We start from the raw sequence: 114818 nt of genomic DNA on the forward strand, positions 1-114818 counted from the left end.
TGATCTGCTTTTTACACATAGAGGCATAAGTGGTCCAGCGATACTAAACGCCTCACTCTTTTGGCAAAAGGGTCGAATTTGCATAAATTTTCTGCCTAAATTTAGTGAGAAAAATTTAGTAAATGGCAAAAAGCAGCTTAGTTCAGTTTTACCTTTGCCAAAGAGATTTGTGCTGGAGTTTTTAAGAAATTTTGGTTTAAAAGATAGGGCATTTTATGAATTTAGTGATGATGAAAAGAGCATCATAAAAAGGCTTTTTGCATATCATTTTGCCCCAGCTGGGACATTTGGCTTTGAAAGGGCTGAAGTTACAAAAGGTGGCGTAAAGACTAATTTTTTAAATGAAAATTTAGAGTGTAAAAGCGTAAAAGGGCTTTACTTTATAGGAGAAGTTTTAGATATCACTGGTATGCTTGGCGGATATAACTTGCATTTTGCATTTACAAGTGCTTTCAAGGTAGCTAGCGCTTTAAAAAATAGCTAATCAAATAGAAGTGAAATTTAGCTAGTGGCAGCAAAGACTGCCACTAAATTTATTATTTTTTGCTTAAGCTAGCAAGCTCACAAAGTCCCCAAAGTCCAGCTCTGACCTTATAAAATTCTTTATTAGTCTGAACTATCCGCCTTATACTAGCAAACGGGGTTTTGCTGCCACAAGTGCTAACATCAGTTTCATAGTAAAGATCAAAAAGCGTTGCCATGCCACCAAGGCTAGCTAACGCTTCTACTACGCACTCTTTTTGGTTCATTTCTCACTTAGATACTCTTGTAAGCTTTTTACTTCAAGTGCTTTGCCAGTTTGAACTGTGCTTAGCGACTTAGCAGCTGCAAGCGCTGCACGGATCGTTGTGAAGTAAGGGATCTTAAATCTAAGCACATTTTGGCGGATCTTTTTGCCATCATCCACGCTTGATTTAGTATCGCTTGTATTTATAACAAGCGCTATATCGCCATTTTTAAGCCTATCTTCGACGTTTGGTCTGCCCTCGCTTATCTTATAGACAAACTCAGCCTCCACGCCAGCTTCGATTAAGTGCTATGTCTATAAATTCTGGCTCTTTTTCAATACCTACAAAATCTCTATTTAGTAAATTCTAATACAAGCATTTTGTAATAAGTTAAAACAAAAAATTTATGAATAAATTTATGTTTAAATAGTATCAGACTCAAGAGCTTTAATAAACTTTCACTATTAAGCTTCCTTGATAAAGCTAACAGCCTCAAGCGGATTTGCAAACATATGCTCGCTAAACTGCCTCAAATCAGACTCTTTACCATATCCGCATGTAAGGCCAATGGCCGTTACAAGAGCAGCTTTAGCAGCCTTTAGATCCATGATGGTATCGCCAACCATAAACGCATTGTCTTTTTCTTTTTCTAGTCTCTTTAAAGCTAAATTTATAGGTTCTGGATCTGGTTTTGGATTAACAACATCATCTCGTCCGAGAACCGTTTTTATAAATTTCATAACGCCCAAATGTTCAAGTAAAATGATAGAAAATTTTGATGTCTTTGTCGTAACAACACCAACATCAGCAAACGTGCTAGCTTCTTTTAAAGCATCCATAGCATGCGGTAAAAGCACAGTCTCATCTAAATAGATCTTCTCATAGCAAGCTTTATACTCTTTTACATATTCACCTATTAAATTCTTTTTGGCACCGAGTTTTTCAAACATTATTTCAAGCGGATATCCTACTAGAGATTTTAGTGCATCATGATCAGGCTCTTTCTTATCGTGGGCTAAAAACGCCGCATCAAAGCCTTTTAAAATAGCAGAAGTAGAGTCTATAAGTGTGCCGTCTAAGTCAAAAAGTATAGTTTTTTTCATGATAATCTCCGCAGAAATAAAAAAGGGCTCAGCCGAAGCCAAGCCCTAAAGAAGTAATTTTAAATAATAAAATTATTTATTGAAAGTAGCTTCAACACGTCTGTTTTGAGCGCGACCTTCTTTAGTTTTGTTTGTAGCGATTGGTTTAAGTTCGCCGTAACCAACTGTAGAAATTTTAGCTTTTTCTACGCCGTAACCAGCAAGAACCTCAGCCACTGCTTTTGCTCTTTTTTCAGATAGTTTTTGGTTGTAAGCTTCTGCGCCTACGCTATCAGTATGACCAGCAAGTACAACTTTATAATCTGGGTGTTCACCCATAAAGTCAGCTACTTTTTTGATCTCAGCTGCATATTTTGGTCCAACTTTGTAGCTATCAAATGCGAAGTTAACATCTAGGTCTCTAAGAACGATAACTTTCTCGCATCCTCTTTCGTCAACAACTACACCAGCTGGAGTGTTAGGGCATTGATCGATATCATTTGGCACGCCATCATTGTCATCATCAAGAACTGGAGCTGGAGCTGCTGCTGGAGCTGCTGCTGGAGCTGCTGCTACAACTGGAGCTGCTTTTGAATCAAGACCGATGCCAAAGCCTAGTGAATAGAATAGGTTGTGATCAGCATGCTCAAATTTGATAGCATCTCTTGCCTCTGCTTTAAGAGCAAATCTATCAGTTACTTGGTATCTTAAACCAAGACCATATTGACCAAAACCGCCATCTTCGTTTTTAACAAAAATAGCTGGAACATCTTCATAACCAGCACCGATTAAACCATATAGGCTAACTGGTCCAAAATCAACGATATTTTTTACAAGGTTAGCGTGATATCTAAGAGCTCTACCCTCTCTTACAACGTTACCTGTTCTCTCTTTTAATTTTTGAGAGTAATCAACACCAAGTTCAACTTGATCAAAGAAGAAATCTTCAAGGTTTCTAGCCGCTCTAATACCAACAAAATTGTGGTCTTTTACACGTAAATTTCCTTCTGGATGAACACCACCGATAGTTGGAGTGATCTCATAGTTGTATGCTGCGTTAGACGCAAAAACCGCTGTTGCGGCAACCATAGCTAAAGCAATCTTTTTCATAATAGAATTCCTTTCAAATAGGGATTTTTAATGTTGACTATAATTTTACCTAAATAAAAATAAATTAACTTTAAATTATAACCAAATTCTTAATGTAAATCTCACAATTTACATAACCTAAATTTTGCAAATGCAAAAGCACTTGCAAAAAACCATTAACGTTTAGAGAATTGTGGGCTTCTTCTAGCCTTTCTTCTACCAAATTTCTTACGTTCAACAACACGAGAATCTCTAGTTAGTAAGCCTTTTGGTTTAAGCGCTGCTCTAAAATCAGCATCCATATCAGCTAAAGCACGTGAAATGCCGTGTCTTAAAGCCTCAGCTTGTGCTGAATAACCGCCACCTAAAGTTGTAGCTACTACGTCTATTAAACTCTCTTGTTTTGTTACTAAAAGTGGCTGAATAACTTTAAGCTTGATAGCCTCGTGACCGCCAAGCCAAGTGTTAAGATCCATACCATTTACTACGATTTTACCGCTTCCAGACTTTATCCAAACCTTTGCTACGGCAGTTTTTCTTTTACCAGTTGCATAAACTTTTGCCATAATTATTTTCCTTCTTTTTTAGCTATTTGTGCCGTATGAGGATGCTCACTGCCAGCATAAACTTTTAGTTTTTTTATCATCTCTCTTCCAAGTTTTGTCTTTGGAAGCATGCCACGAACAGCTAATTTAAATAGTTTTTCTGGCTTATTTGCTATCAAATCGCCAAATTTCTCGCTCTTTACGCTGCCAAAATATCCTGAGTGTCTGTGATAAAGTTTATCTTCAGCTTTGTTATTACCAGTAAATTCTACTTTAGAAGCATTTATGATGATAACATAGTCGCCACAATCTACGTTTGGCGTGAAGCATGGTTTGTTTTTGCCACGAAGTATAGTTGCTACCTCAGTTAGCAATCTACCAAAGCGCTTACCAGCTGCATCAACTACGATCCAGTCTCGCTTAACTTCGTTTGGCTTTGTTATTTTTGTCATTTTCTTACCTTTGCCAAGTTAATTTTTGAGTTGTGATTGTATTTAAACAATGCTTTGACAAAGCTTAAATTAAGTAGTATTTAAACTTCAATATATGAAATTTTGCCTTCAAGTGCATAGAAAATGAGGGCGATTATACTATGTTTTTCATAAAATTTAGCGAGCGCATCTTTATACTCTTTTACCTGCTTTTTGTTCTCTTCTATATTTTTATCTGTAGTTTTATAATCAATCACGCAAATTTCACGCTCATTAAAGCAAAAAAGATCCATCTGTTTTAGCTCATTTTTTACTTTAAATGGCTGCTCTTTATAAATTTCTTTGTCTTTTATGCACTCTATAAATTTTGGCTCTCTTATAAGCATTTTTGCCCTAGCAAAGGTATCTTCAAGTGCTTCAAATGGCAAAAATTTATGAAATTTATTTAGCATCAAATTTTTAGCTTTTTCTAGCGAACCATCATCAAATTTCTCGCTCATCTCAAGCAGATAGTGAAACGCCAGACCAAAATATATCGCACTTAAGTTTTTACCACTCGTCTTTTGCTCTCTTGCCTCAACCTCTTGCCTCTCTATCCTTAAAATTTCAGGCATTTTTTCATCTTTTTTTAGCTCTTTTTGCTCAGTTTTACTAGGCAAAATTTTGCCAAAGCTAAATTCTTTTAGATCAAGATAGTCATTTGCTTCGCTCTTGTCGCTTCTTGTGTAAAATGAAAAAAAGCTTGGGCTATTTCCGCTTGGGACGGCTTGTTTGATGATGATGAGCGACTTTGTTGCCCTTGTGAAAGCGACATAAATTTTATTGATATTTTCTTGCTTTTCAAGCTCCTTCATCTGCTCTAAAACGCTTGCATAGTCGCTATCAAAATTTTCTCTACCTGAAATTTTACTCTTTACGATCCACTCGCCCTTTTCGCTGTATTCGGTTATGAAATTTGAGTCATCGCCCCTGCCCTTGCCCATCATGTCGCAAACTATGACGTGAGCAAACTCAAGCCCCTTTGACTTATGCACGGTCATCACTCTCACGCCGTCGCTACTTTTTGGGCTGATTTTAGAGCTAAAGCTTTCAAGATTAAATATAAAATCACTTAAATTTTTATACCCCACGCTTAGCTCAAAAAGACGCAAGATATCTATATCAGCCATATTTATGTCTAAATTTTTAGCTAGATAAAATAGGCTATTTGTCGCGCTCTCCCCAGGCTTTATATTTAGTTTTTTGACATTTGCATTTACTAGCGCTTTTACATTTTTTTCATAAATTTCTTCTTTAAATAGGCAAAATTTCGCATATTCGATGATAGCAGCGACAAGCGGCGTTCTTTTTAGCTCCAAAGTGCCTTCATTGACGCTTTTGATCCCTGCGCTACTAAGCACTTCTGAGATGAGGCTAATGTCGCTATTTTTCCAGCAAAGCACGGTTATATCGCTTGCATTTACGCCAGCTTTTAAAAGCTCACTTGCTTGCGAAACGACCGTACCTGCGATATCTTCATCACTTAGCACACGCAAGTAGCCGTAGTCATCTTTTTCTACTTCAAAATACGCACACTCGCCACTTACCTCATAGCTTAGCGTCTCATCTTTTTTAGCTGGCTCTTGTGGCTCAAAACTAAGCCCATATCTATGATAAATTTCTTCAAAAACGGCGTTGTTAAATTTCACCAAAGCCTTTAAACTGCGGTAGTTGCTTGACAAATTTTCTATATCTATCTGACTAAAATCATCTCCCAGCTTGTCAAAAAGCTCCTTTTTGCCACCCCTAAATTTATAGATGCTCTGCTTCGTGTCGCCCACGTAAAAGAAGCTTCCAAGCCCGTTTTGTCCGTATCCAGAGACGATTTCAGCGATAAGCGGCAAGATGATCTCATACTGGATCACGTTTGTATCTTGAAACTCATCGACTAAGAGGTGATTTATCCTGCCATCAAGCCTAAAATAAAGCGCCTCTTTATCCAAATTTTGCACCAAAAGCTTAAAAACCAGCTTGTTTATATCAGCAAAGCTTAGCGCATTTATCTCTTTGTTTAGCTCCAAATTTGAAGCCTTATAAAGCTTTAATAGCTTGCTAAAGCCACTTAGCCTATACTTTTCGACCTCTAAAATGTAGTTTTTCGCTGCCTCTTTTAGCTCAAAAAAGAGCCTATCAAGCTCACTTGTGTAAATTTTGTTAAAAGTGCGGTAGTCTAGGCTTTGCCTAGCAAAAACCTTACTCTTAAATAGCTCAAATAAATTCTGCTCGCCAAATGTCTTTTTAGCCACATCACTAGCGCCATTTTGCAAGGCTATATGCTCATTTATCGCCTTTTGTGCCGCCCTTACTTTGCTATCATCTGGATAGCTTGCACCACTATCTTTTAGCTCGCCGCCAAAGCTCTCATAAAATTTCGCCAAAGTCTGCGAAAAGCTAGCCTCTTTTTGGCTTGAGATGATCATCATTAAGGCAAGCTCACTAAGAAGCTTTTTATCCTTGCTCGCCTCTTTTACAAATTTTTTCCACGCCAGATCTTGCAAGCTATCTTGCACGCTGTAATCAGGGCTAATGCCTAAATTTTGGCTAAATTTCTTCAAAATCCCAGAGAAAAACGCATCAAATGTATAAATTTTTAGCTCACTTTGCAAAAAGACGCCAAGCCTCTCATCTCGCCTTTTTATCGCCTCATCTTGGCTTATACCAAGCTCCGCGCACACCGCTTCAAGCTCGCCCTTTTTGTTTTGCAAGTCCAAAAAAGTGGCGATTATGCGCTCTTTCATCTCGTTTGCTGCTTTTTTTGTAAAAGTTAGAGCGACGATCTCGTTTATATTTTCGCCTCGAAGCACCAAAGCGATGTAGCGAACGCTCAGCGCAAAGGTCTTACCGCTTCCAGCGCTTGCTTTTAAGGCTAAAAAATTTTTCATAACTCTCTCCTACAAAGTGTGACGTATTCGCAAAATGCGCAAGCACCGCTCTTTCTTTCAAAATTTATCTTAGTTTTGTTTATGGTTTTTAGCTTTTCTATCTCGCCGCTTAGATCCTCTACGCTTTTTTTAGAGCTAACTAAGCTAGGCTCGTTTTTTAGGGCATAGTAGGCACTTCGCACCTTGCCGCCGTAAAGTGCTTCGTAAAAGGCAAGCTGGAGCGAATTTACATTTGCCTCGCCCGTTTTGTAATCAAGTATAAGCACGTCGTCGTTTGCGCCAACGTCGATCCTATCGATAAATCCCTTTATCTGCACGCCGCAAAACTCACTTTGCACCTCTTTTTCGCACTCAAGCACCCTAAAACCAGCCCTTAAACGCTCGTTTTCATAAATTTCATACTCTTTAAATTTATGCGTCCAAATTTCAAACTCAAGTGGCGTAAGATTTTGCTTTGCTAGCATCTCTTTAAAAACGGCTAGATCAAAGGTGTTATTTTGCTTATAAAACTCACTCGTATAATATTCAAAAAGTGCGCTATGAACGCTATTTCCTTGCTTTGTACCAAGCTCACTTGCAATAGCTTTTGGCGCATTTATGTGAGCTATCTTTGTGTAGTAGTATTTTCTTGGGCAGGTTAGAAATAAATTTAGCGTCGAAAACGAGAGTGGATTTGCGAAGAAATCATGCTCTAAAATAACCTCATCATCACTTAAATTTAAACTCGCAACTCCTTTTAAAAATAGCTTCAAATAGGCCTCATCGCTAAATTTCTCATCTTTTATCGTTTTGAAATTTTTTAAAAATCTTGAAGGTATGCTCTCTTCATTTACGCAGCAGCTTATCGCCACTTTTTTGGCGTTATTTATGAGGCTTTCGTAGTAAAATCTCTGCAAATTCTCGCGCTCAATGTAGCTTATAAGCCCCGCTTTTTGCCTCACTTTTGAGTTTAAAAACATCTCGTTTGCGCTTCTTGCTGGGATGAAGTTGTCGTTAAAATCAACTATGATAACGCCATCAAATTTCATCCCGCGGCTCTCTAGCATGCCCATGACGCTGATCTTTCCGCCACCCACATCATCGATGCTTAGGCGCGAGATATTTAGCAAGAAAATTTCACTTAGCTGCTTTAGGCTAAAGCTAAAATACCTGCATAAATTCTCCATCCTAAAAAGCTCAAGTGCGAGCTTCTCTTCGCATCTTGGCTCATTTTCAAGCACCAAAAGCTCATCTATTAGCTCTTTAAATTTGCCAAATTCACACGCCTCAAAGTAGCTAGCTCTAAATTTCTCAAAGAGCTGCTCACTCACGCCAAATTCGCTTAAAATAAAGCCAAGCTCCTCGTAGCTCTCACACTTGCTTTGATCAAAAACTGGGCTTGTCTCTTCGTTGATCGCTCTTGTGATGTAGTAAAGCGTCTCATAAAATTTTGTATTTTTAAAGCTCTCGCCCATAGCGTAGTTAAAAATTTTAGCGCTATCATGAAGCCTTAAAATCTCGCTAAAGCCCTCATCTGGCAAGATCACTGCGATATTTTCAGGCTTTATGCCATCAAGCACAAACTCACTCGCCTTTGCCATAGCGTAAGCGCACTGCAAGCTTCTTGTAGCGAAATTTCTTACTAAAACTGGCTCAAATTTTGTGATATTTTCTAGGCAAACTAGCTCATTTGTGTTTAAATTTAGCTCATATTTTTTGTAGTTTTCAAGCTCATTAATGGCTGAAATTTGCCTTATCTTTTCTATTAGTTTTTTATTAAAAACGCTAGTTTGAAAGATGATCTTTAGCGTGGTTAGTTTTGAAATTTTCTCTAAAATTTCCCACTCAAACTCGCTTAAAATGCCATCAATGTGCAGTGAAATTTCACTAAAACTTCTTATGTAAGCTTCATTTATAGAGTAAATTTTTGGCAAGGTTATATCATCATAAAGATCCTCTTTATCAAGCAAGCTCTCATACTCTTTTAAAACCGCTTCAAGTATGCTTAAATGCTCCTCAAAATCAGCGTAAATGTCGTTAAATTTTATCTCTTCAATGCTCTTTTTACTAATAGCAAGCTCTTTAAAAAACGAAAAAAGATAGTCGTTGTTTTTCAAAAACTCAAAAAACTCAGTTGGGATTTTAAGCACCGAGTTTGCCTCTTTGACGCTGGCACAGGCTCTGTTCATAAGCACTAAAGCGTAGGTGCTATCGCACTCAAAGCGGCCATTTACAAAAACGGCCTTTTTATAAAACTCAGCGATGCTTAGACTTTTTGGGATTAGCTCGTCATTAAAACCAGCGTTAAATTCCCTGATCTTACGCGAGTTTGTAAAGACGAAAAGTTGATTTAGATTGCGCATTTTACTCTCTTAAATTTTTAAAAAATGATAGCCAAAAGCTGATAAAAGAGCGCTTTTTCTCACTTAAGGCAAGCTTTGAAAATTTTTCTAAATTCATTAAAAATTTAAGCCTTAAAGTGCTGAGGGCTACAATTTCAAAAAGGAGAAAAAATGCATAAAGAGTTAAACAGATCTGGCTTTTACTACGGCTTTCCAGTTTTGCTTGCCACCACAAAAGATCAAAAAGGGCGAGATGATACCGAGCACCCCCAGCGGCACGCGAATGCGGCTGATTTGCATGCCGTTTGGATGGCTCCAGCCGCCTAAATTTTCGCCTACGACCTCGGCAAAGCCCGCCACCTCGCGCACGCCCTTCGCCATAGCCTCGATGCGGGCATCCGTTAGTCGCAGGCGGTCTAGCAGCGCCGCACTAAGGCCCGATTTCTCGCCGTTTGCAAGGTCTTTGGCGTTTGCCGCTTTTATGGCCTCTTTTTGCGCTAGCAGCTCGTACGCCACGGCGTTTAAAATTTCAAATTTAGCAGGGCTATCAAGTCTCAAAAGCTCGCCGCAAACAGCCTTTGCACGCTTACATATATCTAAAATTTCATTCATTTTCGCTCCTTAATCTATAAAAACCGTGCGCAAGCGTCCCGCTCCCGCAAGCGCGGCATGGCAAATTTTAGCGACGCGTCTACTAAATTTGCCTTTAAATTTGACTTGATTATAGCCAAATTCGCCCGAATTTTATGCGAGCGTAAAAATACGCTATAATCGCCAAAATTTATAAAAAGGAAGCAAAATGGGCGGAATAAAAGAGTTTTTAAAACACGAAGCCAGCGGCGGGATTTTGCTGATGATCGCTACGGTCGCGGCGCTACTGTGTCAAAATACGTTTTTGAGCGATTTTTACAACGAATTTTTAAATACCAAATTTACCATGAGCTTCGGCGAATACGGACTAAGCAAACCCCTGATCTTGTGGGTGAACGACGGGTTGATGGCGGTATTTTTCTTTCTCATCGGACTCGAGCTAAAGCGCGAGGTTTTGGAGGGCGAGCTAAAAAATCCGTCGCAAATCGCGCTACCAGCGATCGGCGCGGCAGGCGGCCTGATAGTGCCCGCGGTTATCTTCTATCTTTTTACGAAGCACGACTCATTCGCGCTTGGCGGCTGGGCGATACCGACGGCGACGGATATCGCGTTTGCTCTGGGGATTTTGAGCCTACTCGGGCCTCGCGTACCGACTAGTTTAAAAATTTTCCTCATGACGCTAGCGATCGTCGACGACCTTTGCGCGATCGTGATTATCGCGCTATTTTACACGAGCGAGCTTAGCGCCCAAATGCTTGCGGTCGCGAGCGTTTGTCTAGCCGCGCTTTTCGTGCTAAACAGACTCGGTGTAAAGAGCAAGGCGGCGTATCTGATCGTAGGCGCGGTGATGTGGGTAGCAGTGCTAAAATCAGGCGTTCACGCCACGCTTGCCGGCGTCGTGGCGGCCTTTTTCATACCGCTTAGCTTTAAAGACGAGCCGGGCAAATCTATGCTAAAAAGCATCGAGCACGACCTGCACGGCTGGGTAGCGTTTGGCGTGCTGCCGATATTTGCCTTCGTAAACGCAGGCATCTCACTACGAGGCGTCGGACTGGACGAGATTTTGTCTCCGGTCGCGCTAGGCACGGCGCTGGGGCTTTTCGTCGGCAAGCAAGTCGGGGTATTTTCTTTTAGCTTTTTGGCGATCAAATTTAAGCTAGCCAAGCTGCCAGAAGGGTCAAATTTCATCCAACTTTACGGCATCGCGGTGCTTTGCGGCGTAGGATTTACGATGAGCCTTTTCGTTAACGGCCTAGCCTACAACGACACGGACGCCTTTGCCTACACCGACAAGCTCGCTATCTTGCTAGGTTCGGTAGTTTCGGGTGCCGCGGGGTTTATATTGCTTAAATTTAGCGCCAAAAACTAAAGCGCGCGCATAAAAGAGTGCAAGATACAGATAGAAACGATCGTAGAAAAGTGCGAGATAAAGGAGTGGTTTTGCATCGTTACTTGCAAGATAGTTGGCATATTTGTGGATGAAAATTTGTTAAAAGATGAAAAGCTAGATACTAAAAAATACTCGCCGCTCATCTATAATTTTAAAGAGTACGTCACAACTAGCAAGCGTTTGGGCTTAAATTTTGGTTTTAGAGAGGTTTGAGCTGGAGTTTTGGCTGGCTAGAAAGTAAAAATTTAAATTTGATTTTGACCTTGGCTAAAAAAGACTTTAGATGCAAATTTAGCCTATTTTGTAGCGTTAAAATCAAATTTATAATATCTCGTATCTTGCTTGTCGCTTAGCCTTAAAAGTAGCTGCCACCTGCCCTCTTTTAAGCCAACACTCTCGCTTACAAGCTCATTTTCTTGCCATGAGGCGCTTAATGTTTTGTTATCTTTGTTTGTTTGTGGGCGAGTTAATAAAATTTCATAGCTAAGGCTTGAAATTTCGCCATTTTTTGGCGTTAGAAGAAATTTAAACTTACCCTGCAAACCTTTAAATTCTGGCTCAAATTTAAGGTCAAATTTCTCATCAAATCTCACCTCGCTCTCTTTTATAAATGTGATGTTTTCATCGACGCTTTGATGACTTTGCATATAAGCGCTATCCATCTCGACTGGGTTATTGATCGCAACAACGATGGTTGCGGCGCAAGCTAAAATGATAGCGACTATGCTAAGCACGATGCCATAAGGCCAAAAGCTCTTTTTAGCCATTTTTTACCTTTTTATAAAAGATGATGAGCACGAAAAATGCGATCAAGCCGTAGATGAAAATTCGTAAGAAATTTAAGGTCGTCTTGTTTGAGCTACCGATGCCACTTTCTAGCTTTAAATTTAAGCTCTCAGCGATCTGTTCGGCGATATCAGCATAGCCGTTTAAGATAGCGGCGTTATAGACATCTTTGCCGTTTTTTGAGACTAAAATGGGGATAATGGTGCCTGATTCTGGATTTACACTTAGAATTTGCTCTTTATTAAAGAGCTTTGAAGTGTTTGTATCGCTAAAAATTTCAACCTTTTGCTTATCTTTTATAAGCACTAAAAATGCAAAAGGCGAGCTTAAATTTTGCTCTTTAAAAAGCGCGTCTAGCTCGCCATCTTTATACACACCAACTACTAAATTTATGCCGCTTTTTTGATAAAGCTCGCTACCGATCTCATTTAGCTTTTGGCTCACTTTTTGGCTTAAAATTCCATCATCATTGATAACAAAATTTGCACCCCAAGCCAAATTTTGCCACAGCAAAATGATAAAAATGAGTGCAAATTTCTTCAAATTTAGCCTACAAATAGGTGATTTGGCGTAAGTACTGACCAGGCACAAATGGCGCCTGCGACGACTATTAGCAGGATAATGGCTTTTTCTATTATGCCTAGCATCGCTACTCCTTTACAATGACGTGTTTAGCGTTATCTACGCTCTTCATCTCGATGCTAGCTGCATCTTTTAGTGAGTAAGGCTTGGTTGCGACCTCTTTTTGCAAGCCGATGCCAACGTATGTAAGCACCGCTAGGATAGAGAGCAAAAGCACCACCGCTATGAAAAAACCGCTAATGCCATTTAAGGCAAAGATGTTTCTATTTTTATTTTCCATTATTCGCCCTTTGATAGCGATATGACGTACTCGCCAACTGCGCTTTGCTGGATCTCATTTAGCCTGCCATCATTAAATTTAGGCATAGTGCCGATCGCTCCTTTTTTGCCACGATTTAGCACATCAGCCACAAAACTAGCCGAGCCATATTTGCTAAGATCAACCGACATGCCATCCATACCCTTGCCATCTTCGCCGTGGCACGACGCACATGCAGCATAAAGCTCTTTGCCAGTTGCTACTAAATTTTCATTTTTAGTGCTTTTTATAGCGCTTATCTCTTTAGCTACGTATGCTGCGATCGCCTTTGCACCATCAGCATCGGCTAAGCCTGCTGGCATCTCACCCATTGGATAATCAAGCCCTTTTGAGCCATTTAGTATGGTCTCAACTATGCCTTTTTCACTACCCCAAATTTGTAAATTTGCAGCCTTGCCACCTATGCCATCGCCTGTGATGCCGTGACATGCTGAGCACTGCACGAGATAGATGCTCTCGCCCATAGCGTGAAGCGTCTCTTTGCTTGGATTTGCATACTCTTTTTCAAATTTAGCGTTTGCTTCTTTAACCTCTTTATTATACTCGCCGATTTGTGAGTAAGAATTTAGTGGGTAGCCCAGCAAATAGTACCAGATCGCCCAAACTAGCGCTAGTAAAAAGACGACCGCCCAGCCAAGTGGGACAGGGTTTTTGTATTCTCCTATGCCGTCCCAGTTGTGCTCGCTAAGCTCAACGCTCTCATCTTTTTTAACCTTCATCTGCCCCACGTACCTGCCAGCTACAACGATGGTAAGAACGATGATTAGAGCCGCTCCTATAAGAGCTAGTAAATTTACATTATCTTCTAAATTTAGCCATTGCATACGCTCTCCTTTGTAGCCTTACGCTCTAAAATTTCGCCACCGATCTCATCGTTAAGCGCTAGTTTTGAGTACTTTTCATAGTTTCTTCTGCCAGTTTTTTCGCTCTTATAAAGATGAAAAAAATAAGCATACAAAGTGATCGCCAAAAATGCTGTCAAGAAAAAATAGCCATAAGCTTGAAACTCTCTAATGTTCTCCATCTCACGCTCCTACTTTAGGCTATTTAGATAAGCGATCAGTGCTACGATCTGGCGAATTTCACCTTTTTCAAATGCACTTTTTACCTGCTCATCTTTCATATTTTCAACGATAGCTGCAGCCTCGGCCTTGACGTTAGCATTTGTCTGCTCTAGCGTGCCAAGAGCTGGCATATCTTTTTCGTCATAAGGCGTGTTAAAAACCTTTTTAACCGTTAGTGCTTCAGCGTAAGCAGTCTCTATGTCAGCATTTTTCTTAAATAAAAATGGATATGCTGGCATGATCGAGCCTGGCACTACTGAGGCTGGATTTAGCATGTGATTTTCATGCCAGTCAGTCGTTCTATAGTTGCCCACACGCATAAGATCTGGACCTGTTCTTTTTGAGCCCCAAAGGTGCGGACGATCATAGGCAAATTCGCCACTTAGTGAATACATGCCGTATCTATCAGTCTCAGCTTTAAACGGACGGATCATTTGAGAGTGGCAAGTGTTGCAGCCGTTTTGCATATAGATGTTTTTGCCAGCTAGCTCTAAAACGGTGTAAGGCTTTGTGCCCTCAAGTGGTCTAGCTCTGTTTGCAAAGTCTGGTAAAATTTCAACTATGCCAGCGTAAGCGATGACTATAAAGACGCAAACTGCAAAAAAGAATGGATTTTTTTCTAGCCAAGCAAACATCACATCACCTCCGCACTAGCTTTTGCCCCGCCGCCCATTGGCGAAGCGCTTTTTGGCTCTGCTAAGATAGCTTTAGCAGAAGTTGATTTGTAGATGTTATAAGCAAACATCAAGAAGCCAACTAGATAAAGAAGTCCGCCAATAGCCCTTATATAGTAGTATGGGATAAGCACGACTACCGTATCTATAAACGAGTAGAGTAAATTTCCATAGCTATCAGTCGCTCTCCACATCATACCTTGCGTGATACCAGCGATCCACATAGACGCGAAGTATAAGACGATACCTGTTGTTTGTATCCAAAACTGAGCTTCCATTAGCGACTTTGAGTAAATTTCACGCTTAAACACGCGCGGCGTCATGTGATAAAGTGCCGCCATGATCATAAAGCCAACCCAGCCAAGAGCGCCGTCGTGAACGTGTCCTGGTACCCAGTCAGTAAAGTGTGCTAGGGCATTTACAGACTTGATAGAAAGTATCGGACCTTCAAGTGTTGAGAACATATAAAATGTAGAAGCTAGAACCATAAATTTAATGAGCGGACTCTCTCTAAGCTGCGCCCACTCGCCCTTCATCGTAAGAAGGATATTTATCGCCGAACCCCATGAAGGCAGGATCAAAACGATAGAAAAGACTGAGCCCATAGTCTGCATCCAATCAGGCGTAGCAGAGTAAATGAGGTGGTGTCCGCCAGCCCAAAGGTAGATGAACATCAAACCCCAAAATGAAAATAGCGATAGTTTATATGAAAATATCGGCTGACCGCTCTCTTTTGGCAAGAAATAATAAATTTGAGCGATGATCGCCACTGTAAAGACGAATGCAACCGCGTTGTGACCGTACCACCACTGAACCAAAGCGTCGTTTGAGCCAGCGTACATAGATACAGAGTGTAGCCATGAGCCATATCCACTAACAAGTCTTGTTGGAACTTCCATGTTGTTAAATAGATATAGCATCGCAACGCCAAGAAATGTAGCGATGTAGTACCAAACTGAGATGTAAAGTGTCTTTTCGCGGCGGATACCGATGAGGCCAAATATACTAACGCCCCAAAGCACCCAAACAACAACCACTGCGATATCTAGTGGCCACTCAAGCTCGGCGTACTCTTTTGCTGTGCTTTCGCCCATAAAAAGCGTAACAACAGCTAAAATCATAACAAGCATATATAGCCAAAAGTGAAGCTTGCCGATAAACATCAAAAATGGCGACTCGCTCATCGAGACCTTTAAAACACGCTGTCCGATGTAGTACCAAGTGGCAAAGATGCCTGAGAGCATGAAGCCAAAGATGATGCCATTAGTATGAAGAGGACGCAACCTCCCAAACGCCGAATATTCGCCGGCTATGTAGTTTAGTTCTGGACAGGCCATTTGAAAAGCTATAACTACGCCAACAACCATGCCTATGATACCAAAGAGTATCGTGGCAAACATAAATAGCTTTGCTACACTATAATCATAGTGTAGTAGCTGAGATGGTCGCATAAAATATCCTCCTAGTTAAATTTATATTAATGATTCGTTATTTTAAAGTATAAGGACTATAAAAAAACTTAATTAATATAAATTATCTTTTACTAAGAGATCTTTCGCTCTATTTTATAACCAAGCCCTGGAACATTTTTTATAAAACTACTGCCAACTTTATCTCTGACACGTTTAACAAAGGTTCTGATAGCAGCTTCTGTAACACTTTCACCAACCCAAACAACACTTTTAATCTCATCATGCAATACAAGAGTACCAAATCTTTTTATAAGCAATGACACAAATGCAAGCTCTTTTTTAGTAAGTGAAATTTCAACACCTTCTCTAATTAATACACGTTTAATCTTATTAAAACTATATCCATTTCCAATTTTGATAATATTTGTTGTTTCTATCTTATTTTTTGCAACATTTTCTATAGTTTCTAAAAAATCACCTGGCATGATTGGTTTGATAAGAAATTTATCAATACCAACATCAATAGCCTTCAATAAAGTTTCTTTTTCACAATGAGTACTCAAAATTATAATTGGAGTATCTTTAGAAATTTCTTTGATGCATTTCGCCATATCAAGACCATCAATAATTGGCATAAAAACATCGGTAATTACCATATTTGGATTATATTTTTTAAATTTTTTCAAACCTTCATCACCGTTTTGAGCTGTAATAACCTTCTCAAAATTATCAATTAATATATCATAAATAATCTTTTTGCTATCACTATTGTTTTCGACTAGTAAAACGGTTAGATTTTTTAAAATTCTACTCATTTACTTTCTCCTTATGTGGTAACTTTATTAAGAAACAGGCTCCATTATCGCTGTTGCCCGCTGTTATTTCTGCGTTAAATTGATCGATTATTTGCTTTGACATATAAAGTCCTAAGCCAGTGCCTTTGGCATCTTCTTTGGTGGTAAAATATGGCTTAAAGATCTCATCTATCACATTTTTATCTATGCCACCACCATTATCTTCTACGCTTAGGTAAGCAAATTTTTCATCGCTATCAATCTTTATTTTTATATTTTTATCTTCTATCTTTTGTAAATTTAGTGCGTCTTTTGCGTTATTTAGTAAATTTATGATGACTTGCATGAGCCTGTTTTTGTGACCATAAATTTTAGAGTCCCCTAACACCTCAAGCTCTATATGAATGCCCTCTTTTTTCATCACGCCTTTTACGATCTGTATCGATGCTCTAGCTGCGTCTGCTAGGCTAAATTCTTGCGAAAGTGTGTTTGGATTTAAAAACGAACTAAACTCATCAGTAGTTTCTGACATATACTTTATGATCTGCATAGCCCTCTCATAAGAGCCGATAAATTCGCCATCTTCGCTGCGTGCTAGCTTTTTCATCTTATATAAAACTAAGCTTAGCTCATTTAGCGGCTGCTTCCACTGGTGAGTTATATTTGCCATCATCTCGCCCATCATCGCAAGCTTAGCAATCCTCATGCCATCGCTACTTGATAAAAAATTTTCATCCAAATTTAAACTAGGCATTTGCTCTATATCCTAAAAATGATAGATAAAGTCCGTTTAAGATCATTATGCAAGCTGAGAGCTTAAACATGATCTCTTTAAATTTCTCTCTTAGTAAGCCAAACACAAAGCTAGCTAGCAGCATCACTGGTAAGGTGCAAAGCCCAAAGATAAGCATTATCAAGGATGCGTCAGCCACATTTGCGCTTAAAACTCCAAGCGCTAAGAAATAATAGACCACGCCACAAGGCAAAAGCCCATTTAAAAAGCCAAGCAGTAAAAAATTTGCCAAATTTCTCTTTTGCACGCTTGTTTTTGCCATTTTTACTATAAATTTAAGTGCTTTTTCGCTCTCTATAAATTTTAAAAGCTCACCTCTAAAAAGCAGTGCAATACCAATAAATGCGATCACTAAACCGACTATGAAAAATATCACGCCCCTTGCTTGCATACCAAAACTAATAGCTGCTCCAAAAGCGCCAAACAAAGCTCCCAAAGCCACATAAGCAAAAATTCTAGCTAGGTTATAAAGCGTGCTTAGCATTAAAATTTCACTCTTGCTTTTGCCTTTAAAAAATAGAGCTTGCAAGCTCAAAAAACCGCTACACATGCCGACACAATGACTAAAGCTGCTCAAAAGCGCAACTGAGATAATCATGTAAAGGCTTATGTTTTGCATATTATAAAATTTCTAAAAACTGCTTAAATATATATTTGCTCTCGTTAGGGCCGCTGCTTGCTTCTGGGTGATGTTGCACCGAGAAGATCGGATAGTCCTTGTATCTTACACCCTCGATCGTGTTGTCAAACAAATTTCTATGTGTCACAACCGCTACTTCAGCGATGCTCTCTGGCACGTTGTAGTTGTGATTTTGCGTTGTTATCTCGATCGCTTTTGTCTCTAAATTTAAGACTGGATGGTTTGCTCCATGCTGACCAAATTTAAGTTTATATGTCTCGTATCCAAAGGCATTTGAAAGCAGCTGATGTCCAAGACAGATGCCAAATATCGGGATCCTAGCCTCTATCATTTTTTTGATCTCAGCGATTTCAGCCTTTAAATTCTTTGGCTCGCCTGGACCATTTGATAAAAATACCCCGTTTATCTCGCCATTTTTAAATTTATCTATCAAAACTTCAGCCTTAGTATCGTGTGGTACGACGATGACCTCAAGGCCAGTTTCACATAGTTCGTTTAGGATATTTCTCTTTACACCAAAGTCAAAAACAGCTATCTTTTTGCCGATACTTTTTAGTGGCTTATATGACTTTAAATTTCTATCCCAAGCACCTTTTTTATGCTCGTACTCATCCATTGCGCTGACTGTTTTTACGTAGTTTATATTTTCTATGCGTCCGCTACTCTCAAGCCTGCGTTTTAGCTCATCTTTATCGCTTATCTGCGTTGAAATGTAAGCCATCAAAGCGCCCTCATCTCGTAGCATCTTTGTTAAATATCTAGTATCAACGTCATAAACGCCAAATTTGCCCTGCTCTTCGAAAAATTTGCCTAAAGATTTTTGCGAGCGATAATTTGAGGGAATTTCATTGTAGTTTCTCATTATGACGCCACTTGCGTGAATTCTAAGGCTCTCCATATCATCTTCGTTTATGCCAACGATGCCGATCTCTGGCATAGTAAAAACGATAAACTGACCAGCATAGCTTGGATCGCTCATGATCTCCTCATAGCCAGTCATAGAGGTATTAAAAACGAGCTCGCCTGCGCACTCGCCGTGAGCACCAAAGGCTTTTGCCTCTAAAAAAACGCCGTTTTCAATGTAAATATAAGCTTTCATTAAAGCATTCCTCTTTTTTTAAGCTCATCTTGATACAAACGCTCGAAAATCAGGTCGTATTCGTCAGTTCCAGGGATAAGTTTGCGTTTGTAGTTTTGCATCATCTCATAGACGCTATCTTCTATCTTCTCATAACTTTTTAGATACTCATCTATCGAGCTATAAATGACATTTTTCACGCGGTTTTCTGATACGTTATACTCGACCAAATCGCTCTTCCAGATAGCTTCAAGTATCTTGTGAGCGACATTGCTAAATCTATCTTCATGAGTTAAAATGACGTCAAATTCGCCAGCAAGTTTCTTTTTAACGAGCCAAAACATATTTTTGCGGTCGATTTGCATAGTCTGCATCTCGTCCTCGTTTTTCTCTAAAAGCTCATTTACTCGCTCATCCAGCGCTCTTTCTTTTTGAACATCAGTAGTTAAAATTTCACTTGCTTTTGCTACGATTGGCTCGATACCTTTGTTTAACTTTACAAAACCACAGTTTAAAAGATCTATTGCTATTTTATGTGATACATAAGGTACGTGTGGAAGTTTTATACGCATTTTAAACCTTTAAATTTTTATGCCATTGTAACTAAATAAAGGTAAAACTTTACTTTGAAATTTTAACGACTTTATCATTGTCACTTCTTAGAAAATAAATTTCTCTTCGTCCGTCATAAAGGACTTTGCCGCTTGTTTTTTGCTCGCTTTGTAAATTTGAAGATAGATCCATCTCAAGTGGCTTACTCATAAAATAAGCCTCGCCCAAGCTTCGTCCAAAATCAGGGTACCAACTGAGTGCGCAAAGCACGAGCAAGAGCAGATAAAAGGCTCTAAAAATTTTTCTAAATGGCGCGTAAAAGAAACAATATCCAAATATAAAAAACACAGGTAAAAGCCACAAAAAAGGCACATTATCCACAAAAATCACATTGAAATACTCATTTATGCCGTAGTGTGAAAAGTAGTTGTTGTAAATTCCAACAAATAGCGTAAAAATAGGAGCGAGAACAAATATAATGCCAGTAAAAAATGCATTAAAAATTTTCATAAGCTCTCCTTTTTTCGTGGGATTATATTAAATTTTAGCTTTATTATTGCTCTAAATTTATTAACTAAGATATTTTAAACTCCAAAATGTCACAAATTTTCAAAAACAAGAGAGTTAAAACGATAAATTTTAAATTAGTGTGACATTTTTAGATTAAAAATAAGAGATTTTTTTGAAACTTTTAAGGTAAAAAAGAGAAATTTAAAATTTAGCCTTTGCCATAAAAGCAAAGACTAAAAGGGAGTTTATTAAGCTTTTTTCTTCATATCAAATTTATTAGCCATGAAGCCAACAAGACCAACAAAGAAAAGACCACCGCAGATGTTACCAAGTGTAACTGGAAGCAAGTTTTTGCTTAAGAAATTTGTCCAGTTGATGACATCTAGTTTATCAGCTGTAGTGTGAAGTAAAGCTGCTGCAGCATTGATATCGCCACCGCTTGCTGCTATGTAGTGAGCTTTAGAGATGATAGCTTCAGTTATGATGAACATATTTGCAACGCAGTGTTCCATTGAGCAAGCAACAAATGCGCCGATCATCCACATAATGGCAAAGAATTTACCAGATAGGTTGCTCTCGCTTGTCGCAGTCCAGATAGACATACAAACAAAGACGTTACAAAAGATACCACGGATAAATAGCTCATGAAATGGTGCTGTGATCTTGCCAATAGCTGCTGGCACGAAGTGTTGCAAGATGTAGCCGTCGTATTTTAGTGGCAAACCAGAGTAGTAGTACATATAAGCGATCAATGCGCCACCAACGAAGTTAAATATCCAAACGATAGCCCAATAGCCTATGGTTTTGCCAAATGGTAATTTGCCATCATACGCACTAACACCACTTAAAATAGAGCTAGTAAATAGGTGACCGCCATAAAACACAACCATCATGAGGCCACAGCTAAATGTGATACCACCGATGAAGTTTGAAAGACCGATAGACTGTTTTTCAGCCATACCAACTGTTGAGTGAGCCCAGAAAATATCACCCATTGCAATAGCAGCTCCAGCCATGATAGCAAGGAAGATAATGCTTACAAGTGGAGTATGAGCTTTGTGCTCCATAGAACTTGACACCGCTTGAGCGGTTTCTGCCGGATTTAACATCACGTCTCCTTTTTATTTAACCTTCTTTGATTTATAAGAAATAAAAGCAAAGAAGCAGTGCCAAAGATAGACTTTTTAGCGTCAAAATTTAATGTTTAAAGCTTGTTTTTACACTAAATTTCAAATCCAAAACGATCAAATTTATCTTTAGCAAATCCCAGATTAAATTTAGCTCTTGCTAAATTTAACCAACTAAATTTTTATCAATCTCTACAATTCTTAAAAAGGCTTTTCTTGCACTTTTTTTAGCCTGCTCGCTTAGTCCCTCTTCAAAATCAAGGACATTTTCAAGCAAGACGCTAATGCCAAGAAAAAGCGTCTTTGGGCAAATTTTTCGCAAATAGCTTAAAAGCACTGGCGTTGGGAGGTTGTGAGTTGAGTAGATGTAGTCTCTATCGTCACTTAAGTCAAAAAACTCTATCTTATCCTCATCAAAGCCGCTCATCGCATCGACTACTATCAAGATATCAGGCGCAAAATCTCTAATAGCTGAAAATTCATTCTCAGGCACATCTTGCCCAAAAAAGACCTTCCACTCTTTTAGCTCCTGCTCTACGATGCGGCCTACTTCATTGCCCACATCATCATCGCCACGCATAGGATTACCGATGCAAAGGATGGCCTTTTTCATCAAAAGTCCTTCCTAAGCACGATATAACCCTCTTTTAAATTTGCCAAAATTTCTTTAAGCTTACACTCACAAAGCTGTGGCAAGAGTCTAGCGATATGCTCAGCAAAAATTTCAACTTCAAAATACTTGCTTAAATTTCCGATCTTAAATTTCACATATTCGCCTGAGTTTTTGATCATCTCGTCAAATTCCTCATCGCTTAGCTCTAAGATCTTCTCGCTAAAATCAATCGTACCAACACCATGTCCCACACAAGTGGAGAAAATTTTTATCTCCTTTAGCTCACGTGGAAGCTTCTCGTTGTCGTCCATATGCCTTTTTGTAAGCTTATAAACTTGAATCATCTTTTACTCCAAACCTCGCTATCAACATCGATCGCAAAATTTTTACCAGCTTTTGCGTATTTTAGATAGATGTCATTATGCAAAAGTGCCATACACTCAGCATATCTAGGGTCATCTTCTTTTTTGATAGCTGCTACAACCGCTTCACGTGCAAGCTCTGGGTTATGGATATCTCTTGAGGCTTTGATAGCGTCCATATATTTTTCAAATAGTGTTCTACCAAAGATATAGCTCATCAGCCTTTTACTTTCAGCTTGCAAGTCACGTTCAAATAAGATATCGCCCATTACTGACTTCTCAACTGGTGGAGGCGTAGTGCTGTCATTTTCATAGCTTTTTTTGTGCAATTTTTGATCGATGATGCCAAGAGCCATACCAAGACCATAGATAACACTTGCTGGGTGTGGAGGGCATCCTGGGATATAGACATCAACTGGGATTATCTTATCTATACCACCCCAAACGCTGTAAGCGTCGTGGAAAATTCCGCCTGTGCTACCACAAGCGCCAAAAGCAACTACGATCTTAGGATCTGGAGCTGCCTCATAAGCACGAAGAAGTGGGTAGTACATCTGTCTTGTGACTGGTCCTGAGCAAAGCAAGATATCAGCATGTCTTGGGTTTGCTACAAGCTTAAAGCCAAAGCGCTCTGGATCCCACATCGGAGTGATAGCAGCGAAAATTTCGATCTCGCAACCGTTGCAGCTTCCGCAGTCGATCCTATAAACGCTAAAGCTTCTTTTGATATTTTTTAAATGCTCTAGCTTTGCAGTTAGGTCATTTGCTGTTTTTATGTCCTCTGGGACTTGATATAGACTCATTTTATAGCCTCCTCAACGCCTTTTGTTAGCCTCTCAGCAGATTGGTTTTTCTTGCACTCTGGGCAGATAAAAAGGTACTCTTTTGCCTCTTCAAGTCTGCCTGGGAGTAAATTTGCTGTGCCAAGCTTTTCAAGAGTGAAATTTATAAGCCTTTTTGGTGTAAATGGCTTGCCACAGCATTTGCAAGTTTGCATCTCAAGCTCGCCTCTTTGTATAAGAGCGCTCTTGTCAAATTTAACCGCAAGCTCAAAGCTATCGCTAAGTCTTACAGCTCCAGTTGGGCAAACCTCATCGCAGCGACCGCAGAATATGCAGCGACCGCAGTCAAACTGCCAAACAAGTCTTGTTTGCTCATCGTTCATCTTAAGCTCTATTGCGTTGCTAGGACAAGCGATACCACAAGCTGCACAACCTATACAAAGATCGTATGTATAGTCTGGCTGACCGCGGAAATTCTCAGGCACAATATATGGCTCAAATGGATAGGCGTATGTCGCCTTTCCATATTTTTCTGTGATGTCAAATAACTTCATCATCTTAAATCCTTCTTACTAACCCCGCCATCTTGACAGAATTTTTTAAGGTCTTTTTCTGTTAAAATTTTACTTTTTTTAGTCCTTACATCAACCAAAGTAACACGCTCGGTGCATGAGTAGCAAGGGTCAAGTGAGCAAACGATAAGCGCAGCGTCACTTATGTTGTTTCCTCTAAATTGATACCTTAGGCTTGGCCAGTTGTTATATGTCGCAGCCCTACATCTCCAGCGATATACTTTTTGAGCGCTACCTTGCATGATCCAGTGAACGTTCTCACCACGTGGTGCTTCATCGTGACCAAGTGCGAAATTCTCAGGCTTAATCATAGTCACAGGATCGATCATGATCGGAGTTTGAGGCATCATCTCAAAGCATTGGCGGATGATGTGGATAGAGCTTTTTAGCTCTTTATATCTAACCATCTCACGAGCAAAAACGTCGCAACCATGCTCAACTGCTACTTCAAATTCTATCTGTTTGAAGAAGTCGTATGGGTGATCGTAGCGGTTATCGCGTTTAAAGCCAGAGCCTCTCATGTTTGGACCAACTGGGCTAAAGTCACGTGCTATTTGACGGTCTAAGATACCCACACCTTTCCAACGTCCGATTTGGCGTTTATCTTCCAAAACTGCATCCCAAATTTCTGAAATTTGAATGTCAAGTTTGTTGATGATCTCTAAGCCTTTTTTGATCTCATGGTTTGTCATATCACGTCTTAAACCGCCCATAACGACATTGCCGTATGTTTTACGTCCGCCAGTTACAAGTTGAGCTAGCTCCATAGAGTACTCACGAACCCTAAAGATATGCATAAATGCGTTGTAGTTACCAGTGACCTCACAAGCTAGACCGATATTTAAAAGGTGGCTGTGAAGACGCTCGATCTCAAGACAGATGACGCGTATAGCTTGAGCTCTTAGTGGGATTTCAAGCTTTATAGCTTTTTCTGCAGCCTCGATACACGCAATAGCGTGAGCATAACCACAAATTCCGCAAACGCGCTCTGCAAGATAGCCCATTTGATCATAGTTCATTCTGTTTTCAGCTAGCTTTTCCATACCGCGGTGTTGATAGAACAAGCGATAATCAGCGTCGATGATCTCGTCACCGTCACAGAAAAGTCTAAAGTGACCTGGCTCATCAGATGTAACGTGTAGTGGTCCAAGTGGCACATCAACTACTGCATCACCTGTTGGGAACAAAAACTCCGCATCAGGCTCATCTCTATGATCTACTGGATCAGGGCGGTAGCGGTAGTCCATAGCATCTTTTCTAAGTGGGTGAAGTCCGTCTGGCCAGTCATCACTTAAAACTAGACGTCTTTTATCAGGCAGACCCTCTGCTACTAGACCAAACATATCATAAGCTTCTCTTTCATACCAAACACAAGCTGGTACAAGTGGAGTAACTGATGGAAATGTCGGATCGCTTCCTGGGATAAGAGTTTTAACTGTGATAAAGCACTTATCCTCAGCTGCAAAGTCGTCCGCCTCAGTCATCTTGCTACCTTCCATTGAGATAGCATAGTAAAGTGCATAGCAGCCATTTATCTGGCGCTCGTCGTTTGGTATCATAGTGCTTATAAAGCCACCGATATCATAATAAAGTGTTTTAACAGCTAGTGGAAGATCGTTTCTATCCACCAAAACTGTGATCTGATCGTCTGCTTGACGAGTTACTTCTAAAATTTTTACCTTTGTTTTTAGGATTTCAACAAATTTATCGCCTCTCATTTTAAAGCTCCCATCATTATATTAACACCGTTATTTACTAGCGTATAAAAGCTATCTACGTGCCATACGCCAAAGATTATGATAAGGGCACAGAGTGCTATAAGAGGTAAATTTTCAAATAAACTCATCTCTTTATTATGAACAACCACACCTTTTGGCTCGCCAAAGCTTGCCATGTTAAAGTGCGCAAAGTCAGCTATGAAAATAACTGCAAGTGCAATAGCAAATAGCGCAACTGCGATGTATTGACCACTTGTGATAGCTCCAACAAAGACGTTATATTCGCTAACAAATATAGCAAATGCTGGAACACCAACTAGTGAGCATACAGCTGCACCAAACATAATAGTTGTAATAGGTGCGATCTTAACCATGCCGCCCATCTTACTCATATCTTTGTGGCCGTAAATTCTTGCTATGTTACCTGTTGAGCAGAAAGCCAAAGCTTTTGTGAAGCTGTGAGCTAAGCAGTGGAATATCGCTGCAAATAGACCAAATTTACCGCCAACACCAAGTGCAAATGCGATAACACCCATGTGAACGATTGAGTGGTATGCAAACATTCTTTTTACGTTGTGTTGTCTTATTAGGAAAAATCCTGCTACAAAAAGTGTGATAGTTCCTGAAACGATCATTACGCCTTCAACAAAGCTAAATCCAACTGCTTGAGCTGCGATAGCGTAGTATCTTAAAAGCGCAAGCATCGCACATTTTAAAAGTACGCCTGATAGCAATGCTGAGATAGGTGCTGGACCTTCAGCGTGAACGTCTGGCAACCAAGTGTGAGTTGGAGCTAGACCAGCTTTTGTACCAAAACCAATTAGCGCAAACACAAAGATAAGTTTTGCTGCATCTGGGTTTAAATTTTTAGCGTTAGCCATTATGCTTGAAAACTGCATAGAAGCCTCGCCGTCTCCTAATGTGCTATATGTAGCTGAGTATAGAAGAACGGTTGCATAAAGAGCAAATGCTAGACCGATTGAGCAAAGAACGATGTATTTATAACCACTCTCTGTTGATTTTTGATCTTTGTGTATAGCAACCAAAAACACAGAAGCTAGTGTTGTAGCCTCGATAGCTGCCCACATAAACGCAACGTTGTTGCAAATAACACTTAAAGTCATTGTAAAGATAAATACATGGCTTAGTTCGTAGTATTTTTTAAGATCACTTAAGTGGATGTGTCCATCTTCAAGTTCCCATCTCATATAGTGGATAGAGTAGAAATTTACTATAAATCCAGTTACAGCGATAAGCACCAAGAAAACACAGCCTAAGCTATCTAAGAATAAAAATTTATCAAAACTATAAAAAGTTCCGCCACTTAAAACTTTAAGAACATTGTTAAGTAAAGCCACTGATGTCGCAGCAGAAAACAAGACATGAAGTCCGCTAAGTACTGCATAGTTTTTAGGACTTAAAAACAAGATCAAAGCACCAAGGAGCGGTAAGATAAGTATTAAAGCTAAACTATCCATCTCTAACCCCTTAAATTTGAAGCTTTAGAAGTATCTAAGCTATCATAAGCTTTATAAAATCTAATCGCTAGAACGCTCATGATAATAACAGCAAATATCGCATCTGTTAAAATTCCAAGCTCAACTAGCTCATGTGAGTTGTAAGCCATTAGAGCAAGGCTTAGGTGGATACCGTTTTCAAACAAGCAGTAAGCTAGAATTTGTTTTACAAATGAGTTTCTTAGCATAAAGCCAAAAATTCCCATCATAAATACTGTTCCAGCAGCGATCAACATGATCTCTTCTTTGATAAGAGAGAATTTTAAAAATATAGGGTGGATACTCATTGAAAGAGCTAGAGAAAATCCCATAGCAATAACAGGACTTACAAAAAATCCACCAACTGGCTCATCTTCGCTAACTACGCCAAGTTTTTTGATAAGCCAGAACAAAATTCCTGGCACGAAAAGAACTTTGGTAAAAAACGCAACGATCGCCCAAGTTTTTAGCTGCTCAGCGTTAAATTTCTCAGATAGCAAGAAAAATATACTAACTAAAAGTAGTGTCTCTATCGCATAAGCGATGATTGAGAGTTTCAAGCTTCTAAGACCAAAAACCGCAAGCGAAGTTACGATCATGCAAATGGCTAATATATCTAGTGTTTGCATCTCACGCTCCTACTACATAAAGTGTTAGTGCAACAAACGAAATAGCAAGTGCACCAAGAGCATTTTTGCGTAAAGATGAAGTCATTTTAAAGCGTGGTCCAAAGTTGTCTATAAATACAGCTGCGACGTAAAATACTCCAGTTTTTATCACAAAAACGATAATAGCTAAGAAAGGATTGCTAAAATTCCATGGCTCAAATATGCTTAGGAAAAGTCCGATCATAGCAAACTGTTTTAATATAAGTGATGCTTGAACTAAGCCAAGGTCGCTACCAGCGTACTCACCAAGAACACCCTCTTGAAGCTCTTGTTCTGCTTCAGCTAAGTCAAATGGCTTTCTACCAGTCTCAACATACATACACCACAAAAATGCGATAGAAGCAACGGCAAAACTTGGAATTTGATATCCGATAACGCCAGTTCTTACCATCTCTTGGATCTCAACTAAATTTGATGTTTTAGCTGCAAGCATAACTACGATTAAACACATAATCATAACTGGCTCAACATAAACACCAAGCATTTGCTCCCTGCCGCCACCTGTCGCTGCAAATGGGTTGCCGCTATCCATTGAAGCTGCACCAAATACAAATCTAAGTAGCGCACCAAGATAGAGGATAACAAATATATCTGAGTAAGCTCCAAATACAGTATCTTTGCTATAAGTGATAGGTATAGCAGCTAGCACTGCAGCTGAAGTTGCAAAAAGGAAAAATGGAGCCCATCTAAATACCCAGTGAGAGCACTCAGGGACGGTTCTTCCTCTTCTAAAAAGCTTTATAATGTCGCGATATGTTTGAAAGAAATCGCTACCTTGTTTTGATTGAAGTTTAGCTCTAAGTTTTCTTGCCATACCATCAAACAAAGGAGCTACCAAAACGATAACGACTACTTGAAATATCATTAAAAGTATAGTTTGCATTTTCGTCTCCTAAACTAAAAAGTAGCCCACAGCAAGTATGACACAAAGATATAGCAAGATATAAAGTGCATATACATTTGTATAACCACTTTGAACGATACCTAGCTTATCAGCAAATTTCACACACCATTTAATGACTGGCTCATAAAACATTCCCCACCAAATATCTTTTGGATGGTTGTGATACTCAACCGCGTCAAAATAATTTCTAGTAACTACTTTTTTATCAGCTCTAAATAGCCATTGCATAATTTTTCTAAGGTCGCCAGTGAATGGACCACCTGTCATTTGCATACGTGAGCTATATTTAAAGCCACAAGCCCAAGGATCAGTTTCGCGTGGTTTATCTCTGTTTGCTTTCATAACAGCAAGGATGATAAATGGCAAAATCATAGTCGCACATAGGACTAAAGCGATAAGTGGAGTTGAGATCATGCTACCCATAGGTGAAGTTACATTTATAGCACCAAGGCTAGCTTTATAGTCGCTTATAGCGATAGAATTTACAGCTTGCATGATGTAATCAACTATGTAGTTTGCGCCAAGACCAAAGCCAACGCAGCCTATCATTAGGATGATCATACCAAGAACCATGCCTATCGGACTCTCTTTAGCATTTTCCCAAATTTTTTGATCTCTTGGAGTACCTGCAAAGATAACAGCGTAAAGTTTAAGGTGCATACCAACCAAAACGCCTGTTAGCGCAAGAGCTACGACGCCAAGTGTAAATGCATATCTAACCAATGTTCCTTCTCCCATCGCACCTTGAAGCATACCTTGATATGTAAACCACTCTGAAACAAAGCCATTTACTGGAGGTAAAGCTGCGATACCCATGATACCTATAAACATACCAAGGCTTGTCCATGGCATCTTTTTAGCAAGACCACCAAGGATGTCCATATTTTGTGTATGAGTAGCGTGGATAACTGAACCAGCGCAAAGGAAAAGCAGACCTTTAAATATAGCGTGATTGACTACGTGGTAGCAACCTGCTAGAAAACCTACTGCTGCAAGTGTTAAATTTCCAGCTGCAACGCCGTAGATACCTGTTCCAAGACCTAGCAAGATGATGCCTATGTTCTCAACTGAGTGGTAAGCAAGCAAAGCTTTGAAGTCGTGTTGGCAAAGAGCGTATAAAACACCAAATAGTGAGCTAGCTGCACCAAGAGCGAGTATTGTAAGACCAAAATATGTGCTAAGTGGTAGATAAAGTGTAAATTTAACTAGTGTAAATAGAGCAACTTTAATCATAACGCCTGACATAAGGGCTGAAACGTTTGATGGTGCTGCTGGGTGAGCTTGTGGAAGCCAAACGTGAAATGGCCACATACCAGCTTTACTACCAAAGCCGACCAAGAATAGTATAAATACAGCAGCAGAAGCGCCAAATGGCATCTTAACACCCATAAATGCGCTAAATTCAAAGCTTCCTGCATAGTAAGCTGTGATAAGCAATCCACAGGTTATACAAAATGCACCGATTTGTGCGATACCAAGATATACCATAACCGCTTTAAGTGTATTTTTACCGTCATTGACGATGATAAGAAATGATGATACAAGAGTCATAAGCTCCCATAAAACAACAAAGCAAAATACATTATCAGCGCTGATTACTAGAAGCATTGAAAGGATGAATGTGTTAAACAAACATGCAAACACACCAACATTTGCTTTTTTTATGTACTCTTCTGCATAGCTCATACCATAAACACTACTTGCAAATCCGATGAAAACAACGACAAAGCTGAAGAAATTTCCAAGTGGATTTAGCGCAAATTTTGGCGAATACAAAAAGCCATCCATAAGAGCAAAGCTATCACTTACTCCCATATTTGCAACGAAGTGACACATCGCATAAAAGCAGCTTATAGCACTTAGTCCAAAACCAACTTTAACAGCGGCTTTTGGAGCGCAGTAGAGCAAGATACTAACGACGGCACTTACAAGAAATAGCATATAAACCGTAGTCATCTTATGCTCCTTGTCCGTTTAAAATTTTAGTAGCAAATTTATTCGCTGCATCGTAGTCTATCCTCTTGCCAAGCTTATGTTTGCCCTCTTCTGGATCTACCATTATAAGAGCGCTTGTTGGGCATACATCAACGCAAGCTGGTCCATTTTCACGGCCAAAGCACATATCACATTTTACTGCGATGTTTTTTGCGCCTGATTGTGACTCTACTTCAAGATAGTATTTTGGCTCGACAGCGTAATTTACTGAAGGCATAAGCTCTGCACTTGAGCTTATCGCACCATAAGGGCAAGCGATCGTGCACATCTTGCAACCTATACAAATTTCCTCGTGAAGCTCGATGCAATTATCGTTAAATCGCAACGCTCCAGTTGGGCATACATTTGCGCAAGGGCCATCGTCGCATTGTCTGCACTGAGTCGGCATAACACCGCTAGCTTCTCTTAAGACGCTTAGCCTTGCACGTGATAGTTTGCCGCGTTCATAAGCACTTTTAAAACATGCAGCCATACAGGTCGCACATCCTATGCAGCGTTTAGAATCGGCAATCACAAATTTATGTTTTTTCATAAATTCCTCCTAAAAAACAAGGCAAGACCGCCCTGCTCACTAATAGAGTGATTGTTAATCACATGAATAGAGATAGTTAAATTTTTATTTAACATCTCAAACGCTCCTTCCTGAAATTTTTGAAACAATTCTATAACTTCTGGCGATTAAATTCCGTCAGCTATCTGACAAATTTTGTATTTTTGAAATTAAATTTTTATTTTATATTAGTTTAAGATATGCTATTAAACAGCGTTATTATCGTGTGATTAATCAAAAAAGATTAATATTTCATAACGGATAATTAGTAAAAAGAGTAAAGTTATCTTAATTAAGTTTAAATTTAAAAATTAGTTTTTTAAGCTTGGGTTAATTAAATGAAACTGAAATTTAAAAATCTAAAATATAATCCAACCTTTAAATTTAAAAGGGTCATTGATGGAAATTTTTATAGTCATAGTTTCATTTATCACTTTAGTTTTTGCTTTTATGAAATTTGCCCCTGTTTTTGGCGGCAGACCAGATGCCAAGAGCCAAAAGCTAATAGAGGCTTCACCAAATTTTAATGGCAAAGTTTTTATAAATTTAGAGCCAACAATCGATCTAGTAAAGAAAAATCCACAAGCATCTATGCTAAATTTCACTATCCAAGCACTCTTTCCACCAAAAGGCAAGCTACCAAAGCGCCCTTTGCCAAATTTAAAATTTTACGCAAACGCCCTCAAAAATGGCGAGTTTATCTGGCTTGGGCACGTTAGCCTAATCTGCAAGCTTGATGATAAGATCATCGTCACAGACCCAGTTTTGCACCGAGCATTCCCTCTGCCAGTTGGCGGCAAGCCCTTTGCCTACGAGCACGCCATCACCGCTAGCGACTACCCAGAGGTGATCGACATCGCCCTCATCTCGCACGATCACTACGACCATCTCGACTATAAAACGATACTTGAGCTAAAGGATAGGATAGCTAAATTTCTAGTACCGCTTGGCGTCAAAGCTCACCTCGTAAAATGGGGCGTGGATGAAGGCAAAATTTACGAGTTTGACTGGCTTGGTGATCTAAAAATAGGAAATTTAAACTTCACTTTTTGCCCCTCAAGGCACTTTAGCGGGCGCACATTTAAAAGAAACACCACGCTTTGGGGCGGCTGGGCGGTCAAAGAGGCTGGCTTTAGCTTTTATTTTAGCGGTGATGGCGGATATGGTAAGCATTTTAAGATGATAAATGAGAAATTTGGCGGATTTGATCTAGTTTTTATAGAAAATGGCGCTTACAGCGATGGCTGGCCCTACGTGCATATGAAGCCAGAAGAGTCAGCGCAAGCGCTAAAAGATCTTGATGTAAGGCTTGGCGTGCCGGTGCATTGGGGTAAATTTGATCTTTCTTATCACGCTTGGGATGAGCCGATCAAGCGTTTTGAAAAAGCAGCGACAAAACTTGAGCTAAACTACGCAACGCCAATGATCGCAGAGGTTTTCACCGTGCAAAATCCACCTAGAAAAAAATGGTGGGATGAAATTTAGGAATAAAATTTGCTCTAAATTTTAAAATCCAAAAGGAAGTGCAGATGAAAATTTCTGAAAATTTATCAAATTTAAAAAATGCCATCGACAAGGCAGCAAAAAACGACCTTGATGCGAGCGCGACTGGGAGCTTTTTGCAAAATTTAGAAAAAGCGAACAAAGAGACAGAAAAGATCTACAAAAAGCTTGAAAAAGAGCTAAAGAGTGATGCGCAGATGTTTAAGCAGTTTGACTTCATGCAGATGATGACAAAGCTTCAATACGGCAACTTAAAATCAAGCGAGCGAGAAGAGCTGATAAACAAAATGAGCAAAATCGCCAAAGAAATTTAGCTGTTTAGTGTGATTTTACAGCGAGCTAAATTTGGCTGTTTTGCGTAAATTTATGTGGTTTTTTACTGAGTAAATTTGCTATAAAATGTAAATTTACTCGCTTGGCGGTTGTTAATATTCTTGCGTTTGCTACATCTTTTGTTAAGCACATTTTTCCTTGCACACTGCGCGTGTATGACACTATCAATACACAAAATTCCAGCAAATTTTAAATTTATGAGCGAGCATATCACGCTTCTAAATTTAGTGGCGAATAGTTATGAGCCCTAAATTTAGTAAGTTGCTAAGGCGAGCGAGTAAAGTTTTAAAATTTGCTGGAATTGCTTTGTTAAATTAGATAGCTGTCAAGCAAATTTTAAAATTTCATGAGCGAGTAATTTCGGCTCTAAAATTTGAGCTAAGCTGTAAGCGAATTTATATATGTAAATTTACTAGAAAGAATTTAAGAGCCAAAAAGGCTCTTAAATTTTAGTGGAGTTCGCTCCAGACTTTGCGTTTCCAAAGCCAAGCAAAAATTCCTAAGATGAAGAAGTAGATCATGACATAAACTCCTGTGCTCTCGCGCTCAGCCTTTTTACTGTCGCCTACTTTTTCTATGTAAGATACTATGTCATCTTCAGCAGCTTTATTTAAGCCAACTCTAGGCATCGCGGTGCCTGGAAGCATCTTTTGAGTATCGTTTATAAATTTATGCAAGTAGTCAGCACCTTTTGAGCGGATCATCATAGATAGATCAGGTGGGTTTGAGCCCATATATGCTGCAAGGCTTGCTTTGTTGCTAAGAGTATATTTTTTATCATACTTCATATCGTGGCATCTTTGACATGCATCAGCAAATACCTTTTCTTCAGTGATCTTGCTCTTTGCATCCGCATCAGCTGATACTTTTTTAAGATAAGCAACTATGTCAGCGATCTCAGCGTTTATATCGCCGCCAGCACCCATAAATGCAGTCATCGGATAAGGATGCTCGTCATTAAATTTATGAGATAGTTTTACAGCCATAGTTGGATTTTTGATAAGTGCAGCCAAAAATCTCTCGTCATAAATTTTACCAGCTGTGCTAAGATCTGGTGGCACTACGCCAAAGCTTTGGCTAGCTGTCTCAGCGTCCATACTAGCTGGCATACCAGCTACTTCGATGCCGTGACATCCTGCACATCCAGCCGCACCAAATGTCTCAGCACCTTTTGCAGCGTCACCTTTTGCAAGGTCGATCGAGTTTATATCAGCCCAAAAAGCTGTATAGTCATCAAGAATTTTTTGTGCTGTCTCAACGTCTTTTGTAGCCGCTTCTATGCTAGCTTTATTTCCACTAGCTTTTGCAGCCTCAAGCGCCTCTTTTTTCTGCTCTAAAAAGTGCTTTGCATAGTCAGTATCTTCTTTTGAGAAGTTGTACTCGGCATTTGCAGTGTGCGGATGAAGCTTTGTGTGAGCGTAAGGCTCGATACCCCAGTATAAAATACCTGAAAGGATAACAACGATGGCAAAAATTTTAAGCTCTTTCATGATTAGCCCCTTTTTCTTTCAAGTATTGTGATAACTGGAAGTGCGATTATAAATAGCACTAAAAATAGCAGAGAAGCGTAAAATCCTATCCAGTCGTTGATGCCACCTGTTGGGAGCTTGCCATATATAGATAATACGATAAGATCAGCAACTAGCACCCAAAACCATACGAAAAATAGTGGTCTTTTGTGAGCTGGAGCTACAAGGTCGCTTCTATCAAAAAGTGGTATAAGCATAAATGCCACGCCCGCGAATGCAAATGCGATAAGTCCGATGTTATAAGCTGAAATTCCAGCTATATCAAAGAAGAAGCCACGTAAAATTTCATATTGCCACAAGAAGTACCACTCTGGATAGATGTGTGGTGGAGTTTTTAGCGGATTTGCTGGCTCAAAGTTGATAGGATCCATCGCAAAGTTGAAGTGGTAGCAAACAAGATATATGACAAAGATCATGAAAAATGATACATACATAAAGTCTTTTGCCAAAAATCCTGGCCAAAATGGTATAACTTTAGCTTTTGCTCTGTCACCATGCAAGTACTCTTGCGCCTCTACGTCAAAGTCGATATCTTCGCTTGTTAGGTTATTTACGTGAGGAACTCTTAATGAGTAGAAGTGGATAACCAAAACAACGATAGTTACAAGTGGTAGCAAGCAGACGTGAAGCATGAAAAATCTAGTAAGCGTTGAGTCGCCAACTGCGTAGTCACCCCTGATCCACTCAACCAAAGCATCACCAATAACTGGCACACCACCAAAGAGCTGAGTGATAACAGTAGCCGCCCAGTAGCTCATCTGACCCCATGGGAGCATGTAGCCGCTAAATGCCTCTGCTGAAAAGCAGATAAATAGCACCATACCGCTTATCCAGATGACCTCTCTGCCTCTTTTATATGAGCCATAGTAAAGTCCAGTAAGCAAGTGGATATACATGATAAGAAATATCGTAGAAGCTGAAACTGCGTGGATATGACGCCAAAGCCAGCCATACTCGACCTCTTGCATAATAGTGTAATTTACGCTGTCAAAGGCTAAATTTACATCTGGTTTGTAATACATCATAAGCAAATAGCCAGTGATGATCAAAAGTAAGAAAAGTGTCGTTAGGATAACGCCCATCGCCCAAAGGAAATTTATATTTTTTGGGATCCAGTATTCGCTAACTAGAACCTTCATAAGCTTTGTAAAAGCTAGGCGTTGGTCAAGCCAGTCAATAACGCCAGTTGATTTATGAGATAAAGACATCACTAACCTCCTAAGCTTTAGCTACTAATTTTTCGTATTCTGGGCTTGTTTCGCCTAGAACTAGCTTGGTACCATCGATCTTAAATGGTGGGATATCAAGCGGTCTTGGTGGAGGTCCGTATGTTTGTATGCCATCAGCGTTAAATTCGCCGCCATGACAGGCACAGACAAACATTTGTTTGCTCGCTTTATACTCAGGGATGCATCCTAGGTGCGTGCAAAGTCCGATAAGAACTACATATCTTGCATCTCCAACGACTACATCTCTCTTGTCGTTTTTAGCCATATCTGGGCTTTTTTTGAGGATGAAAATAGGCTTTTTACGCCACTCAACCTGTCTCATCTCGCCATCTTTGATCGGGCTTAGATCGACAGTTGTAAAACCAGCAGCTTTTACGCTAGGGAGCGGATCCCAGGTCTTTTTCATGGCAACTAGTGACATCGCGCCACCAACAGCTGCCACGGCACCAAACGCAAGGCCGATAAAGCTTCGTCTTTCTTGCTTTACTGACATTAATTTCCTTTCTATAAATAAAATTTAAACGATTATACTCCCAAAAAATTAAAAAACTATAATCTCACAATATAGTTTGTAAAAATAAAGTGAATTTAAGCTTTTTTTACACCAAAATTTGAGACAAATTTATCTAAAAATACCTGTATATCATGACTTTAAGCTTTTTATAAAAGAGAAATTTGACTTAATACCCAAACGTTAATATAAAAAATTTTTCTATTTTAGCTCCCGTAAAATAGAAAAATTTAATAATAAAATTTATTAATCTTAAAAAATTATAAATAGCAACTATTAAAAACGAGTGACTTTGTTTTAAATTTTAAATGTTAGTTAAATTTTAAAACCATAAAAGGCTTAAATTTAAGCCTTTTTCTCGCTCATCTTTATGTAGATATGTAAAATGTCAATCGCTGCTGGCGTGATACCTGAAATTTCACTCGCCGCAAAGAGCGTTGGCGGGGCAAATTTCTCAAGCTTTTCCACCACTTCATTACTAAGACCGCTTATGCTTCTAAAGTCGAAATTTTCAGGGATTTTCACATCCATCATATCTTTCATTTTTTCTATCTGATTTTTTTGCTCACTGATGTAGTGCTGATACTTGCACTCGGTTAAAATTTGATCCATGCTCGCATCGTCTAAATTTACAAATCTCTCATTAAGCTTTCTTAGTTTCTCAGCCGTGAAGCTCTTTCTAGCGACTATCTTTTGAAGGCTCACATTTTGGCTGATCGGCTCTTCATCAAGGCTTGCTAAAAGCTCCAAATTTGCCTTGCTTGGCGTGATCTGAGTCTGGTTTAAAAACTCCAGCCCCTCTTTTAAATTTCTTCTTATATTTTCGATCTCGTTAAAAGTCTCATCATCAAGCAGCCCAAGCTCATGGCCATATCCGCCAAGCCTTAAAATGGCATTTTCCTCACGCAAAAGCAAGCGGTACTCCGCCCTACTCGTAAACATCCTATATGGCTCTTTTGTCCCTTTTGTGACAAGATCATCGATCAAAACACCGATATAAGCCTCATCACGGCGCAAGATAAGTGGCTCTTTGTTATCAAGTGAAAGCGCTGCATTTATGCCAGCCATTAGCCCCTGAGCGCCTGCCTCCTCGTATCCAGTCGTGCCATTTATCTGCCCAGCCAAGTATAGCCCTTTTACCTTTTTGGTCTCTAAGCTATGTTTTAGCTGTGTTGGCTCGACGTAGTCGTACTCTATGGCATATCCATGCCTTACGATTTTTGCATTTTCAAAGCCTTTTACAGAGCGGAGCATCTGCACTTGCACCTCATAAGGCAGGCTCGTTGAAAAGCCGTTTATGTAGTACTCTGTCGCTTCAAGGGTCTGAGGCTCGATGAAAAGGTGGTGTCTATCGCGGTCGCCAAAGCGGTTTATCTTATCCTCGATACTAGGGCAATATCTTGGTCCGATACCCTCGATCTGACCTGTAAAAAGTGGCGCTTTGTCGAAATTTGAGCGGATTATCTCATGGGTGATTTCGTTTGTATAGGCAATGTAGCATGGTAGCTGCGTTGGGGAGAAATTTTTAGTTCTAAAGCTAAATGCAACTGGCTTTGCGTCACCATCTTGCTTCTCTAAAATTTCAAAATTTATCGTTTTTGCGTCGATCCTTGGGCATGTTCCAGTCTTTAGCCTGCCTAAATTTAGCCCAAGCTCTCTTAGGCTAGAGCTTAGATCCTTTGCGCTTAGCTCGCCCACGCGGCCAGCTTCAAGTTTGTTAAATCCAACGTGGATTAGCCCGTTTAAAAATGTGCCAGTTGTAATTATCACTTTTTTTGCGTTATAGATGTTATTTAGGTGTGTTCTAACACCTGTTACCTCGCCATTTTCGCTTAAAATTTCAGTGGCGATCTCTTGAGAAATTTCTAAATTTGGAGTGTTTAAAAGCAAATTTCTCATATAAACGCGGTATCTATCCATGTCGATCTGAGCACGGCTACCACGTACTGCTGGGCCTTTGCTCTCATTTAGCACGCGAAACTGGATACCAACAGCATCAGTTGTAAGTCCCATTTGACCGCCAAGCGCGTCGATCTCTTTTACAAGGTGTCCTTTTGCAAGGCCTCCGATGGCTGGGTTGCAGCTTGCAGCGCCTATTTGCTCGGCCAAGATAGTGATCAGTAAAGTTTGTTTGCCCATTCTAGCAGCCGCAAGACTTGCCTCAATGCCAGCATGTCCGCCGCCAACGACGATGATTTCATAGTCCATGATAAATTTTTCCTTATTTTTGATAGGCGGATTTTATCAAAAAGCATATAAAATTTAAATTTTTTCAAAGAAATTTCACCACAAAATTTATGGCTAGAGTTTTTTATTAATGATATTTTAAATATTTTACTGTTAGATTTACAAAATTTAAAATCCAAAAAGGCTTTATTCATGAGGAATTTACTAAAAGTCACTGGCTTTTTGCCCTACCTTGCGATCGCATTTTTAAACGCAAGCGTCGATCTAGCGCACAAAATAACCATCCAAAACGTCCTTTTAAAGACCTACTCAGGCGATACGCTTTTTATCCTAACAGCCGTTATAAATGCGATGATCTTGCTTCCATTTATATTTTTATTTTCGCCTTCAAGCTTTATAAATGACAAATTTGCAAAAACAAAGGTTATTAGAATTTGCGCCGTCTTTGGCGTTGTTATCAGCGTTGCAGTGCTTATTAGCTACCTTTTGGGTGCCTTTGGCGTGGCATTTGCGCTCACGCTCATTTTAGCTGCTCAAAGTGCGATCTACTCGCCAGCAAAATATGGCATCATCAAAGCACTTGTCGGCACTGAGCGACTTGGCACAGCAAACGGCGTCATCCAAGCGCTTACCATCGTCGCAATACTCGCTAGCTCATTTTTATTTTCATTTATATTTGAAAATTTATATATCCAAGGCGAAAACTCAGAAGAAATTTTAAAAAGCGTCTATCCTATCGGCATCTTTTTAGTCGTTTTTAGCGCGCTTGAAGCATTTTTTGCTTACAAGCTACCTTATATCAGCGAAACGAACGAACAAAGCGGAGAATTTGAGCTTAAAAGATACATTAGCCTTAGCTACTTAAGAGAGAATTTAAAAGAGGTAAGATCAGATAAAAATATCTGGCTAAGCATCGCTGGTCTTAGCATATTTTGGGGTATCTCTCAGATCATCATCGCAGCCTTCCCAGCTCACTACAAGGCAGTTTTTAATGACGACAGCTCTCTAGCAGTGCAAGCGATCCTTGCAGTAAGCGCCATAGGCATCGCATTTGGCTCATACGTGGCTGGCTCTATGTCAAAGCTTCACATCGAGCTTGGCATCGTACCGATGGGTGCTATGGGTATATTTTTTTCACTATTATTTTTCGCATTTGGCTCAAGCATCGGCGTAGTGAGCCTTAGCTCATTTGCATTTGGCTTTTTTGGAGGCATATTTATAGTGCCGCTAAATGCGATGATCCAGTACTTTGCCCCGCAAAAGAGCACCGGCAAGATAATGGCGGCAAACAACTTCTTGCAAAACGTCTCAATGCTGCTATTTTTAGCTATTGGCATAGGCTTAGTATATTTTGAAATTTCAACCACCGGGCTCTTTGTCTTTACAGCGCTTGTTTGCTTAGTCGGCAGTTTTTACGCCATTTTACAGCTTCCACACCTTTTTACAAGGCTACTTTTGTTACCATTTTTAAAGACAAAGTACCGCTTTTTCGTTGAAGGGCTTCAAAATTTACCGCAAAGTGGCGGCGCACTACTTCTTGGCAATCACATCAGCTGGATCGACTGGCTCGTGCTTCAAGCTGCAAGCCCAAGGGGCATAAGATTTGTCATGTATAGAACGATCTATAACAAATGGTATCTAAAGCAAATTTTTAAATTTTTTAAAGTGATCCCAATAGGCGCAGGGGCTAGTAAAGAGTCGATAGAGCTAGTTAGAGAGTGCCTAAAAAATGGCGAAGTGGTTGCACTTTTCCCAGAGGGCCACATCAGCTATAACGGCCAGATAAATGAATTTCAAAAGGGCTTTGAGCTTATCATAAGAGATCTGGAAGAAATTTGCATCGTGCCATTTTACCTTCGTGGCCTTTGGGGATCTAGCTTTTCAAGAGCTAGTAAATTTTACAAAGACCTCACTTCTAAAAACGGCAGACGCGACATCATCGTCGCCTTTGGCAAGCCAATAACCACATTTATAAACGCTGCAAAGATGAAGCAAAAGGTGCTTGAGCTTAGCTTTTCATCGTGGGAGAGCTTTATCTCAAGGCAAAAACCGCTAACGAGCGAATGGCTAAACAACGCAAAAGAAAATAAATTTAAAGAGTGTGTGAGCGACAGCACTGGGCTAAATTTAAGCAACTTGAAATTTATAACTGCCGTTTTAGTCTTTATCAAAATTTTCAAACGAGAGCTAAAAGATGAGAAAAGTATAGGCATCTTACTACCTAGCTCAAGCATCGCAGCAATAGTAAATATGGCGCTTCTTGCCATGGGCAAAGTGAGCGTAAATTTAAACTATACGCTTAATGCTACCTCGCTAAATCACGCCCTAAGAAAGGCAAATATAAACACAGTCATCACCTCTAGCAAATTTCTTGAAAAGCTCGCACTTAAGGGCTTTAATCTAAAAGATGCGATGAGTGGCAGGGCTAAATTTGCAGAAGATCTCTCAGCTATCGTCTCAAAAAAAGAGAAATTTTTAGCGCTTTTAACCGCCTTTTTTGCTCCAACTTGGCTTATTAAACTTTGCTATTTTAAACGTGTAAGTTTAGAAGATACAGCCACCATTTTATTTAGTAGCGGCAGCGAGGGCGAGCCAAAAGGCATCGAGCTAAGCCACAAAAATTTACTTGCAAACATTAAGCAAATAAGCGAACTTCTAAATTTCAAAAAAGATGACGTGATCTTAAATTCACTCCCAGTATTTCACTCATTTGGCCTAACAGTCACCACGCTCATGCCGCTTTGCGAGGGCATAAAAATGGTAAGCGTACCTGACCCAACAGACGGAGCGACTATCGGCAAAATGGCTGCAAGACACAGCGCTAGCATCATCTTTGGTACCTCGACCTTCTTTAGGCTCTACACCAGAAACAAAAAGCTTCATCCGTTGATGTTTCAAAGTGCCAGAATGGTCGTAGCTGGGGCTGAAAAGCTAAAACCTGAGATAAAAGACGAGTTTAGGCTCAAATTTGGCATAGAAATTTATGAAGGCTATGGCGCGACCGAAACGGCGCCGGTGGCGGCTGTAAATATGCCAAATATCCTAGAAAAAGAGAGCCTAAAAGAGCTTACATTTAATAGACCTGGCAGCGTTGGCATGCCTCTACCTGGCACCATCATAAAGATAATCGACCCAGAGACGCTTGAAGAGCTAGAAACTGGCACAGACGGACTCATAGTGATCGGCGGATCGCAGGTGATGAAGGGCTATCTAAACGACGAAGCTAAAACAAGCGAGGTCATCACGCACATTGATGGCGTAAGATACTATAAAACTGGTGATAAAGGCCACATCGATGAAAACGGCTTTGTGTTTATCGTCGATAGATACTCAAGATTTGCCAAGATAGGCGGCGAGATGATAAGCCTTGGAAGCGTCGAAGAAGAGCTTACAAAGGTGCTTGGGGGCGACGTCGTCTTTAGCAGCGCAAATGTGCCAGATAGCAAAAAAGGCGAAGCGATCGCACTTTTAGTAAAAAGCGGCACAGAGCCCAAAAATTTAGAGCAAATTTTAAAAGAGAGCAGCCTAGCTCCTATAATGATGCCAAGCTATATATTCATCGTTGATGATATCCCAACGCTTGCAAGCGGCAAGGTTGATTTTAAGGGCGTTAAAGCTCTAGCGGTCTCACTTTTAGAGGGGTGAGCCGCCGCCCTTTTATTTTTGTGATAAAATAGCGCCAAAATATTACCTAGGTCGCAGTTGCGACTGACATTTGCATAAATCTTAAATTTATCTTTTTTTGCAAATTCCGTTATTGATTTTATTTTTTATAAGGAGTTTTGTATGAAATTTTCTAGTGCTTTTAAATTTGGTGCGCTCTGCGCAGTTGCCTATTTGCTCTCTTTAAATTCTGCCTTGGCAAATTCTTACGAGCAGATCAAAAAAGATGGCGTCATAAGGATAGCGACCGAGGGTGTTTATTCGCCATTTTCGTTTCACAATGAAAAAGATGAGCTAATGGGCTATGACGTGGAGATAGCAAGAGCCGTGGCTAAAAAACTAGGCGTAAAGCCAAAATTTATCGAAGCTTCATGGGATGCGATGCTTGCTGCATTTGACGCTGGCAAGGCGGACGTGGTGTTTAACCAAGTAAGCATAACAGACGAGCGAAAGAAAAAGTATGACTACAGCGTGCCATATATGGTCTCTTACTCGGCCATCGTCGTGCATAAAGATAATAACGACATCAAAAGCTTTGCCGATCTAAAAGGCAAAAGAAGCGTGCATTCAGTAAATAGCATGTGGATACCAACCGTTGAAAAGTATGGCGCCAAGCTAGTTGTGGCTGATAGTTTGAGCGATCAGATAAATTTGATCATCACAAAAAGAGCCGATGATACGATAGATGATGCGGTAATGTTTTATGACTACATCAAACAACACCCAAATGCCCCTATAAAGATCATCGAAGCTGGCGATGAGCCGATGTATACGGCTGCGATTGTTAAAAAAGGTAACACTAAACTTCTAAATGAGATAAACCTTGCCCTAAATGAGCTTAGTAAAGAAGGAGTTTTAAGCGAAATTTCGCTTAAATACTTCGGCAAAGACATTTCTAAATAAGGAGAATTAATGAATTTTAAGCCCATTTTTGGCTTTATCGCAGGTGCTTTTTTAGCTTTAAATTTAAATGCTTCAACTATCAAAAAAGGCGAGCTTATAATTGCAACTGAAGGCACTTACTCACCTTACTCATTTTATGATGAAAAGGGCGAGCTAGTAGGTTATGACGTAGATATCGCAAGAGCTGTTGCAAAGAAGCTAAATTTAAAGATATAGTTTCTAACAGCTCCATGGGACGCGATGCTTGCTGCATTTGACGCTGGCAAAGCAGATGTTGTTTTTAATCAAGTTAGCATAAACGAAGATAGAAAGAAAAAGTATGATATGAGCGTGCCTTACACCATGCCATATCCCGTAATTGTCGTGCATAAAGACAATAACGACATCAAAAGTTTTGCTGATCTAAAGGGCAAAAAGAGCGTGCACTCTGCAACTAGCAACTGGGCAGCGATAGCTGAGAAAAATGGCGCAACAGTAGTTGTAGCTGATGGCTTTAGCAAAGGCGTGGAGCTTATCATCTCAAAAAGAGCTGACGATACGATAAATGACAACGTCACATTTTTTGACTACATCAAACAACGCCCAAATGCACCGCTAAAAATCGCATACACTAGTAATGAGCCGATGCCAACAGCTGCACTTCTTAAAAAAGGCAACACCGAGCTACTAGAAGCGATAAACAAAGCGCTTGATGAGCTAAAAGCCGAAGGTAAGATAAGCGAAATTTCGATGAAATATTTTGGAAAAGATATTTCAAAATAAAGGATCAAAATGAAATTTACAAATTTATTAAAAGTAGTAGCAGTGCTTGCAATGGCTCTAAATTTGCAAGCAAAAACTATAAAAGATGGCGTGCTAACAGTAGCAACAGAAGGCACTTACGCACCTTTTACATTTTATAATGACAAAAATGAGCTAGTAGGATACGACGTAGATATCGCAAGAGCGGTAGCACAAAAGCTAAATTTAAAAGTTGAGTTTCTAACAGCCCCATGGGACGCGATGCTAGCAGCATTTGACGCTGGCAAAGCAGACGTTGTGTTTAACCAAGTAAGTATAACCGATGAGAGAAAGAAAAAATATGCTTTTTCAGTGCCTTATACTGTGACATTTGGCGCTATCATCACTAGAAAAGATAATAACGAGATAAAAAGTTTTGCTGATCTAAAAGGCAAAAAAGATGCCGACTCAGCAACTAGCAACTGGGCGAAAGTCGCCGTAAAATACGGTGCTAAGCACGTCGTAACAGATAGTTTTGCTAAAAGCATGGAGCTTCTTATATCAAGGCGTGTAGATGCTGTTGTAAGAGATAACATCGTATTTTACGACTTCATAAAAGAGCGTCCAAACGCACCTGTGAAGATAGCTGCCTCACTTGATGAGAAAGACTACACAGCAGCAGCTGTTAAGAAAGATAATGCAGAGCTTGCAGAGCAAATTTCAAATGCTTTAACTGAGCTTTCAAAAGAGGGCAAACTAGAAGCCATCTCTAAAAGCTACTTTGACAAAGACGTTTCAAAATAAATTTATAAACCAACAAGGCAAAAATGGAAAATTTAGATAGAGTGATCGAGCTTGTTTCAAGCTCGACGCTACCGATGATCATCGCGCTTTTAAAAGTGACGATCCCACTTACTTTGCTCTCGTTTTCGCTAGGGCTTGTCATCGCCATTATCACAGCAGTAGCGAGGCTTTCAAATATAAAAATTTTAAAATTTATATTTGCCACCTATGTTTGGATATTTCGCGGTACTCCGCTTCTTGTGCAGCTTTTCATCGTATTTTACGGGCTTCCTAGCATCGGTGTCACGCTTGATACTTGGAGTGCGGCCACTATCGCATTTAGCCTAAACGTGGGCGCTTATGCGTCTGAATCTGTAAGGGCTGCCATACTTTCTGTGCCAAAAGGTCAGTGGGAGGCTGCCATATCGCTTGGCATGACGCACTATCAAATTTTAAAGCGCATCATCGCACCTCAAGCAGTGAGGATCTCGCTCCCTCCGCTTTCAAACACATTTATAGACCTTGTTAAAGACACTTCACTAGCAGCTTCTATAACGATGGTAGATATGTTTATGGTCGCTCAAAGGATCGCAGCAAGGACCTTTGAGCCACTCATCCTCTACATCCTAGCAGCGCTCATCTATTTAGCGGTTTGCACACTTTTAACCTATCTTCAATCAAGGCTTGAAAAAGCTGTCTCAAGGTATGTCTAATGGCTATAAATTTTAAAAATATAAGCAAATCTTACGGCGATCATTTGGTGCTAGATAACATAAATACAAGCTTTAAAGAGGGGCAAACGACCGTGATAGTTGGCTCATCTGGTTGTGGCAAATCAACGCTTCTTAGATGCATAAATTTACTTGAGATCCCACAAAGTGGCACTTTAGAGGTAGATGATAGGAGTGTAAATTTTAAAGAGAAGCTTAGCTCAAAAGAGCTTTTAGAAATTCGTAAAAAAACAGGCATGGTCTTTCAAAGCTTCAACCTCTTCCCGCACCTAACAGCGCTTCAAAATGTCACCGAAGCTCCGATCTACGTTCAAAAAAAGGATAAAAACGAAGCGATAAAAGAGGCAAAAGAGCTTTTAGCTAAAGTGGGACTTAGCCACAAAGAAGATACCTATCCAAACAGGCTCTCAGGCGGACAAGCACAGCGCGTGGCCATCGCTAGAGCACTAGCTGTAAATCCATACTTTTTGCTACTTGACGAGCCTACAAGTGCGCTTGATCCAGAGCTTGAGGCTGAAGTTTTAAAGGTCATCTTATCTCTTGCAAAAGAGAAAAAGTCTATGATCATCGTCACTCACAATATGAATTTTGCTAGAAAGATAGCTGATAGAATTTTGTTTTTAGATAAAAGTGTGATCGCCTTTGATGGCTTAGTTGATGAGTTTTTTAAAAGCCAAAATGAGAGGATAAAAAGCTTCATCTCGGCTATGGATATATAAATTTAGCTAGAAGATCTAGCTAAATTTATTATGCAAAGTATGGTTTTATCTGCTCGATCCAAGCTGAAATTCTACCCTCTGTCTTGTCACTTTGGTTATCAGCATCAAGCGCTAGACCTACAAATTTACCATTTCTTACGGCATCAGAACCATCAAATGTATATCCATCAGTGCTAACTTCACCAACTACCTTCGCGCCTGCTTTTACCACCTCGTCATAGAGCTTTGCCATGCCGTTGCAGTACTCGTCTGAGTAGCTTTGGCTATCTCCCATGCCAAAAACAGCGACCGTTTTGCCGTTTAAATTTAACGCTTTAAAGTCAAATGCGTCCCAGTCGTCTTGCAGGTCGCCGCTGCCCCAGGTCGATGTGCCAAGGATGAGCTTATCAAAGCTATTTAGCTTCGCTGCGTCCACGTCAGAGACGTTTAAAAGCTCGTTTTTAAGACCTAGACCTTCGCTTATAAGTTTTGCTGCATCTTCGGTATTTCCCATACTGCTTCCAAAAACTATACCTATCATTTTTATCCTTTTTAAAAAATTTTACTAATAATCGTATAAGGCACGAGCTTTATGCACCCTCTTGCAAAGCAGTGCCTAACCTCAACATGCCGCCTAAATTCCTCATTTCTAGGACAGACGATATAAACCATCTCGCACTCTCTTTGCAAGGCGCAAACGGCTGCGTCGATGTCGTCGTTTAAATTTCTCATATCATCAAAGCTCACTTTTTTAAAGCTTGGCATGACGCTGAGTAAATTTTTGCCACCCTTTTTGACCGAGATGACGCCGCCATTTAGCACGACCTCTTTGTCCTGATGACGGAGGCGTATTTTATCATAAACAAATTGACAAAACATCTGCGCTGCGTCAATAAAAAACTCAAATTCCCCACTTCTATAAAGCATCTTTATCATCTTTGCAGCTGCCATCTTTGGCTCTTTTGCTACAAATTTCAACGCTTTAAAATCATTTCTCAAATAAGCATTTATAACGACGTTTGAAGGTATGCAAAAGCTATCAACTGGTTTGAAATTTAAAAATTTATCACACAGTAATAAATTTATCCTAGCATCAAAAATCTCTTTGAAATTTAGAAATTTAGCGTAAGAAAGCGGGATCTTTAGCTCGCTCTCTACGCCAACATTATAAAGTGCGATAAAAATTTTCGCACGCGAAAGTTTGTCAAGCTTTGCAAAAATACTTGGAGTTATTTCGCCAATATCTGATAAAAACCCGAACTTCATCGATTATTCTTTGCATCCAAATTCCTTATCTAGGCCAAAGACCTTACAATACTCGCAAAATACGCAACTAACGCTTCTTTTAGCACAAACGATAGGGATATTTCTCTTTTTTGCTTGAGTTTTAATGGTCTTCATCGTGTTGTGGTTTAAAAAGCTAGTTAGCATCACCACGCACTCGGTGTCTTGTGGGATCGGCTTGCGATTTACGCGGTTTTCGTTTCTAGCGTCCCAGTGCTCTATCTTTTCAGCTCCTAAATCATGCAAAACAGCCTTAATAGGCGTGATCTCATCTGCTCCGATAACTAAAACTGACATAACAAGCTCCTAAAATTTATTCGTTTTCTGATAACGATTATAAAAAAGCTTAGCTAAAATTATTCTTAGTTATGATATTTATTATCACTTATTTGTAGAAATTTGTAACGTTTTTGGTTTTTTAAAAAAGCTAAATTTAATTAGCCTTCTTAAATTTAACCGCTGCGGCGACAAAAATGACAAGTCCAGCCGCTGCAAAAAGGCTACCAACGTTACCGATATTTTGCTCGCCAAGATGAACTATCGTTTGATGACCTATTAGCGCGCCAGTTCCTATGCCGATGTTATAAATAGCTGAATATATCGCCATCGCAGCGTCTGTGGCTTTTGAGGCTAAGCTTAGCACCTTTATCTGAAAGCTCATATTTATCCCAGCTATGCCAAGCCCCCAGATAAAGGCAAGCGCAAGCATAAAGCTCTCATTTGTAGCGATGAAATTTAGCGCAAGCAAGCAGGCTAAAATGATCGCTATTGAGATAGCTGTAAAGGCATTTGGTATGAGCTTATAAAATTTAGAAAAAAGCCAGCTTGCTACAATGCCAGCGACGCCAAACAAAAGCAAAAATATGGTGATAAATTTACCATCAAAGCCGCTAATATCTTTGGCAAACGGCTCGATGTAGCTATAAGTGCTAAAATGCGCACTGATAACGATAGCAGTTAGCAAAAATATCACCATCAAGAAGCCATTTCTTGCAAGCTCAGGCAAACTTTTTAGCGAGCCTGAGTTTTTACTAGGCAAAAGCGGCAAAATTTTATATAGCCAAGCGCCAACGCCCACAGCAAAAATTCCTATGAGCCCAAATGTGACACGCCAGCCCAAGCTATCGCCTAAAACCCTACCAAGTGGCAAGCCAAGTATCATCGCCATCGATGTGCCAAGCGCTAAAAGTCCCAGAGCTTGCGAGCTTTTATTGATAGGTGCCACCCTAACAGCAAGCGAGGCGGTGATCGACCAAAATATGGCGTGTGAGATGGCTATTAGCACGCGAGCTATGACTAAAACGGTAAAATTCCAAGCAACCGCGCAAAGTGCGTGAGAAACCACAAAAATGATAAAGACCTTTAAAAGTAGCGACCTTCGCTCTAAATTTGCAGTTAGCAGCATAAAAGGTAGCGAGAGTATCGTCACGCTCCACGCATATATCGTGATGATGAGCCCAGTATCAGCCGTACTCATGCCAAAATCCTTTGCTATGTCGCTTAAAAGCGGCACTGGCACGAACTCAGTTGTATTAAATATAAAAGCTGCAAAAGCTAGCGCGATAACCCTTAGATAGGCTATTTTATGAATATTTATCAAAATTTCATCCTTTTTACTTTGCCCCTACAATATTAAAATTTGACTTACATCTTAGTTATTTATAAATTTTAATTTTTTAATGATAGAGATTAATGACAAATTTTGGATTTTTCTTTTATAATAAAGCCATTTTTAAGATAATTTTAAGGCGGAAATATGTCAAAAATAATGAAAACTATGGACGGAAACGAGGCCGCAGCTTACGCGTCATACGCATTTACCGAAGTAGCTGGAATTTACCCTATCACTCCTAGCTCGCCTATGGCTGACTACACTGACCTTTGGGCAGCGCAGGGCAAGAAAAATTTATTTGGTATGCCAGTAAAAGTAGTCGAGATGCAAAGCGAAGGCGGAGCAGCTGGCACGGTGCATGGCTCGCTACAAGTTGGCGCGCTAACTACGACCTACACAGCTTCTCAAGGCCTACTTTTAAAAATTCCAAATATGTATAAGATAGCAGGCCAGCTCCTCCCTGGCGTCATCCACGTCTCAGCTCGCTCGCTAGCTGCGCAGGCACTTTCAATATTTGGCGACCACCAAGACATCTACGCCTGTCGCCAAACTGGCTTTGCTATGCTAGCAAGCGGCTCAGTGCAAGAGGTGATGGACATCGCTGGCGTGGCGCATTTAGCAGCGATCAAGGGCAGAGTGCCATTTTTACACTTCTTTGATGGCTTTAGAACGAGCCATGAAATTCAAAAAGTAGAAGTGATGGACTACGCGCACTTTGATAGGCTACTTGATAGAGAGGCGCTACAAAAATTTAGAGACGAAGCGCTAAATCCAGAGAGCCCAAAAACAAGAGGCACAGCGCAAAATGACGATATCTACTTTCAAACAAGAGAGCTAAGCAACCGCTTTTATGACGCAGTGCCAGACATCGTAGCAAACTACCTAGCTGAAATTTCAAAGATCACTGGTCGTGACTACAAGCCGTTTAACTACTACGGCGATCCTGAGGCCACGCGCGTCATCGTAGCTATGGGCTCAGTGACGCAGACCCTTGAAGAGGTTGTTGATTATCTAAACGCAAAAGGCGAAAAGGTGGGCATCATCAAGGTGCATTTGTACCGCCCATTTAGCACGAAGTATCTCTTTGACGTGATGCCAAAGAGCGTGAAAAAAATAGCCGTTCTTGACCGCACAAAAGAGCCTGGCAGCCTTGGCGAGCCGCTATATCTTGATATAAAAGCTGCATTTTATGGCCAAAAGGACGCCCCGATCATAGTTGGCGGCAGATACGGCCTAAGCTCAAAGGATGTTGATCCTGCGCAGATGCTAGCTGTATTTGAAAATTTAAACCAAAGCGAGCCAAAAGATGGCTTTACAGTGGGTATCGTCGATGACGTCACTTTTACCTCGCTGCCAACTGGAGAGAAAATTTCACTAAGCGATGAGAGCGTTAAAGAGTGCTTATTTTACGGACTTGGCGCTGATGGCACCGTGGGTGCAAACAAAAATTCTATTAAGATCATCGGTGATAAGACTGATCTTTACGCACAGGCATATTTTGCCTATGATAGTAAAAAATCAGGCGGCTACACGCGCTCGCACCTTCGCTTTGGCAAAAAGCCGATCCGCTCGACCTATCTCGTCTCAAACCCGCACTTTGTAGCCTGCTCAGTCGCAGCATATCTTGAAATTTACGACGTCATTGACGGCATCAGAGAAAACGGCACATTTTTATTAAACTCTATCTGGGACGCAGAGCAGACCATAGCGAAGTTGCCAAATAAAGTTAAGAAAATTTTAGCTAGCAAAAATATAAATTTCTACATCATAAACGCAACAAAGCTAGCGCACGATATCGGACTTAAAAACCGCACAAATACCATAATGCAGTCGGCATTTTTCAAGCTTGCTGACATCATACCATTTGAAGATGCGCAAAAATATATGAAAGAGTACGCTCACAAAGCCTACGCTAAAAAAGGCGAGGCGATCGTGCAGATGAACTACAACGCTATCGACGTTGGCGCAAATGGGCTCATAAAAGTGCCAGTCAATCCTGCGTGGGCAAATTTAGCAGACGATGAGCAAAAAGATGAAAAATACATCGGCAACAGCTTCATCGAAAACGTCGTAAAACCGATAAATGCGGCTCGCGGTGATAGCCTACCAGTCTCAGCCTTCATAGGCTACGAGGACGGCCACTTTGAAGCTGGCACGACGGCTTATGAGAAGCGCGGCGTTGGCGTCATGGTGCCAAAATGGATCGAGCAAAACTGCATCCAGTGCAACCAGTGCGCATTTGTCTGCCCACACGCTGTAATCAGACCATTTTTAATAGACGAAAACGAGCTTAGCGCAGCCCCAGATGGCGTAAAAGAGCACAACCTAGAGGCAAAAGGCAAAGAGGTCAAGGGACTAAAATACAAGATCCAAGTAAGCCCGCTAGACTGCACCGGCTGCGAGCTATGCGCACAAAACTGCCCAAGCAAGGAAAAATCGCTCGTCATGGTGCCGCTTGAAGAAGAGCTAGGCAAAAACGAGCAAGAAAATGCTGATTATCTATTTAAAAAGGTCGCTTATAAAGACGATCTCATGAACAAAGAGAGCGTTAAAGGCGTTGGCTTTGCTAAGCCACTCTTTGAATTCCACGGCGCTTGCCCGGGATGCGGCGAAACTCCGTATATCACGCTTATTACAAGGCTATTTGGCGAGCGTATGATCGTAGCAAACGCGACTGGTTGTAGCTCGATATATGGCGGCTCTGCCCCATCTACTCCGTACACCACAAACGACGAAGGCAAGGGCGTTGCGTGGGCAAATTCGCTATTTGAAGATAACGCCGAGTTTGGCATGGGTATGAACGTAGCGATCGAGACTATGCGCCACCGCATCGAAGATATAATGAGAAACAACATAGATAGCGTACCAAACGCACTTTCAGCGCTTTACAACGACTGGATAAATTTCAAAAATGATGGCGTTAAAACGCAAGAGATCACGAAAAATTTATTGCCTATTTTAGAGCAAAATTTAAGCGTACCAGGCGTGAAAGAAATTTTAGAGCTTAAGAAATTCCTAGTCAAAAAGTCGCAATGGATCATCGGCGGCGACGGTTGGGCGTATGACATCGGCTTTGGCGGACTTGACCACGTGCTAGCAAGCGGCGAAAACGTAAACGTGCTAGTGCTTGACACCGAAGTTTATTCAAACACTGGCGGCCAAAGCTCAAAATCAAGCCGCGCAGGCTCGATAGCGCAATTTACGGCTAGCGGCAAGCCAGCTCAGAAAAAGGACCTTGGCTACATCGCAATGACTTACGGCAATATTTTTGTAGCGCAGATCAACTCAAACGCGAGCCAAGCAAACGTGATAAAAGCGATCGCAGCGGCTGAAGCGTATGACGGCCCAAGCCTCATCATCGCCTACTCTCCGTGCATCGCTCACGGCATCAAAGGCGGCTTATCGCAGTCAGGCGGCCAAGGCGAGCTCGCTACAAAATGCGGATACTGGCCGACATATCTATACGATCCGCGCCTTTTAAAAGAGGGACAAAATCCGCTCAAAATCACCTCAAAAGAGCCTGACTGGTCGCTTTATGAAGAGTTTTTGCTAAACGAGGTTCGCTACAACTCGCTTAAAAAGACCAACCCTGAGCATGCAGATGAGCTACTAGCTAAAAACAAAGCCGACGCGCAAAGACGCTACCGCCAGCTAAAACGCCTAAGCCTAGCAGACTTTAGCGACGAAATCAATTAAATTTTAGGTGCTTTTGCACCTAAAATTTACTCTAGCAGCTAGAATACATCTTGCTTGAAATTTTTTTAAATTTAATACTGCATATCTCGTCAAAGGCAAAATGACGCTCCTTAAGATCACCCATCATATATGAAAAATAAAATTTCTTCTCCGCAAAAGCCACTTCACTAGCTATGATCTCGCCAAGAGTGTTGTCATCTATATGAAAATTTTTAAAAAGGGCACTTAGCTCGTAGTAGCCATTTTGCAAGTCTCCGATGTAAAATTTAACCCTAGCGCCACTTTTCATAAAGGCAAAAGATACTATCTTTGCGTCATTAAAATTTAGATCTACAAAAATTCTCTCAAGTGTCTTTAGCTCGCCATAAAAAGACCTTACATACGAGCCATAATCCTCTATCCTCTTTTCAAACTCATCATCGTCCAGATCGCCACTTATCCAGCCCTTATCAAAAAACCTCATCTTGCGCCAAGGCATTGCAGCTCCTTAAATTTAACTTCTAAAGCAAATTTTATATATCATTATCTAAAATTATTCATAAATTTAAAAGGCAAAAATATGAGCCAAACGCACCCCTTTAAGCCAATCTTTGATAAAAACTCTAAAATTTTAATACTAGGCTCATTTCCCTCCGTCATCTCTCGTAAATTTGGCTTTTACTATACAAATCCGCAAAACCGCTTTTGGCGGGTGTTGGCTGGGATTTTAAATGCTGACCTGCCAGAAAGCACGGATGAAAAAATAAAATTTCTACTCTCTCATCACATCGCGATATATGACGCGGCGATATCATGCGAGATAGAGGGCTCAAGCGACGCTAAGATGAGCCAGATCGTACCTGTAAATTTAAAGCCAATTTTTAAAACCGCAAATATCACACAAGTCTATGCAAATGGCGGCAAAGCTTATGAAATTTGCAAAAAATACTTAGAAGATGAGATCATAAAAGCGACAAAAAATGAAGTGATAAAACTACCATCAACCAGCCCTGCAAATGCTAAATTTAGCCTTGAAAAGCTTGCAAAGGAATGGCAAATCATAGCCAAAAATTTAAAACCCTTAAAAGAAAAAATTTAAAAACTATTCTTATAGACAAAAAATTTATTTTTAATTTTATTATATTGGCAATGATTATTTTATATTTATAACTTTTTCTTTTCTGTATTTTTGTATTAGCCTCAACAGAACTTAAATAGATTTTCTTTTATAGGCTTAATATGATTTAACACAATTTTTTTGTATTTTTAATGTTTTGACACCTAGACTCATACTCTTATGATGAAACAAGAAATTCTTTTTTTGTTTATATAATCTATGTTTAGTATATCTTCATACACTTGTGATAGCAAGACAAATTTGCATCTAAAAATTTTATATCCAGATATAAGATTTTTACCATTAATAAATTTATTCTTAAAATATTTTACCACATAATAAGATTAAGCCACATAACTCATAAGTCTTATTACTATCATAATAAATTACAATCTCAGCTAGCTCATAAAAATCATGTAATGTTATTATTAGTTAATTTGTGGGGCGTTTTAACTAACTTAGTTACAAAGCAACCCTTATCTATTTCCTATGTCTTCTAAAAAATTAGATATATTCTAGAACTCTTTAGACATTAAAATTCTGATATTTTTAGTTATTTTGCTAATTACTTTTCTAAAAAACTTAAGTAATCTCTACTATTTCTATAGTTTTTATAACGGATGAAAGACTATATAGTTCATATGAATCCTTCTATAAAATTTAGAAATAGGATATGTATTTATTTTTTAACTTCTCCATGTTTATTAGTTTTCAAAAATATGGTTTTTATCATAGCTCAATACCCATTAGTTTATATTAGGTTTTTGCCGAGCTTGCCAACATAAAATAACCAAAAAATATAAATGTTTTATCAAATTAGAAACAAATAAAGCAGATTAAGAACCTACTTCGTAATAAATTATTTTAGCACCAAATATAAATACTCATAAATATTAAAACTAATATAAAAATAGTAAAGTCTTATAAATTCAGCGTCAAAGTAATATGCAAATTTTGCATATTACTTAAAATTTTTTTAAATAAAATAATTAATTTTAAAACTACTTTTATTTTATAAGGTATATAATAACCGCGTTATTAGAAATATTACTTGAAAGGAAATCTATGCAAAAGATTGTTCAAACAACCTGTCCGTATTGCGGAACTGGTTGCGGCATAGACCTTATCGTAGAAAACGGTAGGATAGTCGATGCAAAGCCGACTGATAACCACCATGTAAATGATGGCGAGTTGTGTTTAAAAGGTATGTTTGGTTGGGAATTTGTAAATTCTCCAAAACGTTTAACTAAACCAATGATGAGAAAACTAAACGGAGAGTTTAACAAAGAGGGCAAACTTGAAGAGGTTAGCTTTGAAGAGGTTTATGAATTTTTAGGAAAGACTTTTAAAAATAGTGTAGAAAAATATGGTCCAAGCTCTATCATGGGCTTTAGTTCAGCTCGTTCAAACAACGAAGACAACTATGTATTTCAAAAATTCTTTCGTGCTTTAGGAAGTAACAACGTAGATCACTGCGCTCGTCTTTGACACGCTCCAACAGTGGCAGGTCTTGCCAGCACCCTTGGAAACGGAACAATGACAAACGATCTTGTTGAGTTTGCGACTGATACAGATGTATTTTTACTAATAGGCACAAATACAAGCGAATGCCACCCGATCATCGCTATGCAGATGCAAAGAGGCTTAGAGCGTGGTGCAAAAATGATCGTTGTGGATCCAAAACGCACCGATATGGCTAAAAAAGCCGATATATTCTTGCAAATTCCAGTTGGCTCAAACATCAAAACACTAAACACAATGATGAATGTCATCATTTCTGAAAATTTACAAGATAGTGAATTTATCGAAAAATATGCAGAGGGTTTTGAGTATCTAAAAGAAGCGGTAAAAGACTTCACACCTGAGAGATTTGAGCGTGAGACTGGTGTCAAAAAAGAGCTTATCACTGAGGCTGCTAGGATGTATGCAAAAGCTGGCAGCGCTGCTATTTGCTACACTATGGGTATCACTCAGTTTAGCGACGGCACATCAAATGTCTTCTCACTTTCAAATTTAGCGATCCTAACAGGAAATTTAGGTAAAAAAGGCGCTGGAGTAAATCCACTTCGTGGACAAAACAACGTTCAAGGCTCATGCGATATGGGCGCACTACCTAACGTCATCCCAGCAGGTGCAGTCAATAGCGCTTACGCACAAGAGCAAGCTCGCAAAGTTTGGCACTTCGAGCTTAATCCAGTGCCTGGCTTTAAACTAACATACGCACCTGATAAGATGGATAGCGGCGAGCTAAAAGTGCTTTACGTTTATGGCGAAAACCCTGTTATGAGTGACCCTTGGACAGAGCACTTTGTGCATGCTACACATCACCTAGACTGCTTTATCGTGCAAGATCTATTCTTCACTGAAAGTGCTCAAAAAGCTGATGTTGTATTACCCGCAGCTGGTTGGGGTGAGAAAGATGGAACATTTATTAACACATCTCGCCGTGTTCAAAGAACTAGAAAAGCAAGCGAACCAGTAGGTGGCGTAGAGCCTGACTGGAAAGTAGTATGCAACATCGCAAAAGCTATGGGACTTGAGGGATTTGACTTCTTAAGCGCAGAAGAGGTTTGGGATGAGCTTAGAAAACTAATGCCTAAATTCTTTGGTGGTATCAGCTACTATAGGCTTGAAAAACTAGGTGGCATCAGCTGGCCATGCCCTGATGAAGATCACCCAGGCACACCTGATCTCTATACCGATCACAAATCAATGCTACCTGATGGTAAATTCCGCTTAGTGCCAGTGCTTTACGCTGACGATAAAGATAAGCGTGCGAGCATGGAGGCTGAATTTAAAGCCAAAATGCATATACCTGATGGCTATCCAGTAGGTTCAGGCGCGATGAGCGAAGTACCTGACGAGGTTTATCCTTGCTTATTTACAACAGGTAGAAAAGTTTATCACTACCACACTGGTACGATGACTAGAGAGTGCCCACCGCTAGAGTATGGTGCTGGTATCGAAGGTCCGCTAATCGAAGTAAGCCCTGATATCGCAAGAGAAAGAGAGCTAGAAGATGGCTGCTACGCAATGGTAGAGAATAAACGTGGTAGGATCGCAGCTAAACTTCGCGTAAATCCTGACCTTAGAGAAAGCACGATATTTACGACTTTCCACTATAGCGAGGCTGACGGTAACGAGCTTGCAAATGCACAAGATCACGATCCACTCTCAGGTATCACACCTCTTAAGATCACTATAGCTAACATAAAAAAATTAAGCGAAGAGGAGTATATAGCATTTAGACAACAAAACGAGATGTCTATGCACTCTGAAAAACCTTATCTTTCACCTGTTAGATCATAATTTCAAGGGCGCAATGCCCTTGGATCATACAATTTCATAGAAATATTTTCTCTTATCGTCTGCATTTAAGCTTCAACTATAAAAGTTCTTCTTTGATCAAAAAATTTGCTTATAATGTGTATATATTTTGTATTTCTAACACTAATAAATATGACGAATATCCGCTTTTACAAAAAAATGAATTAAAAAATCAAGAAATTTTAAAAACAACTATAAATTTGTTTATAAGATCAAGGTCTATCATAAACAAATAAATTTTTCAAAACTAAAGCACAAAAACGACTATAAAAATTTAAGTAAAGAAAACATATCTAAACCTATATTTTAAATTTTAAAAAGTAAATTTTTGGCTCTGTTTTATCACTGCGCAAAATATACTTGTGTTTTGTTTGGATCAATGCTATTTAAATTTGATAAACCGCTCTATCAAAGATCAAATTTATAAATTTAATCCTTCCAAAGCCACCATTTTAGCTTGGCCTTGTCTGGGTGCGGAGTGTTTGCGTAATAACAAATCATGCGGTAAACATATAGAATGCACCTATCGCTGCCGCGCCCGAGAGCCTTTGTGCGTTCAAACATCTCCTCAGGATCCGCGCCCTTTAGCGAAGCGATATCCTTGTAGCCCAGCGCCAGCAAATCAGCCTGCGTCGCCTCGCCGACATATGGGATTTTTTTAAAATCGCTCAAATTTACCTCAAATTTTTTAAGCACCACCAAACTCGTTGCAATGAAATTTTAAATTTCATTCTTATGCGCTACAAAGCTTGCTAAATTTTATCTTGCTACTACACTAAGTCGTTATCCAAGCTTCTTGTGAGGTGGTTTAATTAAATTTTCTTACGCGAAAAACCATGTTTAAAAATGATTTTAGACCAAATTTTATGCAGGTTAGGGCGCTAAATTTTCTCCAAAATTCTCTCGCAAATTTCTCTTGGGTTTGCATTTTCATAAATCGGCCTGCCAACGACGATAAAGTCGCTGCCCTCTTGCTTTGCGCTAACCAAATTTGCAACCCTCTTTTGATCACTAGCACTCTCGCCAAAAGGCCTAACTCCAGGGCAAAGCGTGATGAAATTTTGATTTGTCACGTCCTTTATAAGCTTACTTTCAAAGACCGAGCAGACCATGCCGTCAAGCCCCGCTTCAAAGCTCATCTGGCTAAATTTTCTAACCGAGCGTGAAATAGTGTCGTTATAAACCGCTTCAAATTCGCTCTCGTTAAAGCTAGTAAGTGCTGATACAGCAATCACCAAAGGGCGATTTTGCAGCGCATTAAGACGCTCCATGACGGTCTTCATCGCTCGCTCGCCAGCGCTTGCATGCAAATTTATCATATCCACGCCTATCTTTGAGACGACCTCGGCCGCGTCTGCCATCGTGTTTGGGATATCATAGAGCTTTAGATCAAGAAAGATTTTAAACTCCTCTGCCCCTTTTAGCTCCTCTATAAATTTAGCTCCGTCTCTAAGGTAGCTTCTAAGCCCCACTTTCAGCCAAAGATCAAGCCCTTTTAGCTCACGAACGAGGGCTAAATTTTCATCCTTGCTCGCCATATCAAGAGCGACACAGAGCCTCATAGATCGCCCTTTATCTTATCTAGCACGCCGTTTATAAATTTTGGCGCCTGGTCGCTTCCAAGCTCTTTAGCCAGCTCGATCGCCTCGTTTATTATGACGGCTTTATCAGTCTGGCTAAATTTCATCTCGTAAAGACCAAGTCTAAGGATAGCAAGCTCTGTTGCGCCAACCTTGCTAAAGTCGCCGTCTTTTAGGTGTGGCTTTAAAATTTCATCTAGTTTTTCTTTGTTTGCTAGCACCTCTTTAAAGGTCTGCTGCGCCTCGTTTTTGCGCTCATTTCTTATCTTTTTCTCTTCTAAAAATTCCTCTTCAAACTCCGCAGTTACGGGATTTATCTCATTTGAGTAAAGTAACGAAACGATGGCTTGTCTCACTTGATGACGTGTGGCCATTTTACTCTCCTAGCTTTTTGTATAAATTTAGCATCTCTATAACGCCAGTCATCGCTTCAAAGCCCTTGTTTCCAGCCTTGCTGCCAGCACGCTCGATCGCTTGCTCGATGTTATCTACCGTTAGCACGCCAAATGTGACTGGTTTTGCGTATTTTAGCGTCACGTTTGCGATGCCTTTGGTGGTCTCTGCGCTTACGTAGTCAAAGTGTGGCGTTGAGCCTCTTATCACCGCTCCCACACAGCAAACCGCGTCAAATTTACCGCTTGCAAGCACCTTTTCAAGCGCCATAGGTATCTCAAATGCGCCAGGGACTAGCACTAAAGTTAAATTTTTCTCGTCTCCGCCGTGGCGTAAAAATGCGTCTTTTGCGCCCTCTACCAAGCGGTCTGTGATGATGTGGTTAAACCTTGCGTTTATGATCGCTATCTTTTCGTTGCCTTTTAGGGCTAAATTTCCCTCGATTATTTTCATCTTTTTCTCCTTTATTTTTTATGCAAGTTTAGCAAAAGCTTGTTTAAAAATAGACCCTTCGTCAAACTATCTTTAGCATGATGACGCTAAAGATGATGAGCGCTAAAAACAAGGCTTTTTTAAAATTTATCTTTTCACCTTCAAAAACTACGCCAACTACGACTGCTCCGATCGCTCCGATGCCTGTCCAGATCGCATACGCCACCGACATAGCGATAGTTTGCATCGCATAGCTAAGTAGCGTTAGAGAAAGGGCGAAATTTCCGAGCAAAAGGATGAAATTTGCCCACTTTTTTACGCCTGTGCTTTTTGAAAATTTCGTGATAAAAAAGACGCCAGAGACCTCGCAACATCCAGCTAGTAAAAGCGCTAAAAAGTGAATCATTCTTTTATGCCTTTTAGCCCAAGCACGCCTAAAATGAGCGTCGCTATGAAAAATAGCCTAATGAAATTTGGCATGATCCCGCTTGCTACGTAGTCGCTAACGATCTCAGCTATGACGATAAAAGCCGTCCCAAAGCCCACAAATACAGCATAAGAGATGCTTACAGGTAGATACTTTAAAGCTTTCATAAATGAGACAAAACTTATGCTCACAAGCGCGGTTGTTAGTAAAAACTCGCCTAAATTTGACGCGTGCTTTAGCCCATACGCCCAGCCACACTCAGCCACCGCACCCAGAAATATCCATAAAAAGCCTCTATTTGACATAAATTTACTTCATGCCTTTTATGGTACTAACGATCTCTTTTACATTTGCACTAATTGCCTTATTTTCAAAGCTATCATCGTTATTTTGTCCAACTAGCCCCTTTAAATTTCTAAAGACTCCAGGGTTAAATCTTAGCTCGCTAGAGCTATAATGCCTCAAAACTTCGCCATTTCTAACGACTTCTACCTCGTAAGTAAGGTAGATATTGCCCATCCTGTCGCTTTTAGCAAATGTCGCTTCGCCCATAAATTCCCTGCGGTGAGTTATCTTTATCTTTAGCTCGTCGCTTGAGTTAGGATCGAGCAAATTTTCTTTTGTAAGCGCCTCAGTGATTTGCTTGTTATACTTTTTCTCGATCATTTTTGGGCTTTGATAGAAAAATTTTGTCGGCTCGTGGCGCTGCACATGAGTATAGCTAATGCCCTCAAATTTATACTTGCCAGCAAGTGGCACCTTTGGCTGAGATGAGCCACAACCTACTAAAAATAACACTCCCAAAAGTAGCGCTAAAATCCTTTTCACCCCTCTCTCTTTAGTTTAAAAATTTAAAATTTCCTCTATCTTTAGCGTGTCATTTACGACCTTTTCAAGCTCGTCTAAATTTAGCATATTTGGTCCGTCGCAAAGCGCTTCGCAAGGGTTTATGTGCGTCTCATAGAAAAATCCATCCACACCAACGCTAGCCGCTGCTCTTGCAAGATAAGGCACAAACCTAGCGTCACCGCCGCTTTTTTCGCCAAGTGCACTTGGCATCTGCACGCTGTGGGTCGCGTCAAAAATGACTGGCGCAAATTCTCTCATCATCACTAAATTTCTCATATCAACGACTAAATTTCCATATCCAAATGTGCTTCCACGCTCCGTTAGCCAGACGCCATTTGCGTTTGCGACCTCGTATCCATCGCCGCTAACTCCTCTTGTTTCAAGCACTTTTTTAACAGAGTGTTTCATCGCTGAAGCCGCTAAAAACTGCCCTTTTTTTATATTTACGACCGCTTTTGTCTTTGCAGCTGCCACGAGCAAATCAGTCTGACGGCACAAAAACGCAGGAATTTGCAGCACATCAGCCACTTCGCCAACTGGCTGAGCTTGATAGCTCTCGTGGATATCGGTTAAAATTTTAAAGCCAAATTCTTTTTTTACTTCAGCCAAAATTTCACAACCCTTTTCTAGCCCAGGACCACGAAATGAGCTAATACTCGTGCGATTTGCCTTGTCAAAGCTAGACTTAAAGTAAAAATCAAGCTTTGGATTTTCATTAAATTTAACTAGCCTTTTTGCTACTTCAAAAACAAGCTCCTTGCTCTCTATCACGCAAGGTCCAGCGATTAAGATCATCTTTTCTCCTTTATTTTTCTCTAAATTTTCTAATCCAATCTATCAAAAGCGGTCTATCATCGTTTGCAGGCACTTCAAACCATTGAGAACAAAGTTTATAGTATATGCCATTTATTAGTATTGGGACCGCATAGTAGCGAACTTTTTCATATTCACTATCTGCCTTAACTAATGCAGCATAGTTTAGCCCGAGATAATCTTTGCTATATTTTTCACTTTGTAGCCTGCTTATCTCATCCGCACCCACTCTACCACTTTCTAAAATTTCTCTCATTATGATACGCGCTATTTGTCCGACTTTTAGCTCTGCGTATTCATCTTGATTGTTTTTGTTGTCAATATATTCTTTAGAAAATTGATAAGCATTTGAGACTATTTTTCGCTTCTCTTTTTCGATTTTTTCAATACTTTTTGGCTCTTTTTTATCAAATAAAGTTAGCATCTGATAAGAGCGCATAAAAAGCTCTGCTGTGTCGGCTATGTTGCCACTTACTTCCAAAATAGGTTTTAAGACAGAATTTAAAAAGTCATCATTAGCAATTATTCTAAAATCAAATTCCAATCCCATTTTAAGCATCATCTCATTTATATCAATAAAGCAAGGTTGCAAGGAATATAAAATTTGTTTGTTTATTTTTGGAGATGCAAAAATAATATTGGCTTTTTTAACACCAAAATATCCATAAATACACATAGCTGTTCTTACACATTTTTTTACAACTCTCGCCACCGTTTCATCAAGTCCACCATAATTTAGTCCAGACTCATGAAAAGCAACATCAACTGCATAAATTTCACTAACTCCATCACTCATACAAACGCCAAGTGCATCACACTCTGCTTGTTGCAAAAGTTGATTTAATGAGGTATTTTGTTTATAAATTTTATATCCGTATTTGTTAGAAAAAAACTCATCTGTTTTTAACATTATATTTTCTAACTCGTCTGAAAATTTTATCTCCCATTTTGGAGAAATTTTCCAGTTGGTTTGCACTATTTGGCACTCTTTTACGTGGCGAAGCCAAGAATAAAATAAAGACTCTCCAATTTCTATTTTCATAGCATTACCCCATTTTTTATTTTTCTTTAACAACTAAAATTCCACTCACCACAACAAGCACGATACCTGCGAGTGCTAGGTTATTTGGCAACGCATCGCCCATAAAATAGCCAATTATAAGCGTAAAAATGACGTCAGCGTAGCTAACCGCAGCGATCACGCCAGCCTTTTTGCCAACCGCAAATGCCTTTGTCATAAACGCCTGAAAATAGTAGCCACTAAGCCCCATTAGCAAGATAAAAACGACGTTGTGCCAGCTTGGCATAGCAAATTTAGAAAATAAAAAATCCAGAGGCTCATAAGTAAAAAACTCAGCCATCCCCATGCAAATAAGCGGCAAAAACGAGCCCCAAAGCATGAAGCTTAGCACGATGATATTTGTGCCGTAGCTCTTGTTTAACTCCTTGACACTCGTGTAGGCAATAGCCGCTCCAAGGCCGCTCCAAATGCCGATGATATCGGTTTTATTGATACCTAAATTTGGCTGGATAACAAGCAAAATTCCGCCAAATCCCAAAAAGACAGCAAACCAGCCAAGCGAGCTTAACCGCTCCTTAAACACGATAGCTGCGAGAATGGCTGTGAAGATTGGATTTGTCTTTTGAAATGTAAAGGCTGTGGCTAAATTTACGTGTGCGACGTTATAAAAAAAAGCAAAAAGCGCCACCGTGCCCACAAAACCGCGAAACATCAGCAAGAAAAAGTGCCCGCCAGTTTGTTTAAATGGAAATTTATAGATGGCGTAGATGACGATGAAAAGTCCGATCAAATTTCTAAAAAAAACAACTTCGATAGAAGGCATATCTTTGCTCAGATACTTTGCAAATGCGCCAGTCACGGCAAACATAAAGCAAGCAAAGAGCATATAAAAAATGCCAAGATGTGAAATATAAAACCTTTTTAACATCGCAAAACCTCTAAATTTAAAGTAGTCATTTTAATGAAAAATGGCTTAAATTTTGGTTGATTTTTTCTTTTATTTCGGCGCTTTTAAGCGTAATTTTATACTTTATATAAGAGAAAAATTTGTATAATCAGCCATCATAAAAAGGACAAAATTTGCAAAAAGTAATATTAGTAGGCAAGCCAAATGTCGGCAAAAGCTCACTTTTTAACCGCTTAGCTGGTCGTCGTATCGCCATAACAAGCGATGTTAGCGGCACTACAAGAGATACAAACAAAGCTAAGATCGAAGTTGAGGGCAAAGAGTGTATATTAATCGACAGCGGCGGGCTTGATGATAGCAGCGAGCTTTTTAAAAACGTAAAAGCAAAGACCTTGGCAGAGGCTAAAAACTCAGACGTTATCCTCTACATGGTCGATGGCAAAATGATGCCAGATGATGAGGATAGAGCCATTTTTTACGAGCTTAGCAAGCTAAATTTACCAATCGCTCTAGTCATCAACAAAATCGACAGCAAAAAAGACGAGCAAAGAGAGTGGGAATTTGTAAGTTTTGGTGCAAAAAACTCATTTGGAATTTCAGTAAGCCACAACACTGGCGTCGATGAGCTTAGCATGTGGCTAGCAAAGCACTTAGAAGCGAAAGTGCAGATAAAGGCCGATACGAGCGATGATTTTGATGATTTTTTAGAAAACTATAACGACGAGGGCGAGCTAAGCGACGAGATAGACTATGAGAACAAAAATATAAGAGTTGGCATCATAGGCCGCGTAAATGTCGGCAAAAGCTCACTACTAAATGCCCTTGTAAAAGAGAGCCGCGCCGTTGTTAGCGATGTCGCAGGCACTACGATCGACCCGGTCAATGAAATTTACGAGCATGATGGCAGAGTTTTTGAGTTTGTCGATACTGCTGGCATCAGAAAGCGCGGCAAGATCGAGGGTATCGAGAGATACGCGCTAAATAGAACTGAGAAAATTTTAGAAGAGACAGACGTGGCGCTACTTGTACTTGATAGCTCTGAGCCACTAACCGAGCTTGATGAGCGCATAGCTGGCATCGCCTCGAAATTTGAGCTTGGCGTCATCATCGTGCTAAACAAATGGGACAAAAGCAGCGAAGAATTTGACGAGCTTTGCAAGGAGATAAAAGATAGGTTTAAATTTCTCTCTTACGCGCCGATCATCAGCGTTTCGGCACTTGGCGGCAAAAGAGTGCATAAAATTTACCCTCTCATAGTTGAAATTTACAAAAACTACACCCAAAAAATTCAAACTTCAAAGCTAAATGAAGTGATCGGCGAAGCGACCAAAGCGCACCCACTACCACGAGATAAAGGCAGGGTCGTGAAAATTTACTACGCAGTGCAGTTTAAAACCGCACCTATCATGATAGCGCTCATCATGAACCGCCCAAAATGCCTGCACTTTAGCTACAAGCGCTACCTGACAAACAAGCTTAGAGAGAGCTTTAGTCTAGCTGGCGTGCCTATCGTGCTAATCCCAAAAAAACGTGGAGAGAGTGATGAAGACAAAGAACAATAATATCGTTTTGATAGGGTTTATGGGCGTTGGCAAGGGCACAACCGCAAGGGCGCTAAGCAAGGCGCTAAAGACGATGAACCTTGACTGCGACGACTTGCTAGAGAGCTCACAAAATATGAAGATAAAGGCTATATTTGATGAATTTGGCGAAGAATATTTTAGGCAGCTTGAAAAAGACCTTGCCAAATTTCTAGCCACAAATGTCAAAAATGCGATCATCTCGACAGGTGGGGGCTTTGCAAAGGTTAAAAATTTAAACAAAATAGGCACCGTGATCTATCTAAAAGCAAGCTTTGATGCGATCATGCAAAGGCTAAAAAATAGCAAAAATAGCGAGAAAAAGATCGCTAAACGCCCACTTTTAAGCGACCTAAAAAAGGCTGAGGCACTGCATCTGGAGCGAGAGAAGCTCTATGAGAAAAAGGCTGATTATATCGTTGAAGTGGAGAGCAAAACCCCAAAGCAGATCGTAAAAGAGATAAGGATACTTTTAAAAGTTTAGTTGCAAAGTGGCGAGGGCTGCTTGCAACGATAAATTTCAAGATCAGGCTAGATGGCTGTCTGGCGTGGTGTTGGAATTTGTGATGTTTGAGCCAAATTTAACGTTTTGTAGTGAGAAATTTTGGCGAAGTTTTGAGATGAATTTGCCTTACTTTGATAGAGCGTTAAAGCGACAAATGTTGTGCAGTCAAATTTTAAGATCAAGCTAGACACATAAAGTCTAACGTGATGTTAAAATTTAAACGTTTTGGCGAAGAATTTTTTGTTTAGGCAAGGCGAAATTTTGTTTTTAAGTGAGGCTAGCAAGCTAAATTTTAAGATTAGACTAGATAAAAACATCTACCCTGATGTTAAAATTTAAAAAAGCATTTTGGCGAAGTGTTTTGAGATGATTTTTGCTTCACTTGTTCGCAACGCTAAAGCGACAAATGTTGTGCAGTCAAATTTTAATCAAGACTAGGCATTTAGCCTGTCGATGATTAAAATTTACAAACTCATTTAAAGGCGCTCAAAAAAACGAAGCCAAAATTTGAAAGGATAAGATGAGAGTATTAACCGGCCTCCAACCCTCCGGCAAACTACACCTTGGCAACTATTTTGCCTCGATAAAGCAGATGGTTGATATGCAAGAGCAAAATGAAATGTTTATGTTTATAGCAAACTACCACGCGATGACCAGCCTTAGCGACGGCAAAGCGCTAAAGCAAAACACTTTTGACGCTGCGTGTGCATTTTTGGCGCTTGGCATCGACCCAAACAAGAGCATTTTCTGGGTGCAAAGCGACGTCAAAGACGTGCTTGAGCTTTACTGGGTGCTAAGCCAGCATACGCCTATGGGGCTACTTGAGCGCGCGCACAGCTACAAAGACAAGGTCGCAAAGGGCCTTAGCTCGCACCACGGACTCTTTAGCTATCCAGTTTTGATGGCGGCTGATATCTTGCTTTATAACGCGCAGGTCGTGCCTGTGGGCAAAGACCAGATCCAGCACGTAGAGATCGCGCGTGATATCGCGATCAAATTCAACAACGAACATGGCGAAATTTTCACTCTGCCTGAGGCAAAGATCGATGAAAACGTCGCTACCGTGCCTGGCACAAACGGCGAAAAGATGAGCAAAAGCTACGGCAATACGATCGATATCTTCGCAGACGCCAAGACGCTTAAAAAGCAAATTTCAAGCATCGTGACTGATGGCACGCCGCTTGAAGAGCCAAAGCAGTGGCAAAACTGCAACGTCTATAATATCGCTAAACTTTTCTTAGACGAGAGCGGACAGCGCGACTTGCAAGCTAGATATGAGCGTGGTGGCGAGGGACATGGGCACTTTAAAGCCTATCTAAACGAGCTTGTTTGGGACTATTTCAAAGAGGCAAGAGAGAAATTTGAATACTATCAAAACAATCCTGACGAGGTGGCTAAAATTTTAGATCTAGGCGCTCAAAAAGCTCAAAATGTGGCTCACACAACGATAAAAAAAGTGCGTGAAGCGGTTGGAATTTACAGATAAGGAAAAATATGCAAAATTTATACCCATACGCGCAGATAATTCACCTTTTTTGTGCGATCATTTTTGTTGGTTATCTATTTTTTGATGTGATCATCTTAAGAGCGGCGAGCAAAAAGATGCCACCAGAGCTTGCTCAAAAGGCTAAGCAAGCCATCGGCTCAGTAGCTGTTAAAATCATGCCTATTTGCGTGCTACTTTTAGTTTTAACTGGTGGCATGATGATGAGTAACTGGGTCGGCAGCAAGGCTGGAGGCTACTTTGAGACAAATTTACAGATCGCTTTTATGATCAAATTTTGCTTAGCGATGGTGATCGTGGCTGCGGTGATAGTAAATTTAAGCTGCAAATTTATATTTAAGCGCCCTAGCCCGCTTGGCAATATCCACCCTATCGCACTTACGCTTGCGGTAGCGATCGTCTTGCTTGCAAAAGTTATGTTTATGGTTTAAGGAGAGAATAATGATAAATTTAAAACTACTTGAGACAAACTACGATGAATTCGTAAAAAAACTAGAGGGTAAAAACGTTAAAGCTAGCTTGCTAGACGAGCTTTTGCACACTTTTAACGAGCTAAAGCAAAAGCGCAAAGCACTTGAAAATTTCCAAGCTATCCAAAATGCAAAGAGTAAAGACCTTGGCGTAAAAGCAAGAGCTGGTGAGGACGTAAGTGAGCTTAAGAGTGAGCTAAATTTAAACAAAGCTGCCCTTGCTGACGCTGATGAGATCGTTAAACAATACGAAGAAAAGCTTGAGCAAATTTCATTTAGCGTGCCAAATATCACCGACGATGACGTGCCATTTGGCAAGAACGAGGACGATAATGTCTGTATAAAAACGGTGCTTGAGCCAACTAAATTTGACTTTACGCCAAAGGAGCACTGGGAGCTAGGCGAGAGCCTTGGCTGGCTTGACTTTGAAAGGGGTGCAAAGCTCTCAGGATCGCGCTTTACCGTGCTTCGTGGCATGGGAGCAAGGCTTAGTAGAGCGCTTGTTAATTACATGATCGACTTTAACAGCTCGCGTGGCTTTGAGCTTGTAAATGTCCCTTATCTAGTAAGCTCAAACACACTTTTTGGCACCGGTCAGCTGCCTAAATTTGAAGAGGATCTTTACAAGGTGCGCGACGAGGACCTCTACCTCATCCCAACTAGCGAAGTGCCTGTGACAAATTTATACAACGACACGATCATAGAAGCCGAGCAGCTACCTATAAAGATGACTTGCTACTCAGCATGCTTCCGCCAAGAGGCAGGCTCAGCAGGACGTGACACAAGGGGCATGATACGCCAGCACCAGTTTGAAAAGGTCGAGCTTGTAAGCATCACAAAACCTGATCAAAGCGAGGGCGTGCTTGCTGAGATGATATCTTGCGCGAGCGACTTGCTAACTAGCCTTGGTTTGCCTCACCGCCACATGCTTCTTTGTAGCGGCGATCTAGGCTTTAGCGCGGCAAAGACGGTCGATCTTGAGGTTTGGCTACCAGGTCAGGGCAAATATCGCGAGATAAGCTCTATCTCTAATACTCGTGATTTTCAAGCAAGACGCGCGAAAATTCGCTTTAAAGATGGCAAGAAAAATATGCTTGTAAATACCCTAAATGGCTCAAGTCTGGCAGTTGGCAGGACGCTAATAGCGATAATGGAAAACTACCAAAAAGCTGATGGCACTATCGAAATTCCAGAAGTTCTTAAAAGGTATATGTAGTGGCTGATGACGAGGTTGTAGTTCTAAAACCACCTGGCGAGCAAGCAGAGCAAGCGTCTGAAGAGGCAAAAGCCGAGGCACCTGAAGAGATCGTCTCGCTTGAGAGCATAGCAAGTGATGGCGTGCTTCAAGATGAGAGCATCCCAGAGCCAATACCAGTAAAAAAGAGCAAGAAAAAGCTCTTTATCATCATCGGCGCAGCTGCTTTGGTGCTTGTCATCTTGATAGTTGTTTTGCTAATCGTCTTGCTAAAAAAAGATAAAAAAGATGAGATAGATACTACAGCTATCGTAAAAAATATAGAAAACAACTACCAAACGCAAAATTTTGGCGCTTCAAAGATCGATGAGATGATAAACAAGGCTAACCAGCTCTATGAGCGTGGCAATAAATTTGAAGCGTTAAAAATTTATGAAAATATAGCTGTTTATAACCAGTCGCTTTCAAACTACAACCTCGGCGTTTCGCAGATGAAACAAGAAAAATGCGACGAGGCGATCATCTCGTTTAACAAAGCGATAACTGATCGCGAAAACACAGCAGTGAGCGCCATAAACGCCGCTGTTTGCTCACTTGAGCTAAATAACACCAAAAATTTCAACTACTACATAGGGCTTGCGGACTCCTTTTTGCAGTATGAAAACAGCTCGCCACTTTACAGCTACTACTATGCGCTGGTTAATTATTACAAGGGTAATTATTACGAGGCGCTTCAAGCACTCTCACACCCTAGCACAGATGACTATAAGGGCGAGTATGCCTACTTGAGCGCTAAAATTTTATCGCTTCTTGGCGATGATGAGAGAGCCATAGCTAAGCTTGAGGGGCAAAAGGTGTTTAAGGCTGACTTTACGCTAGCACAGCTCTACGCAAGACTTGGCAAATACGACAAGGCAAGGGACTATCTAACAAAGGCTTCTAAAAACACGCCAAATATCGATCTCATCAAGATGACTGAGGCGTTAATCGATCTAAAAACGGCCGATTATGGCGATGCGGCGGCATTTATCAAAGATGTTTATGACTACAACGCCTCGATGCCAAGTAAAATTTACAAGATAAAGACCATCCTAAAGCCAGACCTTTTTGACGTCAGCCTAGCTCAGGCGCACTTTAGCGACGATATGTTTTTTGATAGAACAAGACGCTATGAGACGCTATTTTACTTCGCACCTTACAAGGTTTTTGACGCAAAACAGAGCATCGAACAGATAAGAAAAGGTGGGGTTAGCGTCTTTTTAGATGACACCTCAGCGGCAAATGACTACCTTAGCCAAAGCGCCGCCGCCTCAAAGGTCAATGCCAAACTTAGCGAAGCCATCGCAAAGGCACTTAACTACCACTTAAAAGAGGCAAACAAGGACTTTGAAGAGCTTGCCAAAGCCTATCCAAACCACTCGATCTTGCAGTATAACCTAGCTCTTAGCTACGCTCAGCTTGGGAATTTTAGCCTTGCAGCAAAGCACTTTATAGCAAGCTATCATCAAGATGTAAATAACCATCTCTCTGGCATCTTTGGCGCTATCTGCATGGATATAAATAGAAATTTAAATCCAAAACTAGTTGAAGAGATCGGTGAAAATTTAGAAAACGACAAGAGCCTAAAGCCTGTAAATTTATACGCCTCGCTTCTAAGCCTGATAAGCGGCAACCAAAGCGCGATGATAAGGTGGCTTGAAGAGCCAAAAGAGCCTACGACGCTAAATTTAGCCTTTGATATCATCATCGCTAAAATTTCAAACAACGATGAGCTAATGTCAAAAAAGGCTGATGAGCTCATGAAAATCTTGCCAAACGACATCATCGTAAATATCTTAAATTTCATCTCTAAAAACAAAGATCAAAACGTCAAAGAGTATGCAAAAGCGATACAAATTTACTTCATCGATAAAAATCTCGACTCAAATGCCTTCTACCACGGCGCTGATATCATCAAAAAGCAATACATCAAGCTACTTCAGATCTCAGGCCTGCTAACAAGGGAGCGCGATAAGCTAAGAGCCGAGCTAAAAGAGGCTCCAAAAAATATAAATTTGATCCAAACTCTAGCCTACGTGGGTATCTTTACAAACGACTTTGATGAGAGTTATAAACTTTATAATGAGGTCATAGACGAGTTTAAGATAAATGACACTGGTACGCTCTTTTTGGCCTCTGTGGCTGCCACTGGAGCGAATAAAATAACAAACGCGATCGCACTTTTGGAGCTTACAAAGCTAAATGATCCAAGCGCTGTTGAAAACAGAGCCGCCCTTGGCTTTATGTATCAGCAAATCGATAACATAAAAGCCGCTCTTATACAATACAGCAAAGTAGGAAACGTAGGATATAACAACGAATTTTATGATTTTATGATAGATAACTAGAAAATTTAAAGCTAGGTCTTTAAAAGCCTAGCTTTAGATAAAAACGGCTCTAAATTTAAATATTAGTAACTTCAAGCCTTATCTGATCTGAGACTTCACTAAATTTATAAAGCAAATCACCACACTTATACTCTATACATTTTTCATTGATCTCATCTTTTTTATCTTTTTTAGACAAAATTGTCTTCATAACGCCAGGAAGCTCTCTTTGCAAAAGCAGTTTATAAGACATCCCCATGCCGTGAGTTAGAGACTTTATAAATTTACCATCAACCTCGCTCTCATCTTTTATCATATGAAGCGTCGCGTCAAAATTTAGCTTCTTAAGAGCCTCGTAAAGCTCGGTTTTATCCTTTGCTGGGGCTATATCTTTGTCATAAATGCAGTGATGGCTAACGTAAACTGGTTTTTTATAGCTACTTTGAACATTTAAATGATCTAAATTTAGGATGTTTCTTATCTCTTCTCTTGCATCACTAAAATAATATGGTGATTTCTTATTAGGTGTCCAGTAGGTCTTATCAAAAAAATAAAGACATAAATTTTGATACAAAGTGTCAGTGCTAAAACAAGGATAACTAGTAAAATCAATCTCTTTACCAAAACCAATAAGTCGCCATAAAAATATAGCGTAAGAGCTATTATCTATCACCGCATCAACTAGCCATGGAGCGATCTTAGCGCACATATGTGCCAAGTATCCACCATGTGAGCTGCCTACCATTATCACTGGTAGATGCTCAAATTTGGCACTATTTATATATTTTTTTGTATCAAGCAAGGCATTTAGCACGTCCATTGCTTGCATAACGCCAAAATTTTGGTATTCGTTTTTTGTCGGCAACATAGTCATGCTAATATCTAAAATAAAATCATCTGGCAAGACCCCGCTCTCTTTTCTAATAGTGATCTCCTCGTTAAGACTTTTAAGTAAAACGCAGGTTTTATCATAGTTATCAACTATTTTTAAATCAATAGGTAAAGTTATACCAATCTTTGCCAATTCTCTTATTAGTATCGCGCGATCTATATCATCAAGTCCAAATTTCGCCCCAAGCTGTGGGCGGTTGCCTATGCAGTGATAATCCACACTAATACACGCCACATCATAGTTCTCTGCCATGGTCTGCATGAGATGAGTCCTATATCCAGAGTCAGAGTCTGCTCCAAGTCCAGGGATGATGACTAAAAGAGCTTTTACCTCTTTAACATCGTCATAACAGGCATAAAAAGATAAAGCAGAGCTTCTTTTGATGCCAAGCTCCACATCATCACAAGATAAAATTTCGTAGCTTCCATCAACTAGCATCTTAACTCCTTTTAAATTTCGCTAAATTTCTCTACCTTTGTGAGACGTTATAAAAAAAGCTAACGATCTGTTTTGCTAGGCGCTCTTTGAAAAATGGCCAGATGTAGCTTGGCGAATAGACATTACCAGCTTGCATGAGCGAGATATTTGTCGCTTTCTCACCGCCATCTTTTGGGCGCACTAGCACGCTTACTTGCATGTAGTAAGCATAGCTGTTTGTGCTAAAGTCGTCATCATAATCATCATAATCAAATGGGAAAAACATCGAGTAGCCAAAGCCAAAACTTGGTCTGCCAAAGCCATATCCCATGCCCATTGAAAATCTAGGATCTCTTTTAGTTGTCCTAGAAAAGCTTTGCACGTCGCCAAGGATGATGAAGTCGGCATTTTTGATATTTGGCTCATTTCTAAAGCCAGCCTTTGCAAATTCGCTTAAAATTTCAGCATTTACATCTTGTCCGGTCGCGCTATTTTTAAAATTTACATAGACGCTTTTGTTTGCTTCACCAAGCGTAAAAAATATCGGATCGCTTGTTTTTACCGAGATATTTGGCGTGCTGCTAGCACATCCGACAAAAAACACCGCTAGAACAAATAAAAAGAAATTTCTCATCTTCACTCCTATAAGAGCGATCTTATAGCACCTTCAAGCACGCTTTTTGGTGTAAGACCGATAAATTTTGATCGCATCTTACCATCTTTATCAAAAAAATAGATAACTGGCACGCCCATAACGCCACCAACTGCCTTGCTGAAGTAATCCACCGAGACCTTGTCGCTTGTAGTTTTAAAGGTGATGTTGTGCTCTTTTAAGATTTCGATATCCTTATCAAAGCCCTTGCTAGGCCCTAAAATGCCAATGAACTGAACCTCTTTGCCATACTCTTTTTCAAGCGCGTTTAGATCAGGGATCGCAGCCTTGCACACCCCACAGTCCGTGCCAAAGAAAAAGAGCATATATGGCTTATCGCCGATCTTTAGGCGCTTTTCGGTTGGGAAAAACTGCGTATCGATGCCACTTGAGTCATTTAGAGTGATGTGGTGCTTCTCATACTGCTTGACGCAGCCCAAAACTAGGGCTGAGACTAGACATAAAAGTAAAATTTTATATCGCATTTGGCACCTTTGGATTTTCGATAGTGCGGATATTCTCTAGTTTGCCGTGTCTTAGATAGACGATCTTATCGCCATACTCGCCTAGATCTGGGTTGTGAGTGACTAGAAGTATCGTCTTGCCCTCTTTTCTTAGCTTGCAAAATAGATCAAGTATAATCCTCTCATTTGCCTCGTCAAGGTTACCAGTTGGCTCATCTGCTATTAAAATTTCAGGGTCGTTTATGAGCGAGCGCGCGATACAAAGGCGTTGTTGCTCGCCACCACTTAGCTGACTTGGTCTGTGCGTTAGCCTGTGAGAGAGACCAACTGCCTCAAGGGCTTTTTTAGCATCCTCTTCATCGACTGAGCTGTGATAATACTGCGCTATCATCACGTTTTCTAGCGCGCTAAGATATGGCACGAGGTGAAACTGCTGAAAGACAAGTCCGATCTTTTCACGTCTAAATTTAAGCGTGTCATCGGCATTTAGATTGCTCGCATCATCGCCGCCAAGCATATAAACGCCACTACTTGGTGTATCCATTAGAGAAAGGATATTTACAAGTGTGCTCTTACCGCTACCGCTTGGTCCCATGACGCTGACCCACTCGCCCTTTTTAACCTCAAAACTTATATCATCAAGTGCTTTTACATCGCCAAAAATTTTACAAATATTTTTAAGTTCTAGTGCATTTTGCATATCATTCTCCTCTTAGTGTATCTGCCATTTTGTTATTAAGTGCCCGCTTAATCGGGTAAAACGCTGCGATCGCTGCAAAAAGAAGTGATATGACCACAGCTACTGGGATGCTTAGAATTCTAAAATCAATACTAGAATCAAATATCGCATAACCTAAAATTTGAGCTAGTAGATAACCTAAAAACGCTCCAACTAACGCTGAAATAAGCGCTGTCACAAATGTCTCAAAGCCAAATAGTCTTAGTACATCTTTTTTGCTTGCACCTATAGCTCTAAGAAGTGCGATCTCACGTGATCGTGAGAGTAAGATAGCACTAAGCGTTGTATTTACACACATTGAAGTAATGAGCAAGATGACAAGGCTAACAAGAGCCATTAGAAGTTTGATCTTTTCTAAGATGTAGCCCTCAGACTTTGAGACCTTTGCCACTGGTTTTGCGACTATTTCATCATTGCTTATAGTTTTTGCAAGCGATGTTATCTCGTCAAAATTTCCAAGCACAACAGCTTCAGCGTAGTTTATCTTGCCAACTTTGTTTGAAATTTTTTGAGCCAAAGATAGTGACGTGATCAAAAGAGCGTCCTCTTTATCGCCGCTTGCCACTACGCCTTTTATCTTTACATTTATGCTCTCGTTTGAGCCAATGGCGCGAATTTCTATATCATCGCCTGCTTTAAAGCCAGCTTGACGAGCAAGATCGACGCCTATTAGAACGTTTTTATCGTCAAAATCGACATTTATCATAGTTCCATCTCTAACATCTAAAAATGGCTTAACCTTTTTTAGATTGCTAAATTTTGTCCCCATGACGATGGCATTTGTCGGACCGATATTTGCCTGAGCAAAGAGATATCCGCTCTCGCCAAGAAGCTTGTCTTTTGGCACCTTAGCGATCATTTCATTATAGGTTTTTTCGCTCATATCATCACTTGTCGCCATATCTTTTGGAGCAAAGATCATATTTGCACCATAAGTTTTTAGCTCGCGTGAGACCTTTGAGTCGATGTCCAGATAGACATTGACAAATGCCGCACACACGCACGCTCCAAGCAAGATCGAGATGACGATAACCATAACCCTTGATGAGCCATTTTTTAGGCTTTTGTAGATTAGATTGTAAAAGAATTTGCTATTTGCGGTCATATAGCACCTCCGCAGGTAGTAAATTTATGACGTTTCTCATTGGCATTAGCGAGCCAACGACTGAGATGAGCAAGGCAAATGCCACGCTTATTGGTAGCACGATCCATGCTATGCCTATGCCGTGAGAGAAGATGATGTAAGACATCACGTAGCTTAGCGCGTATCCTAAAAATGCTCCCGTGATGCCTGCAAAAAAGGCAACCACAAGGCTCTCGCTAGCAAAAAGGGCGTAAATTTCAAAGTTACTTGCACCTATGGCTTTTAAAAGGCCGATCTCTTTTTTACGGCGGTAAATTTCACTTGTCATTAGCGACGTTATGCCGATGGCTGAGACCACAAGAGCGATGATACTAACGATACCCATTAGGCTTTGAATTTTCTTTACGATATTACTCTCAGCATCACTTACTTGAAGACTTGCTTTTGCGCTAACGTTTGGTAAATTTTCTTCTATCTGAAATGCGATCGAGCCTGCATAAGCCGAGCAGTACCATTTGTCGTACTCTGCGCTATCAAGGTTGTCTAAATTTCTTCTTGCTTTTAGCGATAGGTCATTTTCTGGGATCGTCATGGCTGAGACCTCAGCTTTTGTGTATGAGCCAGCGTGTCCTGAGAGATCGCCAGCAAGTTTGAGCGAGCCTATTAGCTTATGTGCCTCATCGCTTGCCCCTTTTAAGATGCCAACCACGCTAACCTCTTTTGTGCCGTTTTTGCCCACAAGGCTAAGCTTGTCGCCGACTTTTAAATTTTTAGCCTTTGCAAGCTCATCGCCTACTAAAATTTCATCCATGCTCTCATCTTTTGGCCAAGCACCCTCAACACCCCAAAATCCATACAAGCTCTTAACGCCTGTGCTAAATTCTGGCTCATCTTTTAGTCCGATATTTTTATCAAAATATGTCCCCTCAAAGCTAAATTCATCGCCCTTAGCGTCTTTTACCTTTGTCTCTAAAAACGGAGCAAAAGCAACGATGTTATTTCTCCAAAAGATCTCTTTTATCTTGTAGATATCAGCTTCTGGGAGTAAATTTTGTGATTTTAGTGGGGTGAAATTTTTACCCTCGATCTCGATGCTTAGGCTCTCACCGCGTGGCAAAACGACGATATTTGAGCCATAACCTCTAAGCTCGCTTGCCACTTGATCGCCGATTTTTAGCGTGATATTTAGCATGCAAGCTATCAAAAGAGCAGCTAGCAAGATGGTGATAAACGCCATCGTCTTTTGCACCTTTGAGCCAGTGATCGAGCTTTTTATCATTCTTAGTTGCATATTTTTCATTTTAACGTTCCATTTGTTTCTACATATTTTTCTGGATTTGCTTCAAATTTCGCCTGAGTTTCGTTGCTCTCAAAGAAATATGTGCGTCCGTAGTATAAATATGATCTTGAATCAAGATTGCTCACCTTTTTGTGGCTTACTGGGTCAAGCACCATCTTTTCGACGACCTTGCTAAAGTAGTTTGCCCCTGCGACGATCGTTTTATAATCAACTATGATATTTTTACCATCAAAGGTAAATGCCATAGGGATCGGGTTACAACCGCCCTCTTTGCCAACTGACGGCAAGAAAATTCTAACATTACAAGAGATACAAATAAGGTCATTTCCTCTTTTTATGTAGCCCATATCGCCGCATATCATACATGAGTCAAAGACGATGACTGGAGATGGGCGGTCGCTAAAGCGGTTTAGCAAGAAAAATCTTATCTGTTTGCCCTCATCTGTGATGTAGGCAAATCTGTGAAGTTCATTATCTTTTAACATATCAACATCAAATATAAATTTATCTCCCACTGGCTCAACCAATATTGGCTCTGAAATTTGAGGTGGGCGAGATGCGTAAAGATCAAAATAAAGAGAGAATCCAAGCGCTATTAAAACGCTGCAAAATGCAAATTTTGCATTGTCAAAGACATTTTCTCTAATGGCTTTTGTAAAGCGGTATTTGATAGAGCCAAACGTGCTCTTATCGATACTCTTTGGCACAAAGCAAAGCGCGATGATGCATAAAAGAAGGATCACTGCTATGTAAAAATAGGCACTAAATTCTGTGACGTAGATGCCTTTTGCGCTGATAGATAAAATTTGAGAATTTAGCTCGCTACTTATCTTTAAAGCACCTGCACGTAAAAGCTCAAGTGCAGTTTGTGAGCTTCTATCAACTAGCAAAAATACTAATGTGATAAGAGCTAAAATTTTAGCTACTGATGATGGGATGCTTGCTTTTAAATTTGAAATGAAGAAAAATAAAAATAGCATCAAGATCATCGCAAAGATCATCAAAAAGAAGCTAATGACTGAAAGCGTATCAAGCAACTCGCCGCCAAAAAGTGGGAACAATGCACTACTTGAGCTATAACCAAAGCCAAAGCCGATGCCTAAAATAAAAAATGTTACGATTTTTGCTATCTTAAGCTCGAAAAATATCCATAAAATGCTAATTAGTAGAAAAACCAGTGTCACTGAATCTATAAAAATTTTAAACTGGTCATCAACAAGCGCATGACGAGCAGCTTTAAAGATAAGCACACCAGCAACAACACCAAGAAATGATGGTAAAAAGATCGTTTTTAAACTTTTGCCATTGTTATTTAAGGCAGCAAAAAGCGTAAATCCAAGGAGGGCTAAAAAGACCTGATAGAAGTAAATTGACATAACTAAACCCTATGAGAATTTTTAAAAAGGGGCGAGAACGCCCCAAAGTGATTATTTAACAGGACCACCTGTCCATTGAAATTTATAAGTTGTTGTGAAAGGCTCAAACCATTTACCAACACCAGTCTCTTTGTCAGCGTGGCGACCAAAGCCTTGTTTTTCTGGATTGTCGATGTGAAATTTAAGCTCATAGTTACCAACACCTGTATCCATTTTTACGTTAGCGCCGTAGTGTGGGCCATCGCTTGCAACCATAGGCATAAATGTACCTTTTTTAGTTTTACCATTATCAAGGTTTTTTAGCTCATAGTTGATCTTTAGATATGGGATCCACTCACCTTCGCCAAAGCCGTTTTTGTTGCCTTTTACAGCGTGGATGTCAGCTTCTAGGTGAAGATCAGCTAAGCTTGGAGCTAGATCAACGCCTTTTGGCTCCATGTCGATTGGCTCAAGATAAACAGCAGCTATCTCCATGCCATTAGCCTCTACAGGCTCGCCGATTGGGTGCTCTCCAGCAAGTGCAAAACCAGCTGCTAAGCTTAATGCTAGAGCTGAACTAAGAATTTTATTCATATTCTCTCCTTTAAATAAAATTAATTTTTATTTTGTTTTGATTTCATGATAACAATGCCTATAATTAGGGCAAGCACCATAATGATCTGAGGTACTAAGCTCTCGTAATATGGCATAAGTCCTAGCCAGTCTCTCATCCAGTCAGGAAAATTTAGTCCTTTTATGATAGTTGGGATGAAAATTTTGCCCTCAACTAGCTCGCCAACACCCTTGCCAACAAAGACGATCGACATATAAAAGATGATCGCTGATGTAAATATAAAAAATTGTTTAATAGGAATTTTAACAGCGAAAATTTTAAATAAGAAATAGACTATCAAAAGAACGATAAGGCCTACGACAAAGCCAGCTGCGATCATTGAGTAGCCAGCTGAGTCTTTTGCGTCAAAGATAAGTGCTTGATAAAATAGCACTGTCTCAGCGCCCTCTCTAAATACCGCTAAAAATACAGTCCACCAAAGCGCTGTGCTTGAGCCACTTGAGATAGACTCAGATACATGTGATTTGATGTAGTCGTTCCATTTTTTAGCGCCAGCATTTGAAAGAAGCCAGAAGCCAACGTAAAATAGAAGTCCCACTGCAACAAGCATCGTGATGCCTTCCATAAGCTCTCTTTTTTGACCTGCTGCCTCGCCAAAGATGATGTTCATTATCCAAGCCATAACAAAGCTTAAGATGACAGCCACGCCAACTGAGCTATATACGACCTTGCCCATAGATTTTGCATTGCCAGTTTTTACAAGATATGCAACAACAGCTGCAACGATGATAAGAGCTTCAAAGCCCTCTCTTAAGATGATAGTTAGCGCCCAGATAAATAGCGTCCAAGGTGAGCTTGAACCGCTAGTTTTCTCAAGTGCAGCTGCTAGCTGAGATGACATCTTGCTTGCACTCTCTTCAAGTGTTTTTTCGTCTGCGCCTGATTTCATAAGGGCTACAAGGTTACCAAATGTAGCTTCGATAGCTGTTTTTAAATTGACATCTATCGCACCTACTTTGTTCTCCATGCCGCTACCTTCAAACTCATCAAAGTAGATATCTTGGATATCGCCCATAGCTTTAGCGCTATTGCCACCTTTGTAAAGCGCGATGGCTGCTTGAATTTTGTCATTTATGTTTTTAACAGTTTGAGTGTAGTCTGTGCCGCTATCTTCGCTGCTATCGCTAGATGCTGCGCTACTCATATCAACTTTTGCTAGTTTTACTGTTTCAGCTGGGAGTTTTGCAACGGCATCATAAGCTAGTTTTTTGATCTCTTCTAGTTTTGTTTTAAAATCATCTTTTGTTATGCCATTTGCGATGCCACTGATCGCTTCACCCATCTTTCTTTGGATGTCAGCATCTATGCTTTTGCCATTTTCTATATATTGGCGAACGGCGATTTCAAGTTGAGTGTTTCTATAATCATTAAATTTAGCATCTTGGATAGAATTTTTAGCATCATCTTGTTTGTCGCCCTCGTAGCTTGCTATAGCTTTATCAAGAGTTGCTGATAAATTTTCAAATGCCACCTTCCACTCAGGGATAAATTTAGAAGTGTCATAGCCACTTGCAGCAGCTTGTGCTGGAGTGTCTGAGTACTCACCAACAAGCTTATGTCCATTTAAAATAACTGGCAAAACTTCAGCGATTTCGCTATTTATCTGATCTATTCTTTTTTGCACATCATCTGGTGCTTCGCCAGCTTTTATCGCCTTTCTGATCTCGCCAAACTGCTTCTCCATAGAGTAAGCTTTTTTCTGACCTAAATTTATTCTGATGCCAGCTTCGACATCTTCAAACAGACCAAAATAAGCATTTTGAGTATCGCTAACTGCTTGCTCGACGTTGCCAGCTCTGTACTCTGTTATTACTTTTTGTAATGACTCTTTTATCTGAGCTGCGACTTGTGTGTAGTCGTCATTTTTTGCCACAAGCCAGATAGGCAGTAGCATGATAAGCATAAATTTAAAAAATTTATTCATTAATTAAACCACCTGTGAGATTATTTTAAAGCGAGATATTACCAAGACTTTACTTTGATTAAAATAAAAACGATTATCATAAAAGAATGTAAATTGAAAGCATAAATAATATTTTTTACAATCTAATAATCAACTTTACGTAAATTTAGGGCTTTAGAGGATCAGAGTAAAATTTCATATCGAGATAAAAAAGTTATATATTTTTGCTAATTTCAATAGATAAGAAAAATTATTGATGAAATTTTAGATTATAAAAATCATAAAGATAATTTAAATTTTATAAATTTAAAAGGAGAGCAAGCGCCCTCCTTAGTGTTATACGTTTAGTCCAGTATTTCTTAGCATAACGCGTTTACGATATACATTTGAAACCTCAGCAGCGTCGCCAACTAAAAGCGCGTTTGTAGAACAGATAGCCGCACACATAGGCACTTTGCCCTCAGCCATTCTGTTTTGACCGTAAAGCTCTCTCTCCTCATGTGAGTTAGTTGGCTCTGGACCGCCTGCGCACATAGTACATTTATCCATTACGCCTTTTACGCCAAATGCCCCATCTTTAGGAAACTGTGGCGCACCAAATGGACAAGCATATAAGCAGTATCCACAGCCTATGCACTTGTGTTTATCGTGAAGCACGATGCCATCAGCTCTAATGTAGAAGCAATCAACTGGACAAACTTGCTCGCAAGGCGCGTCGGTGCAGTGCTGGCATGCGATAGTAGTTGATACCTCTTTACCCTCGATACCATCGTGAAGTGTGATAACTTTTCTTCTATAAATTCCTACTGGAAGCTCGTGAGCAGAAGAGCAAGCGACTTGACATCCATAGCAGCTGATACATCTATTAGTATCTACAAAAAATTTCATTCTTGCCATTTTTCTCTCCTTACTCTTTACCTAAGGCGTCTCTCTCGCCATACTCGTGATAAAACGATGTTTTAAAGGTGTTCTCTTCAGCTTTTTCTATACGGCAAAGACCTGCGTTAAATTCTGAAATTTGAGTAACAGGGTCAAATCCGTAGTTAGTAACTGTGTTAAAGCTCTCGCCGATAACATAAGGCTTAGTGCCCTCTGGGTAGCGAGCTGAGAGATCGACACCTTGCATAACGCCAGCGAAGTTGTAAGGCATACAAATTCTATCTGGAGTGACCATATAGCTGTGGTAGCATCTTACTTTGATCTTCGTGCCTTGTGGGCTGTGGATCCACATCATATCGCGATCTTTTATGCCGTATTTTAAAGCAAGCTCAGGGTGAACGTTAGCAAACATCTCAGGTGTGATAGCTGAGAGGTATTTACTTGTTCTTTCGATCATTCCCGCACCACTTAAATTTACGACGCGTTGCGTACTAAATACGATAGGAAACTCTTTTGACCAGTCTTTTGCTTGTTGCTCTGACTTAAATTTAGTAGAAACACGGAAATTTCTAGCCTGATCATCAAATGTCGGATACTTTTGAACAAGATCCCAGCGTGGTGAGTGGATAGGCTCTCTATGTTTTGGGATAGGATCAAGAAATTCCCAAACGATAGCTCTAGCCCTTGCGTTACCATACGGCACGACGCCTTTTTCACGGCATTTTTCTAAGATGATACCGCTGTAGTCCATGCTCCAGCTAGGTCCTATCTTAGCCTTCTCTTCTTCAGTTAGAGTGATGCCTAGGACTTTTTCTATATTATCTTTTGTGATTTGTGGGTAGCCACCTTTTATAGCTGAGCCAACCAAAGTTGCCTCTTCGCTAGCTAGCTGACTAACGCCGTTATGCTCTAGTCCAAAGCGGTTTCTAAAGCCAGAGCCACCCTCTGCATAAGGCTTGCTCATATCATAAAGTATCGGTGTGCCAGGGTGTTTTTCATCCCATGCTGGCCATGGCTTGCCGTAGTACTCGCCTTTTACTTCGCCGCCAAGACCTATTAGCGTATCTGGGTCAAATTTATCCCAGTTTGCTTGATGACGTCTAAACATCTCAGCAGTTCTGCCGCCATAACCGATAGAATTTCCAACCCTTGCTATCTCGTTTGTCGCATCATCTGGCCATACAAAGTCATCTTTTACTTGTTTTAGCTCTCTATCTACGACAGCCATCTTCATGCCTTTTACGTACTCATCATAAAAGCCAAATTTCTTAGCAAATGCAAACATTACTTCGTGATCGCCCTTGCTCTCATAAAGTGGATCAACGACTTTTGTTCTCCACTGACCTGAGCGGTTTGTAGCGTTTAGGTGACCTTCGTTTTCAAAGGCAGTTGCCACTGGCAAGATATAAACGCCATCTTTTCTATCTGAAAGGATAGAAATTTCATTTACAAATGGCTCAGCAACTACGATCATATCTAGTTTTGAGGCTGCTTCTTGGATTTTAGCTAGGTGTGCCATAGATGTAAGGCCAGTTCCTTGAACCCAAAGAACCCTTAATGCGCCACTGCTAAATGTATTTTCCTCTTTTAAGACGCCTTGCCACCATTTTGAAAGTGACCAGCCTTTTTCATTTCTCCAATTTCTATCCTCTGGATTTTTAGGATCGTGGTAATAATACTCTTCAAAAACAGTGTTTTTAACTGGCGTGCCGCCTTGTTTTGGCTCTTTAGTTGAGACTGCAAAGCGTTTGATAAACTCGTCATAATCAACACCCCAGCCTTGGCAGTAGTACTTCCAAGCCGCGTCAGTTAGTCCGTAATACATCGGCAAGCTATCTGAGAGGTTACACATATCGGTTGAACCTTGAACGTTGTCGTGACCACGGATGATGTTACAGCCGCCACCTGGTTTGCCCATGTTGCCTAGGATTAGTTGAAGGATAGGTAAAATTCTAGTATTTGAGCTACCAACTGAGTGCTGAGTGATACCAAGTGCCCAGATCACCGTGCCTGGTTTTGTATGAGCTAGGATATTTGCAGCCTCCATTAGCTTATCAACTGGTACGCCTGTAACGTCAGATGTGACCTCTGGTGTCCAGTGCTCAGCCTCTTTTGCTATCTCATCGATACCATAAGTTCTATTTTTTATAAATTCTTTATCTTCCCAGCCATTTTTTAAGATGATGTGGATAAGGCCATAAACAAGTGCTATATCTGTGCCTGATCTTTGTCTTAGATAAAGGTCAGCGTGTGCAGCTGATTTTGTAAAATTTGGATCAGCTACGATCACCTTTGCGTTGTTTCTATCTTTTGCTTGCAAAGTGTGCTTCATGCCGCCAACTGGGTTTGCCACAGCTGGATTTGCACCTATTATAAATATACATTTCGAATTTGCAGCCATATCTCCAAAGTGGTTTGTCATCGCGCCATAACCCCAAGTATTCGCCACACCGGCGACTGTTGCGCTATGTCAAATTCTTGCTACGTGGTCGTTGCTGTTTGTGCCCCAAAACGCAGCAAATTTTCTAAAGTAATATGCTTGTTCGTTGTTAAATTTCGCAGAACCTAAGAATATAACGCTATCAGGACCATCTTCTTTGCGGATCTGAAGCATCTTATCGCCGATCTCATTTACAGCTTGATCCCATGAAATTCTCTGCCATTTGCCATCAACCTTTTTCATAGGATATTTGATGCGTTGTTTGCTGTGTGTAAGGTCGATCTGATCGATACCTTTTGAGCAGTGTGAGCCTTGAGATATCGGGTGAAACATCGCCATATCTTGACGAACCCAAACACCATCTTGTACCTCAGCCTCGATGCCACAGCCTGCTGAGCATATAGAACAAATAGTTCTAACCTTTTTTGAGCCAGGGAAAGGATCTTTTATCTCCTCTGCGCTAGCGTGTCTTATCGTATCATTTTGTCCAAAAGCCATTGTGGTGCCAGCACCAAGTGCGGCTAGCTTCAAAAATGAACGTCTTCCTATACGTGCATCACTCATGGTTTTCTCCCTTAGTATGCGATTTTATAGTAGGTTTCCCAGTTTTTGCTTTTTTTATAAAGCACCTCTTTTTTGTTTGACTTGCCTACGACAACGCCATTGTCATCAGGAGCCAAGTCATCACTAGTCACTTTTGCTACGGCTGAGACTGCGAGTACTCCGCCGGCAGCACCGACTTTTAGAGATTTTTTGAGAAAATCTCTTCTTGATCCTTGCATTTTTCCTCCTTATGCCTCAAAAATTTTTGAGAAATTTGGTTCATTGATCTTTTAAATTTGCATATTTTAAATTCTATGAATATGCAAAATAGCCTAGTTTAGGGCTTTCGTGACCCTAAAATTAAACTATGTAAATTTAGCATATTTCTAAGTTAAGCAAAGTAAATATAAAAGTTTAATTAAGAATGTTAAGTATTTATTAAAAATATAGTTAAATATACTTTAAATTTATAAAATTTATTTGTAGTAGAAATTCTAGGGAGAGCTCCCTAGAAAATGTTATTTTAGATCGCTTTTATTTACGATAAATGGCACTGATCTAACGCCAGCTGCAAAGTATTTTTTGCGTAGATTATCGATCTTTGCGACATCTTCTTTACTAACGCTCTTATCATCTACATTGTAGTCTTCAGCGTAGTATTTTCTTAAAATTTTAACCTTATCGCTGTCACTCTTAGCAGCTTTTGCATCTTTGTAGATTAGTGAGCTTTTTTGAAGTGATGAGATATCATGCACTGGAGTTAGGACGATCTCAACGTTGCTATCTTTTAGTGTTGTCTCGATCTTTGCTAGCTCAGCTCTGCAGTATGGGCACTCAGGGTCTGAAAACATTATGATAGTTGGCTTTTTAGGGTCGCTACCAAGAACGATGATGTTTGCCTTGTCCTCATCTTTATAAATTTTAGAAATTCCCTTTGCGATGACCTCTTTTTTCACTTCAGCTAGGTATGATTTTTGCTCTTTTAGATCGATCACGTCTGGGAAGATGAAGTCGCCTTTTGTAAATACTATCTCATCTTGTGAGTTGCCATCTTTGCTTAATTTCACAACGACAGCTTCGATGTCGCCTGCCACTTTGTGACGGTCAGCTACCTTTACTTTTACGCTGCTATCAACCATTTGAGAGTAGAAGTCCTCTATTTGCTTATCGCTTGCTGCCATTAGGCTAGTTGCCGCGATGATTGAGGCTAAGATCACTTTTTTCATTTTTATCCTTTTTAAAAATTTGGCGGATTATATTTGCTTTTTGTAAATGAATACTAACTGCGAAAAACCCTATCATTTCCTTGCTTCATTATGTCACTCTCAAGATCAAGCTGCTCAAGGTAGGCGATTATATATTTTCTACTTAAATTTAGCGTATCCTTGGCGTTTATAACATTTACAAAGCCTTGATTTTTTATGATCTCTTTTAGCTTATCAAGTGCCATTTTTAGTGAATTTCTAGTGATAAAAAGGTTATGCTCTAGCCTTATGACCCTGCCCATTGCGGTAAGTTTTTTAAGGGCATTATCGCCACTAACTCTATCGATCTCTAGATCATCATATATATTATATGGCGCCGTTGGGGCTAGCTTGCCACTTTCTAAAATTTCATAAATTTTCTCTTCAAGCCTAACTTTTAGTTTGCTTATATCAACGCCTTTTTTTGTATAGACGCCATCATTTTTAGAGATTAAGTTTATACTTTCAAGCTCGCCAAGCGCTTTTTGGGCTAAATTTTGGCTAGCCCAAGCAAGTTTTAGGCTGATACTTTGAGCTGAAAAGACAGCAAATTCATTCTTTTCTATCATAAATTTAATGGCTGATTTTATCCGCTCAACCGCGCTTAGATCGTAGATATTTAAAGCCTTTTCATCGACAAAGACGTTTGAGACTTTTTTGGCTACAGCTACGGCCTCTTCGTGATTTAGACCAAATCTTTGATAAGAAGAGATGATGCCAAAGCCATTTTTGTGAGCTTCTTTTAAGATAGAAAAAGCTTCAACAAAATCATGCTTTAAAAGCGAGGCTAAAAAGAGAATTTTGCCAGCCTTTTTTAGTGGCTCAAGCACTGGGTTTAGCACCCTGCCGCCACCTATCACGCGCGCATCTGAGATGAGCACAAAGGCCTCGTCAAATTTTAAAAACATATCGCTTTGAAATTTAAAGCTCACAAAGTAGCTATCATCTTTTTGGCTTAGTATTAGCACCTTTGCAGGCACATTTTTAGCGCCCACGCAAAATGTCACGCTTTGAGAGTGGATGAGATTTTTAGCAGTTACGACCGCATCAACCTCTCTAAATCCCCTAAAAAAGCCCTTTTTGCTAAGTAGCTGCCCTTTTTTCAGCTCGCTAAGCTCTATGCCAGTTAGATTAAGCGCCACGCGGCTGCTAACTCCGGCGCTATCAACGAATTTATCGTGGCTTTGCACGCTTCTTACTAGCACCTCTTTGCCAGCGTCGTAGTTAAAAAGCTTATCGTTTTTGCTAACGCTTCCCTCTATAACGGTGCCAGTTACGACATTTCCGATACCTTTTAGGCTAAAAACCCTATCGATGTAGTATCTAAAAACGCCCTCCTCATCGCGCTTTTTGGCTCTTAGCGTAAAAAGGTAGTTTCTAAGCTCATCGATGCTCGCCTTATCCTTTATGCTAACGGCGAAAATTTCTAAAATTTGCAGGTTTTTAAATTTAGAAATTTCATCTCTTATCTCTTTTTTTCTTAAATTTATGGTGGCCTCATCAACTAGATCACACTTTGTAAGCGCTACGATTATAGATTTCACGCCAAGGAGATTTAAAATTTCAAGGTGTTCCAAGCTTTGAGGCATGAGCCCGTCATTTGCCGCCACCACAAACAAGCACGCATCAAAGCCATACGCGCCGCTTATCATCGTTTTTATGAGATTTTCATGCCCTGGCACGTCGATAAACGCGATATTTTCGCTATTTTTGCTTAAATTTGAAAAGCTTAGGTCTATCGTTATGCCACGCTTTTTCTCCTCTTCAAGATTGTCCCCCTCAAAGCCGTTTAGCTCCTTTATAAGCGCGGTTTTTCCGTGGTCGATATGCCCTGCTGTTCCTATTATTAAACTCATTTTTCTTCCGTTTCATTTATTATTTTTATTAGCGTCTCTACGTCATCATCAAGAAGCGATCTAAGATCTAGCATAAATTTATCGTTTTCTATGCGTCCGATCACCTTTTTTTGCCTAAATTTTAGCTCGTTTAAATTTGCGTCGCCACCAAATGCCAAAGCCACACTTGGGATCTTTTTATTTGGCATCGCCCCACCTCCTACAAAGGTTTGTGTACGCACTATTTCAAGCGGAGTTTTTAGACTTTTATTTATAAAATTTGCCAAGTTTTCAAGCTCTTTTACACTTTTATGAAGTAGTTTTTGCGTTGTGATTAGCTCAAATTCTTTGTTTAGATAGGCTTTCATGCTCTCGGCCAAAAGCGAGATGATCACTTTATCGACGCGAAGCATCCTTAAGAGCTGGTTTTTTCTAAGTTTTGCGATGAGCTCTTTTTTGCCGACAATGATGCCACACTGCACCGCACCAAGCAGCTTGTCGCCGCTAAAGCTAACTAGCGAAACATCTTTTAAATTCTTTAGATCTGGCTCGTTTTTGTCAAGATTAAATGGCAAATTTCCGTAAAATCCACTGCCAAGATCAAAATAATCTATCAAATTTTGCCTGCTTGCTAGCTCGTTTAGTTCATTTGCCGTAGTCTCTTCGCTAAAGCCAACGATGTCAAAATTTGAGCGATGAACTTTCACAAGCATCGCTGTCTCATTACTTATCGCCTCTTCGTAGTCTCTTAGCCTAGTTTTGTTTGTAGTGCCGACCTCTTTTAAGATGCATCCTGCATTTGCCATCACTTCTGGCACTCTAAAACTACCGCCGATCTCGACTAGCTCGCCTCTGCTAACGACCACTTCTCTGCCCTTTGCAAAGGTGTTTAGCACTAAAAATACAGCGCTTGCGTTGTTATTTACAACGATGGCGTCTTCAAAGCCAAAGGCTCTTGCTATTAGCGAGCCAACGTAGTCGTATCTGTTGCCGCGGCTGCCTGTTTTTAGGTTGTATTCGAGGTTTGAGTATCCTGTGATAACAGGCGTTGCCCGCTTTAAAATTTCTTTATCGATAACGCTTCTAGCGAGGTTTGTATGTATGGTGACACCAGTTAAATTTAGCACTCTTTGAAGGCTTGCTTCATTAAATTTATAATACTCATCTAGGATCAAATTTATTATCTCTTCGCTCTCAAAGCTTGCATTGTCATTTAAAATTTTAGCTCTAACTTCATCTAAAATTTGCCTTGCAAGCATAGTGACTAAACTCGTATCAAGCCCCGAAAATGCTTCGTTTTTTATGATCTTATCAACTTGTGGGATATTTCTTAAATCGTTCAATTTGCGCTCCTAGTAAGTTAGTTTTACCAAGCCGTGATTTTAACATAAAAATATTATAAATTAAAACTTAGAGCAAAAAGGAGGATATAAATTTCAGAGTCTATTAATCCCATTAATATTAGAATAAGCCCGTTTTTGATAACAGGAGAAACAATGAAAGAATTTGGCTTTTATAACGATTTTGACGATGCTTTGATGCTAAATGAGCAGATAGAGATCAACAACGAAAATGGCGACTATCTAGTCTCAAACTCTCCAAAGCTAAAAGCAAACATCATCGCACCTGAGATAAATTTCTACCTTAAAAATACCACCGCAAGCGTCTTAGAAAAAGCCAAAAATACCCTTTTACTCTACGAGGCAAGAGCGAGCGCCTTTGACATGGCAAAGGATGTGGATTACGAAAAAGAGGTCGGCAAAAATGTCGTGATAGTAAGCAACTCAGGCCGCGAAGAGCTAGCAAATTTACTAAAAGAAAATGGCTACAAAGTGATCGAGCTCACGCACTTTGAGGTTAAATTTATATATGGCGCAGCTGGCGAGCTAAGCGTTTTGGTGCTTAGAGCAAATGATGAATTTGAGGTTGATTGCGACTTTTTCTTAGTTGAAAACGCAAGGGACTATATGCTAAAGCAAAGCGGCTGCTATGAAATTTCAGGGCTAAAAGATGAAAAAGTGCTTGAAATTTTAAATGCAAAAAGCCCAAAATTTAGATACAAAAGCTTTACTCAATACGACTCATCAATCTGCCAGTATCACGAGCGCAGGACCGAAATTTGCGGACGTTGCGCCGAGGTTTGCCCAACGGTTGCTATCTTAAAAGAGGACGAGACAAAGCACCTTGTCTTTTCAGCGATCGACTGCACAAACTGCGGAAACTGCATCAGCGTCTGCCCTAGCGGCTCACTAGACTCAACGCTCATGCCTCAAAGCTCATTTGCCACTATCGCTAAGCTTTACAAAGATAAGATCGCTCTCATCGTATCTGAGGAGATAAATTTAGAAGAGCTTAATGTGAGCCTACCACAAAATGTCCTACCTTTTGTCATCCTAGCCCCGCATCTGCTAAGCCAAACGCACTTTTTAACACTTCTTCAAGAAAGTGGCGCGAGTGTGATTTTATATAGCAAGAGCCTTGGCAAGGGCGAAAAGGACGCCATTAGTATAGTAAATCAAATTTATGAGCTTAAATTTAAAGAGACTGCGGTTTATCACGCAAAAGACAAGGCTGAGCTTGAAATCGCACTTAAAAAAGCAAAACTAATAGCTGGCTCTCAGCACTCTATCAACGAATACGCGCTACCAAAGAGAGAAATTTTTGCCAAAAGGCTTGAGTTTATCGTGGGCGAGAACGATCTTGGCGTGGTAAAAAGCGGCGAGATGATAAGATACGGCGAGGTTAAGATAAACGCTGAAACTTGCACGCTCTGCCTTAGCTGTGTTGGAGCTTGTAACGTAAGCGCTTTGGTAGCTGATAAGAAGACAAATTCGATTTTATTTAACCCAAGCGTCTGCACCGCCTGTGGCTACTGCGAGCTAAGCTGTGCAGAGAAAAACACCATCTCGCTTGAGGTTGGCAAACTTGCACTTAAGCCTGAGAGCTTCGTTTATAGCGAGCTTGCACACGATGAACTATTTGCCTGCGTGGAGTGCGGAAAAGAGTTTGCGACTAAAAAGGCAGTCGAGAAGATCGCAGCGATCATGCAGCCACGTTTTGGCAACGACAGAGCCAAGATCAAGTCACTTTACTGCTGCGCTGACTGCAAGGCAAAGATCATGGTGCAAGCCCAACTAAACGCGATGAGAGAGGATTTATTAAATGGATAAAAACATCACAAAAGCAAGGGCATATTTTTACGAATTTTTAGCTTATCCGCTATTTTTTCACACGAGCGATGAGAAATTTGCAAGGTGGAGAGAGCAGCTAAGCTACCTAGCGCAAAATCCTTTGAGCGAGCAAAGCGCAGAGGCATTTGCAAATTTAGAAAAATTTAGCTTTAAAGAGCTTGTAAATGAGCAAAATGAGGTTCTTTTTGGCTTTACAAATATCCCTTTAAGCGCCTCATTTTATGAAGAGGGCAGAGATAACGGCGCTGCTAGACTTAGGGTGATACACTGCCTAAACCTTAGCCCATATAGGCGCGACAAGGAGCTTTGCAAAGACAGCGAAGACTACGTTGGCTTTATATTTTTAGCGATGGCTACGTTTTTAAATGACGAATTTAACGATGCAAAAAATATCAGCGACAAGCTTTTTAGCGAGACTTTAAATTTATTTGTAGATGAGTTTGGCTCGCTACTTTTAGCTCATAAAAATGCAAATTTCTTCCGCTCCTATGCGCTCATCTTAAAAGACTTCATCGAGCTTGAAAGAGCTGTTTTAAGCGTAGAAGCACCAGCCAAGCCACAAGGCGATAGCGTCGCTATGGCAGCGCTTAAAAAAGAGCCATTTCAAAGCAAGATGCCAACTATTAAAACCAAGCTTCACTGGGAGGAATTCTCCCCAGTCATCTCACACGAGTTTAAAGACTAGCTTAAATTTACTCTTAGCCCAGCTAGGAGTAAATTTAACATCCGCTTAAATCCAATAACTATTCTCAATATTTTTTAACTATCTTAGCCCTTTGGTAGTAAATTTCTTTAAATTTTTACAAAGGATTTACAATGGTAATGACACACTATATGGAGCTTTTATCGCTCGATCAGCCTTACAATCTAATCCTCTACATGGTGATACCTATGGGGCTTGCGGAGCTTTTAGTGGCGATGGAGTTTTTCACGATGTATCACATGGATAGCGGCAAAAACGCTGGCTTTAAGGCCGTTAGCAAATTTGTTGGCATAGTGCTTGGGGTCTATTTTACAGCTCTTGTGATCTACTTTTTAGCAAAAATTTATCCAACCATAAAATGGCGCGGATATGCCGATGTCATCGCTATCTACTCATATCTTATCGGCGTCATCCCACTTCTTGGCATCGCGCTTTTGGAGCTAAATTTGATCTATAAAAACGCAAGCCAAAAGGCAAAGCTAAAGCTTCATTTTTGCCTGCTCATCTTCTTCTTGATCGTCGGACACATCGCGATGATATTTGGCATGGTTGATCCTACCATAACAGGCTATAAGGCTGAAAATGGCGCGATGAATATGCCGATGAACATGCCAGCAGATATGCCGATGCATGATCACCACAAGATGATGATGGATATGCAACAGATGAGTGATGATAACTCAACTAATATGCACATGCATCACTAAATTTTATAGCTTTTTGGCAGCTACTAAGAAGCTATAAAAATTTAATTCTTTTTTGCTGCTTTTAATAATCTATTTTCTTTAAAAAATTTTCGGAGTGATTTTTGCTCTTTTGGGCCGATCTTATAGCTTATAAATTTAAGATACCACTTGATATCTTGCTCGCTTATGTCGCGGCTTTTGGCATACTGGGCTAATATATAATTTGGAATTTTTACATTTTTTTGTAAAAATTTTGCGACCAGTCTTTTGTAAAATGAGCCATTTTTTACGTAAGAAAACCTACCAAAAACAAATGGCAAATTTGTCTTTTCGTGCCAAATTTGACCAAGGTCGTAAAAGCACTCTTTGCCCTCGCTTAAGTATGTCTTTAGCGCCCTGTCGCCTATGATCACCTCGCCATTTAGCTTAAGCACCTTGGCTAGAGCGTTTGAGCTGGCTGAGGCAGGATCTGGCTTTGGGGTTGAGTTTTTGCGCACAAGCACGCTTTTTACATCTTTTTTGGCGACTATTCCAAAATTTAGCTTCTTTAAATTTGCCTTTTTGCTAGCTATGCTTGAGATCACCGCAGCGTCGATCTTTCTAGCGTTTAGCGCCCTATTTAGCTTACTTGGCACACCCTTTTTAAACTCGATCGCCTTTTTTATCTGAGAGCTTAGTGGGGCTGATTTTAAAAATACGTGAAATGGGAGTAAATTTAGATAATCAATCTTTCCAAATATCATTTTTCATCTTTTACAAGCTCAAATTTAACCATCTCGTTTTCACTGCAAACATCACGAAATAGCTGGATTAAGCTCTCTTTTGTGCCATCATCCAAAGCATTTTCGTTTTTTAGCTTTATAAGCGTTGGCTCATTTATCTCGCAAAGGCAGTCAAAGAGCGCGTCTAAATTTTTGCCGTAGTACTCTGGCAGGTCAAATTTCTTAGCAAAATACTCATGCATCTTCTCTTTTTTGAGCATCTTTTTGGCATCTAAGATCACGCTTTTCATTGCATCCTCTTCTCATAAAGCAGGTAAAAATGCTCGTAGTGATCGGGCGTGTAGTAGACAAGCCCGTCGTTTGAGTATAAAATTCTCTCAGCGCCGCGCCTGCCACCATTGTAATTTACATCGCACTCAAACCACTTTCTGCCATCAGCCTCAGGTAGCCTCTTTTCTCTGTTTGAAAACCTATCCCCGCCTATGCTTTTGCCGCCGCTTATCTGCCATAAATTTCCGCTTTTTGCGTCCCAGCCAAGTTCAAGTGCCTTTTTTTTAGTTATGAAATTCTTTGGTAGCTTGTTAAATTTATAGATATAAAGTGCGACCTCATCTTTTGAGGTGTATGAGCCGTTTTCTGCGAGGCTCTGGCTCTTTTGCCCCTCTTTGTTTAGCTGCTCAAGTAAAATTTGAGCGTTTTTATTTGCCTCGCCACCATCTTTTGAAAAAAAGAAGGTACCGATGATGATAGCAATGACAAATGCGACTAGAGCTGGCAAAAGTCTTTTGTTCAAATTTAGCCCTTAAAGAGTGTTAAAAACTCTATCGCCAGCATCACCAAGACCTGGTACGATGTAGTTTTTCTCGTTTAGTTTCTCATCGATCGATGCCGTATAGACCTCGACGTCTGGGTAAATTTCGCTAAATCTCTTTAGCCCCTCAGGTGCAGCAATGATAGAGATAAATTTGATCTCTTTAACGCCCTTTTCACGCAAGAACTTAACTGCATCTATCGCCGTGCCACCAGTCGCAAACATAGGATCTATGACGATCGCCATGCGCTCTTTTGCGTCTTTTGGAAGCTTTGCGTAGAAAAACTCAGCCTGCGCTGTCTCTTCGTTTCGCTGAAAGCCCAAAAAGCCAACGCTCGCATCTGGTATGATGGTAAAGACGCTATCAAGCATGCCAAGAGCAGCCCTTAAAATAGGGCATATCATCACCTTTGTAGTAAGCCTCTTTGCGTCTGCCACCGCAACTGGTGTTTGGACTTTGACATCTTTTACCTTTAAATTTCTAGTCGCTTCAAAGATCATAAGGTAGCTGATCTCATCAACTAGCATGCGAAACTGAAAAGGCTGGGTGTTTTTATCACGTAAGATTGTTAATTTATGCTCGATCAATGGATGTGAGATGAGCTTCACGTTTTGCATTTTTTGTCCTTAAATTTACTGTTTTTACAAGGTTTGTCTTTTACAAAATGCCAAGAGAAGAATTTAGCCCAAAATTTGGGCTAAATTTGATTAAAAACCTTTTGCAAGTTTGGCTTTGTAAGCCTCAACATCAAAATCTTTTACTCTCGCTACGCCATCTTCAACTGCAGCTTTTGCAACTGCTGGAGCGACCGCTGTTAGCACGCGCTTGTCAAATGGTTTTGGGATGATGTACTCTTTGCCAAATTTTAGCTCGCTAACGCCACTTGCTTTTAAAACTTCAGCTGGCACTGGCTCTTTTGCAAGCTGTGCAAGCGCTTTAGCTGCAGCCATTTTCATATTTTCAGTGATCTTTTTAGCCCTAACATCAAGCGCTCCTCTAAAGATAAAAGGAAAGCCCAAAACATTATTTACTTGGTTAGGATAGTCGCTTCTGCCTGTACCCATCATTACGTCACTTCTTACAGCCTCAACGTCCTCTGGATAAATTTCAGGCACTGGGTTTGCCAAAGCAAAGATGATAGGCTCTTTATTCATTGAAGCAACCATCTCTTTTGTAAGCACACCAGGCTTAGAAAGACCTAAAAACATATCAGCACCCCTCATCGCATCAGCTAGAGTTCTATCCTCAGTCTCAAGCGCGAACTCTACCTTTTCAGGTGTTAGATCTGTTCTTTTTGAGTGGATTACGCCTTTACTATCTATCATCACGATGTGTTTTGCACCAAGCGCTTTATACATCTTCGCGCACGCAATACCAGCCGCACCTGCGCCGCTAACTACGATTTTTATCTTAGATATATCTTTGCCAGAAATTTCCATCGCATTTATCATGCCAGCACTTGTTATCATCGCTGTGCCGTGCTGATCGTCATGCATGACTGGGATATCAACCGCTTCTTGAAGCTTGCGCTCAATCTCAAAGCACTTTGGAGCACGGATATCTTCTAAATTTATACCGCCAAATGTTGGAGCAAGAGCCTTGCAAATCTCAACGATCTTATCTGGATCATGCTCGTCTAGCTCGATGTCAAAGGCATCAACATTTGCAAATTTTTTAAATAAAACTGATTTTCCTTCCATAACTGGCTTACCAGCGATAGCACCGATGTCTCCAAGTCCAAGAACAGCCGTGCCGTCAGTGATAACGGCTACTAGATTTGCTTTATTTGTATATTTATAAGCTAGTTCATTATCAGCTTCTATCTCTTTGCAAGGCTCTGCAACGCCAGGCGTATAGGCCATTGAAAGGTCTCTTGACGTCTCGCAAGGCGTCTTTACCTTTATCTCGATCTTACCGCCTATGTGGTAGTTTAGTGCTTCTTCTTTAGTTACATGTGTCATTTTTCTTCCTTTAATAAATTTTGTATTCTATTTTTCGTCTCGCTACTGCCTACTACTTCAAGCACTTCAAATATACTTGGGCTCACGCTTGAGCCAGTTAGCGCTATCCTTAGAGCCTGAGCTAGGTCTTTTAGTTTTAAGCCATTTTGCTCTAAAAATTTATTAGTTAGCTCCTCATAGCCCTTCACGTCGAGGTCACGGTCTAAAATTTGAGCAAATTTCGCCAAAATTTCTTTGCTATTTTCATTTATAAATTTAGCCCAAGCTTTCTCATCGTAGCTTTTTGGAGCGTTGATTATCGCGTTTGCGCTATTTGCCATTTCTATTAGTGTCTTTGATCTCTCGCGGAGCGAATTTAGCAGTAGCTCGCCTTTTACCAAAGCCTTAAAATCAACTCCAAACTCAAGCATATCGTGCGCTAGCCTCTCGTAAGGCAGGGTCTTAATGTAGTGAGAATTTAGCCAGTCAAGCTTTTGAGCGTTGTAAGTGCTTGAGCTTTTATTGATGTCGTTTGGATTAAAGTATTTAAGCATATCTTCAATAGTAAAAATCTCATCATCGCCGTGGCTCCAGCCAAGACGAACGAGAAAATTTAAGAGTGCTTCAGGCAAATAGCCCATCTTTTTATACTCCATAACGTCAGTCGCGCCATGCCTTTTGCTAAGCTTTTTGCCATCCTCGCCATTTATCATAGCGACGTGATAAAATTTTGGCACCTTAAAGCCAAGCGCCTCGTAAAGAACGATCTGTTTTGGGGTATTTGAGAGGTGGTCATCACCGCGGATAACGTCAGTTACGCCCATTAGCGCATCGTCTATCACAACCGTGAAGTTATATGTTGGCGTGCCGTCGCTTCTTGCGATGATAAAGTCATCCAAGATATCTTCAACCTTAAATTTAACCTCACCCTTTATGCCATCATGTATGACGATCTCGCCGCTAAGCGGGGCTTTTATACGGATGACTGGCTCGATGCCAGCTGGAGGCGTGCCAGTAAAATCTCTATATCTATTATCATATTTTGGGCGCTCTTTTCTAGCCTCTTGGCTAGCTCTAAGCTCTTCAAGCTCCTCTTTGCTCATGTAGCATTTGTAGGCTTTGCCCTCATCAAGTAGCTTTTTAACGTACTCTTTGTAAAGATCAAATCTCTTTGACTGATAGGTCACTTCGCCGTCGTGATCTAGCTTGCACCAAGCAAATGCCTCTTTTATGGCCTGCGTGGCTTCTTCTGAGTTTCGTTTTAAGTCAGTATCTTCGATGCGGAGCAGAAATTTTCCATTGTTAGCTCTTGCGTATAAATAATTATAAAGAGCTGTCCTAAGTCCGCCTATATGTAGGTATCCAGTAGGCGACGGAGCAAATCTAGTAACTATCATTTTGTGCCTTATTTTTATGTTATAATTGCCCAAAATTATATTTACTAAATACTTAAATAAAGGTTTCATTATGAAAAAATTGCTCTTTTTGGCTGCTGGCGTGTTAAGTGCCTTAAATTTATATTCAGCTCAGATGATAAACGGCATTGCAGCTATCGTGGAGAACGAGCCTATCACGCTTTACGAGGTTTATAGCTTGAAGGAACAGCTAAAGACAACAGAGCAGGACGCTTTAAATTTGCTTATCAGAGATAGACTTGAAGATGCGCAGATAAAAAACTTAAATTTAAGCGTTACGCCTTTTGAGCTAAACGACAGGATCGAGGCGATCGCAAAGCAAAATGGCATGACAAATTCGCAGTTTAGAAACTCTATCCAAGCTCAAGGTATGGACTTTTTGGACTTTAAAAACAACCTAGAGCACAAGATGCTTCAAGAAAAACTTTATAAAAGCATAGCTGCTGAGGCTGGCAAAAACATAAATGAGCAAAAAGCAAAGGCGTATTTTGACGCTAATCCTGATAAATTTAAGGTCTTTAGCACCGCTAGAGTCGTAGTTTATAGAGCAAAAGACCCTGATCTGCTTGAAGCTCAAAAGACAAGTCCGAAGCTACTAGACGGCGTGCAAACACAAGAGGTGAGTTTAGACTATCAAAGCATAGATCCAAGACTTGCTGCGATCATCTCAAGCACAAATAACGGCGACTACACACAGCCTTTGCAAGGACCTGATAGCTTTGATATGTTTTTAGTAAAAGAGAAGATCGGCTCATACACACCAAGCTTTGCTGATGTAAAAGATAACGTTATAAACGAGCTTTACCAAGGCGAGCAAGAAAAATTAATGAGTGATTACTTCGAAAAACTCCGCGCAAAAGCAAAAATTCAAATCCTAAGATAACTTCAAATTTAGCCACTTTGGTGGCTAAATTTCTCCAAAATTTAACTTCAAACTTTATAAGCAAAAACCTGCAAAAGCAGCCAAATTTAATTAAGCTTTTTTGGTAAAAAATTCAACGTAAATAGCGTAGATGTAAGGGCTACTACAGCTTAAGGAGCAAAAAGTGTGATGCCAGCTCCTGAGCTTTCAAGCACGAAGTTATGACTTATCGCAGCACCTGCGCCCATGCCTAAAACAAAAGGAGCTGAGCCTCAAAGCCAAATTTGTATTGATTTAGCACTAAATTTGTGATGCTTGCAAAAAGGACGATAGAGACGATGCCATAAAACATCAAAAGTCACGCTCGAAAATTTTACTGATAGCTCCCACTGAGCAAAATTTACTTCTTTGCATAAATGCGCCATTTTCGCCAAGTTTTAGACCAAAGATAAGTGCTAGTAAAAGCAAAATAGCGATGATCAGTGGCAAAAACCCGATAGCCTTTGCGGTGTCTTTGCTACTTTTTTGGGCGCAAGATCATCTTAGAATACGACAAATTTCTAGGTATAACTCACGAAAAGATAGATAAATTTGAGACATTTTTTAATAAACACGGCGAAATTTCAACCCTCAACTCGCGCCTTATCTTTGAAATTCGTAGTATATCAGCCTGCCAGCTGCACTTGCTAAGATGAATATTTTTAAATTTTACCTACTTACCACGCTTAATGCTAGGGCTTGGTATGCTGTTTTGCTTCGAGTTTGCTACTTTCTAGGCTCAAATCCTGACAAACAGACGCTTCTAATAATAACGATCACCATTTTAGCGGTGATTGCGGTAATAAGCGCGGTCTATATAATGAAGCAGTTTTGCTCTCAGGCAAAATGTAGCATTTTTCTTAAAGCTCGTCCAACAAAGACGCCAGCGATGACGATTAAATTTAACTATTTGACGACAAATGAGATTAGTGAAAATTTTCTATCAAATCTTTAAAAACTTCATAAAGTTTATTTATTTCATCAACGCTAACTCGTTCGTTTTTGGCGTGTATGCGGTCGTTTATGACGCCAAATTCTATCGCATCTACGCCAAATTCAGCAAAGTGCCTTGCATCGCTCGTGCCGCCCTTTGTATTTAAAAGTGGCGTAACGCCGGTGATCTTTGTGACAGATGCCATTAAATTTCTTACGATCTTGCTATCTTTGTTGGTTAAAAATCTATTCGAGCTTTGCTTTATACTAAGCTCGTAGCTAAGCCCATCTAAAACGCTTCTAAGATAGCTCTCAACGTCATTTACATCGGTTAAATTTGAGTTTCTAACGTTAAACATTATGCTAAGCTCACTTGGCGTGACGTTGCAAACCTGCATGCCACCACGAATGTCCGTCACCACGATCTTGCTTGGGCTAAAAAACTCGCTCCCTCCGTCCATATCATGGTCAGCTATCTTACTTAAAAGTGGAGCTATTAAATTTACTGGATTTACGCATTTTTCTGGGTATGCCACGTGGCCTTGAACGCCTTTTATCACGATCTTACCATTTATTGAGCCACGTCTGCCAACCTTTATGCTATCGCCAAATTTCTTATCACAAGTTGGCTCAGCCACGACGCAAAATTTTGGCAGATCACCTACCTCACGCAGATATTCAAGTGCCAAAGGCGTGCCGTAAGTGCCATCACCCTCTTCGTCACTTGTTAAGATGAGGCTTAGTTTGCCATCAAATTTAGCCTCTTTAGCAGCGCAAACAAAGGCAGCCACGCCACTTTTCATATCCTGAGCACCCCTTGCGTAGATGTAGCCATCTTTTTCAAGTGGGGTAAATGGCTCGCTATCCCAGCCATCACCTGGTGGCACGACATCAACGTGTCCTGCAAAGGCTAGATGTTCGCCGTCTCCATAAATTTTAGAAAGTATGAGATTTTTTGTGCCATTTTTTTCTATAAATTTAGCCTCAAAATCAGGCAAAAATTTAGCGATAAACTCCAAGCTGCCTGCATCATCTGGCGTGATAGAGCGAAAGCTTAAAAGCTCTTTTAAAAAGCCAACTACCACTAAAACGCCTTTTTAGAAGGAATTCCCAAGTAAAATCCCTGGAATTCGTCGATGCCTATCTCCTTACAGACGTTAAAGATTTCTTTAGAACGAACATACTCTGCGATCGTTTTTATGCCAAGATCCTTTGCAAATGCCACGATCGCGCTTGCGATGGCGTATGAGTCTTTATTGATATCGATGTCTTTGATGATAGAGCCATCGATCTTCACGTAGTCTGGCTTGATCTTTATGATATAAGAGAAATTTGAGTAGCCAGAGCCAAAGTCGTCGATCGCTATCATAGCGCCCATGCTCTTTACTCGCTCGATAAAGACTGAGACGCGCTCAGCACTCTTTAGCTCCTCGTCTTCAACTATCTCAAAAACTATCCTGCCAGCGACATTGTGCTTATTTAGTAAATTTAAAACAAGTGCGCTAACGTCGCCATCTATCATATCTCGGCTGCTTAAATTTATAGAAAGAACCAAATTTGGATCTTCAGTGAGGTGCTCAAAGCACTTTTTAATGAGCTGTTTTTCAAGGTCTGCATAACGCTTGATACGCTTTGATATATCCAAAAATACGCTTGGTGAGATAACGTCGTCGCGATCTAAAATTCTTATTAAGCATTCATATTTTATAGGGATCTTTTTCTCGTCAAATATCGGCTGAAAATACGGCACAATGTTATCGTTTATCGTAGCGTTTTGGATAAGCTTTGAGCGCTCGATCTGATTTGCGTATTCATCTTTTTGACTTAGCCCTTTAAAGTAGCAAACATAGTCTTTATCAAGCGTCTTAGCTGATTTTAACGCGATGGTCGCCTTTCTTAAGGTCTGGTCGCTATCAAGCGCAAAGCCTATGGTGTTGTGAATTTCTATATCATCGACCTCTACGCCATTTTCATCTTTTATGCTAAGCATCCTGCCTTTAAAGATATCTAGTAAATTTTCAGCTAACTCCTCGTATCTGTCGATAAAGTCGTTATTATCTTCGACCAAAGCAAATCTGTCCGCCTCGATACAATAAGCCTTCATATTCTCATTTTTTGCAAATTCTTTAATGAGATTTGCCATCTGTTTTAAGATCTGATCGCATACGTATTTGCCGTAGTAGTCGTTCATCTTGCCAAAATCATCGATATCCATAAGTATCACTTTTGGATATTTATACTCATTTACATCTCTCGTGAGTGCAGCTTTATTTAAAAGTCCTGTCATCGGATCAATATATAGTTTCTCACTTAAATCAGCTATCTTTTCAATACTATCTTTTTTTAATTTATCATAGTCGAATACAATTCTTTTATACTTGATAATAAATAAAGAACTTACGATAAGGCCGATAATTAACCCAGCAAAACTTATAAAAAATGTTATATACATATTTTGAAAAAACCACTGATAAAAGTACCTATCACTAAAACCAATAATTCTTTGATTAATATTTGCCTTAAAGCCTAAAATATAGTCTTTTATAGGCACAAACATACAAACTTTTGCACTATTTTCAGGTAATATTTCAGCTAAGAAATAATCTTTTTGAAAATCATGCGAATATATATCTCCACATTCCTTATCATCATAGTCTTTTCCGACTAATCTTGCATCCGAAGCTGCCACGATTTTAAAACCATTTTTATCATTGTCTTTTAGTAAGGCTACATTTCCAATGGCACTATTATTTATATAATTTTGAAAATTTGCAACATTTAAATTACTGACATTTTTAAAGTAATTTACAAACTGATATGTTAAATATTCTGTCCTTTTTCTAATATCATAGCCACTAGAGGTAATAGCACTATTATATTTAAAATAAAAAACAACCAAATTTTCAATCACAAAGAATGAAAATAATACAAACATAACAATAGCAATAATTTTGACATTGTTTATACTTTTTTTTTGTAAATCTTCAGACATAAAATTAAACTCCCTTTCCTATGGCTAAGGCTTTCAAATTATAACTACCATTAAATAAAATTTAACTTTTGCTTTAAATTAAAGCTTAACGATCTTTGCACCGTATCCGCCTTGATTTGCCGGTGCATCGTGAAATTCTTTCACGCTTGGATGCTCTTTTAAGAAATTTTTAACAGCAAAGGCGAGCTTGCCAGTGCCGATGCCGTGAAATACGCTAACCTCGTCAAACCCCATAACAAGACTATCTGAGATAAATTTATCAAGCTTTGCTATCGCCTCGTCAGCTCTCATGCCGTGTAGATCAAGCGAGAGCGAGGCCGTTTTTGGCTTATCTACGCTTAAACTTACGCCACCTTTTTTAGGCAAGATTACTTCGTTGCCATTTTTTCTTAAAAGCTCAAGTGGCACGCGCAAATTTATGCCATTTGACTCGATCATCGCGTCATTTTTAGAGATGCTTAAAACCGTGCCTTTGATATTTTCATATTTCACTCTATCGCCTACTTTTAGGCTCTCACGCTCAGTTTTTTTAGGCTTAACGATGGTAGCTTTTTTCTCATTTGCCACGTTTAGCGCCCTTTGCTTGTCTTTAATGTCCTTGAAATTTATAACAGCTTTTGCCGCATTTATCGCGTCAAAATACTCTTTTTCAAGGCGCGAAATAGTCGCATTTAGCTTGATCTCATTTTTCTCTTTTAGCTCTTTTTGCTCCTCAAGCAAGCGCTCCAGCCGCTCCTCTTTTGCCGTGACCTCTTTTATCCCCTCATCAAGCTTGGTTTGTAAATTTAGCGTCTTTGTGATGATCTCGTTTAAATTCTCTTTATCTTCGCCATAAATTTTCTTTGCCTGCGCCACTAAATTTTGAGATATGCCGTATCTTGCCGCAGTTTCAAAGGCATAAGACTTGCCGATCGTGCCTTTTAAAAACTCAAATTTAGGCCTTTGAGCCGCCTCGTCGTAAAGTGCCGCCACTAGCTCAACCTCTTTGTTTTTAGCTAGCAACATCGCAAGGCGCTTGTGGTGGGTCGTGATGATCATTTTGATATCTTGAGTGATGAGGCGCTCTATCATGACGCCATACAAGCTCGCAGCCTCCTCAAAGTCGGTGCCAAGCTCGATCTCGTCAATGCCGATGATGATCGATTTTTTAGTAAAAAGCCTTGCAAAATGCACCATCCTGCCAGCAAAGGTCGAGATGTCGTTTTTCACGCTTTGCGGATCTTCGATGATCGCGTCAAATTCTTTAAAAGAGCCGATGCTTGAGCGGTTTGCGTCGATACGCATAGGTAGCAGATACTTTGCAAGCAGCGTGGCTGAGATGATTGATTTTAAAAGCATCGACTTACCGCCAGCATTTACGCCGGTTATTAAAAGCACTTTTTTGCTAAAATCCACGCTCACGCTCTTTGGGTTTTTAAGCGCTGGATGGGCAAATTTCTCAAGCTTGATAACATGCGAGCTATTTGGCAAAACAAACTCATAGTCACGTGATCTAGCCAAATTTACACGAGCCTGATATGCGTCAAACTGATCAAAAGCGTTATTTATAAATTTCAAAAAAAGCAGGCTCTTGCTCATTTGCAAGCTAAATTTCTTGCAGTGCTCAAAAATAATCTCCTCTTTTTTATCAAGTAGCTCGCTTTGCTCCTTTTTTAGGCGCTCGGTGCTTGCAGGTGCGACGTAGAAGTAGCCGCCCGAGCTTCTAGCGATCACGGTGCCTTTTAGGGCGTGATTAAAGCCGCCACGCACCAAAAGAGCCTCTTGCGAGTTGATGTAGTGCGTCTGGGTATCTACAAGATAGGGCGTGATGTGCTTTGAGTAGATGAGCTTTTTAAGTTCAGCGTCGATCTGGCGCTTTTTCTCGCTAAATGCCTGCTTTATCGCATAAAATCTCTCATCCACGCTGTCGCTAAACTCGCCGTTTTCATCAAAGCTATTTGCCATCTGGCTCATCGCTTCAGGGATTTCAACCTTTGCGATCCACTCGCCAAGCCTACCTTCAAATTTTTGCTTTTTTAGATATGAAAAATACTTAATGATCTTTGCAAACTCGTAAATTTCACTGATGTGAAGTACTGCTTGCTTGCTAAGTCTCATGAGTGCGTCATCAAGCTCTTTTATCTCATCAGGCGCCTTAAAATCATACTTTGAAAGCTCGCTAATGTTTTCAAAGTGGATTTTGCTGTCGCCTTGTAAAAATAGCGGTTTTTGCCTTGCTAAAAAGGAGTTAAATTTATCCAGATACTCGCCTAGATCGAGCTTTAAAAATATCTCTTCAGTCATTGCTCGCAACTTTTTATAGGCACGATGACGCCTGAAAGATCGCTAAATTCTCGCTTTGGCAAAAATGACGCCGTGCCAAATTCGTAGTTAAATTTCTCAGCGCTCACGTTGTATTCGCCACATTTTAGTGTTTTGCCCTGTTTAAAATCGCTAACTAGTTTTGAGATAGCGTCCTCGTTTTTTGATAAATTCTCTTCGTAAAAATAGACACAAACAAGGATCGCTACAAGCACTGCGCTAACAAGCGCTTTAACGCCTTTGCTAATCTTTTCATCTTTTATCGCCCAAATCGCTCCAAAAAGTAGCATCACACCGGCGATTATTATCAAATTTCTTACCATTTCACGCCTTTATACTTTGCGATGAGCTCTTTGTAAAGCTCGGCATGAGGCTTGATCTTTTCTAAAATTTCAGCCCTAACCTCGCTGATATCTTGCTTTTCAACTAGCAAGCAAACAGCTAGATAGGGGGCATTTGGCAGCATATCTTTTATTTGGGCACTATTTAGCTTTTGCGACCTTGCAAGCGCGATCAAGATATCTTTTTTGCCTAAATTTATAAGGCTTGAAATTTCATCTTCGCTAAGCTCTTTTTCTTTTATCTCTTTTAAAATTTCATTTTCATCTTGGGGCTTAAAGTTGCTTAGATCCATTAATATCCGCCTCTTAATTGCACGCTGATATCGCCCGCTCCAAAACCAACTACGATGCCGTCACTTAGGCGGTTTTTCACGCCAAATTCATCTGTAAATTCTATCCCCTCTTCAACCCTCTCGACCTTATCTGTAAAGATCGGGTTATACTCGCTAAATTCGCTCTTCATATCAACTTCGATCGGATTTTCACCTGCTGCATAAACTGGCAAGATAACAAGCTCATCAACGCCCTTAAAGCACTCTTTAAAGCCAGGTAAATTTGTGCTAAGTCTTGTGTAGCGGTGCGGCTGAAATATCGCTGTGACGCTGTTTATACCTAAAATTTTGGCGTATTCAAAGACTGATTTTAGCGTCGCTTTTATCTCGGTTGGATGGTGCGCGTAGTCGTCTATTAGGACGAAATTTTTATTTGCGCTAAGTATGTCAAAACGCTTTTTGATGCCTTTAAAATTTAATAAATTTTCTCTTATATCTTTAAGCGGCGTCTCGTGCATCGCAGCAAGGATAGCCAAAGATGCGTCTATAGCGATGTGCTCGCCCATGCCAAAGGCTTCAAATTTGCCTAAATTTTTAAGGTTAAAGCTGGTGTATGGCTGATAGTCTCTTACAACCATCGTTAGCTCGGTGATATCACTGCTTGGATAAAGCCTGATCGCATCAAGCTTAAGAGTGCTCAAAAACTCATCCTCAGCGTTTATCACTCTAACCTTCGCGCGCTCCAAAAAGCCCTTGTAAGCTGCGTAAAATTTAGCTAGATCATAATCATAGTGCTCCATATGCTCTGGCTCTGCGTTTGTGACGATGGCTAGATATGGGTTTGAGTTTAGAAAGCTTGAGTCACTCTCATCGGCCTCAAATACGACGTTATCGCTTTTGGCGTAGCGCATATTTGAGCCAAACTGCTTTGATATGGCGCCGATGATGACTGAGCCTTCTATTAGGCTTGCTAACATCGCCGAAGTCGTGCTCTTGCCATGCGCGCCAGCTACTGCGAAAACGCACTTATCTTCAAGCACATAGGGCAAAATTTCTTTTCTTGAAAAGCACTTTATGCCCTTTCTTCTAGCCTCCACTAGCTCGATGTTGTCCTCTTTTATCGCAGCTGAATAGACCACAAAGTCTTGATCTTTTATCGCCTCTTTGCAGTGTGGCGTGATGACCTCGATGCCCTCATTTTGAAGTTCAAGCGTCGTCTTGCTCTCTTTGATGTCGCTACCGCTTATCTTATGGCCTTTTTCGTGTAAAAATCTAGCGATGGCTGAGATGCCGATGCCGCCGATGCCTATGAAATGGACTTTTCTGATCTCGTTGTTTAGCTCTTGCAAATTTTATCCTTAAGTTTTTCGTGATTTTAACAAAAACTACTAAATTTAAGGCTGAAAAATGGCTTTTATTTGCTTAAGCTAAAGCTCTCTTCTATCAGGTTAAAAACGGTTTTTTGTGAGATTTTGGAGTTTAAATTTATGCTTATCCAGTGCTTTTTATTCATGTGATAGGCTTTAAAAATTTGCCTCTCATCAACTAGCACCATGGCTAGATCTGGGCTACATTTTAGATTTAAAACCTCGATCATCTCGTCACTTTCAAGACCAAGCTTGCTAGCGCTTAGCTGCATAAGCAGCGCAAACCACTTCTTGTTATTCTTGTGACGAAATACACTAAATTTTGGATATTTTGGGAAAATTTGCTCCCCTAAAATGTCAAATTTCTCTTTTATATATTTTTCAACGTCACTTCGTTTCAAATTTCACTCCGAAATAAAATTATCATTTTTTTAAATCCCCCGTCTGCTTGCAGTTACGGGTCGAAGCCCGAGCAAAAACCCCTCGCACGTTAGAGATTGCTGTGCTTCACACAGGTTTAGTGATTTGTAAATTTTAAAATTTCATGAGCGAGCAATTTCGGCTCTAAATTTTGAGCTAAGCTGTAAGCGAAGCCAAAATTTAGTAGTCAATTCTTGTGAGCGAATGAAAGTTTTTAAATTTACTAATAAAAAACAAAATTTTAAACTCTGCACCGATAAATTTGGAGGCTAGCATTGCCTGCCTAAGCCAACGACAAAACAAACTGCCTCCAAATTTAACACGAGTAAATTTAGATATTCTCCCCAGCTATCATGCCAAATGTCAAGCAGTCAAGTATCGCTCAACTACCAAGTCTGCTAGCTCCGTGCGTGCCACCAGTGACCTCGCCAGCAGCGTAAAGTCCCTTGATCGGCTCATCGTCGATGTTTAGCACCTGAGCTTTGGTGTTGATCTTTACGCCGCCCATTGTGTGGTGAAGCTTTGGAGCGCCACGCATAGCGTAAAATGGAGCTTGTGAGATGGTGATGCCATCAGTTAGCTTGATAGGCTTGTCAAAATCCTCATCCTTGCCATTTTTAACAAATTCGTTGTATCTTTCAACCGTTTTTTCTAGCTCGCCAGCTGGCATTTTGTAGTATTTAGCAAGGTCTGCTAGCGTGTCAAATTTCATTATGACGCCGTTTTTCATAGGATTTGCAAGGTCGCTCTCGACTAGCTTTGCAGCAGCTACTGAGTCACATAAATTTATAGGATAGCTGTCGTTTTTAGCATCAATTATCCTAAACATCGCATCAGCTCTTATCTTGCGGTCAGCAAGCTCGTTCATATAGCGTTTGCCGGTCTTTGGATCGACTAAGATGCCGTATCTAAAGGCAGCTTGTGAGGCAAATTTACTTGTGATGCCGTTGCCTTTTTCGTCAGGGCATTTATATGGGATGTATTGTATCCAGCCGATTTGAACAGGTAAAGCGCCTATTTTTAGGGCTGAGATCAAAGCACCTGCTGTTGCGCCTGGGTGGTTTGTGGTGTCAAATTCAGGCACTGCGCGCGGGTCTTGAAGCTTTCTAAAAAATTTATCGCTACAAAAGCCGCCGCTTGCTAGCACGACGCCTTTTTTAGCCTTTATAAATTTACGCTCGCCGCTTTTGTTCTCTTTGTCATCGCTAAATAGATTTTTATCAAATTTATAGTCATTTCGCACTGCAACGCCTACTATTGCGCCATTTTCATCAGTCACAAACTCATCAAATTTGCACCTTGTTCTTAGCTCGCAGCCTTGTAAATTTTTAAATGTCTCAGCTAGAGGCTGAACTATGCCAGAGCCGCTTGTATTTGAGGTGTAGTATGTTCTTGGCACGCTGTGACCGCCCTCAAGAAGTAGCTTGTCTAGGTATTTTGCGCCGTGTTTTACGGTGAAGTTAAATGTATCAACTGCGCGATCAGCCAGTATGGCGAGCTGATCTACGTGGTTTAGCCCGAGGCCAGCTTTTACGCAGTCTGAGATGAAAATTTCTTTTGAGTCTTTGACTCCATTTTTCTTTTGAAGTTCGCTGTTTGGCACGGCAAAAATTCCGCCATTTATTACAGAGTTGCCACCAACGCGTCCCATTTTTTCTAGGATAAGCACCTTGTTGCCGCGCTCATTTGCCTTGATACCAGCTGCAAGGCCTGCAAAGCCACTGCCGATAACCACAACGTCCCACTCCTCGTCAAATTTGACATCTTTATCTCTGAAGACTGGCATATCGCTCGCATAAACTCCGCTTGCAGCAAGAGCCGAAACAGCACCAAATTTTATGAAATCACGTCTAGAAACTTTACTCATAGCGTCTCATTTTTAGTATTACGCCTAAGCCTGTAAATTTTAAATTTACACCTTTGTTCAAACCCATTGTGATTACTAAAATTATAGGATTATTTATGATAAAGATTACTTAAAATTATTTATTTTACATTAAGATTACAGTTGCGGCGAGCTTAAATTTTGCCTTTACAAAAGCACTCATTTTCGTGATCATCGATGACGCCAACGCCTTGCAAAAACGAGTAGATGATCACGGCGCCTACAAATTTAAAGCCACGCTTTTTCATATCTTTTGAGATGCGCTTAGAGAGCTCGCTACTTGTTGGCATATCTTTGGCGCTTTTTATGTCATTTATCACGCGCTTGCCATTTGTAAATTTATAGATGTAGTTATAAAACGAGCCAAACTCGGCGCAAAGTCCTAAAAAAGCCTTGGCATTTTTTGGCAGAGAGTAAATTTTAAGGCGGTTTTTAATCGCTCTATCATCGCTTAAAAGGCTTTGAAGCTTCTTTTCATCATAATCTGCGATCTTTTTTGCGTCAAAGCCATCTAAAATTTGAGCAAGCCCAGCTCTTTTTCGTAGCACGTAGTCCCAGCTAAGGCCAGCTTGAAAGCCCTCTAAAATGAGCATTTCAAAGAATTTATTATCATCTTTGACCGCCCTGCCCCACTCATAGTCGTGATAGCTCCTGCTAAACTCGCTCTTTTTGGCCCAGGCGCAGCGCTTCATCTTTTAAATTTAGCCTCTATCTGCATAAAGCCCCAGGTGCTTCTAGCCTCGCTAAGCTCCTTTTTACTAAGCTCATCGATCATCATCTCTTCATTTTTGCCAAGCCTGTTCTTAACCTCGCCAAATGGGCTAATGAGCATCGAGTCGCCGTAAAAACTCCACTGCTCATCCTCGCTCTTGTGGCTTCCCACGCGATTTACGCGAAGCACATAAACGTTGTTTGTAAAGGCTCTAACCTTTAAAAGCTCCTCCCAGCGCGCCTGAGAAAAAAACGTGCAAGCCGTTGGCACAAGCACGATATCGACCTTTTTAGCGCTCATATACGCCCAGCACACGTCAAAGTGCGCCTCGAAGCCAAACATGATACCAACCTTAAATTTATCGTATGTAAAGATGGGTAAATTTAGCTCTTCACTTGCGTTGCTAAAAAACTTCGCCTCGTTCCAGTGCGCGTAAGGCATGAGAATTTGCTGGTCGTATAGCTTTACTTGCGTTGGGCTAAATTTAGCTAGGCTTTTAAATATCTCCTTGCCTTTTAAATTTATGATAGGTGCGATGATGTTTAGATCATACTTTTTTGCCATCGCAAAGAGTGCCTCTTTTTTGCGCTCGCTCTGCTCTTTTATGAGGCTTTTTGGCATGCTGGCAAGCTCTTTAAAAAAGCTATTTAGCACGTATTCGCCAAGGACAACCAGCCTTGCGTTTTCATCCGCGCAAATTTTAAGGTAATAATCAAGCCTCGCCTCGCTTAAGGGCTGCGTTGGTAGCTGAAGGGCGCAAATTTTACTCATCATCCACCTGCTTTATGCTAAGTTTTGCGTTTTCTAAAATTTCTCTTGCCTCGTTTAAGAGCTTTTTGCCCTGCTCGTGCAGCTTTATGCTGTTTTCTAAGCTCACATCATCTTTGTTTAGATCGTTTAAAATTTTATCAGCAAGGGCTAATTTTTCTTCAAAACTTTGCTCTTTTTGCTCCATTTTCTATCCTTTTAATATATTTTTTATATATCCATCAAATTTTTCTATCTCGACCAAAAAGGCGTCGTGGCCGTAGTTGCTATCTATCTCAACAAAATTTGTCTTTGCGCCTCTGCCCATCTCGCAAAGTGCGTCATAAATTTCTCTCATGCAGCTTGGCGGAAAGAGTAGATCACCTTTGAAAGCGACTAGATGCAAATTTGCTTTGATCGGCGCAAGGGCGTCTTTTAGACTATCGTAGTGCCTTGTGCAGTCAAAGATATTCATCATCTTTACGATGTATAGGTAGCTTAGCGGGTCAAACCTCTTTGGGAAGTTGTAGCCGTTATACTCCATGTAGCGATCGACCTGAAAATGCCCAAAAAGATCATAAAGGCCGTCGGTTTCGACGTAGTTGCGTCCAAATTTTTTATCCATGCTATCAGGGCTTAAGAAGCTGATGTGCCCTGCCATCCTGCCGTAAGCCATGCCTTTTAGCCCATTTTTTCTTATAAATTCCACGTCATATTCGCCATTTTTGAAATTTTCATCGTTTAAAATGGCTTCAATGGCGATCTTGTTAAACGCTATCGCCCAAGGCTTTGTCTGGTAGGTGCTTGCAAGCATTATGATATCTTGCGCAAATTCTGGAAACTCGATAGCGTAGCAAAGTGCCTGCATACCGCCAAGACTGCCGCCTATCACGGCTCTTGCCCTTGTGATACCAAGCTCGCCAAATAGCCTAATCTGCGCCTTTACCACGTCACTTATAGCAAGGACTGGGAAATTTAGCCTATACTCTTTGCCGCTACTTCTATCCACGCTTAGCGGCGAGGTCGAGCCAAAGCACGAGCCTAGGATATTTACGCAAATGACGTAAAATTTATCCGTATCGACCGCCTTTTTACTGCCTATTAGCCCGTCCCACCAGCCAGCTTTCTCATCGCCTGCGTAGGTGCCAGCAGCGTGGTGCGAGCCAGTTAGGGCGTGACAGATCACGATAACGTTGCTTTTATCAGCATTTAGCGTGCCGTAAGTCTCGTAAATAAGCTTGAAATTTGATAGCATACGGCCACTCTCAAGATAGAGTGGCTCGTTAAATTTAATAGTTCTAGTTTGCAGGTCTAACACTAATTAACTTTGTAGTTTGGTGCCTCGTGAGTGATAACTACGTCGTGGACGTGGCTCTCTTTTAGTCCAGCGCTTGTTATCTCGACAAATTCAGCTCTTTCTTGAAGAGTTGGGATATCTTTTGCACCGACATAGCCCATAGCGCTTCTTAGGCCGCCTATTAGCTGATGGATCACATCTTTTATGCTGCCAGCAAATGGCACACGACCTTCGATGCCTTCAGGCACAAGCTTGTCTTGAGCGGTGCCCTCTTGGAAGTAGCGGTCCGAGCTGCCCTTTGTCATAGCGCCTATTGAGCCCATACCGCGATATACTTTATACTGGCGACCTTGGAATGTTATAAGCTCGCCCGGGCTCTCCTCACAACCTGCAAGTAAGCTACCTGCCATAACGCAAGCTGCACCTGCTGCAAGGGCTTTTGCCACGTCGCCTGAGTATTTTAGACCGCCATCAGCGATAACTGGGATGCCATATTTTGCTGCTTCGCTTGCGCAGTCGTCAATCGCTGAAATTTGAGGCACACCAACGCCAGCAACGATCCTTGTAGTACAAATAGAACCTGGTCCGATGCCTACTTTTATGCCGTCCGCTCCTGCTTCTGCTAGGTCTTTTACGGCTGCTGGATTTGCGATATTACCAGCTACGACATCGACTTTGAAATTTGCTTTTACCTCTTTTAAAGTATCGATGATGCCCTTTGAGTGGCCGTGAGCTGAGTCGATGACAATGACATCTACGCCAGCATCGACTAGCGCTTTAGCGCGGTCTATCTGACCCACGCCAATAGCCGCAGCCACGCGAAGTCTGCCGTAGCTATCTTTGTTTGCGTTTGGGTACTCTTTACGTTTTTTTAGATCTTTTATAGTGATAAGTCCGTCAAGTCTGCCATCTTTATCGACGATAGGTAGCTTCTCAACCCTATTTTGAGAGAAAATTTTCTCCGCATCATCAAGCGTGCAGCCCTTTGGTGCAGTGATAAGCGGTGCTTTTGTCATGCGATCTTTTACCAAAGTGCTCATATTTGTCTCAAATCTCAAATCGCGGTTTGTTAAAATTCCTATTAGTTTACGGTCCTTGTCGATGACTGGAACGCCTGAAATATGAAGATCTGACATAAGGCTTAGAGCTTCAGCCACGGTCGCTTCTGGATTTATAAAGATAGGATCGATGATGACGCCACTTTCGCTTTTTTTGACGCGCTTGACCTCTTTTGCTTGGCTTTCGACGTCCATATTTTTGTGTATTACACCGATACCGCCGAGCCTTGCCATCATGATAGCAGTTCTATGCTCAGTCACCGTATCCATCGCAGCAGAGACGATCGGGATATTTAGCGTGACGTTTTTGCTGATCCTGGTTTTTACATCAACTTGCTTTGGCAAAATTTCAGAGTATTGCGGCACAAGAAGCACATCCTCAAATGTTAAAGCTCTCTTTACTATCTTCATATTTTTATCCTTTTATTAAATTTTCTAGGCTCTTAGCACCATTTATCAAGGTCTGTTCGTCCCACGCTTTTGCGATGAGCTGGGCGCTCACGTTTAAATTTTGATCATCTTTGCCAACTGGCACAGAGATAGCTGGCAGGCCTGCTAAATTTACGCTGATCGTGTAGATATCGCTTAGATAGGCTTGAAGCGGATCGCTGTGTGCTCCAAATTTATAAGCTGTGCTTGGAGCAACTGGCATGAAGATGAGATCATTTTCTTCTAAAATTTTCTCATACTGAGCTTTTATATGTGCTCTTGCTTTTTGTGCTTTGATATAGTAAGCATCGTAGTATCCGCTACTTAGCACGAATGTACCAAGCAAAATTCTTCTTTTTACCTCTTCGCCAAAGCCTTCTGAGCGTGAATTTACATATAGTTCTTTTAAATTTTTAGCATCTGCGCGTCTGCCGTATCTCACGCCGTCATAGCGGCTTAAGTTTGCGCTTGCCTCTGCGGTTGCGATGATGTAGTAGGCAGCAACGTCATATTTTGAGTCTTCAAAATTTGTATAAGTTACGCTGTGTCCGTGTGATTTTAGCTTTTCAATAGCTAAATTTAAAGCAGCTTTTGTCTGCTCGCTTGCGTTTTCGACGTAGTTTTTGATGACACAAATTTTTAGCTTTTTGTTGCCGTCTATCTTGTCGCTAACGCTCACAAACGGCACATCTGCGCTCGTGCTATCTTTTGGATCATGTCCAGCGATCGCGTCATATAAAATGGCTGCATCTTCTACGTTTTGCGCGATCGGCCCTATTTGATCAAGGCTGCTTGAGTATGCACCAAGGCCGTATCTGCTCACTCTGCCATAAGTTGGCTTAAGTCCTACGCATCCGCAAAATGCCGCTGGCTGGCGGATCGAGCCACCAGTGTCACTACCAAGTGCGGCTACTGCAAGGCCGGCTGCGACTGCTGCTGCTGAGCCACCGCTACTGCCACCTGGGACGTGAGCGTGATTTAGTGGGTTTAGTGTTTTGCCGTAAAATGAGCTCTCAGTCGTGCTTCCCATCGCAAATTCGTCCATATTTGTGCGGCCAAATGGAGCTAAATTTTTACTAAGTAGCTTCTCGATGACGGTTGCGTTATAAGGTGCTACGTAGCCTTGTAAAATTTTAGAAGCGCACGTGACGCTCCAGCCTTTTACTTGGATGTTGTCTTTTATAGCGATAGGCACGCCCTCGCCTAGTTTTGCGATCTCTAAATTTGCTAGCTGCTCGACATAAGCGCCAAGCTCTTTTTCTTTTATGATCTTCGCCTCAAGCTCGGCTCTTAAATTTTTTATCTCTTCAGCTGAAAATTTCAAAGCTTCTTTTAAAGTTACCACTATTTTTATCCTTTAAATTTATTAACCAAAAATATGCCAAACAAGCTAACAACGACCACCGCAGCGATCGTTGCTATTATGATAGTTGCGCTTACTGGCTCACTTAGCACTTATGACCTCTTCGCATCTTGGGCATAGCGCATCTTCTTTGCTAGCGTTAAATTTCCAGCATCTTGGGCATTTGTGAAGGTTGCTTGCTATGATCTTAAATTTATCGCCCTCTAGCTCAAACTCAGCTAACGGCTCGCTATCATCATAAGCTCTAACCGAGCTTACCATGTAAAGATCGGCCACTTCGCGCTCGTCGTAGCCTGTGATGTTGTGGTTTGTGGTCTCTAGGCTTAGCTCTAGAGTTGATTTTATCTTTTTGTCCTTCTTAAGAACGTCCACAATCTCGTTAAATTTCTCCCTGCTAGCAAAAAGCAGCTCATCTTCAAAGCTAAGGTCAAATTTGATAGGCTCATAAACTAAGTCAAACGCGTCTTTTGCCTCGCCTTTGATGATCTTTGGAGCGTAGTCCATCACCTCATCAACGGTGTAAGTAAGCGTTGGGGCGATGAGTGGCAAAAGTGCCTTTGTTATGATCGCCATTGCGCTTTGAGCTGATCTTCTTCTTGGGGCGTCTTTTGCGTCGCAGTAAAGTCTATCTTTACAAACGTCAAGATAGACGCCGCTAAGATCGGCTGAAAGGAAATTTAAAAGGATGTTAAAACCCTTTGAAAAGTCGTAATTTTTAAAGCAAGCGCTCGCCTCGTCAAAGACCTTTTTAGCACGAGCTAATATCCACTTATCAAGGATGTTAAACTCTGTATTTAAGCTCTCAAGATCATTTACGTTTGCTAGTAAAAAGCGGATCGTATTGCGGATTTTGCGGTACTGCTCGCTTATTTGTTTTAATATATCTTCGCTTATTTTTAGGTCACTTGAGTAATCACTCATACCAACCCAAAGACGTAAAATTTCCACGCCGTGCGTCTTAGCCACATCTTGTGGAGCGATGACGTTGCCCTTGCTCTTACTCATCTTTTCGCC

The 114818-nt window shown here is 40.4% G+C and carries 114 protein-coding genes and 4 pseudogenes (1 of these 118 running past the window's edge); 26 read left to right on the forward strand and 92 right to left on the reverse strand.

The window, feature by feature from the left end:
* A partial coding sequence (locus HMPREF1019_RS09715; protein ID WP_009294830.1) for an NAD(P)/FAD-dependent oxidoreductase occupies positions 1–484 on the forward strand: 484 nt, incomplete at its 5' end.
* Positions 485–536: 52 nt separating this feature from the next.
* Here HMPREF1019_RS09715 and HMPREF1019_RS06040 read toward each other — a convergent pair.
* From HMPREF1019_RS06040 to proA, 9 genes and pseudogenes are all read right to left on the reverse strand, one after another.
* Positions 537–749, reverse strand: a complete 213-nt coding sequence (locus tag HMPREF1019_RS06040; protein WP_009294832.1) for a hypothetical protein — start codon at positions 747–749, stop codon at positions 537–539.
* Positions 746–1033: pseudogene (locus HMPREF1019_RS06045) on the reverse strand (hypothetical protein); the annotation flags it as partial. The pseudogene HMPREF1019_RS06045 and the gene HMPREF1019_RS06040, both read right to left, overlap by 4 nt.
* 159 nt (positions 1034–1192) lie before the next feature.
* Entirely contained in the window at positions 1193–1831 is a 639-nt protein-coding gene (locus HMPREF1019_RS06050) for an HAD family hydrolase (protein WP_009294836.1), read from the reverse strand.
* Between the two features lie 72 nt (positions 1832–1903).
* The gene (locus tag HMPREF1019_RS06055; RefSeq protein WP_009294838.1) at positions 1904–2920 is read right to left on the reverse strand and encodes an OmpA family protein; all 1017 of its coding nucleotides are present in this window, start codon (positions 2918–2920) and stop codon (positions 1904–1906) included.
* A gap of 155 nt (positions 2921–3075) precedes the next feature.
* On the reverse strand, positions 3076–3465 hold the full coding sequence (gene rpsI / locus HMPREF1019_RS06060) for a 30S ribosomal protein S9 (protein WP_002939337.1): 390 nt from the start codon (positions 3463–3465) through the stop codon (positions 3076–3078).
* 2 nt (positions 3466–3467) lie between these two features.
* Positions 3468–3896, reverse strand: a complete 429-nt coding sequence (rplM, locus tag HMPREF1019_RS06065; protein WP_002939292.1) for a 50S ribosomal protein L13 — start codon at positions 3894–3896, stop codon at positions 3468–3470.
* 80 nt (positions 3897–3976) lie between these two features.
* Complete coding sequence (locus HMPREF1019_RS06070) at positions 3977–6796, reverse strand: RecB-like helicase (RefSeq protein WP_009294839.1); 2820 nt, start codon at positions 6794–6796, stop codon at positions 3977–3979.
* Positions 6793–9138, reverse strand: a complete 2346-nt coding sequence (locus HMPREF1019_RS06075; protein WP_009294840.1) for a PD-(D/E)XK nuclease family protein — start codon at positions 9136–9138, stop codon at positions 6793–6795. The genes HMPREF1019_RS06070 and HMPREF1019_RS06075 overlap by 4 nt, the downstream gene beginning before the upstream one ends.
* A gap of 231 nt (positions 9139–9369) precedes the next feature.
* Positions 9370–9729 (reverse strand): annotated as a pseudogene (proA, locus tag HMPREF1019_RS06080) (glutamate-5-semialdehyde dehydrogenase); the annotation flags it as partial.
* Between the two features lie 187 nt (positions 9730–9916).
* On the opposite strand from proA, the gene nhaA reads away from it, so the two are divergent.
* A complete protein-coding gene (nhaA, locus tag HMPREF1019_RS06085; protein ID WP_009294842.1) occupies positions 9917–11077 on the forward strand; it encodes a Na+/H+ antiporter NhaA in 1161 nt (386 codons plus the stop codon).
* 105 nt (positions 11078–11182) lie between these two features.
* The gene (locus tag HMPREF1019_RS10525) at positions 11183–11311 is read left to right on the forward strand and encodes a hypothetical protein (protein WP_262359238.1); all 129 of its coding nucleotides are present in this window, start codon (positions 11183–11185) and stop codon (positions 11309–11311) included.
* An 83-nt stretch (positions 11312–11394) separates the two neighbouring features.
* On the opposite strand, the gene HMPREF1019_RS06095 is transcribed toward HMPREF1019_RS10525, so the two are convergent.
* From HMPREF1019_RS06095 to HMPREF1019_RS06210, 24 genes are all read right to left on the reverse strand, one after another.
* The gene (locus HMPREF1019_RS06095) at positions 11395–11865 is read right to left on the reverse strand and encodes a FixH family protein (protein ID WP_009294843.1); all 471 of its coding nucleotides are present in this window, start codon (positions 11863–11865) and stop codon (positions 11395–11397) included.
* On the reverse strand, positions 11858–12427 hold the full coding sequence (locus HMPREF1019_RS06100) for a hypothetical protein (RefSeq protein ID WP_009294844.1): 570 nt from the start codon (positions 12425–12427) through the stop codon (positions 11858–11860). Before HMPREF1019_RS06100 ends, HMPREF1019_RS06095 begins: the two co-directional genes overlap by 8 nt.
* A 106-nt stretch (positions 12428–12533) precedes the next feature.
* The gene (locus HMPREF1019_RS06105; protein ID WP_009294846.1) at positions 12534–12746 is read right to left on the reverse strand and encodes a DUF4006 family protein; all 213 of its coding nucleotides are present in this window, start codon (positions 12744–12746) and stop codon (positions 12534–12536) included.
* A complete protein-coding gene (locus HMPREF1019_RS06110; RefSeq protein ID WP_009294847.1) occupies positions 12746–13609 on the reverse strand; it encodes a cbb3-type cytochrome c oxidase N-terminal domain-containing protein in 864 nt (287 codons plus the stop codon). Before HMPREF1019_RS06110 ends, HMPREF1019_RS06105 begins: the two co-directional genes overlap by 1 nt.
* Positions 13597–13809, reverse strand: a complete 213-nt coding sequence (locus HMPREF1019_RS06115) for a cytochrome c oxidase, cbb3-type, CcoQ subunit (protein WP_002939259.1) — start codon at positions 13807–13809, stop codon at positions 13597–13599. The genes HMPREF1019_RS06110 and HMPREF1019_RS06115 overlap by 13 nt, the downstream gene beginning before the upstream one ends.
* Before the next feature lie 9 nt (positions 13810–13818).
* On the reverse strand, positions 13819–14484 hold the full coding sequence (gene ccoO, locus HMPREF1019_RS06120; protein WP_002939297.1) for a cytochrome-c oxidase, cbb3-type subunit II: 666 nt from the start codon (positions 14482–14484) through the stop codon (positions 13819–13821).
* Entirely contained in the window at positions 14484–15974 is a 1491-nt protein-coding gene (gene ccoN / locus HMPREF1019_RS06125; protein WP_009294848.1) for a cytochrome-c oxidase, cbb3-type subunit I, read from the reverse strand. The genes ccoO and ccoN overlap by 1 nt, the downstream gene beginning before the upstream one ends.
* 92 nt (positions 15975–16066) lie before the next feature.
* On the reverse strand, positions 16067–16750 hold the full coding sequence (locus HMPREF1019_RS06130; protein ID WP_009294849.1) for a response regulator transcription factor: 684 nt from the start codon (positions 16748–16750) through the stop codon (positions 16067–16069).
* On the reverse strand, positions 16743–17483 hold the full coding sequence (locus HMPREF1019_RS06135) for a sensor histidine kinase (protein WP_009294850.1): 741 nt from the start codon (positions 17481–17483) through the stop codon (positions 16743–16745). The genes HMPREF1019_RS06130 and HMPREF1019_RS06135 overlap by 8 nt, the downstream gene beginning before the upstream one ends.
* Complete coding sequence (locus tag HMPREF1019_RS06140) at positions 17476–18120, reverse strand: sulfite exporter TauE/SafE family protein (RefSeq protein WP_034901622.1); 645 nt, start codon at positions 18118–18120, stop codon at positions 17476–17478. Before HMPREF1019_RS06140 ends, HMPREF1019_RS06135 begins: the two co-directional genes overlap by 8 nt.
* 22 nt (positions 18121–18142) lie before the next feature.
* On the reverse strand, positions 18143–19261 hold the full coding sequence (gene carA, locus HMPREF1019_RS06145) for a glutamine-hydrolyzing carbamoyl-phosphate synthase small subunit (RefSeq protein WP_009294852.1): 1119 nt from the start codon (positions 19259–19261) through the stop codon (positions 18143–18145).
* Positions 19261–19812, reverse strand: coding sequence for a DUF507 family protein (locus tag HMPREF1019_RS06150; protein WP_002939254.1), 552 nt, complete (start codon positions 19810–19812; stop codon positions 19261–19263). The genes carA and HMPREF1019_RS06150 overlap by 1 nt, the downstream gene beginning before the upstream one ends.
* Positions 19813–19861: 49 nt before the next feature.
* The gene (locus HMPREF1019_RS06155; RefSeq protein WP_009294853.1) at positions 19862–20302 is read right to left on the reverse strand and encodes a hypothetical protein; all 441 of its coding nucleotides are present in this window, start codon (positions 20300–20302) and stop codon (positions 19862–19864) included.
* Between the two features lie 248 nt (positions 20303–20550).
* A complete protein-coding gene (locus HMPREF1019_RS06160) occupies positions 20551–21411 on the reverse strand; it encodes a formate/nitrite transporter family protein (RefSeq protein WP_009294854.1) in 861 nt (286 codons plus the stop codon).
* 184 nt (positions 21412–21595) lie between these two features.
* Entirely contained in the window at positions 21596–22042 is a 447-nt protein-coding gene (locus HMPREF1019_RS06165; protein WP_002939334.1) for a hydrogenase 3 maturation endopeptidase HyCI, read from the reverse strand.
* Positions 22042–22386 (reverse strand): formate hydrogenlyase maturation HycH family protein, encoded by a 345-nt coding sequence (locus tag HMPREF1019_RS06170; RefSeq protein WP_002939326.1) that lies wholly within the window; start codon positions 22384–22386, stop codon positions 22042–22044. Before HMPREF1019_RS06170 ends, HMPREF1019_RS06165 begins: the two co-directional genes overlap by 1 nt.
* Positions 22383–23207, reverse strand: coding sequence for an NADH-quinone oxidoreductase subunit B family protein (locus tag HMPREF1019_RS06175; RefSeq protein ID WP_009294855.1), 825 nt, complete (start codon positions 23205–23207; stop codon positions 22383–22385). Before HMPREF1019_RS06175 ends, HMPREF1019_RS06170 begins: the two co-directional genes overlap by 4 nt.
* Positions 23204–23743: a formate hydrogenlyase complex iron-sulfur subunit gene (locus tag HMPREF1019_RS06180; protein WP_002939210.1), complete on the reverse strand. Its 540-nt coding sequence runs from the start codon at positions 23741–23743 to the stop codon at positions 23204–23206. Before HMPREF1019_RS06180 ends, HMPREF1019_RS06175 begins: the two co-directional genes overlap by 4 nt.
* A complete protein-coding gene (locus HMPREF1019_RS06185) occupies positions 23740–25476 on the reverse strand; it encodes a hydrogenase large subunit (RefSeq protein WP_009294856.1) in 1737 nt (578 codons plus the stop codon). The genes HMPREF1019_RS06180 and HMPREF1019_RS06185 overlap by 4 nt, the downstream gene beginning before the upstream one ends.
* Entirely contained in the window at positions 25473–26954 is a 1482-nt protein-coding gene (locus HMPREF1019_RS06190; protein WP_009294857.1) for a hydrogenase 4 subunit F, read from the reverse strand. The genes HMPREF1019_RS06185 and HMPREF1019_RS06190 overlap by 4 nt, the downstream gene beginning before the upstream one ends.
* Before the next feature lie 2 nt (positions 26955–26956).
* Entirely contained in the window at positions 26957–27601 is a 645-nt protein-coding gene (hyfE, locus tag HMPREF1019_RS06195; RefSeq protein ID WP_002939315.1) for a hydrogenase 4 membrane subunit, read from the reverse strand.
* 1 nt (position 27602) lies between these two features.
* Positions 27603–28523, reverse strand: a complete 921-nt coding sequence (locus tag HMPREF1019_RS06200; RefSeq protein ID WP_002939300.1) for a respiratory chain complex I subunit 1 family protein — start codon at positions 28521–28523, stop codon at positions 27603–27605.
* A gap of 9 nt (positions 28524–28532) precedes the next feature.
* Complete coding sequence (locus HMPREF1019_RS06205; RefSeq protein ID WP_009294858.1) at positions 28533–30500, reverse strand: proton-conducting transporter transmembrane domain-containing protein; 1968 nt, start codon at positions 30498–30500, stop codon at positions 28533–28535.
* Position 30501: 1 nt separating this feature from the next.
* A complete protein-coding gene (locus HMPREF1019_RS06210) occupies positions 30502–31071 on the reverse strand; it encodes a 4Fe-4S dicluster domain-containing protein (RefSeq protein ID WP_009294859.1) in 570 nt (189 codons plus the stop codon).
* Between the two features lie 417 nt (positions 31072–31488).
* Between HMPREF1019_RS06210 and HMPREF1019_RS06215 the strand changes: the two genes are divergently transcribed.
* Both HMPREF1019_RS06215 and HMPREF1019_RS06220 read left to right on the forward strand, forming a co-directional pair.
* The gene (locus tag HMPREF1019_RS06215; protein WP_009294860.1) at positions 31489–32574 is read left to right on the forward strand and encodes an MBL fold metallo-hydrolase; all 1086 of its coding nucleotides are present in this window, start codon (positions 31489–31491) and stop codon (positions 32572–32574) included.
* Positions 32575–32618: 44 nt separating this feature from the next.
* Complete coding sequence (locus HMPREF1019_RS06220) at positions 32619–32906, forward strand: hypothetical protein (protein ID WP_009294861.1); 288 nt, start codon at positions 32619–32621, stop codon at positions 32904–32906.
* A 25-nt stretch (positions 32907–32931) separates the two neighbouring features.
* Here the strand turns inward: HMPREF1019_RS06220 and HMPREF1019_RS10530 are convergent, their stop codons facing one another.
* The 5 genes from HMPREF1019_RS10530 to mnmG all read right to left on the reverse strand — a co-directional run bounded on the left by HMPREF1019_RS10530 (position 32932) and on the right by mnmG (position 38402).
* Entirely contained in the window at positions 32932–33057 is a 126-nt protein-coding gene (locus HMPREF1019_RS10530) for a hypothetical protein (protein WP_262359239.1), read from the reverse strand.
* A 317-nt stretch (positions 33058–33374) separates the two neighbouring features.
* On the reverse strand, positions 33375–34415 hold the full coding sequence (locus tag HMPREF1019_RS06225) for a c-type cytochrome (protein WP_009294862.1): 1041 nt from the start codon (positions 34413–34415) through the stop codon (positions 33375–33377).
* A 2-nt stretch (positions 34416–34417) separates the two neighbouring features.
* Positions 34418–35662: a cytochrome b gene (locus HMPREF1019_RS06230; protein WP_009294863.1), complete on the reverse strand. Its 1245-nt coding sequence runs from the start codon at positions 35660–35662 to the stop codon at positions 34418–34420.
* Between the two features lie 10 nt (positions 35663–35672).
* The gene (gene petA / locus HMPREF1019_RS06235; protein ID WP_009294864.1) at positions 35673–36176 is read right to left on the reverse strand and encodes a ubiquinol-cytochrome c reductase iron-sulfur subunit; all 504 of its coding nucleotides are present in this window, start codon (positions 36174–36176) and stop codon (positions 35673–35675) included.
* A gap of 363 nt (positions 36177–36539) precedes the next feature.
* Positions 36540–38402: a tRNA uridine-5-carboxymethylaminomethyl(34) synthesis enzyme MnmG gene (gene mnmG / locus HMPREF1019_RS06240; RefSeq protein WP_009294865.1), complete on the reverse strand. Its 1863-nt coding sequence runs from the start codon at positions 38400–38402 to the stop codon at positions 36540–36542.
* Between the two features lie 171 nt (positions 38403–38573).
* Between mnmG and HMPREF1019_RS06245 the strand changes: the two genes are divergently transcribed.
* From HMPREF1019_RS06245 to HMPREF1019_RS06270, 6 genes and pseudogenes are all read left to right on the forward strand, one after another.
* Positions 38574–42026, forward strand: a complete 3453-nt coding sequence (locus HMPREF1019_RS06245; protein ID WP_009294866.1) for an acyl-[ACP]--phospholipid O-acyltransferase — start codon at positions 38574–38576, stop codon at positions 42024–42026.
* Between the two features lie 141 nt (positions 42027–42167).
* Complete coding sequence (locus tag HMPREF1019_RS06250) at positions 42168–42947, forward strand: amino acid ABC transporter substrate-binding protein (RefSeq protein WP_009294867.1); 780 nt, start codon at positions 42168–42170, stop codon at positions 42945–42947.
* A 9-nt stretch (positions 42948–42956) separates the two neighbouring features.
* Positions 42957–43709 (forward strand): annotated as a pseudogene (locus tag HMPREF1019_RS06255) (amino acid ABC transporter substrate-binding protein).
* Between the two features lie 9 nt (positions 43710–43718).
* Positions 43719–44471, forward strand: coding sequence for an amino acid ABC transporter substrate-binding protein (locus HMPREF1019_RS06260; RefSeq protein WP_009294870.1), 753 nt, complete (start codon positions 43719–43721; stop codon positions 44469–44471).
* A gap of 23 nt (positions 44472–44494) precedes the next feature.
* On the forward strand, positions 44495–45163 hold the full coding sequence (locus tag HMPREF1019_RS06265) for an amino acid ABC transporter permease (RefSeq protein ID WP_009294871.1): 669 nt from the start codon (positions 44495–44497) through the stop codon (positions 45161–45163).
* Positions 45163–45900 (forward strand): amino acid ABC transporter ATP-binding protein, encoded by a 738-nt coding sequence (locus tag HMPREF1019_RS06270; protein ID WP_009294872.1) that lies wholly within the window; start codon positions 45163–45165, stop codon positions 45898–45900. Before HMPREF1019_RS06265 ends, HMPREF1019_RS06270 begins: the two co-directional genes overlap by 1 nt.
* A 28-nt stretch (positions 45901–45928) precedes the next feature.
* Here HMPREF1019_RS06270 and fldA read toward each other — a convergent pair whose 3' ends face one another.
* The 4 genes from fldA to HMPREF1019_RS06290 all read right to left on the reverse strand — a co-directional run bounded on the left by fldA (position 45929) and on the right by HMPREF1019_RS06290 (position 48763).
* Complete coding sequence (fldA, locus tag HMPREF1019_RS06275; RefSeq protein ID WP_009294873.1) at positions 45929–46420, reverse strand: flavodoxin FldA; 492 nt, start codon at positions 46418–46420, stop codon at positions 45929–45931.
* An 11-nt stretch (positions 46421–46431) separates the two neighbouring features.
* Entirely contained in the window at positions 46432–47145 is a 714-nt protein-coding gene (locus HMPREF1019_RS06280; protein ID WP_009294874.1) for a hypothetical protein, read from the reverse strand.
* A 3-nt stretch (positions 47146–47148) separates the two neighbouring features.
* A complete protein-coding gene (locus tag HMPREF1019_RS06285; protein WP_002939277.1) occupies positions 47149–47460 on the reverse strand; it encodes a DUF2325 domain-containing protein in 312 nt (103 codons plus the stop codon).
* A gap of 136 nt (positions 47461–47596) precedes the next feature.
* Positions 47597–48763, reverse strand: coding sequence for a sugar transporter (locus HMPREF1019_RS06290; RefSeq protein ID WP_009294875.1), 1167 nt, complete (start codon positions 48761–48763; stop codon positions 47597–47599).
* A gap of 156 nt (positions 48764–48919) precedes the next feature.
* On the opposite strand from HMPREF1019_RS06290, the gene nifJ reads away from it, so the two are divergent.
* Positions 48920–52471, forward strand: coding sequence for a pyruvate:ferredoxin (flavodoxin) oxidoreductase (gene nifJ, locus HMPREF1019_RS06295; protein ID WP_009294876.1), 3552 nt, complete (start codon positions 48920–48922; stop codon positions 52469–52471).
* A 31-nt stretch (positions 52472–52502) separates the two neighbouring features.
* Here nifJ and HMPREF1019_RS06300 read toward each other — a convergent pair whose 3' ends face one another.
* A complete protein-coding gene (locus HMPREF1019_RS06300) occupies positions 52503–52934 on the reverse strand; it encodes a hypothetical protein (protein ID WP_187364905.1) in 432 nt (143 codons plus the stop codon).
* A gap of 96 nt (positions 52935–53030) precedes the next feature.
* Here HMPREF1019_RS06300 and HMPREF1019_RS06305 point away from each other — a divergent pair, with 96 nt between their 5' ends.
* A complete protein-coding gene (locus HMPREF1019_RS06305) occupies positions 53031–53549 on the forward strand; it encodes a DNA-deoxyinosine glycosylase (protein ID WP_009294878.1) in 519 nt (172 codons plus the stop codon).
* Between the two features lie 1083 nt (positions 53550–54632).
* Entirely contained in the window at positions 54633–56876 is a 2244-nt protein-coding gene (locus HMPREF1019_RS10650; protein ID WP_410369112.1) for a molybdopterin oxidoreductase family protein, read from the forward strand.
* 447 nt (positions 56877–57323) lie between these two features.
* Here HMPREF1019_RS10650 and HMPREF1019_RS06320 read toward each other — a convergent pair whose 3' ends face one another.
* The 10 genes from HMPREF1019_RS06320 to HMPREF1019_RS06365 form a co-directional block, all read right to left on the reverse strand.
* Complete coding sequence (locus tag HMPREF1019_RS06320) at positions 57324–57566, reverse strand: helix-hairpin-helix domain-containing protein (protein WP_034901626.1); 243 nt, start codon at positions 57564–57566, stop codon at positions 57324–57326.
* A gap of 209 nt (positions 57567–57775) precedes the next feature.
* Positions 57776–58456 carry an orotidine-5'-phosphate decarboxylase gene (gene pyrF, locus HMPREF1019_RS06325; protein ID WP_009294882.1) on the reverse strand — a complete coding sequence of 227 codons (681 nt, stop codon included), beginning with the start codon at positions 58454–58456 and terminating at the stop codon, positions 57776–57778.
* Positions 58453–58848, reverse strand: a complete 396-nt coding sequence (nusB, locus tag HMPREF1019_RS06330; protein WP_004317696.1) for a transcription antitermination factor NusB — start codon at positions 58846–58848, stop codon at positions 58453–58455. Before nusB ends, pyrF begins: the two co-directional genes overlap by 4 nt.
* A gap of 1 nt (position 58849) precedes the next feature.
* A complete protein-coding gene (ribH, locus tag HMPREF1019_RS06335; protein WP_004317743.1) occupies positions 58850–59320 on the reverse strand; it encodes a 6,7-dimethyl-8-ribityllumazine synthase in 471 nt (156 codons plus the stop codon).
* Positions 59321–59381: 61 nt separating this feature from the next.
* Positions 59382–59705 carry a DMT family transporter gene (locus tag HMPREF1019_RS06340; RefSeq protein WP_004317710.1) on the reverse strand — a complete coding sequence of 108 codons (324 nt, stop codon included), beginning with the start codon at positions 59703–59705 and terminating at the stop codon, positions 59382–59384.
* Positions 59702–60031, reverse strand: a complete 330-nt coding sequence (locus tag HMPREF1019_RS06345; protein ID WP_009294883.1) for a DMT family transporter — start codon at positions 60029–60031, stop codon at positions 59702–59704. Before HMPREF1019_RS06345 ends, HMPREF1019_RS06340 begins: the two co-directional genes overlap by 4 nt.
* Positions 60032–60035: 4 nt before the next feature.
* Positions 60036–60554 carry a hypothetical protein gene (locus HMPREF1019_RS06350; RefSeq protein WP_009294884.1) on the reverse strand — a complete coding sequence of 173 codons (519 nt, stop codon included), beginning with the start codon at positions 60552–60554 and terminating at the stop codon, positions 60036–60038.
* Positions 60555–60569: 15 nt separating this feature from the next.
* Positions 60570–61370: a 3-deoxy-8-phosphooctulonate synthase gene (gene kdsA / locus HMPREF1019_RS06355; protein ID WP_009294885.1), complete on the reverse strand. Its 801-nt coding sequence runs from the start codon at positions 61368–61370 to the stop codon at positions 60570–60572.
* A 10-nt stretch (positions 61371–61380) separates the two neighbouring features.
* A complete protein-coding gene (locus HMPREF1019_RS06360; protein ID WP_009294886.1) occupies positions 61381–62463 on the reverse strand; it encodes a hypothetical protein in 1083 nt (360 codons plus the stop codon).
* Positions 62447–63337, reverse strand: a complete 891-nt coding sequence (locus HMPREF1019_RS06365; RefSeq protein WP_009294887.1) for a DMT family transporter — start codon at positions 63335–63337, stop codon at positions 62447–62449. The genes HMPREF1019_RS06360 and HMPREF1019_RS06365 overlap by 17 nt, the downstream gene beginning before the upstream one ends.
* A 152-nt stretch (positions 63338–63489) precedes the next feature.
* On the opposite strand from HMPREF1019_RS06365, the gene der reads away from it, so the two are divergent.
* On the forward strand, positions 63490–64878 hold the full coding sequence (der, locus tag HMPREF1019_RS06370; protein WP_009294888.1) for a ribosome biogenesis GTPase Der: 1389 nt from the start codon (positions 63490–63492) through the stop codon (positions 64876–64878).
* A complete protein-coding gene (locus HMPREF1019_RS06375; RefSeq protein WP_009294889.1) occupies positions 64859–65380 on the forward strand; it encodes a shikimate kinase in 522 nt (173 codons plus the stop codon). The genes der and HMPREF1019_RS06375 overlap by 20 nt, the downstream gene beginning before the upstream one ends.
* 47 nt (positions 65381–65427) lie before the next feature.
* Here HMPREF1019_RS06375 and HMPREF1019_RS09985 read toward each other — a convergent pair whose 3' ends face one another.
* On the reverse strand, positions 65428–65583 hold the full coding sequence (locus HMPREF1019_RS09985; RefSeq protein ID WP_156786509.1) for a hypothetical protein: 156 nt from the start codon (positions 65581–65583) through the stop codon (positions 65428–65430).
* A 338-nt stretch (positions 65584–65921) separates the two neighbouring features.
* Here HMPREF1019_RS09985 and trpS point away from each other — a divergent pair, with 338 nt between their 5' ends.
* Genes trpS through HMPREF1019_RS06395 form a run of 4 tightly spaced genes read left to right on the forward strand, consistent with a single transcriptional unit; the run spans position 65922 to position 70957 of the window.
* The gene (trpS, locus tag HMPREF1019_RS06380) at positions 65922–66887 is read left to right on the forward strand and encodes a tryptophan--tRNA ligase (protein ID WP_009294890.1); all 966 of its coding nucleotides are present in this window, start codon (positions 65922–65924) and stop codon (positions 66885–66887) included.
* An 8-nt stretch (positions 66888–66895) separates the two neighbouring features.
* A complete protein-coding gene (locus HMPREF1019_RS06385) occupies positions 66896–67336 on the forward strand; it encodes a hypothetical protein (RefSeq protein WP_009294891.1) in 441 nt (146 codons plus the stop codon).
* Between the two features lie 10 nt (positions 67337–67346).
* Positions 67347–68591: a serine--tRNA ligase gene (serS, locus tag HMPREF1019_RS06390; RefSeq protein ID WP_009294892.1), complete on the forward strand. Its 1245-nt coding sequence runs from the start codon at positions 67347–67349 to the stop codon at positions 68589–68591.
* Entirely contained in the window at positions 68591–70957 is a 2367-nt protein-coding gene (locus HMPREF1019_RS06395) for a tetratricopeptide repeat protein (RefSeq protein WP_009294893.1), read from the forward strand. Before serS ends, HMPREF1019_RS06395 begins: the two co-directional genes overlap by 1 nt.
* 55 nt (positions 70958–71012) lie before the next feature.
* Here the strand turns inward: HMPREF1019_RS06395 and HMPREF1019_RS06400 are convergent, their stop codons facing one another.
* The 16 genes and pseudogenes from HMPREF1019_RS06400 to selA form a co-directional block, all read right to left on the reverse strand.
* Complete coding sequence (locus tag HMPREF1019_RS06400; protein WP_009294894.1) at positions 71013–72266, reverse strand: DUF2920 family protein; 1254 nt, start codon at positions 72264–72266, stop codon at positions 71013–71015.
* 31 nt (positions 72267–72297) lie between these two features.
* The gene (locus HMPREF1019_RS06405; protein WP_009294895.1) at positions 72298–72879 is read right to left on the reverse strand and encodes a hypothetical protein; all 582 of its coding nucleotides are present in this window, start codon (positions 72877–72879) and stop codon (positions 72298–72300) included.
* A gap of 8 nt (positions 72880–72887) precedes the next feature.
* The gene (locus HMPREF1019_RS06410; protein WP_009294896.1) at positions 72888–73382 is read right to left on the reverse strand and encodes a TlpA family protein disulfide reductase; all 495 of its coding nucleotides are present in this window, start codon (positions 73380–73382) and stop codon (positions 72888–72890) included.
* A complete protein-coding gene (locus HMPREF1019_RS06415; protein WP_009294897.1) occupies positions 73372–74061 on the reverse strand; it encodes an ABC transporter ATP-binding protein in 690 nt (229 codons plus the stop codon). Before HMPREF1019_RS06415 ends, HMPREF1019_RS06410 begins: the two co-directional genes overlap by 11 nt.
* A gap of 1 nt (position 74062) precedes the next feature.
* Positions 74063–75205 carry an ABC transporter permease gene (locus HMPREF1019_RS06420; protein WP_009294898.1) on the reverse strand — a complete coding sequence of 381 codons (1143 nt, stop codon included), beginning with the start codon at positions 75203–75205 and terminating at the stop codon, positions 74063–74065.
* On the reverse strand, positions 75192–76484 hold the full coding sequence (locus HMPREF1019_RS06425) for an ABC transporter permease (protein ID WP_009294899.1): 1293 nt from the start codon (positions 76482–76484) through the stop codon (positions 75192–75194). The genes HMPREF1019_RS06420 and HMPREF1019_RS06425 overlap by 14 nt, the downstream gene beginning before the upstream one ends.
* On the reverse strand, positions 76481–77860 hold the full coding sequence (locus tag HMPREF1019_RS06430; protein WP_009294900.1) for a Fe-S-containing protein: 1380 nt from the start codon (positions 77858–77860) through the stop codon (positions 76481–76483). The genes HMPREF1019_RS06425 and HMPREF1019_RS06430 overlap by 4 nt, the downstream gene beginning before the upstream one ends.
* A gap of 51 nt (positions 77861–77911) precedes the next feature.
* Positions 77912–78433: an iron transporter gene (locus tag HMPREF1019_RS06435; RefSeq protein WP_009294901.1), complete on the reverse strand. Its 522-nt coding sequence runs from the start codon at positions 78431–78433 to the stop codon at positions 77912–77914.
* Positions 78434–78453: 20 nt separating this feature from the next.
* Positions 78454–80397, reverse strand: coding sequence for an FTR1 family iron permease (locus HMPREF1019_RS06440; protein WP_009294902.1), 1944 nt, complete (start codon positions 80395–80397; stop codon positions 78454–78456).
* 315 nt (positions 80398–80712) lie between these two features.
* Positions 80713–81273 (reverse strand): formate dehydrogenase FDH3 subunit beta, encoded by a 561-nt coding sequence (fdh3B, locus tag HMPREF1019_RS06445; protein WP_009294903.1) that lies wholly within the window; start codon positions 81271–81273, stop codon positions 80713–80715.
* 10 nt (positions 81274–81283) lie between these two features.
* Entirely contained in the window at positions 81284–83938 is a 2655-nt protein-coding gene (locus HMPREF1019_RS06450; protein ID WP_232210186.1) for a formate dehydrogenase subunit alpha, read from the reverse strand.
* A gap of 60 nt (positions 83939–83998) precedes the next feature.
* Positions 83999–84259: pseudogene (locus HMPREF1019_RS10360) on the reverse strand (hypothetical protein); the annotation flags it as partial.
* Between the two features lie 11 nt (positions 84260–84270).
* Positions 84271–84477: a twin-arginine translocation signal domain-containing protein gene (locus HMPREF1019_RS06460; protein WP_009294906.1), complete on the reverse strand. Its 207-nt coding sequence runs from the start codon at positions 84475–84477 to the stop codon at positions 84271–84273.
* 279 nt (positions 84478–84756) lie between these two features.
* Complete coding sequence (locus HMPREF1019_RS06465; RefSeq protein WP_004317675.1) at positions 84757–85464, reverse strand: thioredoxin domain-containing protein; 708 nt, start codon at positions 85462–85464, stop codon at positions 84757–84759.
* Positions 85465–85517: 53 nt separating this feature from the next.
* Entirely contained in the window at positions 85518–87338 is a 1821-nt protein-coding gene (gene selB / locus HMPREF1019_RS06470) for a selenocysteine-specific translation elongation factor (RefSeq protein WP_009294907.1), read from the reverse strand.
* Positions 87335–88660 (reverse strand): L-seryl-tRNA(Sec) selenium transferase, encoded by a 1326-nt coding sequence (selA, locus tag HMPREF1019_RS06475; protein WP_009294908.1) that lies wholly within the window; start codon positions 88658–88660, stop codon positions 87335–87337. Before selA ends, selB begins: the two co-directional genes overlap by 4 nt.
* Before the next feature lie 153 nt (positions 88661–88813).
* Between selA and HMPREF1019_RS06480 the strand changes: the two genes are divergently transcribed.
* The 3 genes from HMPREF1019_RS06480 (at position 88814) to HMPREF1019_RS06490 (ending at position 91918) form a co-directional block, all read left to right on the forward strand.
* The gene (locus HMPREF1019_RS06480; RefSeq protein ID WP_009294909.1) at positions 88814–90487 is read left to right on the forward strand and encodes a 4Fe-4S dicluster domain-containing protein; all 1674 of its coding nucleotides are present in this window, start codon (positions 88814–88816) and stop codon (positions 90485–90487) included.
* Positions 90480–91193, forward strand: coding sequence for a TorD/DmsD family molecular chaperone (locus HMPREF1019_RS06485; RefSeq protein WP_009294910.1), 714 nt, complete (start codon positions 90480–90482; stop codon positions 91191–91193). The genes HMPREF1019_RS06480 and HMPREF1019_RS06485 overlap by 8 nt, the downstream gene beginning before the upstream one ends.
* Positions 91194–91324: 131 nt before the next feature.
* Positions 91325–91918, forward strand: a complete 594-nt coding sequence (locus tag HMPREF1019_RS06490) for a DUF6803 family protein (protein WP_009294911.1) — start codon at positions 91325–91327, stop codon at positions 91916–91918.
* Between the two features lie 41 nt (positions 91919–91959).
* Here HMPREF1019_RS06490 and HMPREF1019_RS06495 read toward each other — a convergent pair whose 3' ends face one another.
* From HMPREF1019_RS06495 to gltX, 6 genes are all read right to left on the reverse strand, one after another.
* The gene (locus tag HMPREF1019_RS06495) at positions 91960–92640 is read right to left on the reverse strand and encodes an MqnA/MqnD/SBP family protein (RefSeq protein ID WP_009294912.1); all 681 of its coding nucleotides are present in this window, start codon (positions 92638–92640) and stop codon (positions 91960–91962) included.
* Complete coding sequence (locus HMPREF1019_RS06500; protein WP_009294913.1) at positions 92637–92909, reverse strand: barstar family protein; 273 nt, start codon at positions 92907–92909, stop codon at positions 92637–92639. Before HMPREF1019_RS06500 ends, HMPREF1019_RS06495 begins: the two co-directional genes overlap by 4 nt.
* Positions 92906–93412 carry a ribonuclease domain-containing protein gene (locus HMPREF1019_RS06505; protein ID WP_009294914.1) on the reverse strand — a complete coding sequence of 169 codons (507 nt, stop codon included), beginning with the start codon at positions 93410–93412 and terminating at the stop codon, positions 92906–92908. The genes HMPREF1019_RS06500 and HMPREF1019_RS06505 overlap by 4 nt, the downstream gene beginning before the upstream one ends.
* 9 nt (positions 93413–93421) lie before the next feature.
* The gene (upp, locus tag HMPREF1019_RS06510; protein ID WP_009294915.1) at positions 93422–94048 is read right to left on the reverse strand and encodes a uracil phosphoribosyltransferase; all 627 of its coding nucleotides are present in this window, start codon (positions 94046–94048) and stop codon (positions 93422–93424) included.
* 90 nt (positions 94049–94138) lie between these two features.
* Positions 94139–95392, reverse strand: a complete 1254-nt coding sequence (locus tag HMPREF1019_RS06515) for a malic enzyme-like NAD(P)-binding protein (RefSeq protein ID WP_009294916.1) — start codon at positions 95390–95392, stop codon at positions 94139–94141.
* Positions 95389–96768 carry a glutamate--tRNA ligase gene (gene gltX / locus HMPREF1019_RS06520; RefSeq protein ID WP_009294917.1) on the reverse strand — a complete coding sequence of 460 codons (1380 nt, stop codon included), beginning with the start codon at positions 96766–96768 and terminating at the stop codon, positions 95389–95391. The genes HMPREF1019_RS06515 and gltX overlap by 4 nt, the downstream gene beginning before the upstream one ends.
* Positions 96769–96838: 70 nt before the next feature.
* Here gltX and HMPREF1019_RS06525 point away from each other — a divergent pair, with 70 nt between their 5' ends.
* On the forward strand, positions 96839–97669 hold the full coding sequence (locus HMPREF1019_RS06525) for a peptidylprolyl isomerase (RefSeq protein WP_004317652.1): 831 nt from the start codon (positions 96839–96841) through the stop codon (positions 97667–97669).
* A gap of 330 nt (positions 97670–97999) precedes the next feature.
* On the opposite strand, the gene HMPREF1019_RS10655 is transcribed toward HMPREF1019_RS06525, so the two are convergent.
* Positions 98000–98137: a hypothetical protein gene (locus HMPREF1019_RS10655; RefSeq protein ID WP_232210175.1), complete on the reverse strand. Its 138-nt coding sequence runs from the start codon at positions 98135–98137 to the stop codon at positions 98000–98002.
* 14 nt (positions 98138–98151) lie between these two features.
* Between HMPREF1019_RS10655 and HMPREF1019_RS10370 the strand changes: the two genes are divergently transcribed.
* Complete coding sequence (locus HMPREF1019_RS10370) at positions 98152–98343, forward strand: hypothetical protein (protein ID WP_232210176.1); 192 nt, start codon at positions 98152–98154, stop codon at positions 98341–98343.
* A complete protein-coding gene (locus tag HMPREF1019_RS10375; RefSeq protein WP_050805236.1) occupies positions 98340–98642 on the forward strand; it encodes a hypothetical protein in 303 nt (100 codons plus the stop codon). The genes HMPREF1019_RS10370 and HMPREF1019_RS10375 overlap by 4 nt, the downstream gene beginning before the upstream one ends.
* Here the strand turns inward: HMPREF1019_RS10375 and dapE are convergent.
* From dapE to ileS, 15 genes are all read right to left on the reverse strand, one after another.
* Positions 98614–99705, reverse strand: a complete 1092-nt coding sequence (gene dapE / locus HMPREF1019_RS06540; protein WP_009294918.1) for a succinyl-diaminopimelate desuccinylase — start codon at positions 99703–99705, stop codon at positions 98614–98616. The genes HMPREF1019_RS10375 and dapE overlap by 29 nt on opposite strands.
* Complete coding sequence (locus tag HMPREF1019_RS10380) at positions 99705–100907, reverse strand: EAL domain-containing protein (protein ID WP_232210177.1); 1203 nt, start codon at positions 100905–100907, stop codon at positions 99705–99707. Before HMPREF1019_RS10380 ends, dapE begins: the two co-directional genes overlap by 1 nt.
* 783 nt (positions 100908–101690) lie before the next feature.
* Positions 101691–103895: an endonuclease MutS2 gene (locus tag HMPREF1019_RS06550; RefSeq protein WP_009294920.1), complete on the reverse strand. Its 2205-nt coding sequence runs from the start codon at positions 103893–103895 to the stop codon at positions 101691–101693.
* Positions 103892–104236 (reverse strand): hypothetical protein, encoded by a 345-nt coding sequence (locus tag HMPREF1019_RS06555; RefSeq protein WP_009294921.1) that lies wholly within the window; start codon positions 104234–104236, stop codon positions 103892–103894. Before HMPREF1019_RS06555 ends, HMPREF1019_RS06550 begins: the two co-directional genes overlap by 4 nt.
* A complete protein-coding gene (locus HMPREF1019_RS06560; RefSeq protein ID WP_009294922.1) occupies positions 104230–104547 on the reverse strand; it encodes a hypothetical protein in 318 nt (105 codons plus the stop codon). The genes HMPREF1019_RS06555 and HMPREF1019_RS06560 overlap by 7 nt, the downstream gene beginning before the upstream one ends.
* A complete protein-coding gene (murC, locus tag HMPREF1019_RS06565; RefSeq protein ID WP_034901633.1) occupies positions 104547–105854 on the reverse strand; it encodes a UDP-N-acetylmuramate--L-alanine ligase in 1308 nt (435 codons plus the stop codon). The genes HMPREF1019_RS06560 and murC overlap by 1 nt, the downstream gene beginning before the upstream one ends.
* Before the next feature lie 86 nt (positions 105855–105940).
* Complete coding sequence (locus HMPREF1019_RS06570) at positions 105941–106294, reverse strand: MmcQ/YjbR family DNA-binding protein (protein WP_009294924.1); 354 nt, start codon at positions 106292–106294, stop codon at positions 105941–105943.
* A 401-nt stretch (positions 106295–106695) separates the two neighbouring features.
* On the reverse strand, positions 106696–108180 hold the full coding sequence (locus HMPREF1019_RS06575) for a flavocytochrome c (RefSeq protein ID WP_009294925.1): 1485 nt from the start codon (positions 108178–108180) through the stop codon (positions 106696–106698).
* A 152-nt stretch (positions 108181–108332) separates the two neighbouring features.
* Positions 108333–108890 (reverse strand): DNA-3-methyladenine glycosylase I, encoded by a 558-nt coding sequence (locus HMPREF1019_RS06580; protein ID WP_009294926.1) that lies wholly within the window; start codon positions 108888–108890, stop codon positions 108333–108335.
* Positions 108887–109681 carry a carbon-nitrogen hydrolase family protein gene (locus HMPREF1019_RS06585; protein WP_009294927.1) on the reverse strand — a complete coding sequence of 265 codons (795 nt, stop codon included), beginning with the start codon at positions 109679–109681 and terminating at the stop codon, positions 108887–108889. Before HMPREF1019_RS06585 ends, HMPREF1019_RS06580 begins: the two co-directional genes overlap by 4 nt.
* The gene (gene xseB, locus HMPREF1019_RS06590; protein WP_004317712.1) at positions 109674–109865 is read right to left on the reverse strand and encodes an exodeoxyribonuclease VII small subunit; all 192 of its coding nucleotides are present in this window, start codon (positions 109863–109865) and stop codon (positions 109674–109676) included. Before xseB ends, HMPREF1019_RS06585 begins: the two co-directional genes overlap by 8 nt.
* Before the next feature lie 3 nt (positions 109866–109868).
* On the reverse strand, positions 109869–110975 hold the full coding sequence (metX, locus tag HMPREF1019_RS06595) for a homoserine O-acetyltransferase MetX (RefSeq protein WP_009294928.1): 1107 nt from the start codon (positions 110973–110975) through the stop codon (positions 109869–109871).
* The gene (gene guaB / locus HMPREF1019_RS06600; RefSeq protein WP_009294929.1) at positions 110975–112423 is read right to left on the reverse strand and encodes an IMP dehydrogenase; all 1449 of its coding nucleotides are present in this window, start codon (positions 112421–112423) and stop codon (positions 110975–110977) included. Before guaB ends, metX begins: the two co-directional genes overlap by 1 nt.
* Before the next feature lie 4 nt (positions 112424–112427).
* Positions 112428–113786 carry an Asp-tRNA(Asn)/Glu-tRNA(Gln) amidotransferase subunit GatA gene (gene gatA, locus HMPREF1019_RS06605; RefSeq protein WP_009294930.1) on the reverse strand — a complete coding sequence of 453 codons (1359 nt, stop codon included), beginning with the start codon at positions 113784–113786 and terminating at the stop codon, positions 112428–112430.
* Positions 113787–113885: 99 nt separating this feature from the next.
* Positions 113886–114818: the end of an isoleucine--tRNA ligase gene (ileS, locus tag HMPREF1019_RS06610; protein WP_009294931.1), read on the reverse strand. The gene runs 1824 nt beyond the window's last position; 933 of the gene's 2757 nt are visible here — the last part of the coding sequence; the start codon falls outside the window, past its right edge; it ends in the stop codon at positions 113886–113888.

Origin of the sequence: Campylobacter sp. 10_1_50 (assembly GCF_000238755.1) — a bacterium.
In the GTDB taxonomy this organism is placed as follows: domain Bacteria; phylum Campylobacterota; class Campylobacteria; order Campylobacterales; family Campylobacteraceae; genus Campylobacter_A; species Campylobacter_A concisus_R.

Excerpts from the sequence above, each read along its gene's own strand:
- HMPREF1019_RS06040 (WP_009294832.1), bottom strand. The coding sequence starts at position 749 with ATGAACCAAAAAGAGTGCGTAGTAGAAGCGTTAGCTAGCCTTGGTGGC.
- HMPREF1019_RS06050 (WP_009294836.1), bottom strand. The coding sequence starts at position 1,831 with ATGAAAAAAACTATACTTTTTGACTTAGACGGCACACTTATAGACTCT.
- HMPREF1019_RS06055 (WP_009294838.1), bottom strand. The coding sequence starts at position 2,920 with ATGAAAAAGATTGCTTTAGCTATGGTTGCCGCAACAGCGGTTTTTGCG.
- rpsI (WP_002939337.1), bottom strand. The coding sequence starts at position 3,465 with ATGGCAAAAGTTTATGCAACTGGTAAAAGAAAAACTGCCGTAGCAAAG.
- rplM (WP_002939292.1), bottom strand. The coding sequence starts at position 3,896 with ATGACAAAAATAACAAAGCCAAACGAAGTTAAGCGAGACTGGATCGTA.
- HMPREF1019_RS06070 (WP_009294839.1), bottom strand. The coding sequence starts at position 6,796 with ATGAAAAATTTTTTAGCCTTAAAAGCAAGCGCTGGAAGCGGTAAGACC.
- HMPREF1019_RS06075 (WP_009294840.1), bottom strand. The coding sequence starts at position 9,138 with ATGCGCAATCTAAATCAACTTTTCGTCTTTACAAACTCGCGTAAGATC.
- nhaA (WP_009294842.1), top strand. The coding sequence starts at position 9,917 with ATGGGCGGAATAAAAGAGTTTTTAAAACACGAAGCCAGCGGCGGGATT.
- HMPREF1019_RS06095 (WP_009294843.1), bottom strand. The coding sequence starts at position 11,865 with ATGGCTAAAAAGAGCTTTTGGCCTTATGGCATCGTGCTTAGCATAGTC.
- HMPREF1019_RS06105 (WP_009294846.1), bottom strand. The coding sequence starts at position 12,746 with ATGGAAAATAAAAATAGAAACATCTTTGCCTTAAATGGCATTAGCGGT.
- HMPREF1019_RS06110 (WP_009294847.1), bottom strand. The coding sequence starts at position 13,609 with ATGCAATGGCTAAATTTAGAAGATAATGTAAATTTACTAGCTCTTATA.
- HMPREF1019_RS06115 (WP_002939259.1), bottom strand. The coding sequence starts at position 13,809 with ATGGAGAACATTAGAGAGTTTCAAGCTTATGGCTATTTTTTCTTGACA.
- ccoO (WP_002939297.1), bottom strand. The coding sequence starts at position 14,484 with ATGTTTGCTTGGCTAGAAAAAAATCCATTCTTTTTTGCAGTTTGCGTC.
- ccoN (WP_009294848.1), bottom strand. The coding sequence starts at position 15,974 with ATGCGACCATCTCAGCTACTACACTATGATTATAGTGTAGCAAAGCTA.
- HMPREF1019_RS06130 (WP_009294849.1), bottom strand. The coding sequence starts at position 16,750 with ATGAGTAGAATTTTAAAAAATCTAACCGTTTTACTAGTCGAAAACAAT.
- HMPREF1019_RS06135 (WP_009294850.1), bottom strand. The coding sequence starts at position 17,483 with ATGCCTAGTTTAAATTTGGATGAAAATTTTTTATCAAGTAGCGATGGC.
- HMPREF1019_RS06140 (WP_034901622.1), bottom strand. The coding sequence starts at position 18,120 with ATGATTATCTCAGTTGCGCTTTTGAGCAGCTTTAGTCATTGTGTCGGC.
- carA (WP_009294852.1), bottom strand. The coding sequence starts at position 19,261 with ATGAAAGCTTATATTTACATTGAAAACGGCGTTTTTTTAGAGGCAAAA.
- HMPREF1019_RS06150 (WP_002939254.1), bottom strand. The coding sequence starts at position 19,812 with ATGCGTATAAAACTTCCACACGTACCTTATGTATCACATAAAATAGCA.
- HMPREF1019_RS06155 (WP_009294853.1), bottom strand. The coding sequence starts at position 20,302 with ATGAAAATTTTTAATGCATTTTTTACTGGCATTATATTTGTTCTCGCT.
- HMPREF1019_RS06160 (WP_009294854.1), bottom strand. The coding sequence starts at position 21,411 with ATGTTAAATCCGGCAGAAACCGCTCAAGCGGTGTCAAGTTCTATGGAG.
- HMPREF1019_RS06165 (WP_002939334.1), bottom strand. The coding sequence starts at position 22,042 with ATGAAAAAGGCCATCCTTTGCATCGGTAATCCTATGCGTGGCGATGAT.
- HMPREF1019_RS06170 (WP_002939326.1), bottom strand. The coding sequence starts at position 22,386 with ATGATTCAAGTTTATAAGCTTACAAAAAGGCATATGGACGACAACGAG.
- HMPREF1019_RS06175 (WP_009294855.1), bottom strand. The coding sequence starts at position 23,207 with ATGAGTCTATATCAAGTCCCAGAGGACATAAAAACAGCAAATGACCTA.
- HMPREF1019_RS06180 (WP_002939210.1), bottom strand. The coding sequence starts at position 23,743 with ATGATGAAGTTATTTGACATCACAGAAAAATATGGAAAGGCGACATAC.
- HMPREF1019_RS06185 (WP_009294856.1), bottom strand. The coding sequence starts at position 25,476 with ATGAGAGGCGATAAATTTGTTGAAATCCTAAAAACAAAGGTAAAAATT.
- HMPREF1019_RS06190 (WP_009294857.1), bottom strand. The coding sequence starts at position 26,954 with ATGGATAGTTTAGCTTTAATACTTATCTTACCGCTCCTTGGTGCTTTG.
- hyfE (WP_002939315.1), bottom strand. The coding sequence starts at position 27,601 with ATGCAAACACTAGATATATTAGCCATTTGCATGATCGTAACTTCGCTT.
- HMPREF1019_RS06200 (WP_002939300.1), bottom strand. The coding sequence starts at position 28,523 with ATGCAAACTATACTTTTAATGATATTTCAAGTAGTCGTTATCGTTTTG.
- HMPREF1019_RS06205 (WP_009294858.1), bottom strand. The coding sequence starts at position 30,500 with ATGACTACGGTTTATATGCTATTTCTTGTAAGTGCCGTCGTTAGTATC.
- HMPREF1019_RS06210 (WP_009294859.1), bottom strand. The coding sequence starts at position 31,071 with ATGAAAAAACATAAATTTGTGATTGCCGATTCTAAACGCTGCATAGGA.
- HMPREF1019_RS06215 (WP_009294860.1), top strand. The coding sequence starts at position 31,489 with ATGGAAATTTTTATAGTCATAGTTTCATTTATCACTTTAGTTTTTGCT.
- HMPREF1019_RS06220 (WP_009294861.1), top strand. The coding sequence starts at position 32,619 with ATGAAAATTTCTGAAAATTTATCAAATTTAAAAAATGCCATCGACAAG.
- HMPREF1019_RS10530 (WP_262359239.1), bottom strand. The coding sequence starts at position 33,057 with ATGTGCTTAACAAAAGATGTAGCAAACGCAAGAATATTAACAACCGCC.
- HMPREF1019_RS06225 (WP_009294862.1), bottom strand. The coding sequence starts at position 34,415 with ATGAAAGAGCTTAAAATTTTTGCCATCGTTGTTATCCTTTCAGGTATT.
- HMPREF1019_RS06230 (WP_009294863.1), bottom strand. The coding sequence starts at position 35,662 with ATGTCTTTATCTCATAAATCAACTGGCGTTATTGACTGGCTTGACCAA.
- petA (WP_009294864.1), bottom strand. The coding sequence starts at position 36,176 with ATGTCAGTAAAGCAAGAAAGACGAAGCTTTATCGGCCTTGCGTTTGGT.
- mnmG (WP_009294865.1), bottom strand. The coding sequence starts at position 38,402 with ATGGACTATGAAATCATCGTCGTTGGCGGCGGACATGCTGGCATTGAG.
- HMPREF1019_RS06245 (WP_009294866.1), top strand. The coding sequence starts at position 38,574 with ATGAGGAATTTACTAAAAGTCACTGGCTTTTTGCCCTACCTTGCGATC.
- HMPREF1019_RS06250 (WP_009294867.1), top strand. The coding sequence starts at position 42,168 with ATGAAATTTTCTAGTGCTTTTAAATTTGGTGCGCTCTGCGCAGTTGCC.
- HMPREF1019_RS06260 (WP_009294870.1), top strand. The coding sequence starts at position 43,719 with ATGAAATTTACAAATTTATTAAAAGTAGTAGCAGTGCTTGCAATGGCT.
- HMPREF1019_RS06265 (WP_009294871.1), top strand. The coding sequence starts at position 44,495 with ATGGAAAATTTAGATAGAGTGATCGAGCTTGTTTCAAGCTCGACGCTA.
- HMPREF1019_RS06270 (WP_009294872.1), top strand. The coding sequence starts at position 45,163 with ATGGCTATAAATTTTAAAAATATAAGCAAATCTTACGGCGATCATTTG.
- fldA (WP_009294873.1), bottom strand. The coding sequence starts at position 46,420 with ATGATAGGTATAGTTTTTGGAAGCAGTATGGGAAATACCGAAGATGCA.
- HMPREF1019_RS06280 (WP_009294874.1), bottom strand. The coding sequence starts at position 47,145 with ATGAAGTTCGGGTTTTTATCAGATATTGGCGAAATAACTCCAAGTATT.
- HMPREF1019_RS06285 (WP_002939277.1), bottom strand. The coding sequence starts at position 47,460 with ATGTCAGTTTTAGTTATCGGAGCAGATGAGATCACGCCTATTAAGGCT.
- nifJ (WP_009294876.1), top strand. The coding sequence starts at position 48,920 with ATGTCAAAAATAATGAAAACTATGGACGGAAACGAGGCCGCAGCTTAC.
- HMPREF1019_RS06300 (WP_187364905.1), bottom strand. The coding sequence starts at position 52,934 with ATGAGGTTTTTTGATAAGGGCTGGATAAGTGGCGATCTGGACGATGAT.
- HMPREF1019_RS06305 (WP_009294878.1), top strand. The coding sequence starts at position 53,031 with ATGAGCCAAACGCACCCCTTTAAGCCAATCTTTGATAAAAACTCTAAA.
- pyrF (WP_009294882.1), bottom strand. The coding sequence starts at position 58,456 with ATGAGGCTCTGTGTCGCTCTTGATATGGCGAGCAAGGATGAAAATTTA.
- nusB (WP_004317696.1), bottom strand. The coding sequence starts at position 58,848 with ATGGCCACACGTCATCAAGTGAGACAAGCCATCGTTTCGTTACTTTAC.
- ribH (WP_004317743.1), bottom strand. The coding sequence starts at position 59,320 with ATGAAAATAATCGAGGGAAATTTAGCCCTAAAAGGCAACGAAAAGATA.
- HMPREF1019_RS06340 (WP_004317710.1), bottom strand. The coding sequence starts at position 59,705 with ATGATTCACTTTTTAGCGCTTTTACTAGCTGGATGTTGCGAGGTCTCT.
- HMPREF1019_RS06345 (WP_009294883.1), bottom strand. The coding sequence starts at position 60,031 with ATGTCAAATAGAGGCTTTTTATGGATATTTCTGGGTGCGGTGGCTGAG.
- kdsA (WP_009294885.1), bottom strand. The coding sequence starts at position 61,370 with ATGATCTTAATCGCTGGACCTTGCGTGATAGAGAGCAAGGAGCTTGTT.
- HMPREF1019_RS06365 (WP_009294887.1), bottom strand. The coding sequence starts at position 63,337 with ATGTTAAAAAGGTTTTATATTTCACATCTTGGCATTTTTTATATGCTC.
- HMPREF1019_RS06375 (WP_009294889.1), top strand. The coding sequence starts at position 64,859 with ATGAAGACAAAGAACAATAATATCGTTTTGATAGGGTTTATGGGCGTT.
- trpS (WP_009294890.1), top strand. The coding sequence starts at position 65,922 with ATGAGAGTATTAACCGGCCTCCAACCCTCCGGCAAACTACACCTTGGC.
- HMPREF1019_RS06385 (WP_009294891.1), top strand. The coding sequence starts at position 66,896 with ATGCAAAATTTATACCCATACGCGCAGATAATTCACCTTTTTTGTGCG.
- serS (WP_009294892.1), top strand. The coding sequence starts at position 67,347 with ATGATAAATTTAAAACTACTTGAGACAAACTACGATGAATTCGTAAAA.
- HMPREF1019_RS06400 (WP_009294894.1), bottom strand. The coding sequence starts at position 72,266 with ATGCTAGTTGATGGAAGCTACGAAATTTTATCTTGTGATGATGTGGAG.
- HMPREF1019_RS06405 (WP_009294895.1), bottom strand. The coding sequence starts at position 72,879 with ATGAGAAATTTCTTTTTATTTGTTCTAGCGGTGTTTTTTGTCGGATGT.
- HMPREF1019_RS06410 (WP_009294896.1), bottom strand. The coding sequence starts at position 73,382 with ATGCGATATAAAATTTTACTTTTATGTCTAGTCTCAGCCCTAGTTTTG.
- HMPREF1019_RS06415 (WP_009294897.1), bottom strand. The coding sequence starts at position 74,061 with ATGCAAAATGCACTAGAACTTAAAAATATTTGTAAAATTTTTGGCGAT.
- HMPREF1019_RS06420 (WP_009294898.1), bottom strand. The coding sequence starts at position 75,205 with ATGACCGCAAATAGCAAATTCTTTTACAATCTAATCTACAAAAGCCTA.
- HMPREF1019_RS06425 (WP_009294899.1), bottom strand. The coding sequence starts at position 76,484 with ATGAAAAATATGCAACTAAGAATGATAAAAAGCTCGATCACTGGCTCA.
- HMPREF1019_RS06430 (WP_009294900.1), bottom strand. The coding sequence starts at position 77,860 with ATGTCAATTTACTTCTATCAGGTCTTTTTAGCCCTCCTTGGATTTACG.
- HMPREF1019_RS06435 (WP_009294901.1), bottom strand. The coding sequence starts at position 78,433 with ATGAATAAAATTCTTAGTTCAGCTCTAGCATTAAGCTTAGCAGCTGGT.
- HMPREF1019_RS06440 (WP_009294902.1), bottom strand. The coding sequence starts at position 80,397 with ATGAATAAATTTTTTAAATTTATGCTTATCATGCTACTGCCTATCTGG.
- fdh3B (WP_009294903.1), bottom strand. The coding sequence starts at position 81,273 with ATGGCAAGAATGAAATTTTTTGTAGATACTAATAGATGTATCAGCTGC.
- HMPREF1019_RS06460 (WP_009294906.1), bottom strand. The coding sequence starts at position 84,477 with ATGCAAGGATCAAGAAGAGATTTTCTCAAAAAATCTCTAAAAGTCGGT.
- HMPREF1019_RS06465 (WP_004317675.1), bottom strand. The coding sequence starts at position 85,464 with ATGAAAAAAGTGATCTTAGCCTCAATCATCGCGGCAACTAGCCTAATG.
- selB (WP_009294907.1), bottom strand. The coding sequence starts at position 87,338 with ATGAGTTTAATAATAGGAACAGCAGGGCATATCGACCACGGAAAAACC.
- HMPREF1019_RS06480 (WP_009294909.1), top strand. The coding sequence starts at position 88,814 with ATGAAAGAATTTGGCTTTTATAACGATTTTGACGATGCTTTGATGCTA.
- HMPREF1019_RS06485 (WP_009294910.1), top strand. The coding sequence starts at position 90,480 with ATGGATAAAAACATCACAAAAGCAAGGGCATATTTTTACGAATTTTTA.
- HMPREF1019_RS06490 (WP_009294911.1), top strand. The coding sequence starts at position 91,325 with ATGGTAATGACACACTATATGGAGCTTTTATCGCTCGATCAGCCTTAC.
- HMPREF1019_RS06495 (WP_009294912.1), bottom strand. The coding sequence starts at position 92,640 with ATGATATTTGGAAAGATTGATTATCTAAATTTACTCCCATTTCACGTA.
- HMPREF1019_RS06500 (WP_009294913.1), bottom strand. The coding sequence starts at position 92,909 with ATGAAAAGCGTGATCTTAGATGCCAAAAAGATGCTCAAAAAAGAGAAG.
- upp (WP_009294915.1), bottom strand. The coding sequence starts at position 94,048 with ATGCAAAACGTGAAGCTCATCTCACATCCATTGATCGAGCATAAATTA.
- HMPREF1019_RS06515 (WP_009294916.1), bottom strand. The coding sequence starts at position 95,392 with ATGACACATGTAACTAAAGAAGAAGCACTAAACTACCACATAGGCGGT.
- gltX (WP_009294917.1), bottom strand. The coding sequence starts at position 96,768 with ATGATAGTTACTAGATTTGCTCCGTCGCCTACTGGATACCTACATATA.
- HMPREF1019_RS06525 (WP_004317652.1), top strand. The coding sequence starts at position 96,839 with ATGAAAAAATTGCTCTTTTTGGCTGCTGGCGTGTTAAGTGCCTTAAAT.
- HMPREF1019_RS10375 (WP_050805236.1), top strand. The coding sequence starts at position 98,340 with ATGAATATTTTTAAATTTTACCTACTTACCACGCTTAATGCTAGGGCT.
- HMPREF1019_RS10380 (WP_232210177.1), bottom strand. The coding sequence starts at position 100,907 with ATGACAGGACTTTTAAATAAAGCTGCACTCACGAGAGATGTAAATGAG.
- HMPREF1019_RS06550 (WP_009294920.1), bottom strand. The coding sequence starts at position 103,895 with ATGACTGAAGAGATATTTTTAAAGCTCGATCTAGGCGAGTATCTGGAT.
- HMPREF1019_RS06555 (WP_009294921.1), bottom strand. The coding sequence starts at position 104,236 with ATGGTAAGAAATTTGATAATAATCGCCGGTGTGATGCTACTTTTTGGA.
- HMPREF1019_RS06560 (WP_009294922.1), bottom strand. The coding sequence starts at position 104,547 with ATGGATCTAAGCAACTTTAAGCCCCAAGATGAAAATGAAATTTTAAAA.
- HMPREF1019_RS06575 (WP_009294925.1), bottom strand. The coding sequence starts at position 108,180 with ATGAGTAAAGTTTCTAGACGTGATTTCATAAAATTTGGTGCTGTTTCG.
- HMPREF1019_RS06580 (WP_009294926.1), bottom strand. The coding sequence starts at position 108,890 with ATGAAGCGCTGCGCCTGGGCCAAAAAGAGCGAGTTTAGCAGGAGCTAT.
- HMPREF1019_RS06585 (WP_009294927.1), bottom strand. The coding sequence starts at position 109,681 with ATGAGTAAAATTTGCGCCCTTCAGCTACCAACGCAGCCCTTAAGCGAG.
- xseB (WP_004317712.1), bottom strand. The coding sequence starts at position 109,865 with ATGGAGCAAAAAGAGCAAAGTTTTGAAGAAAAATTAGCCCTTGCTGAT.
- guaB (WP_009294929.1), bottom strand. The coding sequence starts at position 112,423 with ATGAAGATAGTAAAGAGAGCTTTAACATTTGAGGATGTGCTTCTTGTG.